Origin of the sequence: Rhizobium sp. ZW T2_16 (assembly GCF_044987325.1) — a bacterium.
Classification (GTDB): Bacteria; Pseudomonadota; Alphaproteobacteria; order Rhizobiales; family Rhizobiaceae; genus Neorhizobium; species Neorhizobium cellulosilyticum.
Window position 1 is genome coordinate 338,972 of record NZ_JBJDRG010000003.1, and the last position, 112,986, is coordinate 451,957.

Below are 112,986 nucleotides of genomic sequence, written 5' to 3' on the forward strand. Positions count from 1 at the left end.
AAGGTGCCGGAAACGGGCGCACTCGTCGCGATCGGGTATCCGAAATTCGGCGGCGGCGTGGGCGGCTATGCGCGCTACATCGCCATTTGCCCACCCGATTGGCCCCATGGCATGACGATCGGTTCAATCCCCGAAGCCCCGCTGCAGAAGTTCGACAAGCCGCTGCATTTCGATGAGCAGGCCGGCATGCGCGTGCGCTGATGTACCTGATCTCCAGCGCCGCGCTTCCTTCACCAGCGCGGCGCAAGCTTATTCGTCAAGCATCCGCAAATCATCACGACGGAAGCGGATAAGAACAGGCCAAGAAACATGGCTTTCCTCTGTGGTGTTCATATGAACCGGAGGGTTGTGAATGCCAGTGATTACATTTGCGAATACGAAAGGCGGCGCCGGCAAGACCACGATGGCGCTTGTTGTGGCCGGGGAGTTGGCAAAGCGAGGTTTTCGCGTTGCCATGCTGGACGCTGATCCGCAGCAGTGGGTTTCCCGCTGGATGGTGCGGATGGCGAAGGTGCCGAAATTCTCGATCATCGCCGATATCGACGCCGACAATATCGAAAAGACGATCAAGGACCTGAAGAAACGTAACGATTATGTGGTGGTGGACCTGCCCGGCGGCGTCACACCGTTGCTCGCCAAGGGGCTGGGGCTTTCCGACCACGTTTTCGTGCCGGTTCAGGGGTGCGCACTGGATGCCGCGGGAGGCGCACAGGTGCTCGATATCCTGAAGAAGCTCAAAAGCGAATGCGACATCCATATCGCGCATTCGGTGGCGCTTACCCGGGTCAGTTCGATCATCACCACACGGGCGCTGCTTGCCGTGAAGGGCATGCTGGCACAACAGGGCGTCCATGTGCTGGCAACTCCGCTGATCGAACGCGCAGCCTATCGTGACATGTTCGACGCCGGCACCCTGATCGATGCGCTCGATCCGGAAGCCGTCAGCAATCTTGCCAAGGCTCAGGACAATGCACGCCTGCTGGTCGACGAGATTGCGCAGTTTGCTCCCGTCCCCGTCAAGGTTCCGAAGACTGCCAAATCGACAGCGACTGCCAAGGCAAAGGCGGAGACACCCCGCAAGACTACGGCAGCCAGGAAGGCCGCCTGATCCTGCCTAAATCGGCTGGAACATCACCCCTTCCAGCCAATCATTTCAGAAGAGACTGCCCTGCTTCGGCGGCCCGGATGCGACATCCGGCTTCGGCGCTTTCCGCTTCGGCGGAACTGCCGCCGGAGCCGCCTGTTCGGGATCAGCCGAACCCGATGTTTCACCGGTAACCGCCAAAACGCGGCCATCGGCGAACTCGATCGAAATCGCGCTGCCTTCCGCAACATTTGCGGCGCGCGTCAGGGCGCGATCCGCGCCATCCCTCACCACGGCATAACCGCGCTTGAGCACATTCTTGTAGGAGAGTGACTGCAGGACACGATCCTGCCCCATGAGCACCGAGCGGCTGCGGGACAAGGTATGGGCAAGTGCGGTATCGGCCTGACGGATCAGGGCGGCGAGATGCTGGCTCTCGCGCTGCAGATGGCCGGCCAGACGAGCCGGCAATGATTTCAGCGAGGCGTCGATACGCGCCACCCGCCCCTTTTCGCTGAGAATCTGCCGCTCCACGCAGCGATCCGCCCGCAGGAGCCGGTCGGCCAGAGCCTGCCGCTGCAGCACCAGCCGGTTATTCAGCAGGTCAAGCCGCAAGCCGGACGAGGCGCGCTCATAGGTGCGGCGCTTGGCGATCGTCGTGCGTTCCAGCGAACGGCCCAAGCCTGCCGCCGCCTCATCGAAACGCCGGCGGGGAAGCGCCAGCAACTGGTCGAGCGACGGAAGTGCGCGCACAAGCGCCCGCAAGGACTGGCTGCGGTGATCCATCTGCCGCGATGCACTGCCGCGCAAACGCGCCGAAAGGTTTGCGAGCTGGGCATCAAGATCGGCCTTTACCGGGACCGCCATTTCGGCGGCCCCCGTCGGTGTCGGCGCGCGCACGTCGGCAGCATGATCGATCAGTGTCCAGTCGGTCTCATGGCCGACGGCTGAAATCAGCGGGATCGCACTCTCGGCTGCAGCCCGTACGACGATCTCGTCGTTGAAGCTCCAGAGGTCCTCAAGACTGCCACCGCCGCGGGCGACGATCAGCACATCCGGCCGCGGCATCGGATCACCGGGACGGACGGCATTGAAGCCACGGATGGCGGCTGCGACCTCCTCGCCCGAACCCTCACCCTGTACCTTGACCGGCCAGACGACGACATGGACGGGAAACCGGTCGGTGATGCGATGCAGGATGTCACGGATGACAGCGCCTGTCGGAGAGGTCACGACGCCAATGACACGTGGCAGATAGGGCAAGGGCCGCTTGCGTTCCTTGTCGAAAAGCCCTTCTGCTGCCAGCTTGCGGCGGCGTTCCTCCAGGAGCGCCATCAGCGCGCCGGCACCGGCCGGTTCCAGGTTTTCGATGACGATCTGGTATTTCGACGAGCCGGGGAAGGTCGTGACCTTGCCGGTGGCGATGACCTCCATGCCCTCTTCGGGGCGGAATCTCAGGCGGGAAAACGTGCCCTTCCAGACCACGGCGTCGATGCGCGACCTGTCGTCCTTGAGGCTGAAATAGGCGTGGCCGGACGAATGCGGCCCGCGGTAGCCGGAAATCTCGCCCCTGACGCGCACATGGTCGAAGGCGTTCTCGACGGTTCGCTTAATCGAGCCGGAAAGCTCCGAGACCGAAAATTCAGTCAGATTGCTTTGTGCTTCAGGTGCGAACGTGCTGCTCATGCCATTGTTCTAACCGATCGGCAGAAGGATTTCATCCGCCGGGATGCGGATTGATGTGGACGAGATGGAAAGCGGCACCGATCCTTTTGACGCCGCGTTCGTCCCCGCCCCGCATGGCCGTGGGATAATCCGGGCAGTTCAAACCGGAGAACCCGTCATGACCGACCCTTTTGCCAATACCCAGCCTTCTCTTTCAAGCCCCGCCTCCGCAGGAGGTGCCGTCACACCCAGCGACACGGCCACGTTTTCGGTTCCCAGCCGCGCGCTTTATGTCGGCAATGGCGGCGATCTCGCGGTGCGGATGCTCTCCGGCGACGATCTCTCGTTCACCGGCGTGTCGTCCGGCAGCTTCCTGCCGATCCGCGTGACCCAGGTCCTTTCGACGGGCACGACAGCGGGCGCAATCGTCGCATTGTTCTAATATGCGAACGGATCAATAATGGAACCTGACCAACGCTTCAGCGTTGCGTCTAAATGGAGGAGAGGACTTAGGTCCGATAACACGGGACCTAAGTCTTAACAGTGATCGGGCAATCGTAGCTAAAAAAATGACCCGCCGTTAGGCATGATGCGAAAGCATTCTTTAGAGGGTCGTAAGATATACGATCTCCGACACACAGGAAGGAGATCCGCCGTGTTATTTCTAACGGCAACAACCATTGGCCTCTTGGCCGGCATGACACGCAGTCTCGCGTCGATAATCGCGGCTGCATTGCTTATTCCCGTTGTCTTTTTTGTTGCTGCCCTCTTCGGCGCCACAAGCATGCTTGGCTTGCTTATCGCTATACTTGGTTTCAACTTCGGACTGATCAATCTGGTCGTCGCGGCTGCGTTCATCCAGTCATTCCGTCACGCCTGACTTATTTCGGATCAGCTTCGTTAACGACAAAAAGCTGGAATCTGCCATCCGATCGGACCGGCGAGAGATAGGTCGGCAACTCGCCTCGCGCCAATGATGCGTAGAGGCCATCACGGTAAAGCTCGATAAGATTTTCGGTTTGCGGATCGTTTCTGCAGAATGCAAGTGCGGTTACGCCCGCATTTTTGAGAAGTGCGAGTGCATCATCCGGCGTTGCCATGCCAATGTGAAGTTCGGCCAGCATGCCACCCTGGTTGCGATGATAGGGCGCGGTCAAAACCCGATGCTGCGTAAACCTCAAGATACCCGCACCACGATTTGAAGGAGCGGCAATCGTTCCCGGCGGAAGAACACGAAGCGCCGCCATATCCTTGGCATCGCCGCATGTATTGTCTTCATCGGCGTTCTCCATAGCCAGGACGTCCATGCTGGCAGAACCGATACCCTGTTTCAGGATGACGCCACCCAGCCCCCAGACGACAGGGACGGAGGCCAACGTCGCGACGACAAATCCAAGATTGATCGAAATACTCTTCGGATTGTCTCGCGCCTTTTTCTGAAGGTCGGCAATCAGCAATGCGAGCGGCGGAATGCTCAGGAGATTTGCGAAAAGGCTGCCACGGATCTGGACCAGAGCAACCGCCCAGCTCGCAGAAACAAGCGCTAGAAACAGGAGATGCAGGCCACGATCGTCACCGCGCCAGATGCGTAAGGCACAGGCGAAGACAGCGAACAGTCCGACGACGTAAAAACCTGCAATGGTTTCCGGAAACTGCTGCATCTGTGCGGTTATGGATTGCGCTTCAGTGACGTGGTCCAGCCAGAGCTCAACCAGCATCGGATCAAGATTGGCGAGCGGACTGCCAAGGCATTGCGGCGCGATGAGCAGAGCCAATGCGCCAATAATCGTGCCTAGGACGAAGGACGCGGCGAGCCTGATACCCATCCCGGCGCGCGCCGGAAGGCAGGCAAGGCTGAAAAGCCCAGCCCCTCCCAGCGCGGAGAGGGAAAAGAAGCCGAGCGAAAGGTTATCGCAGGTGACAGCGGCGTATGCGCTTGGTGGGATCGTGGCAAAAAAGGCAGCCGTGATAGCAAGTGCGAGAGAAAGGCCGAATGCGCGCGCAGCGGAAGCAAATCCGGCCCCTTGCCAAATCCAGCGGGCGGCGACGCAGACACATACAATGGCAACAAAAGGCGTGGTTTCCGCCCCTATGGCAATTGCCAGAGCAGTAGCGATCCCCGCGACCGCGTGGCCCAAAGTATTTCCACGGCGATCTGCCAGAAGTGCAGTGATCCCGATTGCCAGAACAAGCTGGACATTGTGATGGTCAAGCGCGCCCGGACGGAACTTCATGCAGGTAAAGGCAAAGAGTGCACCTAGGCCAAGCGCGATATGCATCACCCGTGGCCCATCGGCCTCTCCACCCAGGCGCCGACTAGCGAAACCGACGGCGAGCAGAAGCGGGCCAATGAGCAGAAGCGGCCAGACACTGGCCGCTACGCCTTCGGCCATCTCTACAGGCATGAACAGCGAAAACAGCTTGATAAGTCCGCCGATCGGAGCGTCGATGAAGCGGGACCAGTGCATCAAGGTGCCGCCGGAAAGGCCGAGACGGTACTGCATAAGGTCAAACCAGCTCTGGCCACCAAGCCAGTCGCGAATTTCCACCAGCCGCATGACATCGTCATTGTCGGGACCGATCAGATCCTTTGCTTTCGGCAGGGAGATGAGTGCGATGGCAACCGCCGTCATCAGCCAGTAAAGCGCGACTGCAGGAAAAAGCCGGGACAGAACGGAGGCTGAAGCAGGCACGGCATCCTGCCGGGACATCTCATCTGTCGTCGTGTTCATCATTCACACTTGTTTTGAGCACTTAAGGAAGTCCCGCAACCTAAACTTAACCTTCACAAGAAATAGTAAAGCAGACAGGGCAGGCCGTATCTGCACTGGATTTTCCGCGTACAGAGTGAAAATCATGAGTGATACTTCTGCCGGTGATCATGCCAGCGCACATGCCGGCATTTTGGCGGGCTCCATTTCCGGTGATCTGTCGATTGCAGTCCTGATCCCCTGCTATAACGAGGCATCGACGATCAGCGATGTCGTGAATGGCTTTCGGGAGGTTCTCCCGACTGCGCGCGTTTACGTCTACGACAACAATTCCACCGATGGCACCGCGCTGAAAGCAATGTTGGCCGGCGCCGAGGTGATGCGCGAACGCCGCCAGGGCAAGGGCCATGTGGTGCGCCGCATGTTTGCCGATATCGAGGCCGACCTCTACATCATGGCGGATGGCGACGGCACCTATTCGCCGAAGGATGCCGAAGAACTGATCCGTATCCTGCTCACAGAACGCGCCGACATGGTCGTCGGCACCCGCCGCGGCGTGCATGCGGATGCCGGGCGCCAGGGCCATGCCGCCGGAAACCGGCTGTTCAACATTCTCTATCGCGCCATTTTCGGCCGCGACTTCACCGATATTTTCTCCGGCTACCGCGCTTTTTCCCGCCGCTTCGTCAAAAGCTTCCCCGCCGTTTCCGGCGGCTTCGAGATCGAGACGGAAATGTCGGTTCATGCATCTCGGCTGAAACTGCCGGTCACCGAGATCGAACTCGATTACGGGCGACGTCCGGAAGGCTCGCATTCCAAGCTTTCGACCTATCGGGATGGCGGAAAGATCCTCTGGATGTTCGCAATGCTGATGAAGGAAACGCGGCCCTTCGCCTTTTTCGGTGCGATCAGCTCTGTCTTTATGGCAATGAGCCTGATCTTCATGACACCGGTCCTGATTTCCTATTTCGAAACGGGACTTGTCGAGCGCATGCCGACCTGGGTCTTCTCGCTGGTTCTGATGGTATTGTCGTCGCTGATGTTCACCGCAGGACTCATTCTCGATTCCGTTTCACGGGCGCGTGCCGAACAGTTGCGCATCCACTACATGAGCCTGCCGCTGCAGAGCCGGACCAACTCAACACCAATCAACGAAACCTTCGTCGAGACGTCGGCTCAACGGGGCGGCAAGAGCGCGGCATGAGGCGGATGGCCTGGTTTCTGTTTGCGGGTGGAATCGGCTTCCTGATCGATGTCGGCGTCAACCACCTGCTGTTGACCTATACGCCGATCGGGCCGTTCCTGTCGCGCATACCGGCGATCATGGCCGCCATGAGCTTTACCTGGTTCGTCAACCGCAACCGCACCTTCGACCCCTCCCCCCACTCTCTCGCGGTGGAGGGAATTCGCTACTGGACTGTCGGCATCACGTCAGCGCTGATCAATTACGCAATCTATTCTGCCCTGATCGCCCGCGCGCCGATCCAGCCGGCGGTCGCGATCGTTTTCGCGTCTGCGGCTGCGACGGTCTACAGTTTCTTCGGTTATTCCCGTTTCGTGTTTCGCCACAAAAACCAGGGTTAGACTGTCTCCCAGCCATCGTGTTCGCCGGCGCGATAGATCGCGTCGATGAAACGCTGGTTCTTCACGGAGCTCTCCAGCGTAACGATTTCAGAGGCTTCGCCCGCAGCAGCCTTGGCAAAGGCTTCCGTCTGGCGGCGATATTGCCGGCTGTCGGGAAAACGGAAGACCTGCGAGACATTGTGCTTCTGGTTGTTCAGTTCGATCTCTTCCGCGCCATAACGATCCGCGTTGAAGGGCGACTTCACCTCGATAAACCCTTCCGTCCCGTGGAAGACCATGACCTGCCGGTTCGCCATCTGGGTAGCGATGTAGAAGCTCAGTTCGAAACCACCGAAATCGGCCTTGACGCTTGAATAGATGTCGGTGCCGAAATCCGGGTCACGGCGCACGACGGCCTGGACGCGCCGGGGCTCTTCGCCGGTGGCGAAGCGGGTAACGATCGTCGGATAAACGCCGATATCCGGCAGCGCACCGCCGCCGAGTTCGGGGATATTGCGCATGTTTCCAGCATCGCGGTTGAAATAGCTGAAAGCGCCCTGGACGTGTTTCAGCTCACCGATCGCGCCGTCCTTCAACAGTTCCCGCACCTTGTGCCAGACCGGCGCGTAGGTGACCATGAATGCTTCCGATACGACCACTCTGTTGCGGTCGCGCGCTTCGATCAGGGCATCCAATTCCTGCGCCTTCAGCGCCAGCGGTTTTTCGACCAGAACATGCTTACCGGCATTGGCGGCCTTGATCGACCATTCGACATGCTGGCTGGTCGGCAGCGGAATATAGACAGCATCGATCACGTCGGAGGCGAGCATCTCTTCATAGGAGCCGAAGGCATGCGGCACGCCGAAACGATCAGCCAGCGCTCTTGCCTTCGTCACATCGCGGCTGGCGACCGCAGTGATCACAGCATTTTCGGCGTCCTGTATCGCCGGCATGACGACATCCCTTGCAATCTTGGCCGTCGACAAAATCCCGAAACGCAGCATGACACTCTCCCTTTGCACATCTTTTCGCCAGCTTAGGGTGGCCGCGGAAGAGGTTCAATGCGCGCTTTTGGCTTTCTTGAAAAATGAACCCGAGGTGCAAAATAATGGATTGCGGCCTCACTGTTTGCGGGACTAACCTTGGCCTCCCCACCACAGACGATCCCAAAATCAAAAATAGCTGGAGATATCCCATGGAGTTGCGCAAACTCGGCCGGACCGGTCTTTCCATTTCCCCTGTCGTGTTCGGCGGCAACGTGTTCGGCTGGACCGCCGACGAAAAAACCTCGTTTGACCTGCTCGACCGCTTCTTCGAAGCCGGCTTCAACACGATCGATACGGCGGATGTCTATTCGAAATGGGTCGATGGTCATTCCGGCGGCGAAAGCGAGACGGTGATCGGCCAATGGCTGAAGCGCGGCACGGTTTCCCGCGACAAGGCGATCGTCGTCACCAAGGTCGGCCATCCTTCGATGGATGACAGAAAACTCAAGGCAAGCTGGATCGCCGAGGCCGTCGACAATTCGCTGAAGCGCCTGCAGACCGACTATATCGACCTCTATCTGTCGCATTTCCCGGATGACGACACGCCGCATGAAGAGACACTCAGTGCCTATGCGAAGCTGAAGCAACAGGGCAAGATCCGCGCCATCGGCTGCTCCAATTACAGCGCCGAACAGCTGAAAGCTTCGCTCGAAGCCGCCGCGAAGGACGGCCTGCCGCGCTATGACGTGCTGCAGCCCGAATATAATCTCTACACCCGCGAAAAATTCGAGGGTGAGCTTGCCGACCTCTGCATCGCCGAGGATATCGGCGTGATCAGCTATTACGCCCTTGCTGCCGGCTTCCTCACCGGCAAGTACCGCAAGCCGGAAGATGCAACGGGCAGCGCCCGCGGCTACCGCATTCCGGACTACCTGAACGACAAGGGGACAAAGGTGCTGGCAGCGCTCGATCAGGTCGCGGCCGAGACCGGCGAAAGCCTGGCAACGATCGCGATCGCCTGGGTCGCCGCACGCCCCGGCATTACCGCACCGATTGCCAGCGCCACCAGCCTCAGGCAGCTCGACGCGATCATCGCAGCCGGCAAGCTGACATTGACCGACGCCCAGATGAAGCTGCTCAACGACGCGGCCTGAAGAGGGCGCCTAACATCATCGTGACCATCTACGCAGTGCGAAGGTCACATCGCGTCCCTAGATCAAGAGAACCGGCGCTCGCCGGTTCTCAAATCCTGAAATAGATATTGGAGATTATCATGGATCTGCGCGTACTTGGCCGGACAGGCCTTTCCTTTCGCCCGTCGTTTTCGGCGGTAACGTCTTCGGATGGACGGCAGACGAGAAAACCTCCTTCGACCTTCTCGACAAGTTCTTCGATGCCGGTTTCGACACGATCGATACCGCCGATTGCTATTCCGGCTGGGTTCCGGGCAATGCCGGCGGCGAATCCGAAACGATCATCGGCAAATGGCTGAAGCAATCCGGCCGCGCACGCGACAAGGCCGTGATCATCACCAAGGTCGGCTCGACACCACAGGGCAGCGCAATGGAAAAGGGCTTGGCCGGCGCACGTATCATCGATGCGGTCGAAAGCTCGCTGAAGCGACTGCAGACCGATTACATCGACCTCTATCTCTCGCACTGGCCGGACCCGCAGACACCACACGAAGAGACGCTCGCCGCCTTCGCCAAGCTGAAGCAGCAGGGCAAGATCCGCGCCATCGGCTGCTCGAATTTCAACGCCGAGCAGCTCAAGGCCTCATTTGAGGCTGCGGAAAAGGGAGGCCTACCGCGTTATGACGTGCTGGAGCCGGAATATAATCTCTACGATCGCTCAGGCTTCGACGGGCCTTTGGCGGATCTCTGCAACGCGCATGATATCGGCGTGATCACCTATTTCAGCCTGGCATCCGGCTTCCTCACCGGCAAATACAAGAGCAAGGCCGAAGCCGAGGCGAACCCGAACCGCGGCGGCATGGTGGCGCGCTATTTCGACGAGCGCGGCACTCGTATCCTCGCCGCACTGGATGAGGTGGCCGCAGAAACCCATTCGCAGCCGGCGTCGGTGGCGCTTGCGTGGATTGCCCAGCGACCCGGCGTGACGGCGCCGATCGCCAGTGCCACCAGCGCCCGCCAGCTCGACACGCTGATTGCAGCGGGTAATCTCAAACTGACGAGCAACCAGATGGCGCTTCTCAACGACGCCAGTGCATGAATAACAGCCGAGCGGGCCGCCAAGCCGGCCCGTTTGCTTTCAACGATCGGAGACAATCATGCAGACGCGCAAGCTGGGAAAAGACCTTACCGTTTCGGCCATCGGCCTCGGCTGCATGGGTATGAGCCACGCCTATGGCGGTCAGGATGAGGCAACGTCGATCAGGACGCTGCAGCGCGCCGTCGAGATCGGCGTGACCTTTTTCGACACCGCCGAAGTCTATGGCCCCTTCGTCAACGAGGAACTGGTCGGCAAGGCGCTGAAGCCCTATCGGGATCAGGTCGTCATCGCCACCAAGTTCGGCTTCAGGATCGATCCGACGAAGAGCGATTCCGCTGCCATGTCCGGCCTCGATAGCCGACCGGAGCATGTACGCGAAGTGGCGGAAGCCTCGCTCAAACGCCTCGGTGTCGATGTCATCGACCTCTTTTATCAGCACCGTGTCGATCCGGAGGTTCCGATCGAAGAGACGGTCGGCGCGATGGCGGATCTGGTGAAGGAAGGCAAGGTGAAGGCGCTCGGCCTTTCCGAGGCAAGCGCCGAGATCATCCGCCGGGCGCATGCCGTGCATCCGATCTCCGCGTTGCAGAGCGAATATTCGCTCTGGACCCGTGATCCGGAAGGCGACATCCTCGATACCTGCCGCGAGCTCGGCATCGGTTTCGTGCCCTTCAGCCCGCTTGGCCGCGGTTTTCTCACCGGCAAGATAAAGAGCACGGCCGATTTCGGCGAGGGTGATTTGCGCACCAAGCTGCCGCGCTTCGAGGCCGACAACATGGCGGCCAATCTGGCGCTGGTGAAGCTGGTGGAAGAGATGGCGGCACAGAAGGGCGTGACCGCCGCGCAGTTGGCGCTTGCCTGGGTTCTAGCCAAGGGCGATTTCATCGTGCCGATCCCGGGCGCGCGGAAAATCCCCAACATGGAGCAGAACGCGGCAGCAGTGGATGTGGTGCTGGCTGCTGAGGACGTGGCAAGGCTCGACGAGATGCTGTCGCCCGACAAGATTGCCGGCGCGCGCTATGGCGCGGGTGCGGCATGGACGCCGAAGCGCTGACATATCACAACGCAACATTGCTCCCGCTTGCGGCTTTGCTATAGTCGCGGGCGGGAGGATTTCAGCGATGTCGGAAGAACAATCAGTCGAATCCGTCGTGCATCTCTATGTTGACGGCATGGCGCTTGCCCATGCGGGCGCGCTCAGAAAAGCCTTTCATCCGAATGCCTCGATCATTGGCAATTACCAGGGCAAGGTTGAGTGGATGTCCCTCAACGAGTTCATCGACGCCGTGGCATCGGAAGGCCCGACAGTTGCCGGTTCACAGCCACTGATCCAGATCGAAGCGATCGACGTGACCGGCGATGCCGCAACCGTCAAGGTGGTCGACGAATTCGCCGGAATGCGGTTTTCGGACTATCTGTCGCTGCTCAAGGTCGATGGCCGCTGGGTGATCGTCAACAAGCTCTATCACCTGCATTCGTAGGTGGCCTCAGCGCTGCAGAGGTGGAAATCCCGCATAAAACTCGGAGTGGTCACCCTCATGATTGGCCATGCCGGGTTTGGTCAGGACACCGCGCGGCGCCACATAGCTTGAAATGCGCCTTGCCGGTCGCTCATGCCACTGGATGTTGAACGCCCATAATTCCGGAAAGAAACACAGCGAGGTATAAGGCAGGTGGTCGTGGATCCACCAGGCGAGCCGCTGCCAGTCCTCCTGGCGATCATGATTGTCGATCAGCCACGGCACGACCACACAGGTCGTCGCACCCATGCAGTCGTCGGCATCGCGCATGTCCCAGATATGGTCGGCCGCGGTCGCGGCATTGGTCGAGCAATTCAGCTTGTTCACGTTGCCGAATTCGTTGACCGCGCGTGACCGATAGCCGGAGCGGATATGCAGCCGGCCGAATGTCGCCTGCAGCGGCTCCAGAAGCTCCTCGCAAAGACGGCTTCCGGCTTCGATCGCCAAGTCGGGATCGTCGGGGATATTGGGAATGCGGTAGAAATCGGCGATTTCAGAATGGAGGAAGTCGCGAAAGAAGAAATTCTTCGACAGCCGCACACGGCCGAGGTCTTCCAGACCTTTCATCGAATTCGGCTTGCGCATGCGGACCTCCAGATGAAAGGGTTATCCGTCGAATTCGGGACTGCCCCTCATCCGCCTGCCGGCACCTTCTCCCCGCTAGCGGGGAGAAGGAACCACGCCGCAAACTCTCCGCCCAACCGAGGCACGTCCCCTCTCCCCGTTTACGGGGAGAGGGTTAGGGTGAGGGGCAACTTACCCAACATCAAACCGGACGGCCAATCACGCCACCCGATTTCAGTCCAAATATGGGCTTAAAAAATAATTGCATATGCAATTATATATGTTATCGTTGCGACATGTTCGATCATTGCCTCTACTTTAACACGACTGCTCTTGCACGCCAGCTTGAGCGCGTCTGGTCGGAAGCCTTCAAGCCCTTCAGCCTGACGCCATCACAGGCGTTCACGCTGCGGGCCGTATTGCAGAAGCCGGGGATGCTGCACAGCGAACTGGCCGAAACACTGAGGATTGCGAGAGCAACTGCGACCCGCGCGGTGGATGGACTTGTGGCGAGAGGTCTGCTTGAGCGGCGATCGACCAAACAAGATGGACGGGAGTCCGAAATCCACCCTACTTCTGAAGCAATGAAGATCAGGAATGACTTGGACGCCGCCAGCGGTATGGTGACTGCGCGCTTGAAGGATGAACTGGGCGATGGCGTGTTCAGCGGTTTTGTCCGGCAAGCTCGTTCAATCGGCAGCCGACTGCCTTAGAATAAACCCAAATAGTTGCATAGCTAACCAACGGAATAAGACATGCCTATTCTGAATGTCAAAGTCAGCGGCCAACGCTCTAATGAGATGACCCGCGCCATATCCTCCATGCTGACCGAGCTTACACAGAGCATTCTCGGCAAAGACCCAGCCGTCACGGCGATTGCCATTGATTACATCGATCCGCGCGATTGGACAGCGGGCGGAAGGACGCTTGCCGAACAAGGCAAATCGAGTGTCTATTTCGATATCAAGATCACGGATGAAACGAACACGAAAAGCGAAAAAGCCGCCTATATCCAGGCGGCTTTTGAGGGGTTCGAGAACCTTCTCGGCAATCTGCACGAGGAAAGCTACATCTATGTCCAGGATGTACGCGCCGCGGCTTATGGCTACGGCGGCAAGACCCAAGAATGGCGATACCAGCGCGCCGTCTAGGCGCGCAGCACACCGCCCGTCGTCTTCTCTACATTGGCGACGATCTTGCCGGTCAGGGCTTCGAAATCCTCGTCCGTCAGGGTCTTGTCGACCGGCTGGATGAGAACCTCGATTGCGATCGACTTCTTGCCTTCGCCAAGCGATGCGCCTTCGAAGACGTCGAAGACGTTGACGCCGGTGATCAGCTTGCGATCGGCGCTGGCTGCCGCCTTGACGATGGCGCCGGCTTCAACCTGCGAGCCGACCACGAAGGCGAAGTCGCGCTTGACCACCTGGAACGGAGAAAGCTCGAGGCCCGGCTTGGTGCGGGTCGCCTTCTTCTTCGGTTCCGCCATGGCATCGAGATAGATCTCGAAACCTGCCAGGGCGCCGGAGACATCGAGCGCCGCCAAAGTCTTCGGATGGAATTCGCCGAAGGTGCCGAGGATGACCTTGGGACCCATCTTGATCGTGCCCGAACGGCCCGGATGATACCAGGAAGGACCGCCCTGCTCGATCTGGACATTACCCATCGGCAGGCCGCAAGCCTCGATCACGGCCAATGCATCGGCTTTGGCGTCATAGACGTCGACCGGCTTGCCGCCGCCCTTGGTCGTATTCGACCACATGCGGCCGGCGCCGTTGATGGAGGCCGTGCCGCGACGGATGCCACCGGCGACGCGACGCTGGCCTTCCGGCGTATCGTTCTCATAGGTGCCCGAGACTTCGAAGATCGCCACATCGCCAAAGCCCTTGTCGGCATTGCGCTGGGCAGCCGTCAGCAGACCCGGCAGAAGCGACGGACGCATGTCCGACATGTCGGCTGCGATCGGGTTGGCGAGCTTCAGCGCCGCGGAACCGCCGCCGAAGAGCTTGGCCTGATCTTCCGGGATGAAGGACCAGGTGACGGCTTCCAGCATGCCGCGGGAAGCCAGCGCGCGCTTGGCGGTGCGGGTGCGGATCTGCAGCGTGGTCAGGATCTTGCCGTTGACCGTGCCGAGATTTTCCAGCGGCTCCGGCTTGATGTTGTCGACGCCATGGATGCGCATGACCTCTTCGACGAGATCGGCCTTGCCATCGACATCCGGACGCCAGGACGGGACCTTGACGGAAACGCGTTCGCCGGAACCTTCGACGCTGAAGCCGAGGCGGGTGAGGATTTCGCGGCTTTCGTCGGTCGAAACCTCAAGGCCGGTCAGGCGCTTCACTTCCGAGAAGGGGAAATCGACGGTCTTTGCCTCATAGCCCTTGTAGCCGACGATCTTTTCTTTTGCCGGCGTGCCGCCGCAGAGATCGAGAACCAGTTGCGTCGTGCGGTCGAGGCCGGGGACCATGTATTCCGGATCGACACCACGTTCGAAGCGGTAACGCGCATCGGTGATGATGCCGAGCGTACGGCCCGATTTCGCGATGTTGATCGGGTCCCACAGAGCACTTTCGATCAGCACGTCGACGGTGTTCTCGTCACAGCCGGAATGTTCGCCGCCCATGATGCCGCCGATCGACTCGACGCCATTGTCATCGGCGATGACGACATTGTTCGGACCGAGCTTGTATTCGCGGGTATCGAGCGCCAGCACCGTCTCGCCTTCGACGGCGCGGCGGACGGTCAGATCGCCCTTCACCTTGGCGGCGTCGAAGACGTGCATCGGGCGGCCCTGGTCGAAGGTCATGTAGTTGGTGATATCGACAAGCGCGTTGATCGGACGAAGGCCGATTGCCTTCAAACGGGTCTGCATCCATGCCGGGCTCGGGCCGTTCTTGACGCCGCGCACGAGGCGCAGGCCGAAGCCGGGGCAAAGCTTTTCATCGTCGAGATCGATGGTCAGGCCAACGGTCGTTTCACCTTCGAGCTTCAGCGCGGGTGCTGCCGGAACCTTGAGCTTGCCGAGACCGGAGGCTGCGAGATCGCGGGCAATGCCGTAGATCGAGGTGCAGTCCGGACGGTTCGGCGTCAGGTTGATCTCGATGATCGGATCGTCGAGACCAGCATAGGCGGCGAAGGACGTACCGACCGGCGCGTTTTCCGGCAGATCGATAATGCCGTTATGCTCGTCCGACATGTTGAGTTCCTTCTCGGAACACATCATGCCGTGGCTTTCGACGCCACGGATTTTTCCAACGCCAAGCGTTACGTCGAGGCCCGGAACATAGTCGCCCGGACGCGCCAAGGCCCCGATGAGGCCGGCGCGAGCATTCGGCGCGCCGCAAACGATCTGCAGCGGCTTGCCTCCATTGACGTCCGGACCGGCATCGACGGAGAGGACACGGAGGCGGTCGGCCTCTGGATGCTGTTCCGCGGTCAGGATTTTGGCGATGACGAAGGGCTTGTAGGCCGCCTTGTCATCGACATCCTCGACTTCGAGGCCGATCGCCGTCAGGCGCTCGCAGATCTGGTCGAGGGTGGCGTCGGTCTCAAGATGATCCTTGAGCCAAGAAAGCGTGAATTTCATGATCTTATCCCTTCCGTTACTGGCTCAGACCGCCGAACAGGGTCGGCATGTCGAGCGGGCGGAAGCCGTAGTGGTTCATCCAGCGGACATCGGCGTTGAAGAAGTCGCGCAGGTCCGGCATGCCGTATTTCAGCATGGCGATACGGTCGAGGCCCATGCCCCAGGCAAAACCCTGGTATTCGTCGGGATCGAGCCCGCCGGAGCGCAGCACGTTCGGGTGGACCATGCCGCAGCCCAGAATTTCCATCCAGTCGGTGCCTTCACCGAACTTGACGATCGGGCCGGAGCGGTCGCACTGGATATCGACTTCGAAGGACGGTTCCGTGAAGGGGAAGAAGGACGGGCGGAAACGCATCGTCACCGACGGCACCTCGAAGAAGGTCTTGCAGAATTCTTCGAGCACCCAGCGCATGTTGCCGACATTCGACTTCTTGTCGATGACGAGGCCTTCGACCTGATGGAACATCGGCGAATGGGTCGCGTCACTGTCCTGGCGATAGGTCTTGCCCGGAATAACGATGCGGATCGGCGGATCCTGCGCTTCCATGGTACGGACCTGAACCGGCGAAGTGTGTGTGCGCAGCACCTTGCGCTCACCCTTTTCATCCGCCTGGAAGAAGAAGGTGTCGTGCATTTCGCGGGCCGGGTGGCCTTCGGGGAAATTCAGCGCGGTGAAGTTATAGTAGTCGGTCTCGACATCAGGGCCTTCGGCGATCGAGAAGCCCATGTCGGCGAAGACGGCGGTGATCTCGTCGATGATCTGGCTGATCGGGTGGATGCGGCCGCGCTCAGTCGGCGAAGAGCGGACCGGCAGCGACACGTCGAGCGTCTCGGCCTTCAGGCGCGCATCGATCGCAGCGTCCTTCAGCACGGTCTTGCGCTCAGCAATCGCCTCGGTGATCTCGTTCTTCAGCGCGTTGATCGCCGCACCGCGGGTCTGGCGCTCTTCCGGCGTCATCGAGCCCAAGGTCTTCAGGAGTTCGGAAACCGAACCCTTCTTGCCCAGGGCCGAGACACGGACAGCCTCGATTGCCGCTTCGTCGCCCGCGCCGGCGATCTCGGCCAGAAGCGCGCTCTTCAATGTTTCGAGTTCGGTCATCTTTTCCTGCTTTGCGGCAAATTCAGCCGTTGAACATCGTTGTCAGATAGGTGGTAGCCAGGATGAATTGCCGCAAATCTCTACCCATGTGAAATCGGCCAATCAACCGGGCAAGCCATAAAAAGCGGCCCATGGAACGGGTGATTTCGCGCAGTTCGGCGATTGCCGCCTTCGGAGCAGCCGCAGCCCATGCCGCATAGGCGCGATCCTGCGTTTTCCGTCGATCGGCAGCCCTTATGCTCAGCTGCAGGAATAGCAGCCAGAGATCGCGCGCCTGTGCCGTTTCCATCGGCATGACGGCCTCCGGCTCTTCCTCGAAATCGATGAAACCGAGGCGCTCATCCCTGATGAACATATCCCGCGGATAGGGCCGCCCGTGACAGAGCCCGACGCCGTGCAGCCTTCCAAGTTCACTGGCACAGAAGACGAGAAGTTCGTCATGTGCCGCCGGATCGTCATTCCGCAGAAACTTCAACCGTTGCTGCACCGTCGGAGCAATATCGCTCAGAACGATGGCGCTGCCGGAAGAATAAATGACGGCAGCAGTCGGCACGCCGGCGTGCGAGTACTTCGCAATTCTGCGCAGGTCGCGTTGCACCATTCCTTCAGCCGTCTCGGCAGGGGACGGTCGCATGAAGGGAAGCCGAAACACGCGCGCAACAGCATTTTGAACCGCAACGATAGCGCGCCTGCCCTTGTCGCCGTGCCGCTTGATCCAGACCGTGCCACAACTGAGCGTCACCGCCTGTACCCGCCTTGCATCGGAAACCAGTGCAGCAAGCAAGGTTGCCGCGTCTTCCGACGGCAGCGACGGTCCGTTCTTTATGTCAACGACATCATTTGGCACCGCAGCGCTCCTGAATACCGTGATTGGTCCGTCTCATCGAAATATGAAACGGCAGAAAACAAAAGACCCGCGCCAGCAGAGCCGCGCGGGTCTTTTACAAAAGTAGAGACGAACGCGGGCTTACTTGACCGCGGCTTCGAACTCGTTGGCGTTGCCGGTGTTCTTCAGATAGGCCAGAGCCTTCTTGGAAGCTTCAACCAGTGCGCCGAATGCTGCCGGCTCATGGATAGCCATGTCGGACAGAACCTTGCGGTCGACTTCGATGCCAGCCTTGTTCAGGCCGTCGATGAAGCGGCCGTAGGTCAGGCCGGATTCGCGAACAGCAGCGTTGATGCGCTGGATCCACAGAGCGCGGAAGTTGCGCTTCTTGACGCGACGGTCGCGGGTTGCAAACTGACGCGAACGGTCAACAGCAGCCTTTGCGGCGCGAATGGTATTCTTGCGGCGGCCGTAGAAGCCCTTGGCTGCCTTGAGGGTCTTGGTGTGCTTGGCGCGGGAAGTTACGCCACGTTTTACGCGTGCCATGTCATGATCTCCTTAAACGTTTCCAAATAGCCTGAAAGTCTCAGAGACCGTTGGGCAGGTAGTTCTTGATGACCTTCTTGCCATCAGGCTCAGCGAGGACCATCGTGCCGCGTGCGTCGCGGATGAACTTGTTGGAACGCTTGATCATGCCGTGGCGCTTGCCGGCGGCAGCTGCAACGACCTTGCCAGTTGCGGTGACTTTGAACCGCTTCTTGGCAGACGATTTCGTCTTCATCTTGGGCATTTTGCTACTCCATTCTTGTATCGAAGCCGACTGAAGAGGTCTGCTTCAAGCATTTAGAACGGCCACGGCATGCCCTGCCGGACCGTTCGGACGCGCGCTTATAACCGCAGTCGGTCAAAAGCGCAATGGGGGAAATCCTCCAGTGCGACCGGCCAGAGACCGGCATTCCCGCCACCTTGCGGCTTCCTCGAGGCGGGTCGGCACGGCGCTTATTTCGGCGCCAGTACCATCATCATCTGACGACCTTCAAGCTTGGGCTCAGCCTCAACCTTGGCGATCTCCAGCGTATCTTCCTTGACCTGCAGCAGAAGCTTCATGCCGAGTTCCTGGTGAGCCATTTCGCGGCCACGGAACTTCAGCGTCACCTTTACCTTGTCGCCTTCTTCAAAGAAGCGGTTCATCGCCTTCATCTTCACGTCATAGTCATGCGTGTCGATGTTGGGGCGCATCTTGATTTCCTTGACTTCGACGATCTTCTGCTTCTTGCGCGCTTCGGCCGCCTTCTTCTGGTTCGCGTATTTCAGCTTGCCGAGGTCGAGGATCTTGCACACCGGCGGATCATTGTTCGGCGAGATTTCTACGAGGTCCAGTCCTGCTTCCTCGGCCATCTTGAGGGCCTGGTCGGTGGGTACTGCACCGAGATTCACGCCTTCGGCATCGATAAGCTGGACCTTGGGAACGCGAATTTCCCGATTGGAGCGCGGGCCTTCCTTGACGGGGGCATCGGCTTTGAATGGTCTGCGAATGGTCGTATTCTCCTAGATCGTTTTCGGGCACAGGCAACGACGAAATTCGCGCGCGGCCGGGAGCCGAGCGGAATGTCGTGATTACCGAGTGGATGTCAATAGCATGACGGCGCGAAAAAATCACCTCCTGACAACCGCTTTAGTTCTGATTTATAGCTCCCGTCATTCGCAGGAGTAAGACTATGAGCAAGATCACCGCCACCGGAACTGCCACCACTACTGTCGGAACGGGATCGGATGCCCGCAAGATCGCGATCATCTACCGCGCCGCCACGGCGACAACCGAGAAACCTGCGCTTGTCTGGCTGGGCGGCTATCGCTCCGATATGACGGGCACCAAGGCTGTCGTGCTCGATGCGCTGGCCGAGAGACTTGGCGCGGCCTGCATCCGTTTCGACTATTCCGGCCACGGCGCATCAGGTGGCGAGTTCCGCGACGGGACGATCTCACGCTGGCTGGAAGAAACGATCGCGGTGATCGATGCAGCCGCACCAAAGAGCGTCATCCTTGTCGGTTCTTCGATGGGCGGATGGATTGCGCTGCGACTGATCCAGGAACTGAGAAAGCGTGCAGAGGGCCCGAAGATCGACGGAACGGTGCTGATCGCGCCGGCGCCGGATTTCACCAGTGAGCTGATCGAGCCCGAACTGACGGACAAGGAGCGACAGTCTCTGGCAGAGCGAGGCTATTTCGAGGAACATTCGCAATACAGCCCGGAACCGAACATCTACACCCGCGCCCTGATGGAGGACGGGCAAAAGAACCGCGTGCTCTCCGGCATTATCGAAACCGGCGGCCCGGTACATATCCTGCAGGGGATGGCGGACCCGGACGTGCCCTATCAGCATGCACTGAAACTGATGGAATTCCTGCCCGCCGACGATGTCACTCTGACGTTGATCCGAGACGGCGATCATCGCCTGTCACGGCCGCAGGATTTGCAAAAAATGGAAGCGGCGGTGACCGCCCTAATAATCGATGATGAAAAATTGGGCTGAGACGGAAAAGCCGCAGTCTTAACCATATTCGTAAAGAGCTTCACCTTAACAAAAGCTGAACAATTGACTCTGACCCTTAAGACCTCTTAACTTTTTGTTAGGAATTTAAGGGACGGGTCAATGAATTTAGCCCCGAAGGTGCGGCATGTAGCCGTGATCCTCGCTTGCGTGCTTGCTTCTGCCGGCGCTGCAATACCAGCACCACAAGCCCCGATGGCTATGGTTACGGGTGCTGTGACGTCGCAGCCGATCGGACATTACGAATTCTGTCAGCGCCTGCCGGCAGAGTGCAATGTCAAAAGCCGGTCAGCGCCTGCCGCACGCATGGACGGCCATGCCTGGAACGTCGTTCGCGACGTCAACCGCGCAATCAACACCCGCTATATTGCCCGTACCGATCTCGAAGCCTATGGCGTCGAGGAATATTGGACCTATCCGACCGTCTTTGCAGATTGTGAGGACTATGCCCTGCAGAAGCGCAAGGAACTGGCCCAGCTCGGTTTCGCACTTTCCGATCTCCTGATCACTGTCGTGCGCAAGCCTGATGGCGAAGGCCATGCCGTGTTGACCCTGCGCACCACCGATGGCGATTTCATCCTCGACAATCTCGACAACGATGTTCTTGCCTGGAACCAGACGCCCTACACGTTCCTCAAGCGCCAAGCGACGTTCAATACCGGGCGCTGGGTGACGATCGAAAACGGTCGCGACCTGCTTGTCGGTGCTTTGCGGTAACAAGAATCTCAGACATAAGTCATTAAGCATATAACCCGCCCTGCTTGCAGCGGCGGGTTGTTCTCTCTACTCTTTCGGGAATCAGAAGGTCGCGCCGCCGCCCGTCCGGCAGAGCGGATTTTTCTGCGATGGAGGCCTGTGGTGCGTAACGAACGGTTGACAGGCTTGATGCGCCCCCATGGTTCCGCCCGACCCACCCTGCCGCTCTGGCTTGCCGGTGTCCTGACAGCCGTCGTTTTGGGTTTCGGCGCTCTTACCGTTTACGAGAATTACAACAATGCCCTTCGCGAAGGCGAAGCGCGCGCAGTTTCATCCGCGCATGTGGTTGCCGCCCATATGGAATGGATGATGGAGGCCAGCGATCTTGCGCTTCGCCGCATCGAGGCGGCGATCAGCGGGCGCCCGATCGACAGTTCCACTGAGCTGATCCTCGATCTGGAACGGGCCGTGGGCGAGCTGCCGGTCGGCTTCGAATATGCCATTCTCGATCAGGACGGCCAGACCCGTTTTTCCAGCGCGCCGGACAATACGCTGCCGAACCACGCCGAGCGCGCCTATTTCAAACGCCTGAAGGAAGGCGAAGCGCTCACATTCAGCCGACTACTCGATAACGAACAGGCGGGAAAGCCGGCCTTCATCATTGCCAGGCGGATCGGCAGCGGCAGCGATTTCCTCGGCGTTGCCTCGATCACCATCCCGAACGACAATCTCGACCGGTTCTGGTCGTCTATGAATCTTGGACCAAACTCAACGATCTCGGTCATTCGTGACGATGGCTGGCTGGTCGCACGACGCCCCTTGGCCCTCAAGCCGATCAACCTGAGCACGACCGAATGGTATCCACTGACCCGCGAGAAGGCGAGCGGCTTCCACCACAATCCGGTGTCGCAGATCGACGGCTTTGCGCGGATCGTCGCCTTCTGGAAGGTGCAGGACTGGCCGTTGATCGCGCTTGCGGCGATCGAACGGCAGGAAGTGCTCGATCAGTTCTGGCGCAATCTGTTCGGTGATGCGCTGTTTGTCGTGCCCATGATGGCGATCCTGGTGGGCGCCTCTTTCTGGATCTATGCACTGCTCTACCGCACGGCTGCACGCAATGAACAGCTGGAGCAGGCGGCCGAGCGCAATCGTTTCCTGCTGCGCGAAATCCATCACCGAGTGAAGAACAATCTACAGGCCGTGCTGGCACTTGTGCGGCTGCAGCGGCTGCCGCAGGAAGTGCGGGACGACATGGCGCGGCGGATTAGTGCGATGATCGCCGTGCATGAGCAGATCTACAACACCGACCAGTTCGAAGAGATTGAAGTCGCGCCCTATGCGACGCGGCTGATTTCAGACATCGCGTCGGGCTATGGCATGCCAGTGAAACTCGATCTCGATCTTGCGCCGATCGCGCTCGACCGGGACCTTGCCCTGCCGCTCGGCATGATCATCAACGAGGTGGTTTCCAACGCCTTCAAATATGCCTTTGCCGGTCGCAGTGAAGGCAAGCTCAGCGTACGCCTGTTTCAGGAGGCGGGCATGCTGAAGCTTGTCATTCGTGACGACGGGCCGGGGATCGCGGAGGATGCCCGCACGACCGGCATGGGCACGAAGCTGATTTCAAGCTTCGTGCGCCAGCTGAGCGGGCAATCCGAAATCCACAATGACAGAGGCGCGGTGTTCACGCTGACCGTGCCGACGACGGAAGAGGCAGCGGAAGCTGCCTGAACCGACCTATCCGGCATTGCCGATGAAGATACCGGCAGCCAGAACCAGAGAACCACCGAACACGACCTGGAAGACGGCGCGCATGAACGGCGTCTCCATGTAGCGGTTCTGGATGAAGGCGATCGCCCAAAGTTCAAAGAAAACTACGATGGCGGCAACGATGGTTGCAGTCCAGAAATGCGGGATCAGATAGGGCAGCGCATGGCCAAGACCGCCGAGCGCCGTCATGATGCCGGAAGCCAGACCGCGCTTGACGGGCGATCCGCGACCGGAAATCTTGCCGTCGTCATGCGCGGCCTCGGTAAAGCCCATCGAGATGCCGGCGCCGACAGAGGCCGAGAGGCCGATCAGGAAGGTTGACCAGGTATCGCCGGTAGCAAAGGCTGCGGCAAAGATCGGCGCGAGCGTCGAGACCGATCCATCCATCAGGCCCGCAAGGCCAGGCTGGACGTAAGTCAGGATGAACTGGCGGCGAGCGTTTTGGTCCTCATCGCTTTTCGCCTCTTCAGAAACATGCTTTTCCGTCAGCATGCGGGCGATATCCTCGTGGCCTTCCTCGGCCAGCGCCAGATCGCCAAGTAGTTGCCGAGTCGAAGCATCGGAGACACGCTTGGCTGCCTCGCGATAGAAGCGAGCCGCCTGCTGCTCCATCGCTTCGGCCTCTGCCCGCGCAGTCTCCAGCGGCAGGTTCTTGCGCAGCCAATCAGGCTTGCGTGCATAAAATCCCTGAACGTGTTCGCGGCGGATGAGCGGAATGCGCTCGCCGAAACGGGTGCGAAAAATCTCGATCAGCGAGTTCTTATGGGTCTGCTCGACCTCTGCCATGTCTTCGAACACTTTGGCCGAGGCAGGATATTGTTGCCTCAGGCCATCGGCATAGCCGAGATAGATACTCGCATCCTCTTCTTCGGAGGCAATCGCCAGCGCGAGGATTTCTTCTTCAGACAATGATGAAAATGACCGGCGGGAGGACGGCAGAATGCGGGTAAACATCGAAAACTCCACTTAGAATAATTCTAAACTATGCTCTTGACCGAAAAAATGCAAGCCGACTTGCAGCTCAATCGATGAGCATGCTCGCGATGGTAAAACGGCCGCCTTTCGCAATTTATGAAAAGCAATGCTGCAGTGCAGCGTAATATTTGAAAAATACTTCTTGCCGGGCATGAAACAAACGGCTTATGAGCGACTTGGCACGCATGGATATCAGGGCGCGCCAAAGCATTTGGGAGGCTTTCTTTTTCATGAACCGCAGACATTTCTTCCGTCAAGCCGCCACTGCCGGAGCTGGTGCCGTGGCCGCAACCGCGCTCGCTGCTCCTGCCATTGCCCAGGAGAGCCCGAAAATCACCTGGCGCATGACGTCTTCCTTTACCAAGAACACAGACATTCTCTGGGCTGCCAGCACCGATATCGCCGCCAGCGTAAAGGAAGCTTCGGACGGCAACTTCACCATCAACACTTTTGCGGCCGGTGAAATCGTGCCTGGGCTGCAGGCGGCCGATGCGGTTTCCAGCGGCACCGTCGAGATGGCGCATACCTGCTCTTACTATTACATCGGCAAGGATCCGACCTTCGCGCTCGGTACCGCCGTGCCCTTCGGTCTCAATGCCCGCCAGACCAATTCGTGGTTCTCGATCGGCGGCGGTAACGAGTTGCTTAACGAATTCCTCGCCGGCTACGGTCTCTATGCTCTTCCGGCCGGCAATACCGGCGCACAGATGGGCGGCTGGTACCGCAAGGAAATCAACACGGTTGCGGACCTGAACGGTTTGAAGATGCGGATTGCCGGTCTCGCCGGCCAGGTGATGTCGAAGCTCGGCGTTACCCCGCAGCAGATTGCCGGCGGCGACGTTTATGCCGCACTCGAAAAGGGCACGATCGACGCTACCGAATTCGTCGGTCCCTATGACGACCAGAAGCTCGGCTTCGTCAAAGTCGCCAAATATTACTACTATCCGGCATGGTGGGAGGGAGGACCGGCTGTTCACGCCTTCTTCAATCTGGAAAAGTTCAACGCCCTGCCGAAAAGCTATCAGCGCATCCTGAAAGACGCCTGCGCCAACGCCAACCAGAACATGCTGGCCCGCTACGATGCGCATAACGCAAAGGCGCTGCGCGAGCTGGTCGCGGAAGGCGCCGTGCTGAAGCCATTCACCCAGGAAATCCTCGAAGCCAGCTACAAGGCGGCACAGGAAGTCTATGCCGACCTGAACGCAAAGAACGCCGCCTTCAAGAAGATCTATGACAGCCAGCAGGCCTTCAAGAAGGATGGTTATCTGTGGAACCAGATCGCCGAATACAGCTATGACGCCTTCATGATGACACAGCAGCGCAAGGGAACGCTGTAAGTTCTCAGACATGATCGAAACTCGAAGCCCGGCGCACGTCCGGGCTTCTTCGCATTTACGAAAAACAAGAAATCATCGGTTATGACGCGGCTCGGCTTGTTCTTGCCAAATCAATGCGCTTAACACGAGGCCTACAACCACAGACGCGCGCTGGCGCGGGAGGATGAATTCGATGGATCGCAGGCATTTCTTCAAGAAGGCAACGGCGGCAGGCATCGGCGCGGCAGCGGCGACGACACTGGCGGCACCGGCAATTGCCCAGGAACAGCCAAAGATCACCTGGCGCATGACGTCCTCCTTCCCGAAGAGCCTCGACATCATCTTCGGCGCCGGCAACGAGCTTGCCCAGATCGTTCGCGATGCAACCGACGGCAATTTCAACATCCAGACCTATGCAGCCGGCGAACTGGTGCCCGGCCTGCAGGCCGCCGATGCGGTCGCCAACGGCACGGTCGAGATGGCGCATACCTGCTCCTACTATTATATCGGCCAGGATCCGGCCTTTGCGCTTGGAACCGCCATTCCCTTCGGCCTCAACGCCCGCATGACCAATGCCTGGTTTGCCAATGGCGGCAACGACCTGATCAACGAATTCCTCGCCGGCTACGGTCTCTATGCTCTTCCGGCCGGCAATAGCGGCACGCAGATGGGCGGCTGGTTCCGCAAGGAAATCGTCACCATCGACGATCTCAAGGGCCTGAAGATGCGCATTGCCGGGCTTGCCGGCCAGGTGATGACGAAGGTCGGCGTGACGCCGCAGCAGATTGCCGGCGGCGACGTTTATGCCGCGCTCGAAAAGGGCACGATCGACGCTACCGAATTCGTCGGTCCCTATGACGACCAGAAGCTCGGCTTCGTCAAGGTCGCCAAATATTACTACTATCCGGCATGGTGGGAGGGAGGACCTGCGATGCATGCCTTCTTCAACCTGGAGAAATTCAACGCGCTGCCGAAGAGCTACCAGGCCATCCTGAAGACCGCCTGCGCTTCGGCCAATACCAGCATGCTTGCCAATTACGACGCGCATAACGCCGTCGCGTTGCGCAAGCTCGTGGCCGAAGGCGCGGTTTTGAAGCCGTTCAGCAAGGAGATCATGGAAACATGCTTCAAGGCGGCAATGGAAGTCTATGCCGACCTTTCTGCAAAAAGCCCTGCCTTCAAGAAGATCTATGACCACCAGCAGGCGTTCAAGAAGGATTCCTATCTCTGGGCGCAGGTGGCAGAATACAGCTATGATACGTTCATGATGATGCAGCAGCGAAACGGCGCTCTCTGAACTTTCCAGGACATGGATGCAAAAGCCCGGAGCATGCCTCCGGGCTTTTGCATTTGCTGCAAGCGCCAATTCGGCCGCGGAATTAATTCCTCGATTTCATTGATTTTTCCGCGCGGCAACCCATATGATGCATATCGAAATCTCAATCGGATGCACGATGAAGCGCGTTTTTGTGCGCTCAGACACACGTGAATGCCGATGGATGCCATCAGCCTCTCCTGACCGCGGATGTACCGGCAGCGAGATTTGGTCTATGGTCCTGGAAAGGTCGGGCAAGCCCGGCCTTTTTGTTTGGCCGCCGAGAATATCGGGTACGGCACTGTTTAGATCGGAAGGGATATAATTTGCAGGTTCTTGTCAGAGATAACAACGTCGATCAGGCTCTGCGCGTCTTGAAGAAGAAGATGCAGCGCGAAGGTGTGTTTCGCGAAATGAAGGCGCGCAGCTCGTACGAGAAGCCGTCGGAAAAGCGTGTGCGCGAAAAGGCCGAGGCGGTTCGTCGTTATCGCAAGCTGGCCCGCAAGAAGATGCAGCGCGAGGGATTGCTCCCTGCTCCCAAGAAGGTTGCGCGTACGCGCTAATTCCCGCTTCCACCATTTTCCCAAGACTTCAGGAAGGATGACTTCATGACCGCTATCAAGGAAGAAACGTCGACCACGACCAAGCTTTCAGCTCGGGAAAAGGCCGCCGTGACCAACGAGGCAGCACGTGCAATCATTGCCGCCGAGGCGTCTTCGAGGGAAGCGAAAACCGAGAGGTTGCGATTGCTCCGCCTGCAGCGGGAGGCGGTCGAGGCGAAAGCTCCGCCAGCCAAGCGCAAGGCGGGCAGCAAGAAAGACCACTGATCAGACTGCCAAGGGCCCGGAAACTCCGGGCCTTTGCTTTTGGTGTCACGCCGGCTGCAGCTTTTCCTCCTCGCGGCCCGGTAGGGGCGGAAAGGCAAGCGCGATAAGTACTGCGGCAAGCCCGACAAGAGCGGAACCGAAAAATAGCCAGTTGTAATTATTGAAGGCATCGAAGGCCCAGCCCCCGGCAAGAGGCCCGAAAGCCATGCCTATGCTTGACAGCATCGAAGCAGCACCCAGCACCGTACCGAGAATTTTTGCGCCGAAATAATCCTGCGCCAGCACGGCATAAAGCGGCATGACGCCGCCATAGGTGCCGCCGAAAATGATCGCCAGCGCGTAGAAATGCGCGAGATCGGTCGCCATCGTATAGGCGGCAATCACCAGTGCCTGGATCAGAAGACCGATTATCAGCACCGGCTTGACGCCGAACCGGTCTGCCGCAAGACCGTAGACGATGCGCCCGCCCAGGCCTGCTGCCCCCTCGACACTATAGATAGACACGGCGGCCATCGGCGCCACGCCGCAATACATCGCATAACTGACCATGTGGAAGATCGGCCCTGAATGGGCGGTGCAGCAGGCGAAGAAGGTGAAGGCCAGCACCAGGAATTGCGGCGAGCGAAAGACTTTTGCAATCGGCTGCCCCGCCCCTTCCGCCTGCGGCGCGTCCTCAACCGCCGCCTCATCCGGCGGGTTGCGAACCAGAAGTACGGTCGGCAGGAGAATGATCCAGGCACCGATGCCGATCACCAGCATGGCCGTGCGCCAGTCGCCGAATTCGTCGATCAGGAACCGGGCGAGCGGCGAAATCGTCATCGGCGCCATGCCCATGCCGGCGGAGACAAGCGATACGGCGAGACTGCGGTGGTCATCGAACCAGCGCATGGTAAGCGAGATCATCGGCGCCATGAAGGCACTGGCAGACAGGCCGACAAGACAGCCATAGAGGATCTGGAAGGCGAAAAGGCTCTGCGCGCGGCTGGCGAGAACCAGGGCCAGTCCGGCAAGGACCGAGCCGATCAGCACGACGATGCGCGCGCCGAACCGGTCGCTGGCCGCACCCCACATGAAACTGCCCAGTCCCATGACGATGAAATTGACTGTCATGGCGCTGGAGATCGCCGCATGCGACCAGCCGGTCTGGCGGGCGATCGGCTCTAGGAACACTGCGAGCGAGAACATCACGCCCACCGCCACGCAGCCCATCAGGCCGCCGGCAAACACGATGACCCACCGATAATGGCTGCTTTTCATCCTGCCCTCCTGTCGATGTCCTCCGGCGCATGAATGCGCCACGATACACCAAGGACGTGCAGGTGATGAGATAGCCGACAGGGAGGTTCGATTATTTTCGGGAATATGCCTCGCTCAAGAAAAGGCCCCGCACGCGGCGGGGCCTTCATTGTCATGCGCTGCGGTGACGTCAGCTGCCGCTATTGGTGCGGTTGCTGCCCACATTGTGGTTCATCGACGACGTCTTGCCGTCCGGGCTCTGCCCGTAATAGGTGCCGCCAAGATGGCCGCCCGAACTGGTGTTTTCGACCTGCCGTTTGGCACGCTTGATGGCCTGTTTTACGTCACTTTTGCTCATGTCTGTCCTCCAGCTTTTGGGTTGGTGACGATGAGCCAACCCCTCAGATGCAAAACCGTTCCGATATTTTATCGTCGATGATGATCAGGCCGCTTGACGAGAAAGTGCTTCGCACCTATTTGGAAACGATCATTTCCCAATTGGATTTTGCCATGAGCATCGACATCAGCCCCAATCCCGGCCGCAGCGCCGGCCGGCCGCGTGAATTCGATATCGACGATGCGCTCGACAAGGCGATCACCGTGTTCAGCGAACAGGGCTATCACGGCACATCCATCTCAGACCTGCGCGATGCGATGGGGCTTACGGCCGGAAGTTTGTACAAGGCATTCAAGGACAAGCATGCGATCTTCCTTGCCAGCTTCGACCGCTACAAGCAGGTGCGCAACGCGCTTCTCGACGAGGAGCTGGAGAAAGCCGACAGCGGGCGGGACGGCGTTTACCGCATGCTCGCATTTTATGCCGAGGGCGCCCACGGCGACGGCGGTCGACGCGGCTGCCTGGCTGTCGGGACGGCCGTCGAACTGGCGATCTTCGACGACGAGGCGGCACGCCGTGTCGAACGTTCGATGGATCGTTTCGAGACCACGTTCGAGGCGCTGATCCGAAGGGGCCAGGAGGATGGCTCCATCAACCGCTCCATCGAACCCAATGCCACGGCGCGGCTGCTTCTGTCCGTCGTTCAAGGGCTTCGCGTTCTGGGCAAGACCAGCCCCAGCCGCGAGCAAACCTTTTCCGTAGTCGATGTGGCGATGAAGCTGCTCGGCTGAAAAATACAAGAGACTGTTCAAGGATACCCCAATGACCAGCACGTCCGCGGCGATTGAAACGCCGGCACACCATGGCCGGATGACCGCCGGCCTCACCTTCGTCATGGCCGCAGCCTGCGGCCTGATCGTCGCCAATCTCTATTACGCCCAGCCGCTTGCGGGCCCGATCGCCGCGGCTATCGGCCTACCGCCGCATCTGACCGGCCTGATCGTGACGCTGACCCAGATCGGCTACGGCCTCGGCCTGCTGTTCATCGTACCGCTGGGCGATCTTCTCGAAAACCGCCGACTGATCCTGATCATGATCGCAGCAACCGCGATCTCGCTCGTCGGCGCAGGCCTTTCGAGCGCCGCCCTCCCCTTCCTGCTCGCATCGCTCGCAATCGGGCTCACTTCCTCTGCGGTACAGATGATCGTTCCCTTTGCCGCAAGCCTGACGCCGGAAGAACATCGCGGTCGCGTGGTCGGCAATGTCGTCAGCGGCTTGATGATCGGCATCATGATGGCGCGGCCGGTCGCAAGCTTCGTCACCGGTCTCACCAACTGGCATGTGATCTTCTTCGCCTCGGCTGCCGTCATGGTCGTGCTCGGCTTTATCCTGGCCGCCCGCCTGCCCAAGCGCACGCCGCACACGCAGCTTTCCTATGGCGGCCTGCTTGCCTCACTTGGCACCCTTTACGCCACCCAGCCGATATTGCGCCGCCGCGCCTTCTACCAGTTCTGCCAGTTTGCCGCCTTCAGCCTGTTCTGGACAGTCACGCCGCTGGTTCTGGCCAGTTCCGCCTTCAATCTCGGCCAGACGGGCATCGCACTCTTTGCACTTGTCGGCGTTGCCGGCGCTATCGCCTCGCCGATCGCCGGTCGCCTTGCCGACAAAAATCTAAGTCGCCCGGCGACCGCGCTTGGTATTATCTCGGTGGGCATCGCCTTCGTGATGACTCATCTGTTCTCTGATGGCACCACGGCAGCGCTCGTCGTTCTGGCGATAGCAGCGATCCTGCTCGATTTCGGTGTCGCCATGACGCTCGTCATCAGCCAGCGGGCGATCTACACGCTCGGGGCCGACCTGCGTTCGCGGCTTAACGGCCTGTTCATGGCGACGTTCTTCGTCGGCGGCGCTCTCGGCTCGGCCATCGGCGCCTGGGCATTTGCCGAGGGCGGCTGGCTGCTCGCCTCGACGATCGGCGTTTCGCTTTCGGTCGTCGCCTTCGTCTATTTCCTGACCGAACGGAAGCCGCATCACCACAACCTGCATCCCAAGGCCTGATGCCGCACGTTTCTGTGGCCCGCCTGTCGGCGGGCCGCAAAACATGCCGTGAAACGACCTCGATCATGTTCAAGGTCGAACCTCCGGCGATGATCGCGCATCCGTAACCCCGTTCTTCAACCAGCGAGGTTACCCAATGAGACTGAAATCTCTCCTCATCGCCCTTTCCCTGTGCACGGCAGCAACTGCTGCCATTGCCGCCGAACCCGTCGGCGTTCGCAAGATCAGCGTCGTCATCCAGGACTATCCGCGGCCGCTTGCGGTCACCGTCTGGTATCCATCAAAGGGCGACGGACAGGTGGACAAGCCGAATTACGACAGGATTTTCGACACCGGTTCCGCCGCCGTGAATGCGACGATCCGCGAAGGCCGTTTTCCGCTTGTGCTTTTGTCGCATGGCTCAGGTTCACGCGCCGAAGGCATGGGCTGGATCGCCACTGAGTTGGCCAAGGCCGGTTACATCGTCGCCGGGCCGAACCATCCCGGCACGACAAGCGGCGATTCCACGCCGGCTGCCACGCCGAAGATCTGGGAGCGCACCCAGGACATTTCGGTTCTGATCGACGCGCTGGCGACAGATGCCCGCTGGCAGACGTCCATAGATCAGAAGCGCATCGGCATTCTGGGCTTCTCGCTCGGCGGCTCGACGGCAATGGAACTGGCCGGAGCCAAAGGCGATCTTTCCGCCTACACGCGCTACTGCGACGAAAACCCCGGCATGATGGATTGCACGTGGTTTGCCGGCGGTCGCGGTTATGCCGGCGGCGAGCAGGTGGAGGTTGCGCCGCTCAAGCTTGCCGACATCGACAGGGCACGCTTCGAACAACAGAACGGTGATGCCAGGATCACCTCCGTCATCGCGGTCGATCCCGGCCTTGCCACCACCTTCCAGAAGGCAAGCCTTGAAGGCATCGACGTGCCTGTGACGCTGATCAATCTCGGCAGCCCTGGCCAGGTGCCGATGGCCGTACTTTCCGACCAGCTGGCAAAGGACATCCCCGGCGCGTCGTACCTGCAGGTGGCGGATGCCGATCACTACAGCTTCCTGCCTGTCTGCAAGCCAGGCGCTTCGGATTTCCTCAAATCCGTCGGCGAAACCGACCCGATCTGCGAGGAAACAAAGCGTCCGCGGGCAGACATCCATGCGGAGCTTGGCCGGCTTATCGTCGAGGCTTTCGGCAGGACGCTGCAGGCCGGCAATTGAGACAATGGAAGGCCGGGATCACCGGCCTTCCTTCATCCGATCCGCTTGTAGAAGATCGTCGTGTCGCAAAAACCACCCTGTGGCCACAGCGCATAATCGGGAATGACGCCGACGCGCTGCCAGCCGAAGCGCGGATAGATTTTTTCCGCTTCGCTGCCGGTCGCCGTGTCGAGAACCAGAAGCGAGCGGCCGCGGCGGGCCGCCTCTTCTTCCACCGCCGCCATCAGCCTGCGCGACAGGCCAAGTCCGCGGCTGGAGCGATGCACGAGCAGCTTCATCAGATCACCGCGATGCGGCTGGTTGGGTTTCGAAGCGAGCCCAACCTGGACCGTGCCGATCACCCGCCCGTCGATTTCAGCCACACCGAGAATGATGCCGCCCTTTTCCACCTCGGTGGCGATATCACTCCAATAGGCCTCTCCATCCTGCGGCTGAAACGGCAGCATGAAACCCAGCGAGGCGCCGCCATTGATGCAGTCGGCTAGCACCTCGCAGAGGTCCGGAATGGCGGCACGCGCGCTTGTCGCATCGAAGATGCGGATCGTGGCAGTCATTGATGTTCCCTTTGTTATTTAGCGTCCGCGGTTCAGGATCACCGCGTAACGGGCAGGCTTGTCGGATGGATTGTAGAAGTCGAAGGCGTCGCCAATATCCATAAACAGGCAGTCGCCCGGCTGCAGCCGATGGGTGGCGTCGGGTAGCACCATCTCGAGCATGCCTTCGAACAGCCAGACATGCTGGGTCATGACCCGGCTTTCCTCCCGCGGCGGAAAACTGACCCTAGCGCCAGCCGGAAACTCGATCTCGACGATATCGACCGGGCTTGGCATGCCCGGCGGCGAAACCGAGCGACGCAGATATCCGGTCGTCGGGTCTCGCCACAGCCGCTGTTCCGCTCGCCTCGACAAGGGCGAAGACGACGGTTCTTCCGGTGCAAAGAAAGCCGAAAGCGTCAAGCCAAGCCCCTCGCACAGCCGCGCCAGAAGGGCCGCCGTCGGGCTTGCCTCGGCGCGCTCGATACGGGAGATCATCGCGCGGCTGACACCGGAGCGATCCGCCAGTTGATCGAGCGTCAGACCTGAGCTGGCGCGCAGGCTTTTCAGCCGCTCGCCGATTGCGATTTCCAGTTCACTATCTGAATTTTCCATTATCAGAGAATTTCACTCTCCCATCATGGAGTCAAGGATTTTGACGTTCCGTCGGAAAATTCGCCGCGGTGGCGTTTGTACGATAGCGAAACCACTGCGCGATAGGATAAGCAGGCCGGGTAGATGGCGCAAAGCATAGCGGCTTTTGGAGAATTTACATGACGGCTCAGGCGCAGGTCAGAGTTTCGCCCCTCTCCATCGCGAGCATCATCCTATCGATGACGATTGCCGCCATCGGCAGCGGCATCATGGCCACTTACGTCCCCTTCGTGCTGACCCAGAGCGGAGAGACATGGGCAGCGCGCCTTGCAGTTCCTGCACTTGCCTTTGGCGGCCTGCTCGGCTGCGTGCTTGCCGGCCCACTGATCCGTCGTGTCGGTCATGCCCGCCTCTTCGCCTGCTCGATGTCGATGGTCATTATCGGCGCGGTTCTGGTTGCAGCCGACCTGCCGGCCGCCTGGTGGATCCTCGCGCGCGCGATCTATGGCGCGGCTTCCAACGTCAATTTCATCATCGCCCAGAGCTGGCTCAACCACGCCGCCTCCAACGAATGGCGCGGAAGGGCGATGTCCTTCTTCTATATGGCCTTTGTGCTTGCGCTCGGCGGCGGCGCATGGCTGTTCGGGCAGGTGCCGGCGGACAGCAATCTTGCACCGCTCATCGTCGTTTTCGTCACCGCGCTCTCCATCCTCCCGATCGGACTTACTCGCCTGCCGAACCCGCCTGCACCGGCCAGCGTCAGCGTCAATGTCAGGATGGCTTGGAAGATCTCGCCGGTCGGCCTTGTCGGCGTGCTTGCCTCGGGCGGTCTATCGATGGTCGTGCAGGGCTTTACCCCGATCTACGCGACGCTCAACGGCGTGACACAGGGCGAGGTAGCGCTGTTGATGCTGGTGATGCAGACCGGGCTTTTGTTCGTGCAATATCCTCTCGGCATCATTTCAGACCGGCTCGATCGCCGCGTCGTGCTGCTCTTCACCTGCGGGCTGATCGTTGTTGCGGGTTTTGCGGCGCTGATGGTGTCGTTTACCACTTTCGTGCTTCTGATGATCGTCTTCCTCGTTTTCGGTGGGGCAGTGGAAACCGTCTATTCGGTCGCCAATGCGCATGCGAATGACCGCGCCGATCCGGGCGATTTCGTGCCTTTGTCCTCCACCCTTCTCGTCGCATGGTCGACGGCTGCAACGATCGTGCCGCTCTGCATCACCTTCCTCGCGCCGGTCCTTGGCCAGCAGACCTTCATCTATGCGATCATTCTGGTGGCGACCGCCTATGGCCTCTATATCGTCTTCCGCCTGAAGGAACGCGGACCGGCACCGGAAGACGAGCGCGAAAGCCACGAGATGCGAAGCGCGCAGATGCCGAACGCCGCGACCATGACGGAACCGGGGGCTGCAGAGGCTCAGGCGGAAGCCAAGGCGCAGGCCCTGGAGGGCTGATAGTCAACAAACGGTTATCTTCCCCCTTTGCGGCGGGGATTGTCACTGATATATGCGCGAACCATGAGCACCAATTCCCGCACGCCGCTTGACCATATCCGCAACTTCTCGATCGTGGCCCATATCGACCACGGCAAGTCGACCCTGGCCGACCGTCTGATCCAGACGACCGGCGGCCTTGCCGAACGCGACATGTCGGAACAGGTTCTCGACTCGATGGATATCGAGCGCGAACGCGGCATTACCATCAAGGCCCAGACCGTCCGCCTGCATTACAAGGCGAACAATGGCGAGACCTATATCCTCAATCTGATCGACACGCCCGGCCATGTCGACTTCGCCTATGAAGTCTCGCGTTCGCTCAGCGCCTGCGAAGGTTCGCTGCTCGTCGTCGACGCCTCCCAGGGCGTCGAAGCGCAGACGCTGGCCAACGTCTATCAAGCGATCGACAACAATCACGAGATCGTCACCGTCCTCAACAAGATCGACCTTCCCGCGGCCGAACCGGATCGGATCAAGGAACAGATCGAGGAAGTTATCGGCATAGATGCCTCCCAAGCCGTGCTGATCTCAGCCAAGACCGGCCTCGGCATTCCCGACGTTCTCGAAGCCATCGTCCACCAGCTGCCGCCGCCGAAAAGCGAAGCCGGCGACAAGGGCCCGCTGAAGGCCCTGCTGGTCGACAGCTGGTATGACACCTATCTCGGCGTCATGGTTCTGGTGCGTATCCTCGACGGCGTACTCTCCAAGGGCCAGACCATCCGGATGATGGGCACGGACGCAAAATACCAGGTCGAACGCGTCGGCGTGCTGACGCCGAAGATGCTGGCCGTCGACTCACTCGGTCCGGGCGAAATCGGTTTCTTCACCGGCTCGATCAAGGAAGTTGCCGATACCCGCGTCGGCGATACTATTACCGAAGACAAGAAGCCGACGGCGAAGGCCCTGCCGGGCTTCAAGCCGGCCCAGCCGGTGGTGTTCTGCGGTCTCTTCCCTGTTGATGCCGCCGATTTCGAAGACCTGCGCGCGGCGATGGGCAAGCTTCGCCTCAACGATGCGTCCTTCTCGTTCGAAATGGAATCGTCTGCCGCTCTCGGCTTCGGTTTCCGCTGCGGCTTCCTCGGCCTGCTGCATCTGGAAATCATTCAGGAGCGCCTCGAGCGCGAGTTCGACCTCGACCTGATCGCAACCGCTCCTTCGGTCGTCTATCATCTTCACATGACGGATGGCTCGATGAAGGAGCTGCACAATCCGGCCGACATGCCGGATGTGGTCAAGATCGCTTCGATCGAGGAGCCGTGGATCAAGGCAACGATCCTGACACCGGACGATTATCTAGGTGGCATCCTGAAGCTCTGCCAGGACCGCCGCGGCATCCAGACTGAACTGACCTATGTCGGCAAGCGCGCCATGCTGAGCTATGAGCTTCCGCTCAATGAAGTGGTGTTCGACTTCTACGACCGCTTGAAGTCTATATCCAAGGGTTATGCCTCGTTCGATTACCATCTGCACGGCTATCGCGAAGGCAATCTCGTGAAGATGTCGATCATGGTCAATGGCGAGCCAGTCGATGCGCTTTCCATGCTCGTTCACCGTTCGGCGGCGGAAAAGCGCGGCCGCGACATGTGCGAGAAGCTCAAGGATCTGATCCCGCGACACATGTTCAAGATTCCGATCCAGGCAGCAATCGGCGGCAACGTGATTGCCCGCGAGACGATCTCGGCGATGCGCAAGGACGTGACGGCCAAGTGTTACGGTGGCGACGCCACCCGCAAGCGTAAACTTCTGGACAAACAGAAGGAAGGCAAGAAGCGGATGCGCCAATTCGGCAAGGTCGATATCCCGCAGGAAGCGTTTATCGCAGCGCTGAAGATGAAGGACGACTGATCACATCTCGACTTTCAAAAAAATGCCGCCCGAGGGCGGCATTTTTTATTGGGAGCACGGCAACTTCACTCAGCTGCCGCCCTGATTGCCGCCCTCGCACGCGCCTTGCGGGCGATGCTTTCGGCAAACAATGGGGTTTCGCGATGATTATGGTCGCCGCCGGCCGCCTGTCGCGCAGCTGCGGCCTGCTCGAATGTCTGACCGTGCTTTGCAATGAAATCCATGAACATATCAGTCGGATGGCAGGTGACGCGGTTGGTGTAGCGGGTGCGGTTGCCGTCAATCGCTTCAGCGATCAGTTCCCAGATGACATTGACCTGCGTGCGCTCACCCAATGGCGTGAAGACGTCCGAAATCGAATTCATCCGGCAATAGGAGGGCGTTGCCTCGTCTGCGACATAGTGCTGGACGACCAGACCAGTGCCGATCATCTCGACATTGATCGACATGCGGCGTCCGTCATCGGTGAAGGTCGCTCCCGCAGCAATGTGGTCGGGCGGGCAGCAGCGCTGGTACTCAGCCTCCGGCAGATTGAAGAGCCAGTCGGCGATATCGACCTCATCGAGAGGAGTGTCGATATCGTGGGAATAAGCGGATTGGGAAAGGATCTTGTCGGCCAGAATTTTCATCGTGGTTTCCTTCAATCTGTCTGTCTCCGCAGGCTCACTGCAATCCGCATGTCGAGCGGAAGAAGAAGACCGACCGGAGAGGTTTGAATGAGCAAAATTCCTGTTCTGCTCGTGAAGAAAGCTCTCACCTGCTCGCCCGGACCTCAATCATACATGGGGCTCTCGATGCTAACCTTGGGTTTATCCGCCATGCTCTGCGGTATGACGGATGATCGTTTTTGATCGCGCCGTGCGGAATTGCCGCCACTGGTGGTCAAATTCAGCAGAAGTGCCGTCTTGATCGCCCCAATCCGACTGACTAGGAGTCGACACACTCAACCTCCGCCAGTCAGGACCGCATCCCGTGCCCAACTTCCCCTTTTCCGAAAGCGATCCGATCCAGTTTCATGGCCCCCTCCCGAAACGTTCGGATGTGGTGATCATCGGCGGCGGCGTGATCGGGGTAACCACCGCGCTTTATCTGGCGGAAAAGGGCGTCGCGGTGACGCTTGTCGAAAAGGGGCGGATCGCGGCGGAACAGTCGTCGCGGAACTGGGGCTGGATCCGCCAGCAGGGGCGCGATGCGGACGAGCTGCCGATCGTCATAGAAGCCTGCCGGCTATGGAAGCAGCTTGCGGAGGAATGCGGCGAGGATATTGGTCTCGCGCAGACCGGCGTCACTTATCTCGCCAATTCGGCAAAGGAGATGGCCGATTTCGACGACTTCATGACGATCGCCGCCCGGCACGATGTCGATACGCGACTGTTGAGTTCGGCCGAGACGGCGGCGCTCATTCCCGGCATGGCGCGCAAGTTCCATGGGGCGATGACGACCCCTTCGGACATGCGGGCGGAACCCTGGCTTGCCGTGCCTGCCCTTGCGCGGCTCGCAGCACGCAAGGGCGCCACGATCGTCGAAAACTGCGCCGCCCGCAGCCTCGACATTTCCGCTGGCCGGATCAGCGGCGTGTGGACCGAGACCGGATTGATCGAAACCTCCAGCGTATTGGTCGCCGGCGGCGCATGGTCGTCGCTGCTGTTGCGTCTGCATGGCGTGTCCATCCCGCAGCTCAGCGTTCGCTCCACGGTCGCAGCCACCGAACCGATGCCTGAGGTTCACGCGGGAGCTGGGGTCGATAGTCACGTCGCCTTCCGTCGTCGGCAGGATGGCGGCTACACACTGGCTCCCGGCAGCGGCAGCGCGCTTTATGTCGGGCCGGACTCTTTCCGGCACGCGATCAAATACCTGCCGGCGCTCCTCGATAATCCTTTCGGCCTTCGTTATTTGCCCGCAGCGCCCTCCGGCTTTCCCGATGCATGGTCGACGCGCAGAACATGGACGGCCGACGAAACCAGCCCGTTCGAGCGGATGCGCATCCTCAACCCCGCTTCCTCGCAAAAGGGGTTGCGTTCGGTGCAACGCGAGTTCGCCCGGCTTTTCCCCGATCTTGGCCCGGTGCGCCTGAAAACCGGATGGGCGGGAATGATCGATGCGATGCCGGATGTCGTGCCGGTGGTCGATCGCGTCGAGGCGATCGGCGGCCTGTTCGTCGCAACCGGCATGAGCGGCCATGGCTTCGGTATCGGGCCCGGTATCGGCCGCGTTGTTGCCGATCTCATAAAGGGCCATGCCGTTGGACATGATCTGAGCCGGTTCCGGTTGTCGCGCTTTTCCGATGGTAGCGCGATCAAACTGGGGCCGGCGCTTTAGAAGGACAATTGCTTCACAAGCTCGAAAAGTCTTGCGACGGCCGGGTTTTTCGATGCCGTGGGAGCGCAGAGTACGACGTCAAATTCAGGCGGATCGATCAGCGGGCGGGAGACTATGGTCTCGCCGAGATCGCTGCAGAGCGATTGCGGGATCAGAGCAACGCCCAAGCCTTCCCCCACCAGCCTTATGATCGTGTGCTGCAGGCGTGGCTCCAGCGCGAAATGCGGAACGATACCGTCTGCTGCGCAATAGGCCCCGATAGCCGAACGCAATGTCGGCACCACCGATGCTGGAGCGGCGATCAGCCTTTCCGACGCCAAGGCCTGAGCCCCCACCTTTTCAGCTGAGGCCAGCGGATGATCAGAGTGGACGATCAGGCGAAGCCGATCACGCGCAAGGAGCCGGGTCCGAAGATGCGGCGCCGTCGGATTTCCAAGAGTGACTGCGGCATCCAGCCGCGCTTCCAACAGAAGCTCATCAATATCGCTCGGCAACCTTTCTTCGAGAACGAGCCGCACATCCGGTGCAGCATCAGATAGCAGGCGCACAAGTTTCGGCACGATGCCCTGCGCCGCATACATGGTGAAACCCAGTCTCAACTCGCCCTTGGCACCGTTCGCGACAAGCTGTACGTCGCGGCACGCCGCCTCGAACCCGGCCAGTACTGATCGGCAATCATTGAGGAAATGCTTGCCCGCCGTCGTCAGCACGACATTGCGGGAATTACGTTCGAACAGCCGGACGCCGAGCGCCTTTTCAATCGCCGCAATCTGCCGGCTGAAAGGCGGCTGGCTCATGTTCATACGGGCTGCTGCCTGACCGAAATGAAGGGTCTCCGCCAGTGCAACGAAATAGCGCATATGGCGCGTATCCATTTGATACCTCCAGAGTATCAATTCGGCACTTTAATGACATTGGATTATATCGATCAATAGCGCTAGGCAAGGGACAGCGAAAATTCGAGCCTGCCGACATGCTGACCAACCTTTTGATCGTCCTACCCATATTTGCACTTATTCTTGCCGGCTGGATTGCCCGGAAAAGCGGTGCACTCGGGCCAAATGCGACGCGCGAGGTCAACCGATTGGTCGTCTATCTTGCCCTTCCTGCATTGTTGTTCGACATCATGGCAAATGCAAAGATCGAGCAGATCTGGCAACCCGGTTTCATCCTCGCTTTCAGCGCCGGCTGTGCGGTCATCTTTGTCGGTACGCTGTTCTGGCGAGTGGCCAAGGGCCGGCATCTCGCAGATGCTGCGGTCGATGCGCTGAATGCAAGTTACGCCAATACAGGTTTTGTCGGCTTTCCGCTGGTCCTGTCGCTTGTTGGCGCTAGCGGCATGGCACCAACGCTGATCGCAACCATCCTCACGGTCTGCATCCTGTTTGCCGTCGCCATCATTCTAATCGAGGGCGGGCTTCAGTCAGAGACCCGCCGCCGCGACATCGCGTTCAAGACGCTTGCCTCGCTCTGCAAGAACCCGCTGCTTGTCGCGCCCGTGCTCGGCGCCATCTTCATGCTATCCGGCTGGGCGCTACCGCAGCCGGTCCATTCATTCATGAAGCTGCTTTCGGGTGCGGCCTCGCCTTGCGCACTGATCGCGCTCGGTCTCTTCCTTGCCGGTCCGCAGGCGGCGACGGCAACAAACAGGCTTTCCACCACCGGCATTCTGGTCGCCCTGAAACTAATCGCCCATCCGCTCGTCACCTGGGTGGTTGCCGGGCCGCTGCTCGGCCTGCCTGCGGGCTCGGTGCATGTAGCGGTTCTGCTCGCGACCTTGCCGACCGGTACCGGTCCATTCATGCTGGCGGAATTCTACAACAGGGAGGCAAGCCTGACCGGACGCGTCGTGCTGATATCGACCATCCTCTCGATCCTGACCATCTCGGCCTATCTGTTGATCGCCTGAGGCCTATGAAGACAGCAAGTCTCGCCACCGATATTTTCAGTGACCGTACAGTCCATCGATCATCATGTAATTGCGCTTGAAACCTCTTGGAAAACGGGTCTGCTGCTCCATATAATCGGCGCTTGTCCTACTCCCACGTTTCGGTGAATTCATGAACTATCAGGTCGTATCCGCCCATTGGCCGATTGGCGGAGGCGAAGCGGGGGAACTTGTCCGCGCATTCGACTGGTCGCAGACCTCGCTTGGACCGATTTCCGAATGGCCGCAGCATCTGCGAATCAAGGTCAATTCGATTGTCAATTCGCCCATCCCGCAAGTGCTTATGTGGGGCGATGACCATGTGATGATCTACAACGACGGTTACATCGAAATCGCCGGCAGTTATCATCCCCGCGCGCTCGGCAGCACCGTTCCCGGCATCTGGCCGGAGATCTGGGACTGGAACAGAAAAATTCTCGAAGCCGGCTTTCGCGGGGAAGTGCAATCCTTCCGCGACCAGGCGATGACATTGCATCGCCATGGCGTTCCCGAAGACGTGATTTTCGACCTGTTCTACACGCCGATCTATGCCGAAAGCGGCAAAGTCGACGGTGTTTTGTGCACGGTGCTTGAAAATACCGACAGGGTGAAGGCGGTCAAGGCGCTGGCGGAAAGCCGCGAGGAACTTTCCCAGCTGACCAACGCCCTGCCGATCCTCGTCGGCTTCATCGATCGCGACAGCACCTATCGTTTCGCCAATGAAGGCTACCGGGAATGGTTCGGCCTTCCAGCCGCCGACGTGATCGGCAAACATGTCGCCGACATTGTCGGGCAGGATTACTACAAGACCCGCATCCCGTTCATAAACAAAGCCTTTTCAGGCGAGGCGATCATCAATGACACGGTGATCCGCCGACCCGACGGTGAAAGACGGACGGCGGAAGTGCGTTATGTGCCGCGCCGCACGCCGAAGGGTGAGGTTGACGGCATCTATGTGCTGATCATCGATGTCGAGGCCCGCAAGCGCTCGGAAACCGCGCTTCGCCGCAGCAACAACCGCTTCCGGGCTGCCGTCAACGCCATCCATGGCGTATTGTGGACGAACACGGCTGATGGACGCATGCTCGGCGAACAATCCGGCTGGGCGTCCCTGACCGGTCAATCCTCGGAGGAATATCAAGGCTATGGCTGGTCGAATGCCGTGCATCCGGATGACCGTGCCGGATCCGTGGCCAGCTGGCAGGCCGCGGTTGCCGCCAAGTCCACCTATATCTGGGAGCACCGGGTTCTGCGCCATGATGGCGTCTACCGCACCTTCTCGATCCGCAGTGTGCCGATCATCGGTGCGGATGGCGAGATCGAGGAATGGGTCGGAGTCCATACCGACATCACCGAACAACGTGCAGCCGAAGCCAGCCTGCAGGAACATGCGAGCAATCTGGAGCGGCAGGTTCGCCACCGCATGCGCGCAGAGGAGCAGCTCAAGCAGCTCAACGAAGGCCTGGAGGCGCGAGTCGAGGCGGAGATCGCCGAGCGTCGGCTGGCGGAACGGGCGCTGCAGCAGGCGCAGAAGATGGAATCGATCGGCCAGCTGACCGGCGGCGTCGCGCATGACTTCAACAACCTGCTTCAGGTCGTGGCAGGCAATCTGCAGCTTCTCGCCAAGGACATCGCCGGCAACGAAAATGCCGAGCGGCGCGTTTCAAATGCGCTGGCCGGCGTCCACCGCGGCGCAAAGCTCGCCAGCCAGTTGCTCGCCTTCGGCCGACGTCAGGCACTGGAGCCGCGGGTCATCAATATCGGCCGCTTTATTGCAGGCATGGACGATCTTCTACGCCGGTCGCTGGGCGAGGCAGTCGAGGTTGAGGTCATCGCCAGCGGTGGGCTGTGGAACACCTATGCGGACCCGACGCAGGTGGAAAACGCGCTGCTCAACCTTGCGATCAATGCCCGCGATGCGATGGAGGGATCTGGCAAGCTGACGATCGAGGTCGGCAATGCCTTCCTCGACCAGGATTACGCCCGCGCCCATGCGGAAGTTGCAGCCGGGCAATATGTCCTGCTCGCCGTTACCGATACCGGTTCAGGCATGACGCCCGAAGTTCTGGAAAAGGTGTTCGAGCCGTTCTTCTCGACCAAGCCGGAAGGCAAGGGAACCGGGCTTGGCCTTTCCATGGTCTATGGTTTCGTCAAGCAGTCAGGCGGCCATGTGAAAATCTATAGCGAGGTCGGCCAAGGCACGACCGTCAAGGTCTATCTTCCCCGCTCTGTTGCCGACGAGGATCGCGAGGTGGTCGTTCCTGCCGGCCCTGTCGTCGGCGGAACCGAAACAGTGCTTGTCGTCGAGGATGACGAGGAGGTCCGCACCACCGTTATAGAGACGCTGACCGATCTCGGTTATCGGGTCCTTTCCGCCAAGGATGCTCAGGCAGGCCTCAACGTGGTCGAGAGCGGTATTCCAATCGACGTAATCTTCACCGACGTCGTCATGCCCGGCCCGCTGAAGAGTAGGGAAATGGCGCGCCGTGCCAAGGAGCGTTTACCCAATCTCGCTGTCCTGTTCACCTCGGGTTACACGGAAAACTCGATCGTGCATGGCGGCATTCTCGATGTTGGTGTCGAGCTTCTATCGAAACCCTATACTCGCGAGGCGCTGGCGCGCCGTATCCGCCATGTGATCGCCAACCAGAAGCAAGTGGAACAATCGGCATCTCCAAGAACCGATGTCTCGGAACCTGGCGCCTACCGTTCAGTACCGGCACTGAGGATATTGCTTGTCGAAGACGATTTTCTGATCCGATCCAATACTGCCGAAATACTTATGGAGTTTGGTCACGAAGTGATCGAGGCTTCTAACGGACACGAGGCGCTTCAGGAGCTCGCGAGTTCCGAGATCGATCTGCTGCTGACGGATATCGGCCTGCCGGATACAAGCGGCGGAGAACTGGTAAAACAGGCGATCGAGCTCAAGCAGAGCCTCGCCGTAATTTTTGCGACCGGCGAGAATCAAAAGCCCGATGGAGCCCCAGCTCGGGCTGGCCTGCTGCGCAAACCCTATAATGAGCATGATATTGCAAAGGTGATCGAAAGCGTCATGACCGGGCAATAACTTCCCGAGCCCTCGGCATGTCTGAAACGGGCGACCCGATTGTCCAATCCCGTTGGATTCCACAACATGATACGATCTCACCGGGAAAGGCCTAATGGCCGGGGCGCGGGAGATCAGACGAGGTAATCCATACGCGACCGTCGAATGCTACTTCACCGTGATCAAGCTTGCGGCTTGCAATCTTTTCGATGAGGCAGAGTTTCGAACGGACATTGCCGATGCGGCTGTCATTCACGACACAAACAGCGTGGAATGCTGTGCCCTCCTGCATCAAAAGCAGCGTGTGGTGGGCATTGTCCAGGATCTTTCCGGGCAGCGTCTGGAGCGTCATGCTCTTTCTCCTTGCCGATCATTTCAACCAACCGCCAATCGAGACGATTGCCGGAAGCCTCCCTCAACAAGGTTAATGAATAGTTAAAATTTGCATCAAAAAGACACCCATTGCGTGCAATCAATTAAAGAAAGAAAACCCCTCGTAGCATTAATAACCTACTGTATTATCAGTAAGTTAACCCGAATATTATATATCGATTACAATTTATGCAGTAACGCAACCTCCTATGTTGAGGATAGTCAACTATGTTTTCTTTCCAATCCAGTTCAGACCGAGTTCTTGATGCGCTCGATCTATCGATGGCGATCATCGAATTTGATCTTGAAGGTCGCATCATCAAGGCCAACAAGAATTTCTGCGATCTGATGGGCTATCAGCCACAGGAAATAATCGGCAAACATCACAGCCTTTTTGTCGAAGCCAATTACGTAAAGTCTAAGGACTACACGGCCTTCTGGAGCGCGTTACGTAATGGCCAGTTCTTCTCGAGTGATTTCAAGCGGATCGCCAAAGGTGGAAGGGAAGTCTTCATCCGAGGCAACTATAATCCGGTCAAGAATAGCAGCGGAAAAGTCATCAAGGTCATCAAATTCGCCAATGACATTACGGATTCAAAACTGCATGCGCTCGACAGCGCGGCTAAAATCGACGCCATATCCCGCGCCCAGGCAACGATCGAATTCAACACAGATGGCACGATCATAGGCGCCAATGAGAACTTCCTGTCGACTCTCGGCTATGGCCTCAGCGAGATCGTCGGTCGGCATCACCGCATGTTTGTCGAGGAGACCTATGCTGCGTCGGCGGACTATGCCCGGTTCTGGGAGCGGCTGCTTTCGGGCGAGTTCGTTGCAGGCGAATTCACCCGTATCGGCCAGGGTGGCCGCAATGTCTTCATCCAGGCGTCCTACAACCCCGTATTCGACGATACAGGGCGCGTCATAAAGGTTGTCAAATTTGCAACAGACGTGACCCAACGAGTGGAAAACGTCGAACGGCTGGCCGCCTGTCTCACCAATATGGCGGATGGTGACCTCTCGCAAACGATCGATGCGCCTTTTATTGCCTCGCTGGAAAAGCTGCGCGTCGACTTCAACATCGCATCCGCCAAGCTGCGTGACGCCATGGCAACGGTTGCTGACAACGCCCGAGCCATAGCTTCCAGCTCCAACGAAGTCCGTGTCGCAGCGGACGATCTGGCGCAACGAACGGAACGTCAAGCGGCCTCTGTTGAGGAAACGGCTGCTGCTCTTGAAGAGATTACCACGACGGTCAAGGATTCCAGCAAGCGTGCAGAAGAGTCTGGCGCACTCGTCAACCGTGCCAAAGCCGATGCTGAACGCTCGGGCGAGATCGTCCGCGAGGCGATCAAGGCGATGGATTCGATCGATAACTCATCCCGCGAAATCTCCAACATCATCGGCGTTATCGACGAGATCGCCTTCCAGACCAATCTTCTGGCGCTCAACGCAGGTGTGGAGGCCGCTCGTGCAGGTGAAGCCGGCAAGGGTTTTGCAGTTGTCGCACAGGAGGTGCGCGAGTTGGCACAGCGTTCGGCTGGCGCCGCCAAGGAGATCAAGGCACTGATCACGACATCCGGCAACCACGTAGCAAGCGGCGTCGAGCTCGTTAGCAAGGCCGGTACTGCATTGCAGGAAATTGGCGGACAGGTGCATCACATCAACTCCGACATTATCGCCATCATTGATGCTTCCCGCGAACAATCGCTTGCACTCGGCAACATCAACCATGCGATCAACGAAGTTGACCAGGGCACACAACAGAATGCCGCAATGGTAGAACAACAGACTGCCGCAAGTCGCAGTCTCGCTCATGAATCACAGGCGCTGTTTTCGCTGCTCGAACAGTTCCGATTCGGTCAGGCATCCGGACATTCTGCGCCGTCAACGCCAGTGAAAGCCATGCGCTCCACGGCAAAACCGATCCGCACCCCTGTCCATTTCCGCACGGCGGGATCTGCTGCTCTGGCGGTGGAACCCGGCTGGGAAGACTTCTGAGCCACGCGTGATGCCGCTACAGGCCGATCACCTGAATTAAAAAGAAAAGCCGCCCTCTCGATGAGAGGGCGGCTTTTTCTTGTCTTATCAGCAGCCTGTAAGCGGTTATCAGCCGCCGTTATTTGCCGGTGCCGAAGGAGCCGGTGCTGCCGGCGCAGGCGCGGGCGTTGCTGGCGCCGGCGTTGCCGGGGCTGGCGTTGCCGGGGCTGGAGCCGCCGGCGCTGCCGGCTGGGTCGTCGAGGACGTCGTCGTCGCATCGGTGGGCGCACTACCCATTTGCGACCAGACGAATGCACCCACGACGATCACGGCGAGAACAGCTACCCACCCCATCCAGGATGAGTTGCTTCGCGTTGCCGGCGGCGGCGTACGCAGATCAGGACGATTGTCATTCGGATTGGGATCATAAGCCATTTCGTTTCCTCCTATTCCAGCCAATAAAATGCGCGTTACCGGATTTTGTTCCGTAGCGGGGCAATTCACGCCGAACTGCATGGAAATGGCATTTACCGAAAGGACCGATTAGGAAGGTTCTAGCGGCAGGAATAGAATGGAGGAGATAGCATGACACAACCTCGTATCGGCATCATCGGCCTGGGGCGCATGGGGCGTGCTATGGCAGTCCGGCTCGCTTCCAGCGGGTTCGAAGTTGCCGGCTGGAGTCGAAGTGGCGTTCCGGAGGACTTTCCCGAAACGGCTTTTGCCGCCAGCGGCATTCCAGACCTTGCCGAAACTTCCGACATCATCATCCTTGCCCTTCTGGATGATGCAGCAGTGGATGCGATGGTAAGAGCGCTCGAAAGCCTTGACCTGTCCGGCAAATTGATCGTCGACACCAGTACGGTGAGCCCGCTCACGCTTCGCAGCCACCAATCGGCTATCGAGCTTAAGGGCGGGCGATTGCTGGATGCCCCCATATCGGGCGGGCCTGAAACACTGCTCACCGGAAAGGCTGGTTTTTACATCGGAGGTAATGAAGACGACTACCGCCGCTTGCTGCCGGTAGTGGAGATGCTTTCCGACCGTATTCATCATGTTGGCGCGCTAGGCCATGGAGCAGCGTCGAAGCTTATCAACAACATGATGCTGAGCGGCCTTTGGGAAAGCCTGAAGGAAGCTCTGCAGCTCGGGGGCCGGGCCGGGCTTTCCCGCGAGAAAATGATTGAGGTCTTATCAGGGAGCCCGGCTGCAAGCCCCGCAATGAAAGGCCGCCTTCCTGTCGTGCTGGGCGAGACAAGCCATGTCGGCTTTCCCGTGTCCGGCGTGGTCAAGGATATTAGCGTGGTGCGTGACTACGCCCTGCATCTCGATGTGCCCATTCCGGCGATGAAGGCGGCGCTTGCAAGCTTCGAGACGGCTGAAAAGGCCGGTTTTGCCGATGCCGACCTGGCGACGATGGTCAAGCTCGCTTTAGACGAGGCCACTGCGAGCGATCCCGCAAGGCCGGTTGCTGTCTCACACCGCAAACCTCATATCACCATCCTCTACTGCACACAGTGCAACTGGCTGCTGCGGGCCGGCTGGGTGGCACAGGAGCTGTTACAGACTTTCGGTGATTCGCTCGGAGAGGTCGGCCTCATTCCCGGCACCGGCGGCGCGTTCGAGATAAGGCTGGACGGTGCTCTTTTATGGGAGCGCAAGCGCGACGGAGGCTTTCCAGGGCCGAAGGAGCTGAAACAGCGCGTTCGCGACGTGATCGACCCCGAGAGGGACCTCGGTCACCTCGATCGGCAGGCCGCCAAAATGGGAGCCGAAAACCCGGTTTGAGACCATCGTCGAAAACTTTTTTGGCAACTGACACAGAAACTTCAAAAAGCCGGTTGACAGGACGGGGCCACCCCCGTACATCGCTCTCCGTCGCCCAGATGGCGGAATTGGTAGACGCGCCAGCTTCAGGTGCTGGTACCCGAAAGGGTGTGGAGGTTCGAGTCCTCTTCTGGGCACCATTCCCATTGTTTATATTTAGTAATTGGCCCGCTTGCGGGCCTTTACTGTTTTCAGCATTTGCACTTCAAGCAATCCTTTTCGGCTGGCCGCATTAGCCTTTGTCAAAGCAAACCTACCCACCATAGGCAGGCCAAAATCACTCGGGGAGATGGCGCGGATTGAGGCCGGGGACCCATTGGGTGTTGGGCATATGCGTGCCGGTGTAGGTGACGCCGTTCGGCGTTTCGCAACGATAGACCTGAACGGGAAGATCATCCAGAATGCTGTCGCGGAATCTCCGGCGCGGCTCGGACGTGTAACCGACACCAGTCGTGCAGCGATAACCTTCCGGCGCTTCCTTGGCGACCCGCGACGCCTCGGGAACGACACCGGGAAGGTCCTTGAAATAAGTCTTCATCGAGGGACCGAACGCATCCCCTTCGGCTGCGAAGACGACCGAGGGTACCGCCGCGAGGATGAGCACGACCAGCATTGTTGCAGGCAATATCCATGCACCTTTAAGCATGTGGCTAAACTCCATATCTCGGTCTGCGCTTCCCCTTACAAATAGGTGCAGGAGGTCACCGATACCATGAAGAGGAGCCCAACATTCTCGTGATGACGGAGCCAGGATCATACAAGTGCTGCCTCTCCGCGTCAGACTATACGACGGTAGCCGGTCGGCTGCTCATAAAGCCAGCCGATCCGTTTGACGGCCGCTTCGAAATTCTCGCGCGCAACGGTCATTGTATGGCCATTCGCATGCAACAGGGTTTCTTCGTCTTCCATGATGCCGACATGACCTTTCCAGAAGACGAGATCGCCTCGACGAAGCTCATCGCGGGTGATCGCATTGCCGAAAGACGCCTGCATGTCGGAATCGCGCGGCGCGCTTTTGCCGACCATCATCAAAGCCAGCTGGACCAGGCCGGAACAATCGATACCGAAACCCGAGCGTCCACCCCAGAGGTAAGGCGTCTCGATGAACTTCGTTGCGACGGACACATAGTCGTCCGCCATTGCCTCGCCGACCGGCAGGCAATGGGCTGCGATAACAGCCCCGCCACCGGCCAGAAGGAAATAGCGCGTGCCGCGCGTTTCCGCATCGCCTATGACGGTGATGAGGCTTCCCATTGAAAATGCCTTGATCGGCGGCTTGCGCAGCTCCGCTTCCGGGTAGAGGAAGGTCCGCGCGGCGGTGATCCGGTGCGTCGGCTTAGCCAACGAGCCAATCATCTCTTCCGGCAGATAGCCGACATACCCGTCAGCATCGGCCTGCACCCAGGCGAAACCATTTGCACGATCGAACACCCGGACACTCTCACCAAAGAGAAGTTCCGTATCAATGCCGCGGCCAATATCCGGGAACGGCCGCAGAGCCGCTACGGAGCCGGTGACGGATGCGGGTTCGCCCTTCACGAAGCGGGCTGCCTCGACCTGTCCCTTCAACGCTTCCGCTGCGAGATCCGGCCGAAAGGCATTTAGACGTCTGTCCAATTCCATTGTCTTGTCCTTCATGAGGCGGGACGTCTTGCTTCCCGGATGATCAGGTCGCCGAGTTTTTCCAGATAAAGCGCGCCGCCAATGGTTCGTTTTATCACGACATTGCGTCGATCGCGATCATCCCTGACGCGATCGACGAGACCGAGTTCGCCCATCCTGTCGAGTGCACGGGTGATCACGGGCTTGGTAACGCCGAGCGTTTCGGCAAGTCCCCGCACCGTATGCGGCGGCGGGATCAGATAGATCTGCAGCAGGATCGCTATCTGTCGCAATGTCAGGTCCGCCGCTTCGCCCCTCACCTCTTCCAGCGAAACGCGGTGCCACAGCCCCAAGGCCTCCGTTGCGGTCAATTCGATCGGCATCCGATATCTCCAACGGATGCCGATCGTAACGTCAAACCGTTACCGGTCTGTTTTTCACTTCCCGGCTTGCGCCCTGTCGCGGATGACGCGATAGAGCGCCCGGATGGCGAAGGCTTCCCCACCTACCGGGGCATGCGGTTTTTCGGACGGATTCCATCCGTAAATGTCGAAGTGGATCCAGCTTGGCGATGCCGTGACGAAACGCTTGAGGAACAACGCCGCATTGATCGAACCCGCCATGCCGCCAGAGGGCGAATTTGTGATGTCGGCCGCGCGTGTGCGCAGGTCCTTGTCGTAGCCCATCCAGAGCGGCATGCGCCAGACTGGATCAGCAGCCTCTTTCGCCGCCAGTAAAAGCTTGCCGGCCAAGTCCTCGTCATCGGTAAAGAACGGCGCCAGTTCCGGTCCGAGCGCTACACGGGCGGCACCGGTAAGCGTTGCCATGTCGATCAGGAGATCGGGCGGGGTTTCGTCGGCATAGGCAAGCGCATCGGCAAGCACCAAGCGGCCTTCGGCATCTGTATTGTCGATCTGGACGGTGATGCCCTTGCGGCTCTTGTAGATATCGCCCGGACGGAAAGCATTGGAGGAAATCGAGTTTTCGACCGCCGGAACCAGAACCGTGAGGTCGACGGGCAGGCCGGCATCCATGATCATCAAAGCCAGCCCCATGACATTGGCGGCACCGCCCATGTCTTTCTTCATCAGCGCCATGCCGGTCGCGGTCTTGATATCCAGCCCGCCCGTATCGAAGCAGACACCCTTGCCGACGAGCGTGATGCGCGGGTTGCCCTTCTTGCCCCAGCGCATTTCGAGCAGGCGGGGTGCGACGGCGCTTGCCCGACCGACCGTATGGATCAGCGGAAAGTTCTTCTCCAGGAGATCGTCACCAACGATCGAGCTGACGAGTGCACCGTAATGTTCGCCAAGCGCGCGGAAGGCCGCCTCAAGATTATCCGGGCCCATGTCGTTGGTCGGCGTGTTGATAAGATCGCGCGCGAGCAGGACACCGGCAAGCTGCCTTTCGATATCCATGGCATCGGCATCACCGGAAACGACAAGCCGTGCATCCCTTGGTTTTTCCGATTTGTATTTGGCGAATGAATAGCTGCCGAGACCAAAGCCGAGAGCCAGGTGATCCGCAGCGATACCTTCCGCATCGATCGACCAGTCGCCGGGGGGAAGGAGCTTTGCAAGTCTGCCGCTCAGGAAAGGCGATTCGGCACGATCGCTGCCGAGACCAAAAAGCACCCGGGATATCGATCCTCCTTGACCGGGGACGACGAGAACAGAGCCCGCGTCGGCCTTGAAACCTGATGCTTTTACCCAGTCAGCGGCATCAGGCGGAAGCGTTCCGCCTTCCAGATCGGCTGGCGTAACCGCAGTCACGGGCTTGGTGACGGTGCCTGCAGGTGCGAAAAACGAGGAGCGATGGATATGCTGGAAAGGCGTCATGGCAGCTTCGATAACCTTCGGGAATCATTGGTCTTAACAATTCGTTAGGGTTAACAGTTTATTGCTGGATGGGAAATGCGCCACTCTTCATTGCCTTGGAAGACGGCAGGGCAACGACCGACGAGACCATGATGACTGCATCAAAGACATCCTCCACGCGTTCATTCATTTCACACTCGTCCGTGGCTCATGCCGCGATCTTCATCTGCCTGGCAATGGCTGTAAGCGGCTGCAACACCTCGAAACGCGACACGATTACCACCGGTTCTATCGCGAAGACGTCTTCAACGCCGCTAGACAATATGGATGCTGCGCAACTGGCCGAAACCGAGCGGGCTATCGGCGGCGCCTATGTCAAAGACCCACGAAACCGCGATATCGGGCTACGTTATGCCACAGTGCTGGGCATGACGGGCAAACACGCCCAGGCGCTTGCCGTAATGCAGCAGGTAGCAATCGCCAATCCCAGTGACCGGCAAGTACTTGCAGCCTATGGCAAGGCCCAGGCGGCAGCCGGCCAGCTCGAACAGGCGCTCGGCACGATTGGCAGAGCCCAGACACCGGATCATCCTGACTGGCGACTGATGTCGGCCGAAGGCGCCGTGCTCGACCAGCTCGGACGCTCGGAGGAAGCCCGGCAGAAATATCGCTCGGCATTGCAGACCCAACCGAACGAACCGAGCATCATGTCCAATCTGGGCATGTCCTATGTTCTATCAGGCGACCTCAAAACCGCGGAAACCTATATGCGCAACGCGGCTCAGCAGCCGGCGGCCGACAGCCGCGTACGGCAGAACCTCGCACTGGTGGTCGGATTGCAGGGACGCTTCTCGGAAGCGGAAACCATTGCCCGCAAGGAACTTTCGCAGCAACAGGCGGATACCAACGTCACCTATCTGCGCTCGATGCTCTCCCAGCAGAATTCCTGGGCAAAGCTTGCTGACAAGGACAAGGCAGCTAAATCTGCGGTCAACTGAGGTCTAAGACATAGCCTTTGACGGTTGCTCGGAATTCAGGCCCATCCGAGGCTTGAAGGACCACCAGGAATATCATTACAAACCTGTAGTAGCCCACGTTTATCTGGCAGCTTGATGCGCGATCCAATATCGCGAAAAACTTCACCGCACCACAATTGCAACCTAAGCTTGAGGCGCTTATAAAACGCTCAGTCGAAGTTTACTTTTCAACAGATCAATTTCGCTTGTCGGAATATTTCATGACATCCTCGAATGTGACATCGTTCTGTGGCTCTGCCACGCTTGCGCTCTCCGACAACATGAAATTTTTATGGCATAACCTTTGGAAACCGACTTTGATCTTCGGCAGTTCGATGTCTCTTGCAACTTCGGCTATCGGGATTTACCACTATACATCAAGAGGCATTTCATCGATCTTCGATGAACCTGTCGAAACCCTATTCTTAACACTCCAAGACACATGGATAGCCTTGTTGATCGGCTGGTTAGCCTATCCCATCGCGCTTGCACTCTGCAACGCGATCAAATGGATGTTGGTGCCGTCTGAAAACAAGCGCGCTATCTTCACGATCGATACTACCGGGGTATCGATCTCAGACGCAGCAGGCGCTTCTGGCCATATACCTTGGAGCATGGTCCGCCGACGGAAGATATGGCGAGGCTACCTTGTCCTGAAAATCCGGCCGGGGGGATGGCGCTTTATACCATTACGAGCATTCGAGAATCCCGATGTCCTATGGATGCTGGTCGAAGCGAGCGGACCGAAAAAATAACAGCGGTTATTCCGCGATGAATTTCAGCACTCCGGCGCGGCCGGACTTGCCGGGAACGCCGCCATCCGAAGGATGCGACACACCATCGTTGACCGTGACGGACAGAAAATCGAACGGGCTGATGCCCTCAAGGCAGGCGACGTTGACGCCATACTGCTGCGGGTTCGATCGTCGCTGATGATGTGTATAGATACCGCAGACCGAACAGAAATAGTGCTTCGCGGTCTTCGTGTTGAATTGATAGAGCGTCAGCGCCGCTTCGCCTGACACGATCTGGATATCGTCGAGATTTGCCGAAACTGCGATCGCTCCACGCATTCTGCAGTAAGAGCAGGTGCAACGTCGAGCGCTGCGTAGGCCATTTGCCAATCGCACGTGAAATCGTACAGTTCCGCAGTGGCAGGCTCCGTCGATCTCGTCGATATTTTCATCCAGCATCAGCTATCCTCCGGCGGCAAGGATTTATGCATAAAGGAACGCGATAGAGATTAGAACCTGCTGGAGACCTGGATACCTGCAGGGCCGAGGATAACGGCCACGAGAACAGGGAGGAAGAACAGGATCATCGGAACGGTCAGTTTGGGCGGAAGCGCTGCAGCCTTCTTTTCCGCCTCGTTCATGCGTTCGTCGCGGCTCTCCTGAGCCAGAACGCGCAGCGCCTGCGATACCGGTGTGCCATAACGGTCGGCCTGGATCAAAGCCTGCACGACAGATCGGACTATATCGAGCTGCGTGCGGTTCCCGAGATTTTCGAGCGCAGTCCTGCGGTCCTGGAGGAAAGAGAGTTCCGCCGTCGTCAGTGCCAGCTCTTCAGCCAGTTCGGGCGAAGACGTGCCGATCTCTTCCGCCGCGCGACGCATGGCGGCTTCGATCGAGTTGCCGGATTCGACGCATATGAGCATCAGGTCAAGCGCGTCGGGCCAGGCACGCTTGATCGACTTCTGCCGCTTTCCGACCTTGTTGGAAACGAAGATGTTCGGTGCGTAGAACCCGACATAGGCGAAGCCGACAACCGCGAGAATCCGGATCCCCATCGGTTTGGAGGCCAGGTTACCAAGTGCGAATACCCAGACTGCAGCGAGGATCAGGAACAGGAAAGGTAGAAGAAAACGCGCCACGAGGAACATGTTCAGAGCGTTCTGTGATCTCAATCCCGCTGCGCGCAGCTTGTTGAGGGTGCCTTCGTCAACCAGTGCTTCGCGCAGGTTGAAGCGTTCGACGATTTGGCGGACCGACTGATTGTTCTGGGTTCGCAGACTTGCCTTGCCATCGGCATTCATACGAGCCCGTTCTCGCGCGCGCATCTGCTCCCGTTCAGTGGAAACTGCCTTCATGCGCTTATCCAGATCGCCACGTTCCATGAACGGTGCAGCCAGAGAATAGAGCGTTGCGAAAACGGCAAGCGCCACCAGAACTGCGAAGATCATGGTTGGTTCGGTGATAGCTGCAGCAAGATCCTTCACCGTCCGCTCCTCAGATTTCGAAGTTGATCATGTTGCGCATCACAAGGATTCCGATCGACATCCACACTCCCGATACAAGCATGATGATATGCCCGCGCGGATCGGTGAAGAGGATCATCATGTATTGCGGCGAGGTTAGATAGACGAGCGTCGCGACGATAAACGGCAATGCACCGATGATGACGGCAGAGGCCTTGGCCTCCATCGAAAGTGCACTGACCTTGGCCTTCATCTTCCTGCGCTCACGCAGCACCTTGCCGAGATTGCCGAGCGCCTCGGAGAGGTTACCGCCGGCCTGACTCTGGATCGCGATGACGATGGAGAAGAAACTGACCTCGGATAACGGCATGGTCTGCAGCATGCGCGCACAGGCCTCAGGAACGCTCAGGCCGATCTTCTGCGATTCCACAACTCGCTGGAACTCGCGTTTCACAGGCTCCCTGCCGTCGGCCGCAATCAGCCGGATCGCATCGTTGAGCGGCAAGCCGGATTTGATCGAGCGAACCATCACGTCGAGAGCGTTGGGGAATTCCTCGAGAAACTTGTTGCGCCGCCGCTTGATAAGGAAACCTATGACCCAGCGCGGAAAACCGAAGGCAAAAACGAAACCTGCACCAAGCGAAGCAAGCAAGGGCATGCCGACGATCAGCGCAACGAGGGAAGCAAGGAAACCGAGACCAACGGACATTGCGTAGAAACGGCCCATCGTCACCGGCAAGCCAGTCTGAGAAAGCCGGGATTTCAGGCTATTGTCGCCGATGTATTTGTTTTTCTCTTCCTGCTTCTTTTCAAGATCCTTCAGGGAATCCTGCAGGGATTTGCGTCGCTTGGACAGTTCCTGAACGCGATCACGCGCGGCCTTGGCCTTGCCCAGATCGCTTTCGGCGGCCTTCACTCGCGTCAATCGGGCACCGGCCTTCTTCTCGGTCTCCAGGCGTGAGAACAATAGCGCATAGGCCACCAAGGCTGCCGATACGGCAGCCAGAAGAACGATCAACAGCATGGTCAAATCAAGCCCGAACATGCGAACTGCCTTTCAACCGTCTCAATCCTTGGAGGTTTCCATGGCGTCGAGTGCTGCCGTGAGGCGGCGCTCTTCACCGAAATAGCGAACACGGTCCCAAAAATGCGGCTTGACGATGCCGGTGGAAACATGGCGGCCAATAATCCGCCCGTTCGCGTCCTCGCCATCCATCTCGTAACGCATCAGATCCTGGGTGATGATAACGTCGCCTTCCATGCCGATCACTTCGGTGACCTGGGTGATCCGGCGCGAGCCGTCGCGAAGACGTGCCGCCTGAATGATGATGTCGACCGATCCGCTGATGATCTCGCGTACAGTTTTGGCCGGCAGCGTATAACCGCCCATGGCGATCATCGATTCCATACGGCTCAGGCATTCGCGCGGCGTATTGGAGTGGATCGTCCCCATGGAACCGTCATGACCGGTGTTCATCGCCTGCAAGAGGTCGAAGACTTCCGGTCCGCGCACTTCGCCGACGATGATACGTTCGGGGCGCATACGCAGGCAGTTCTTGACCAGATCGCGCATGGTGATCTCGCCTTCGCCTTCGATATTTGGCGGGCGGGTTTCAAGGCGCACAACATGCGGCTGCTGCAGTTGCAGTTCGGCAGTATCCTCGCAGGTGATAACGCGTTCATCCAGATCGATATAACGCGTCAGGCAGTTCAGAAGGGTGGTTTTGCCCGAACCGGTACCACCGGAAATGACGACGTTGCAGCGGACACGACCGATGATCTGGAGCAGAACAGCGCCCTCAGGCGTGATCGCTCCGAATTTGACCAGCTGGTCGAGTGTCAGCTTGTCCTTCTTGAACTTACGGATGGTGAGAGCCGGACCATCAAGCGAAAGCGGTGGAGCGATCACGTTGACACGCGAACCATCAGGCAGACGCGCGTCGCAGATCGGCGAACTTTCATCAACGCGTCGGCCCACCTGGCTGACGATACGCTGGCAGATGGACAGAAGCTGAGCGTTGTCGCGGAAACGGATTTCCGATTCGATCGTCTTGCCGGCAACTTCGATGAAGGTCTGCCCGGCCCCGTTGACCATGATGTCGGCGATGTCATCGCGGGCGAGCAGCGGCTCCAGCGGGCCGTAGCCCAAAACGTCGTTGCAGATATCGTCAAGCAGCTCTTCCTGCTCGGAGATCGACATCGCAAAATTCTTGATCGTGATGATATCGTTGACGATATCGCGGATTTCCTCGCGCGCGCTCTCGTTGTCGAGCTTTGCGAGCTGCGACAGGTCGATCGTGTCGATAAGCGCCGAAAAAACCTGGCTTTTGGTATCGTAATACTGGTCGTTGCGGGCCGGCCGCTTGCGTGCGGGCGCGGCCGGAGCGAGCGGGGGCGGCGCCACGGGCTGCCGCATCGTCGCGTTTTCGGCCGAAGCAGGCGGCCTGATCGGGGCTTCCGACGCCGTCGATGCGGCTGGCGCGGGCGTAAATTGAGGTGCAGGCGGCGATACGACAGCGCCTCCCTTTCCAAACCCGTCGTTTCCGCGTTTTCCAAACATGCTTCTTAAAACCTAACTCTTTCGTGATGCGGCTTACTTTCGTCCCAGCATGCCAAGAAACTTGCCGAGACCAGCCTTCTTTGCCTTCTTGACCGCGATGCGCCCCGTGACGACATGGGCGATCTGCGAGAAGGTTTCGGCCACCGGAGACTTGGCGTCGATTTCCGAGATCATACGGCCGCTATTGGCAGCATTGCCGAAAAGGGCTGAATCAAACGGCAGAATGGCGATCGGCTCCATTTCCAGCGCCTCGGTGAAATCGGACGGGCTGATCTCGGGACGCTTCGGCATTCCCACCTGGTTGAGAACCAGATGCGGTGCGCGGTCATTTGGCCTCAACTGCTTCAGCGCATCCTGAATGTTCTTCGTGTTGCGAAGATTGGCGAGATCCGGCGCGGCGCAGATGACAACTTCGTCCGCATCGGCAAGAACCGACGTCGTCCACTCGTTCCATGCATGGGGTACATCAAGAACAGCGATCGGCGCGCTGCGCTGCAGGATTTCGATGACGGGCTGGAAAGCGCGGCCTTCGAAGTCGTAAGCCCGATCGAGAAGCGACGGCGCAGCAAGAAGCGACAGATGATCCGAACATTTCGTCAGAAGGCGGTCCAGAAATACCTCATCCAGACGCTCCGGCGCAAAAACCGCCTCGGAAATTCCCTGCATCGGATCCTGGTCGAAATCGATGTTGGCCGTACCAAAGGGCAGGTCGAGATCGGCTAGAATGGTTTCGGTCGAGAACAGGCTCGATATTCCGAAGGCGCAGTTGTGGGCGATCGTCGAGGCGCCGACCCCACCCTTTGCGCCAATAAATGCGATCGATTTGCCCAGGGGCTCTGCATCCGGATCCACGAAGATGGCGGAGATCGCTGCCATCATGTCGACCATCGGAACGGGCGCCACCAGATATTCGGAAATGCCGTTGCGGACCAGTTCGCGATAAAGCGCGATATCGTTGTAACGTCCAATGACGATGACGCGGGTCGAGGGATCGCAGACCTCTGCCAGGGGGGCAAGTTCGGCAAGAAGATTGCGCGGCTCTGCCGCCGTCTCCAGCACGATCAGGTTCGGGGTCGGCGAAGACGCATACATGTTGGCGGCCGCCGTTGTGCCGCCGCTCGTCACACGCAGGTTGACCTTTGCCATGCGCCGGTCACGCGACATCTTGTCGATCATATGCTGGACGCCTTCGCTTTCGCAGAAGGCATGAATGGAGATCCGCGGCAACGGCCGCACGGATTCGAGATCGAGCGCCGAGGAATGTTCTTCGGCATCATGAGCCTGCGACGGCTGTCCATTTACGTCGTATTGAACGGTGCTTATCATCGGATCAGGCCCAACCGTTACGCTTCATCATTCGTCCATATCCTTGAGCTCGGTGAACGATTCGCGATAGCGCTCCATCACCTGACCGCGCTGCGTTCCGTCCGGCGGCGTCATGCGGCGCGGGCCGAGAAGGTCGTTCGGATTGGCGATCTGGGCTGCAAGGTTATTCTGGTTGGCGCAACCGAAATTATAGTAGTTCTTGTTGCTCTGAATATTCAGCGTCATATCGGCCGGCCAGGTACCGCACTGCTCCGTCTTGGCGGCAATCGCCACATAGGTCAGGCGCATGGGAGCGGACTCTCCGAATTCCGAGGGGAAATGCGCCTGCAGAATATTCTGGGCCGGAACACCCATCTTTACCATCAGCTTGCGGGTGGAGGAGGCGGCAGACGCGACTGCACCTTCATTGGCCGATCCGCGCGGCGTGATGATCTGGATAATGCCGGACGAGGACCGGCGGTATTCCGCAATGAAACCGGCGATGACTTCCGACTGGCCTTTCGTGAGGCCGGTATCACCAGCGGCGACCGGGATATCGATCTTTCTTTCCGCTTCGCCGACCACGATCGGGTGGCGCGTGCGGTAATCGTCCGGCAGGGACCCGGTGGTCATGCTGTCCTTGCCCGCGCAGGAAGACAGCAGCGCTGCGGCGCCGAGGACGAGCGCTACCGAAAGGCGGCCCGTCGAATATCGCGTTGTCTTTCTTGGATCCATGAATGGATGCCTTTCTTGCGAGCGGCTGCCGCCGAAGTTTGGGAGCTGAGCTTGCTTCGTCATTTGTAGATGAACCCGACATTGCCCTGATAAGGCGCAGGCGGCGGAGACGCCTCCTTGCGGCCATAGATCTTGTTGACCCGTCCCAGGAAGACGCTTTCGGCATCACTGGCGGGCTGGAAATTGTCATCCGGGCGAGAGAGTTCGTTGCGATTGACCGGACGGACCAGATAAGGCGTCGCGATGATGACCAGTTCGGTCTCGTTGCGCTCATAGGTCTTTGCCCGGAAAAGTGCGCCGACAAGCGGAACCTTCGAGGCGACCGGGGTACCCTTCATACTCTGGGAGATGTCATCGCGGATCAGACCAGCCAGGGCGAGCGAGCCGCCGGACGGAAGTTCAACCGTCGTCTCCGCATCGCGCTTGCGATATTCGGCTGCAGACGTCGTGAGCACAGGCTCCGAAACCCGTGTCTGGATACGCAGGCTGATACGGCCGGACGACAGAACCGTCGGGGTAAATGCGAGCGAGATGCCGTACTGGTAAGGGGTTACAGTGGTAACGCCATCGACGCCGGTGGTGGAATACAGACGTTCTCCACCCGAATTGAATGTTGCGGCCTGCCCCGAGATCGCCGTCAGCGTCGGTTCTGCAAGCGTGCGGATCGCATCGGCCTGCTCCAGGGCGCTCAAGGCCGTTTCAATGCCAAGCTTGCCGATCTGCCCGGCAATCGTGCCATTCAGGCCCTGCGTGCCGGCTTCGACGGTCAGAACATCAAGGGCGTTGCGGGAAGGCGTGGTACGCGTGAAAGTGTTGTCGAAACCAAGCTGCTTCAAAACCTCGCGACGGATTTCCGCCACGGTGATTTTCAGCGTGACCTGGTCCTCACCTTCAATCGAAAGGAGATTCACAACCGTCGAGGTTTGTCGGCCTTCCGCATAGATTGCGGAGTCCCCGCCGTTGTTGCCACTTGTCGCCGTGATTTCGCGCGTAGTCGCCTCGCCACCCTTCAGGAAAGCGTTGGCAAGTTGCGCAGCCTTGGCAGAATCCTGCGGCGTGCGCACCGAGCCGGAAAGCACGATGTTGTCGGATACGATTTCGACCTTGATGTTCGAATCCGGCAGGAAACGGCGGAGGTTTGCCTCGAGGCCGGAAATATCGCGCTCGATCTCCACGTCGAGGGTGACAATTTCCTCGCCGCCCGGACCGAAGACGAAGATATTCGTCTGACCGACCGTCTTGCCAAAAAGATAGATGCGCCGCGACGTGCGGGTGACGGCATCGGCCATGGAGGGATCGGCCACGAGAATGTCGTGGGCATCGGATGGAAGGTCGATCACCAGTGCCTTGTTCAGCCCGATCGTCAGCCGCCGCTTGATCCCAACACCGCCCTGCGCAATGCGGATCACTCCGCTATCGGCTGCAGAAGCGCTTGGAACAGTCAGGAAGGATGGTGCAAAGCTGCCTGGAATGCCGGAAAAGGCCAGGCAGAAAGCCAGGCCGGTCGAAACGGTTGCGCGGGTCTTGCGTTTCAAAATCATAACCAATCGCTCCGTTCAATTCGCCTGCGTCGAGCCGGTGATGATCGACCCCGATTTGATGACCTGAATATCCGCTTTGCCACCGCCATGCAGAAGGTAATCCGCGGCCTGCGTGTCCGCCTCCTGTGCGTCAGCCACCGACCTCAAGGCGAGCGTCAGTCGCTCAGCCATCTGCTGCGCAACGGCAATGACCTTTGTCTGATCGGGTGTGAGCTCGAGGGTCGCGGTGGTGCCGACAACGGATTTGCTGCCATCGGGCGCTTCCTGGATGTTCTGGTCGATGGCCAGGACGCGAACGTTGTTGAGGACGTTCTCGGTGACATAACCGCCACCGGCATCCTTGTTTTGACGGACCATGATGACATCGACGCGATCGTTCGGCAGAACGAAACCACCAGCGCCCGTTGCAACCGATATTTCAGTTGCGACCGCGCGCTTGCCGGAGGGCAAAAGCGAGGACATGATGCGGCTGGAAGAGTCTGCAACCTTCTCTGCTCTCAAAGGCTCGCCCTTGAAGATTGGAAGGCGGACGACTGAGCCTTCAAGCTCCTTGATGGCATCGGGGCGCGCTTCGCTGGTGATGAAGCCCTCCGCAACACCGCTGCGCGGCCAGTTCAACCATTCGACAGACTTCTCGTTCAGACGACTGCCTACCGGCAAGTTATCGGCTGAAACCAGAACATTGATCGTCGGCTCCTTCACCACCGTTTCCACCAGCTGGGGCGCCTGTGTGCCAGACATGTTCATTGCCAGCAGACCGGCCAGGCCTGCAGCCACGACGGCCACCGTCAAAATGATGATGCGAGCGGGCTTCATTGCCATGTCCCAGAAGAATCCTTGATCTTCGCGACAGGATGGGCGGCAATGGTGTAATTATGGTTAATGAGAAGCTTAGAATGCTGGTTAACGCAATGTTGCGATAGATCTAAGCGGGGTCAGAAGGCCTTGAGCGCCAGTATTGCAATTGGCGATGTTCCAAATGCCATCAGGCCCCCCATCGCAATGGCAATGCCATAAGGGATCTTGTTGGTACCAACGATCGATACGGGCAGCGGGATGCCGATCGACATTACAAGATCGGCCTTGACCCGTAGAAACAGGAAAAGCAGGGTCACAGCGCCGCCAGAATAGGCCACCAGAACGAGAAAGGCGATAAGTGACTGGTCAAAGCCGAACCAGAGGCTGGCCGCGGTCAAAAGCTTGGCATCGCCGCCGCCCATGATATTGGCGGCGAACAAAGCAAAGCAAACTGCAAAAACAATGAGAGCGGCCACGAGGCTAAGGCCCAGATCGACCATTGTCACACCCACGAGCGGCGCAAGAACGAGAAAAGCAGCAACCAAAGCCAACGACAGCCGGTTGGATATCTTCATCGTCAGAAAATCGCTCATCGCCGCAGCAGCCAAGGCTGCAGGAAAGGCAGCTAGTACAAGAACGGCGACGATGTCATTCAGCATAGAGTTTTTCCCGAGATCGCTGGAAACGGCTTAAAGCCGCCCTACACGGGACGGCTTTAACCAATGTCTTCGGTGCCAAACGACGGCGGCAAGGAATATTAGCCGTTCGGCTTCGAAACCTTGTTGGAGATGTTGATGAAGGCAGCGTTGAGCGTATTGCCCAGCGTGGAAGCACCGGCGATGATAGCAACGGAAATGAGAGCAGCAATCAGGCCATATTCGATGGCAGTTGCGCCGGACTCATCTTTACGAAAACGAGCGAAAATCTTGGTCATTGGACTCTCCTACTCCACACAATTGTTGTTCAGCACTTACCGACAACTGTTTTCCCGTTGCTCGGTTGACGTGGAAACTACAGCCGGACGATTGCCAACCGCTTAAAGAGGAACGTTACCCAATCGTTAATCGAGGCAGTTCGGAGCACTTTGGTAAATAGAACCTGACAGAAATTCAGAGCATTTTTGAGTAACAATAAGACTCTCGCCCAACAATTGAAGTACATATAATTCAGCTAGTTAATTGATCCGGTCTGGCCAAGCACAGCAATTTTGCCCGCCTATGGCGATGATCAGGGAGCAACGGAGCCGGCCTTACGCCCCAGCTTAAGGCTTCATTCACCAATCAAGGTCATCTTCTATTCACATCGAAATCCGCCCGGGGACCTTAAATATGGCGCTGCGTCTTGTACTGGCCGCCTTCACGCTTGCTTCAACCCTTTTAAGCGCAGACATATCCACTGCCGACGACAGACAGGATGTGTTGCGCGTATTCATGAATCAGGCGCGCGTGCTCAAGCTTGACCGGCCGGTCGCTAAGGTCATCGTTGGTAATTCGGAAGTTGCAGATGCGACCGTGGCGGATGCAACAACGATTGTTCTTACTGGGCGCAGCTTTGGCACAACCAATCTCGTGCTGCTTGACCAGGATGGCAATGCGATTGCCGACGAGCGGGTTCTCGTTTCCATCGACGAAGGTAATACGGTACGGGTATTCAAGCAGACCGAACGGACCGTGCTTTCCTGTACGCCGAACTGCGAGCAGCATGCCGAGTTCGACACAACCGCGAAGACACCCTGACCATCTCGAATGCACCAATTTGCATCAGTTGCGAAACGGATTTTCAATAATCGTTGATTATGGTCCGTACTCACTTTCGCCGCTCAAGCGGTCAGGAAGAGACGCATCAGGATCGCTCGCCAATGACCGGCTCGACTTCGCCGAAAGCACCACAATCCGGCTTGAAGAGGCTCTTTCGCTCGAAAGACGGTGCCGCGGCGATTGAGTTCGCACTGCTTGCTATTCCCTATTTTCTCATTGTCTTTGCCATCGTCGAGACATTCGTGGCCTACACGGCCGAGCAACTGGTCGCCAATGCCGTCGACACGATGGGCCGCAAGCTGCGGACCGGCAATATCACAGTCACGAGCAGTACCGCTTCCACCTACATGAACGAGACCCAATTCCGCCGCGCCTTTTGCGGTGAAATCTCGATCCTGATCCAGTGCAGCGAGGCCGAGGTCTCCAAAGCCAACAAGCTGTTTATCGACGCAAAGCCCTATACGAATTTCTCCGACATGCCGACGACGATCCCGATGGCAAACGGAGATCTCAATACGGCAGGCCTTGGCTTTGCTCCGGGCGGATCTGGCACCAAGAACATGCTGCGTGCCTACTACAAGTGGGACGTCACGACCGATCTGCTTCGCCCGTATATTTCCAACATCCGCCCGACCAGCGGCTCCAATTACTTCCTGATCGTGGAAACCTCTGCTTTCAGGAATGAGGATTATCCGTGATGCGGGCGAAATTGCAAAACATTCTCTCGCGACTACCGCTGACCGAGCAGATGCGGCGCTTCGCGACAGATGTGCGGGGGATAGGCGGAGTGGAATTCGCTCTGATCGCGCCACTTCTGCTTTTCCTTTACATCACCTCTTTCGAGTTAACGATTGGTCTCAGTGTATCGAAGCGGGTAACCCGCACGGCCAGCACGGTCGCAGATCTCGTAACGCAACAGGCAAAGGTCACAACAAGCGACCTGCAGCAGATGACCAGCGTCGCAAACGCCATTTTCACGCCTTACCAGCCTCAAAATCTGAAAATGAAGATTACCGGCGTCACAATAGATGCTTCGAGCAATCCGACTGTGGCCTGGTCCTGGGCGCAAGACGGCAGCCGGCCCTATTCCAATGGCTCCGCGGTCAACGTGCCAACCGACATGCGTTCGGCCAGCACGTTTCTGGTTCGGGCCGAGGTTTCGGTCACGCACCAACTGTTGATGTTTATGCCCGGGCTGATGCCGAGCAGCCTGCAAACCATCACGCTGAACCGCGAGTTTTATTATCGCCAGCGTGTAGGAACCAGCATCACCTGTGACGGGTGCTGAGACTTCGAGGCCGATAAGCTCTTCGACGCTTCCCAACCGACCAGCCGAGGTCTTTGCCAACCGCATCCACGAACTATATGTTACGCGATTCAGTTCGACCACGAGGTCGGACAAGACGGCATTCAGATCACTGGTGACAGATGGCGCGAGCCTTTCTCTTCGTACTTGATTCCTTCGGCGTCGGCGGCGCGCGAGACGCAGCCGATTACGGCGACCTGGGATCCAACACGCTCGGCCATATCGCAGAATTCTGCGCCGCCGGAGCGGCCGACCGGGCGGGCCTACGAGAGGGACCGCTCAAGCTTCCCAACATGACCTCGCTCGGGCTGATGGACATCGCCAAGATGGCAAGCGGCAATTATCCAGTCGGCATGCCGCTTCCAGAGCGGCTGTTCGGGCTTTATGGCGCGGCGAGCGAGTTGTCGAACGGCAAGGATACGCCGTCCGGGCATTGGGAGATCGCCGGTACCCCCGTCATGTTCAACTGGGGTTATTTCCCGACCGAAGGCGATGCTTTTTCGCCGGAACTGGTGGAGGCGATCTGCCGGGATGGCGAGATCCCGGGCATTCTGGGCAATTGCCACGCTTCGGGAACCGAAATCATCGAAAGGCTTGGCGAGGAGCATGTCAGGACGGGCAAGCCGATCTGCTACACGTCAAGCGACAGCGTCTTCCAGATCGCCGCACATGAGACGCATTTCGGGCTGGAGCGGTTGATTAAGCTTTGCCAAGTGGTGCGCGGCCTGCTCGATCCGCTCAATATCGGCCGCGTGATCGCGCGACCCTTTACCGGCGAGACCCCGGAAAGTTTCGAGCGGACCGGCAACCGGCGCGATTTTTCCGTGCTGCCGCCGGAGCCGACCTTGCTCGATCGGCTGGTGGAAGCCGGCCGCAGCGTTCACGCCGCCGGCAAGGTGGGCGATATCTTTGCGCATCAGGGCGTTTCCCGCGTGATCAAGGCGAACGGCAATGCGGCGCTTGCGGCCGCGACCCTTGCCGCCATGGATGAGGCCGCGGACGGCGATCTGGTCTTCACCAATTTCGTCGATTTCGACATGATCTACGGCCATCGTCGCGACGTGCCCGGTTATGCCGCAGCGCTCGAGGCTTTCGACCTGACCCTGCCGGATTTTCACCGGAGGCTGAAACCGGGTGATCTGGTGATATTGACTGCCGACCATGGCTGCGATCCGACCTGGCGCGGCACGGACCATACCCGCGAGCGCGTGCCGATCATGGCCTTTGGTCCCGGTATCCGCACCCGCTCGATCGGGGTCCGGTCCTCCTATGCCGATATCGGCGAGACGATCGCCGCACATCTCGGCATTCCCGCAGGCCGGCATGGATGGAGTTTCCTGTGACGCAACATCTTCTGAAGGCCGAGATCCACTGCCATATCGAGGGGGCAGCCCCCCCGAGCGTGACGGAAAAGCAGGCACGCAAATACGGTGTCGACACCAGCGCATTCCTGCAGGACGGTGCCTATCAATGGCGCGACTTTTCCGAATTCCTGGTCGCCTATGACGCGGTGGCTGCCCTTTTCCGCACGGAAGAAGACTATGCGCTTCTGACTGAAGCCTATCTTTCCGAACTCGCCGCAATCAACACGATCTATAGCGAGATCATCGTGTCGCCGGATCATGGCGACCGGATCGGGCTTGGCGCGGATGCCTATCTCGCCGGTATCTGCGACGGAATTCTTGCTGCGAAGGAAAAGACCGGCATCGAGGCGCGGATCATCGTCACCGGCGAGCGGCATTTTGGACCCGAGCGGGTCATTTCGGCAGCCGAATATGCTGCGCGGGCGAAAAACCCTCTGGTCACCGGTTTCAACATGGCAGGCGAGGAACGCATGGGACGCGTGGCTGACTACGCCCGCGCCTTCGACATCGCCCGCGATGCAGGGCTGGGTCTCACCATCCATGCAGGCGAAGTGTGCGGGCCATTCAGCGTGACGGATGCGCTGGATTTGGTGAAGCCGGCGCGTATTGGCCATGGTGTCAGGGCGATAGAGGACGAGGCGCTGGTGGCGCGGCTGGCGGAACTCGGCACGGTGCTGGAAGTCTGCCCCGGTTCGAATATCGCGCTTGGCGTCTTTGCCGATTTCGACAGCCATCCCCTGAAACGGCTCAAGGCAGCCGGAGTGAAGGTCTGCATCAATTCCGACGATCCGCCCTTCTTCGCCACGTCGCTTGCCCGCGAATACGAGATTGCCGCGCAGGCGATGGGCATGAGCGATGCGGAGATCAACCAGATGACCCGCACGGCGCTTGAGGCGGCATTCGTGGATGACGGCACGAAAGCGGGATTGCTGCAGCGTTTCGACGCGCAAAGTTGAGGTTCAGGCTGGGGATCATGCCTGGAGCAGGATCTCGCCCCTTGCAGAACAGGACGTTTTTCGAAAAAGAAGAGACAAGCAACGAAAAGGATAAAAGGTCATGGACGGCGTCACAGTCATCAATCATCCGCTGGTGCAGCACAAGCTGACGATCATGCGCAAGAAGGAGACGTCGACCGCCGGTTTCCGCAGACTGCTGCGCGAGATCTCGATGCTTCTCTGCTACGAAGTAACCCGCGATCTCGAGCTGACGATGGAAACGATCGAGACGCCGATCACCGAGATGCAGTCGCCGATAGTGGAAGGCAAGAAGCTGGTCTTCGTTTCGATCCTGCGTGCGGGCAACGGCCTTCTGGAAGGCATGCTCGAACTGGTGCCTTCGGCCCGCGTCTCTCATATCGGCCTTTACCGCGACCACGACACGCTGCAGCCGGTGGAATATTACTTCAAGGCTCCGGATGGTCTCGACGAGCGCCTGCTGATCGTCGTAGATCCGATGCTGGCAACCGGCAATTCGGCAATCGCCGCGATCCAGAAGCTCAAGGAGCGCGGTGCGACGAACATCCGTTTCCTCTGCCTGCTTGCAGCACCGGAAGGCATCAAGAACTTCCAGGAAGCCCATCCGGACGTGAAGATCTACACGGCATCGATCGACAGCCACCTGAACGAGAAGGGCTATATCGTGCCGGGTCTCGGCGATGCCGGCGACCGCATGTACGGCACGAAATAAGGTTTTCAGGATTTCCTAACCAATGATGAAGAAGGCGGCCGGTCCGAAAGGGTCAGGCCGCTTTTTCGTAACCATTGCGGCCTAGCGTGTTTTCCCTGAACCCAGGGGATCGACCCATGCTTATTCGCACCGCCATGTTCGCAGCCGTCGCCGTTGTCGTGGCGACGCAGATCCCTGCCCTGCTCGAACACACCGGCCCGGCACAGCAAGAGCCGGTGGTGCAGGCGCCCGCCGCCAAATCACAGGTCGCGACCACTCCGCAGGCCGCATCGCTCACTCCGGGGACGATGGTTCTCAACGCCGATGGCCGCGGCCATTTCATCGGTACGTTCAAGCTGAACGGCAAGTCCGTTACCGGTCTGGTGGATACCGGCGCTTCAGTGGTGGCGATCAACGAACGCACGGCCCGGATGCTGGGTTATGGCGCAAACAGCCTCGACTTCCGCTACCCGATGCAGACGGCGAACGGGCAGACGCTGGCTGCGCATGTCGTGCTCGACCGCGTGGAGATCGGCAATGTGCGGGTGCGCGATGTCGATGCCATGGTGCTGCGCGACGAAGCGCTGAGCACCACTTTGGTCGGCATGAGTTTTCTGACGAAGCTGAAATCCTACCAGGTCAAGGGCGGCAGCCTGACGCTTGCCAATTGAGGCTGGTGATCAGCCGATACGTTCAATGATGACCGGCGACGATTCCGGTGCGCTTTCCGCGATCGTGTAGCTTGTAAGAAAGGCGTCGCCTGCGCGATCCGCCTGTTCGCGGGACGCCGCGTGAACGCGTGCGATCGCTTGCCCCTTCTCGACCGCAGAGCCCAGCGGCAGGATGCGATCGAAGCCGACGCTGTGGTCGATCGTGGCGGTTGTCTTGCGGCGGCCGCCGCCCATATCCACCACGGCAAGCCCGAGGGTGCGACCATCACAGGCAGCAAGATAACCGGTGGCCGGGGCCAGAACATCCAGCATGACGGGCGCTTTCGGCAGACAGGTTTCCGGGCGCTCGCAGACATGGGCAGGACCGCCGAGCGCATGCACCATGCGGGCAAAAGTTTCCATTGCCCGGCCGGACGAGAGAGCCGAGCGCGCCATGCCCCTGCCCTCTTCAACGGTCGATGCGAGGCCTGCCTGAACCAGCATTTCGGCGACCTCAGCCAGAACGACCGTCTCAAGCCGCGTTCCCGTCTTCCGACCGGCGAGAAAATCGACGCAGTTCATCACTTCCAGTGCATTGCCGGTGGCATCAGCCAGCGGCTGGTTCATATCGGTGATGAGTGCGACGGTCGGCACGCCTGCGCCGTTTGCCACATCGACCAGCGAGCGGGCCAGAATGCGGGCTTCCCCGATATCCTGCATGAAGGCGCCCGAGCCGACCTTTACATCCATCAGCAGGGTCTGAAGGCCTGCGGCAAGCTTCTTCGACAGGATCGAGGCGGTGATCAGCGGCACGGATTCGACCGTCGCGGTGACATCTCGGATGGCATAAAGGCGGCGGTCGGCAGGCGCCAGATCCGATGTCTGGCCGACGATCGCACAGCCGACGTCCTGCACGACTTTTGAGAACCGCGCCTGATCCGGTGCGATGTCGTAACCCGGAATGGATTGCAGCTTGTCGAGCGTGCCGCCGGTATGGCCGAGGCCGCGGCCGGAAATCATCGGGACCGCGAGGCCGCAGGCTGCCGCGATGGGGGCGAGCATCAGCGAGACGTTATCTCCGACGCCGCCGGTCGAATGCTTGTCGGCGATCGGACGATCTACATTGTCCCACTTTAGGACGGAGCCGCTGTCACGCATGGCAAGCGTCAGATCAACCGTCTCATTTCTGGACATGCCCCGAAAGAAGACAGCCATGGCGAAGGCTGCTGCCTGCGCTTCCGAAACCGCTCCATCCGTGACACCGGCGATGAAGGCCGCGGTCTCTTCTCTCGAAAGATCGTGACCGTCTCTCTTATGGCGGATGGTTTCCTGCGGCAGCATGCCAGTGCGTCAATAGCCGGCGGCGGCGCGCGGCGCGGCGCTGCCGCTCAAGACCGCCAGAATGTCATCGAGCAGGCTCGAAGCGCCGAAACGGAAGGTCGAGGGCATGACCCAGTTCGGCCCCAGGATGCTTTCTGCAAGCCTCAGATAGAGATCGGCATCGGCAACGGTGGAAATGCCGCCGGCGGGCTTGAAGCCGACCTTTGCTTTGGATTCGCGGATGGCGCGCAACATGATGTCGGCTGCTTCCAGTGTCGCATTGACGGAAACCTTGCCGGTGGAGGTCTTGATGAAATCGGCGCCGGCCGCGATCGCCAGTTCGGACGAGCGCCTGACGAGCGCCATGTCGCGGATCTCGCCGGTTTCGAGAATGACCTTGAGCGTGGATTGTGGGCAGGCGGCACGAACGGCTTCGACCATCGTCGTGACGGCCGTCTCATCACCTGCGATGAAGGCCTTGTAGGGAATGACGAGATCGATCTCGTCGGCTCCGTCCTCGACGGCCTTTTTCGTTTCCGCGATCACTTCAGCAACGGCAAGATCACCGGAAGGAAAGTTGACGACGGTTGCGATCCTGACCGGATGACCGGGCCCGAGAATGCTGCGGGCATGGGCGACGAAGCGCGGCCAAATGCAGATCGCAGCGCTATTGCCATAGGGTGTCTGGGCGCGCAGGCACAGGTTTTCGATCGCGGCATTGTCGCAATCGTCACGCAGGTTCGTCAGGTCGAGAAGAGACAGGGCAAATGCCGCAGCCTCGCGCGGGCTCTGCAGTTCCATGGTGTCCTCCGGTGTGGATTGAAGTGCAAGTTTTAGCGTTGAACCGATTTGATTCAACCCGCATAGGTCGCGAAATGTGGTATCTTGCCGCTAGGGCGTTGATAAGTCAGGCATCGCGGCTGAGCATTTCATGCAGGACCGCGGCGAGCCGGGCACCACCGACAGGGGCCATGTCCTTGGTTTCCTCGTGGCTGAGCTCGGCACCGGTCATGCCTGCCCCGTAATTGGTGACGACCGAGGCGGCCGCAACCTTGAGGCCGAAGTAACGGGCGAGAATGACTTCCGGCACGGTCGACATGCCGACTGCATCGGCGCCCAGCGTGCGCGCCATGCGAATTTCGGCCGGCGTTTCGAAGCTCGGGCCAGAGAACCACATGTAGACGCCCTGATACAGCGTCACACCGGCAAGGATCGCGGCATTGCGCATCTTGAGCGCCAGATCGGCATCATAGGCACTGGTCATGCCGACGAAGCGTTGATCGCCATGTTCGCCGATCAGCGGGTTCATGCCGGAATAGTTGATATGGTCGGTGATCTGCATGACCGAACCGGGCGGCATGTCTTCACGCACGGACCCTGCCGAGTTGGTAAGGATCAGCGACTGCACGCCAAGGCCCTTTAGCACCTGCAGGGGGAACCGCATGGCCTTGGGATCGCCATGCTCGTAATAATGGGTGCGGCCGGACAGCATGATGACCGGCTGGCTGCCGAGATAACCCGCCACCAGTTCGCCCGCATGGCCAGTAACACCGCTGACCGGGAAACCTTCGAGTTCCCTGTAGGAAATGCGGATTTGGTCGGTGACGCCCTCGACCAGCGAGCCGAGGCCTGAGCCGAGCACGATCGCCACGCGCGGCACAAGGCCATTCAGCCGTTCGACTAGCAGATCGGTTACCGTCGTCATCCGATAACATCCGTTTCAAAAGCATAAGGCAGAAGTTCGCCCATGGTGACGGTCTTCGCCACGCCTGCCTCGTCGCAGAGATAGATGCGGGTATCGGCCGAAGCGAATTCCGAGATCTTCTGGCGGCAGCCGCCGCAGGGAGTGCAGAGCGGCAGCTTTTCGGCAATCACCGCCAGTTCGACGATCTTCTTTCCGCCGCCCATGACCATGGCGCCGATCGCCGTCGGCTCGGCGCACCAGCCTTGAGGGAAGGAGAGGTTCTCGATATTGGCGCCGAGATAGACTTTTCCGTCATCCGCCTTCAACGCAACACCGACCGGGAACTTGGAATAGGGCGCATGAGCCTTGGTCATCGCCTCGCGGGCTGCTTCGAATAGTTCGTGCGACATCTCTTTAGCGCTCCTTGGTGTAGGCGACGCCGCCGGCCTTGGGCGGGCGGGCGACGCCGATGAAACCGGCAAGCAGGACGCAGGTAAGGATATAGGGCAGCGCCTGGAAGATCTGCACCGGAACCTCGCCGATCATGGGCAACGACTTGCCCTGCATGAAATTGGCGAAGGCATCAAGGAAGCCGAAGAGCAGGCAGGCGAACATGACCGGCACCGGCTTCCACTTGGCGAAGATAAGCGCTGCAAGCGCGATGTAACCCTTGCCGGCCGACATGTTGTTGATGAAGGCGGCGGATTGGGCGATCGACAGATAGGTGCCGGCAAAGCCTGCAAGAAAACCGGTGACGATCAGCGCGCGATAACGCAGCCAGACGACCGATACGCCTGCCGTATCGACCGCGCCCGGATTTTCGCCGACGGCGCGAAGGCGCAGGCCGAAACGGGTGCGATAGAGCACCCACCAGGAGATCGGCACCATGAGGAAGGCGATGTAAGTCAGGATGTTGTTGCCGGAAATGACATTGGCGTAAAGCGGCCCGATGATCGGCACGTCGCGCATCATGTCGGCACCCGGCAGGATGATGCTGGAGAAGCGCCCTTCCGGCGGCACCTGGCCGGTGCGTCCGCCCTGGTTGAACCAGGCGGTGCCAAGCACGATCGTCAGGCCCGCCGCGATGAAGTTCAGCGCCACGCCGGAGACGATCTGGTTGCCGCGGTTGGTGATCGAGGCAAAGCCGTGCAGCAGCGAGAAGATGATCGAAACCAGAATGCCTGCGCCGAGACCTGCCCAGGCATTGCCGGTCCAATAGGCGACGCAGGCGGCGGCGAAGGCGGATGCCAGCATCTTGCCTTCAAGGCCGATGTCGAAAATACCGGCGCGCTCGGAGAACAGACCTGCCAGTGCGGTGAAGAGCAGCGGGATGGACAGGCGGATCGCCGAGCCCAGAATGCTGACGAAAGTATCGAAATATTCCATGGCTACTTCCCCCTCGCCGTCTGGTAGAGCCGCACCATGGCCGGGCGCAGCATGTATTCCAGCGCACCGGCAAAGAAGATGACGAGACCCTGGATGACCACGATCATGTCGCGGGTGATATTTGGCATTTCGAAGGAGAGATCCGCACCGCCCTGATAGAGGATGCCGAAGAGGATCGCGGCGAGAATGATGCCGACCGGATGACTGCGTCCCATCAGCGAAACGGCAATGCCGACAAAACCGGCCCCTGCGACGAATTCCACCTGAAGACGGGCCGAGGCACCCATGACCGCATTGAGCGACATCATGCCGGCAAGACCGCCGGAGATGAGCATGGCGATGATGACGGTGCGGACGTACGGGATGCCGGCGTAAACCGCAGCCGTCGGGCTGATGCCGAGCGTGCGCATCTCATAACCGAGCTTGGTGCGCCAGATCAGCAGCCAGACGAGGTAGCACATGATGAGCGCGATGATGAAGGAGACGTTGAAAGGGGCCGGGCCGAGCTTAAGGCCGAACAGCGCCATCAGCCAGTCGAGCTTGGGCAGCTGCCCGCCAGGCAGGAAGGTGCGGGTTTCCGGCGCCATCTTGCCCGGTACGATGAAGACGTTGACCAGAAGATAGACCATCAGCGCCGCGCCGATGAAATTGAACATGATGGTGGTGATGACGATATGGCTGCCGCGCTTGGCCTGCAACCAGGCGGGGATGAAGGCCCAGGCGGCACCGAAGAGCGCCGCGCCGACAACCGCAAAAGGCATGGTCACGTACCACGGCACGTAATGATCGAGCGAGAGCGCAACCAGCGCTGCACCCAGACCGCCAACATAGGCCTGACCTTCGGAGCCGATGTTGAACAGGCCGGCATGGAAAGCGACCGCCACCGACAGGCCGGTGAAGATGAAGCTCGTGGCATAAAACAGGGTGAAGCCGATCGCATCACCGCGGCCGAGCGCACCCTGAATGAGGAAATTCAGCGCCTCAAACGGGTTTTCGCCGATCGCCCAGACGACGAGGCCGGAGAAGAAGAAGGCGAGGATGAGGTTCAACAGCGGAATGACGCCGTAATTGATCCAGGCGGGCAATGGGACCGAAGCCGTGCTCATGCGCCCCTCCCCGTTTGCCCGGTTCCGATCCGTGCCTCGTTCATCCCATACTCCGAAATTCTATCAAAAATAGAGACCGTCACGCTGCGATCCCCGCCATCATCAGGCCAAGTGTCTGCTCATCCGCGTCCGCCGATTTTTCGCCGACGACCTTGCCTGCAAACATGACGAGGATGCGGTCCGACAGCGAGCGGATCTCGTCGAGTTCGACGGAGACCAGAAGCACCGCCTTGCCGGCATCGCGCATCTCGATGATGCGCCGGTGGATGAACTCGATCGCGCCGATATCGACGCCGCGGGTCGGCTGGCCGATCAAGAGCATTTTGGGATCGCGCTCGATCTCGCGGGCAACGACGATCTTCTGCTGGTTGCCGCCGGAGAAATTGGCAGTCTTCAGCCGCGGGTTCGGCGGGCGGATATCGTATTTTTCGATCTGCTCCTCGGCGCTCTTTCGAATTGCGTCGAGATCCAGCATCGCGCCGCGGCCGTAACGCGGATCGTGGTGATAGCCGAGGATGGAGTTTTCGTATTCCTCGAATTTCAGCACCAGCCCCATATGGTGGCGATCTTCGGGAATGTGCGCGAGGCCGAGCTGGCGCAGCAGGGCGGGATCGGCAGCGCCTACCGGCTTGCCGTCGATCAGGATTTCTCCCGAGACAGGCTTGCGGATGCCGGCAAGCGCTTCGAGCAGCTCAGACTGGCCGTTGCCGGCAACACCGGCTATGCCGACGATTTCTCCGGCTCTTACATCGAAGGAGACGTCGTCGACCATGGTGACGCCACGGCCGTCCTTCACCGTCAGGTTCTTCACCGAAAGAAGCACCGGGCCGGGATTGGCCTCGCCCTTTTCGACACGCAGCAGCACGCGGCGGCCAACCATCAGTTCGGCGAGTTCGGCAACCGTCGTCTCGGCCGTTTTGCGGGTGGCGACCATCTCGCCGCGACGCATGACCGAGACCATATCGGTGATCGCCATGATCTCGCGCAGCTTGTGGGTGATGAGGATGATCGTCTTGCCCTGATCGCGCAGAACCTGAAGGATACGGAAGAGGTGATCTGCTTCGGCCGGGGTCAAGACACCCGTAGGCTCATCGAGAATGAGGATCTCGGCGCCGCGATAAAGCGCTTTCAAGATTTCGACACGCTGCTGGCTGCCGACCGGCAATTCCTCGATCACCGCATCCGGATCGACTTCCAGACCGTAATCCTTTTCGAGCCGCTTCAGTTCTTTGCGCGCACCTGCAACGCCCTTGGCGAGCAACTGCCCGCCTTCCGCACCGAGCATGACATTTTCCAGCACGGTGAAATTCTCCACCAGCATGAAATGCTGGTGGACCATGCCGATGCCCGCCGCAATCGCGGCCTGGCTGTCACGGATCGTGACCGGCTTACCCTGAATGCGGATCTCACCCTCGTCGGCGTGGTAGAAGCCATAGAGGATCGACATCAGTGTCGACTTACCGGCACCGTTTTCGCCGATAATGCCGTGGATGGATCCCTTGCCGACGGAAAGGTTGATGTTCTTGTTCGCATGGACTGCGCCGAACTTCTTGTCGATGCCGACAAGTTCGATCGCAGGCTCATTCGCTGAAGACTGAAGGCTCAATGGTCCGACCTTGCTCTTAATATGCAAAAAGGGCGCATGGCGGCAGTTCCACCATGCGCCCCTTCGATCCTTGACTTACATCGGGCAGGAATTGTCCGTCATGTAGTCATGCACCTTAACGGTGCCGGCAATGATATCGGCCTTTGCCTTATCGAGCGCGGCCTGCATTTCCGGCGTGATCAGAGCCTTGTTGTTGTCGTCCATGGCCGCAACGACGCCGCCATCCTTGATGCCGTTGGACTGGACACCGGCGGTGAACTTGTCGGCTGCAGTATCCTTGTAGGCGTTATAGACCGCCAGATCGACGCGCTTGACCATCGAGGTCAGAACCGAACCCGGATGTACATGGTTCTGGTTCGAATCGACGCCGATCGAGAGCTTCTTGTTGTCGGTAGCAGTCTGCATGACGCCCAGACCCGATGCACCGGCTGCCGCGTAAATGACGTCGGCGCCCTGGTCGATCTGGTTCTTGGTGAGCTCGCCTGCGCGAACCGGGTCGTTCCAGGCAGCGCCGGTCGTGCCGACCATGTTCTGGAAGACCTGCATATCGGCCTTAACGGACTTGGCGCCCTGGACATAACCACAGCCGAACTTGCGGATCAGCGGGATATCCATGCCACCGACGAAACCGACCTTGCCGGTCTTGGAGGCCATGCCAGCGAGAAGACCGACGAGATAGGAGCCTTCCGCTTCGTTATAGACAACGGAACGAACGTTCGGCAGATCGACGACCGAGTCGACGATGACGAATTTGGTGTCGGGAAATTCAGCGGCAACCTTTTCCATGGCCGAAGTCCAGGCGAAGGAAACCGCGATGACGGGGTTATAGCCACGGCTTGCGAAGTTGCGAATAGCCTGCTCGCCCTGCGTGTCGCTTGTCGGCTCGAAATCGCGATAATCGGTGCCGGTTTCCTTCTTGTACATTTCGGCACCGGCATAGGCGGCCTCGTTGAAGGATTTATCGAATTTACCACCGGTGCCATAGACCAGCGCCGGCTTGATCTCGGCGGCCAGCGCTGTCGTCGACATCGCAGCTACGGCGAGAAGGCTCAAAAAGGTTTTCTTCATGGTGCAGCCTTGCTTTTTTTAATGTTAGGTCCTCCCGCGGGTCCGACCAGCGAACGCCATGCGGTTACCGCCCCCTCTTTGAAGGCTTGGCTATACCTACTCTTGCATGTGCGCCAGAAAAATTCACCAGATTTTTTTCATCCGGTAAAAACGCCTATCCCTTTGGCAGCCTGCATGAATTTGCCGCGGACCTGCACAAATCCGCGGCGCTCAAATCATATTTTCGCAGCTTCAAGCCGCCTGGCCGACCGGGCAGGACACACCGGTGCCCTTGAGACCGCAATAACCGGCCGGGTTCTTGGCGAGATACTGCTGGTGATAGTCTTCAGCATAATAAAATGTCGGCACGGGAGCGAGTTCCGTGGTGATCGGTGTATCGCGGCCAGCCTTGTTGAGGGCATCCTGGAAAACATCCAGCGCCTCGCGCGCCTGCTCGGCCTGGTTTTCGCTCGTCGTGTAGATCGCGGAACGATAGGTCGTGCCGATGTCGTTGCCCTGCCGCATGCCCTGGGTGGGATCATGCTCCTCGAAGAACAGCTTCAGCAGCTGGCGGTAGGAGACGATTTTCGGATCGAAGACAATCTTCACGATCTCTGCATGGCCGGTGAGCCCGGTCGTCGTTTCATGATAGGTCGGGTTCGGCGTGATACCGCCGGCATAGCCGACCGCGGTCACGTAGACACCCGGCACCTTCCAGAACAGGCGCTCGGCACCCCAGAAGCAGCCCATGCCGAAATAGGCAACTTCCAGGCCTTGCGGATAAGGGCCCTTGAGGGCGTGGCCGTTGACGAAATGGATCTCGGATGTCGGGATCTCATGCGGCCTACCGGGCAGAGCCGTCTGCTCTGATGGCATTACAGTCTTCTTGCTGAAGATCTCGTTCAGGAACATTTCTGCCTCCATCTTTGGCGACATTGGTTGTTTACTTTTCCTGGACTGCATCTCCCCGGCACCGCCTGCCGGTTCAGGCCGCGAAACGTCCTGCGAAAGACGTTCTCTTGTAGCCCACCATCCAGAAAAGCAGTGCGAGGACCAGGAACATGACACCGGCAGGCTGCGCCAGAACCGGCGCCACATAGGGTCGCCATATATCTGCGCTCATATAGTCATCAGCCGACAGTTCTGCCAGTGTCAGACTTTCAGGATCGAGATTAAGCCAGGCATTGCCGAGGCTAGTCAGAACCACATCCGACGACGAAACGGACTGGATCGCATCGATAGTGCCGACGAGGACAGCAGCAGCAAGCGCTGCGAAACTCAAAAAATGGAAAAACGCCCGAAGGAGCCTCATCGCGCAGATCTCTTCCCTCAAACACCGGCGTCCTGCATTAAACGATAGCGCCATCGCCTGCATATGGCAACGACGGCCCAATTATCCGACACGGTGTCCGTGCGTTAAGTACTTGTCATTCTGGAGGAAAATGGTGCTGCTAGAGAGATTTGAACTCTCGGCCTCTCCCTTACCAAGGGAGTGCTCTACCCCTGAGCTATAGCAGCATCTGAGCGGCGCGGCTCAACCCGCGTCGTTGGTGAGCGGCCTATTGCCATAGGTTCATGGTGAGTGCAAGCGGCAAATCAACTATTTTGTTGAGAACCGTGACCGCGTTGCCGCCAGACCAAGGCGGAAGCCCCGGCTGTGCCGCGAAAGAGAAACGGATCGCAGCATTATCGATTTTTCGATGGAATTGATGGATGGCGGGGTGACATGGCCACCCCGCCATCCATTCCTCTAGGTTTTCGTCACACCATCGACGCTGTCGAGCGTACGGCTGAGGAGCAGTGCGAGAATCGTACAGATCGCACCGGAGATCAGATACCCCCCAATGAAGATGATGCCGAAATTGCTGGCGAGCCCGAGAGCGACCAGCGGCGCGAAACCCGCACCGATCAGCCATGCAAGGTCCGAGGTGAGCGCCGAGCCGGTATATCTGTAACCGGCGCTGAAGCGCGAGGAAACCGAACCGGACGCCTGGCCGAAGGACAGGCCAAGGATGGCGAAGCCGAGAATGATGAAGGCCGACTGTCCGGTCACGCCTGCATCAAGCAGGAAGGGCGCCGTGAAGCTGAAGATCGCGATGATGAAGGCACCGATCAGCAACTGGCGCCGACGGCCGATGCGATCGGCCAGAAAGCCCGAAAGCATGATGGTGGCGAAACCGCAGAGCGCGCCCAGCACCTGAACGAACAGGAAGGTGCCTGCGGACTGGCCGCCATACAATGTCACCCAGCTCAGCGGGAAGATCGTCACCAGATGGAACATTGCGAAGCTGGCAAGCGGCGCAAAGGCACCGATCACGATATCGAAACCGTGAAGCCTCAAAACCTCGGTTATCGGCTTGGCTTCCAGTTCGTGATTGTCCATGGCGGCGCCGAATTCATGCGAGGCGACGATGCGCAACCTTGCGAACAGGGCCACGACGTTGATCGCAAAGGCTACGAAGAAGGGAAAGCGCCAGCCCCAGTCAAGGAAGTCGGCATCCGAAAGATTGACGACGAAATAACCGAAAAGGATGCTGGCCAGAGCAAAGCCGACCGGCGCTCCGAGCTGCGGGATCATTGCGTAAAAACCACGGCGGTTTTGCGGAGCGCTTATCGCAAGCAGGGAAGCCAGCCCATCCCACGCTCCTCCAAGCGCAAAACCCTGGCCGAGCCGGAAAAGCGCCAGAAGCGCCACGGACCACATGCCGATCGTCTCGTATCCCGGCAGAAAAGCGATCGATGCGGTCGAGCCACCCAGAATGAGTAGCGCCGTCGTCAGCTTCGTGCCGCGGCCGAAGGTGCGATCAATCCACATGAAAACGAAAGAACCGACCGGCCTTGCCAGGAAGGCGAGCGAGAAAATGGCGAATGAATAGAGAGTGGCAGTGACGGGGTCCGGGGCAAATGGGAAGACCAGACGGGGGAAAACGAGCACGCAGCCCAGACCGAACACGAAAAAGTCAAAAAACTCGGATGTGCGGCCGATCACGACCCCGATGGCGATGTTACCCGCCGAAATCGGCTTGTCGTCGTGAATATGCCTTGCATCGCGCTCCAGTGCTGATGACGACGGACCAGTCGCCAGAATTGTTGCCTCTGCCATGACTAACGTTCCTCCTTCGCGTCATTGCAACATTGAGTATGTTGGCCGGACTTGCTGTCAATCAAGATTTCAACTGTGAATTTGTGAAATTTCGAAAATTAGCAAATTTTGCCACAATCGTCAGGTTTCGCGCGATAAGGTATGTCTTCTGTCAACTTTATAGACTAGATTGCGCGCCGCAGGGCCGCCCTCCATCGAAATGGAGCAGGTGGTGATTTGCAGTGCGAAAAATTGTAGCACTGCGACGAAACACCTCATGGAGATCGGGGCAATGCTCCGATAGGCGAACTAGATAAAAAGCAAATTTGAGCAGATCAATGTCCCCAATCGTAAGGCGTCTTTGCCAGCTTTCCATCCTTCTTATCCTCCCATTCATGGCAGGCTGTGACCTTGTGGTCATGTCTCCGTCGGGCGATATCGCGCAGCAGCAGGCAGACCTCATCGTCGTGTCGACGGTGCTGATGCTTCTGATCATCGTGCCGGTGTTATTTTTGACCTTGTACTTCGCGTGGCACTATCGCCATTCGAACACGAAGGCCAAATATGACCCCGAATGGCATCACTCGACCCGCCTTGAAGTGGTGATCTGGTCCGCACCGCTGGCGATCATCATCGCATTGGGCGCAATCACCTGGATCAGCACCCACAAGCTCGACCCGTTCCGTCCGCTCGATCGCATCGATGCGGAACGTACCATTCCGGAAGGCACCAAGCCTCTCGAAGTGGAAGTGGTTGCGCTGGACTGGAAGTGGCTGTTCTTCTATCCGGAATACGGCGTCGCTACCGTCAACGAGATGGCAGCGCCGGTCGACCGGCCGATCACCTTCAAGATCACCTCTTCGTCAGTGATGAACTCCTTCTACATTCCGGCACTGGCAGGCATGATCTACGCCATGCCGGGCATGGAAACGAAGCTGCATGCGGTGATCAACAAGGAAGGCGTATTCGACGGCCTGTCGTCGAACTACAGCGGACCGGGCTTCTCGCACATGCGCTTCAAGTTCCACAGCCTCAACGAGCAGGGCTTCGACGGCTGGATCGCCCAGGTCAAGCAGAATGGCACCGCGCTCAACCGCGACGCCTACCTGAAGCTTGAAAAGCCGAGCGAAAAAGAGCCCGTCCGCTATTACGCAACTGTCGAAGACGGCCTCTACAGAGCAATCCTCAACGTCTGCGCCACGCCCGGCAAGATGTGCATGGACGAGATGATGCATATCGACATGATGGGCGGCGCCGGCCTGGAAAGCCACGAGAATCGTGATCGCCTGAAGTATGACGGCGGCCCGATCGACATCAACCTTCGCGGTCATGGCGAAGAGCATTCCGCAGTCGAGCCCGCCGCGGGCTCTCAGTCCACCAAGAACATGCCCGCTGAGGGCATGTCGCACGGCAACCATTCCATGCAGGGCACGGATATGGCCAAGGGCGACGCCTCCGAGGCGCCAAAAACAAACTAACCTGGCGCCTAGCGTCGCAAGACTTTAATGAACGGGTTGTCCCATGTTTTCCAATCCTGACCTCCTGAAGTTTATCTTCGGCCGGTTGACTCTCGAATCCATCCCCTACCACGAGCCAATCCTGGTAGCGACCTTCGCTGCTGTCGCGCTGGGCGGCATCGCCCTCTGCGCGTTCATCACCTACATGAAGTGGTGGGGTCCGCTGTGGAACGACTGGATCACCAGTATCGATCACAAGAAGATCGGTATCATGTACATCATCCTGGCGATCGTCATGTTGCTGCGCGGCTTCTCCGACGCCATCATGATGCGTATCCAGCAGGCTATCGCGTTTAACGGATCGGAAGGCTATCTGCCGCCGCACCACTACGACCAGGTCTTCACGGCTCATGGCGTGATCATGATTTTCTTCGTCGCGATGCCTTTCGTGACGGGTTTCATGAACTATGTCGTGCCGTTGCAGATCGGCGCACGCGACGTATCGTTCCCGTTCCTCAACAATTTCTCGTTCTGGATGACGACCGCAGGTGCGATCATCGTGATGATCTCGCTTTTCGTCGGTGAGTTCGCGCGTACCGGCTGGCTTGCCTATCCGCCGCTTTCGGGCGTGGAATACAGTCCCGGTGTCGGTGTCGACTATTATATCTGGGGTCTGCAGGTAGCCGGTGTCGGTACGACTTTGTCAGGCATCAATCTGATCGCCACGATCGTCAAGATGCGCGCACCCGGCATGTCCTTCATGAAGATGCCCGTCTTCACCTGGACCTCGCTCTGCACCAACATCCTGATCGTCGCCACCTTCCCGATCCTGACCGCTACCCTCGTTCTTCTGTCGCTCGACCGTTATGTCGGTACGAACTTCTTCACGAACGATCTCGGCGGCAACCCGATGATGTATATCAACCTCATCTGGATCTGGGGCCATCCGGAAGTCTACATCCTGATCCTGCCAGCCTTCGGTATCTTCTCCGAAGTCGTTGCCACCTTCTCCGGCAAGCGTCTGTTCGGTTATGCCTCGATGGTCTACGCGACCTGCGCGATCATGATCCTGTCCTACCTCGTGTGGCTGCACCACTTCTTCACGATGGGTTCGGGCGCTTCAGTCAACGCATTCTTCGGCATCACCACGATGATCATCTCGATCCCGACCGGTGCGAAGATCTTCAACTGGCTGTTCACGATCTATCGTGGCCGCGTCCGTTACGAAGTTCCGATGCTCTGGACGATCGGCTTCATGGTGACTTTCGTCATCGGCGGCATGACCGGCGTCATGCTCGCAGTCCCGCCGGCAGACTTCGTACTGCACAATTCGCTGTTCCTGATCGCTCACTTCCATAACGTGATCATCGGCGGCGTGCTGTTCGGCCTCATGGCTGGTGTGACCTACTGGTATCCTAAGGCCTTCGGCTACAAGCTCGATCCCTTCTGGGGCAAGATGAGCTTCTGGTTCTGGTTCATCGGCTTCTACTTCGCCTTCATGCCGCTCTACGTTCTCGGCCTGATGGGCATTACCCGCCGCATGTCTCAGTTCGACGATCCGTCGCTGCAGATCTGGTTCGTCATCGCCGCTATCGGTGCAGGCATGATCGCAATCGGCATCCTGTCCTTCATCATCCAGCTCGTCGTCAGCTACATCAAGCGCGAGGAACTGAAGGACGAAACGGGCGATCCGTGGCATGGCCGTACTCTGGAATGGTCGACGTCTTCGCCGCCGCCAGAATACAACTTTGCCTTCACTCCGGTCGTGCATGACCACGATAGCTGGTACGACATGAAGAACCGCGGCTACGCACGTCCGCTGCAGGGCTTCAAGCCGATCCACATGCCGAAGAACACCGGCACGGGTGCAATTCTGGCAGCCCTCAACATTGCCCTGGCATTCGGCCTGATCTGGTACATGTGGTGGCTTGTCGTCGTATCGTTCGTCGCCATCATCGCAGTCGCGATCGGCCATACCTTCAACTACAAGCGCGACTTCTACATTCCGGCGGAAACCGTTTCCGCTGAAGAAGCCAAGCGTACAGAACTGCTGGCGAAGCAGGTGTGACAATGAGCAACATTCAGAGCCAATCTGCGGAAAAGCCGCAATTCTACCTCGAGGAAGATCACCATCCGGAAGGCAGCACGAACCTCGGGTTCTGGCTGTATCTGATGAGCGACTGCCTCATCTTCGCGACGCTATTCGCGACCTATGCCGTGCTCGGCCGCAATTATGCGGCCGGCCCAGCGCCTGCCGACCTGTTCGACCTGAAGCTCGTGGCAATCAACACCGCCATGCTCCTGTTCTCGTCGATCACCTACGGTTTTGCGATGCTGCAGATGGAACGCGGTGCCAAGCAGGAAACCCTGTTCTGGCTCGCCGTTACTGGTCTCTTCGGCCTCGCCTTCCTGGGTATCGAACTCTATGAGTTCCATCACATGATCCACGAAGGCGCGACGCCGCAGCGTTCGGCCTTCCTGTCGGCCTTCTTCACCCTGGTCGGCACGCACGGTCTGCACGTCACCTTCGGCATCATCTGGCTGGTCACGCTGATGGTTCAGGTTTCCAAGCACGGCCTGATCGCTGAAAACCGCCGCCGCCTGATGTGTCTGTCGATGTTCTGGCACTTCCTCGACGTCGTCTGGATCGGCGTATTCTCTGTCGTCTATCTCATGGGAGTCGTCGGATGACCACCAACTCCACCTCGCACGAAGATGCACACGAAGCCCATCACGCCCACAGCCATGGCCACGAAGCCGGCCATGGAAGCTTCAAGAGCTATGTGACGGGCTTTATCCTGTCGGTTATCCTGACAGCCATTCCGTTCTGGCTCGTCATGGGTGACGTGCTCGACAGCAAGGTTGCCACCGTTGCGGCAATCATGATCATCGGCGCGATCCAGATCGTCGTCCACATGATCTACTTCCTGCACATGAACACCAAGTCGGAAGGCGGCTGGACGATGATGGCGTTGATCTTCACGGTCATCATCGTTGCAATCGCTCTGGTCGGCTCGCTTTGGGTCATGCATCATCTCAATACGAACATGATGGTCATGTCGCCCGAGATGATGAAGAACCTGCCTTGAGGTGATCAGGGAGCCCATGCGGGCTCCCTGACCTCAGAGACTACCGACCGGCATACACAATTCATGAAATGGAAACGCCCGTGAAATCTTACCTAGGCTTTCGGGCGTTTCTGCTTTTTGCGGCTATCGTCTTCACCGCTCTCGGTATCTGGCAGGTCCAGCGGCTTTTCTGGAAGCTTGATCTGATTGCCCGAGTTGATGCGCGCGTCCACGCAGCAGCTGCTGCCCCTCCGACCGCAAACGAATGGCCGACCATCAAGTCCACCGATGCCGAATATCGGCATGTGGTTCTGAATGGCACCTTCGACAACTTACGCGAGACGCTGGTACAAGCCGTGACCGAGAGAGGCCCGGGCTTCTGGGTTCTCACGCCGCTTGCCACGGCGGATGGCGGCACGGTCCTGATCAATCGCGGTTTCGTGCCGCCGGATCGCCGCGACCCAACCTCTCGTGCGGAAGGGCAACTCCAAGGAGAGGTCACCGTTACCGGATTGCTCCGGCTCAGCGAGCCGGGAGGGGCATTTCTCCGGAGTAACAATCCCGCGGCGGGCAGTTGGTATTCCAGAGATGTGCAGGCGATCGGAGAGAACAAGCAGCTTGTGAAGCTCGTTCCTTATTTCGTCGATGCAGATGCGACTGCCAATCCTGGCGGATATCCCGTGGGCGGTTTGACAGTCATCCAGTTCCGAAACAGCCATCTCGTTTACGCGCTGACATGGTTCGCGCTCGCCATCATGTCCTTTGCCGCCATGATCATGATTCCGCGCTTCCTGCGCAAGGAGACCTGACGGGCGGTGAGGCACTTGCTGGAAGGCACCGTCGCAACACTGTAAGAATAATTTCCACCTCATCTTGAACCGCCGACCTGCCGACACGAGATGCCAACTTGTCGCAGTGGGCGCTGTTGGCGTCCATCTCGCTTGCGGTTTCAGTTTCATTCCGGCAGCGAGAACGCGTTGATGAGCACTCGTTAAAACCCGGAAGACAGGCTATACAATGCCGGATGCAGCTTATCCCATACCCGAGTTGATAACGCTGCTGCTTTGGTGAAGGCATATGCAGAAGACGCTGCTACGTTATATCTGGACGCATACGAGGCCACAGCAGGTCTTCATCCTGCTGATCGTCGCCTTGTCGATGATCCCATATTTCCTTGCCTTCGACCTTCCCAAACAGATCATCAACGGCCCGATCCAGGGCCAGGGTTTCGAAGATCTCAGCACCACCCAGAATTTTCTGGATTTCTCGATCAGCATTCCGTTCGTTGATTACACATTCGGCTTCGACGGTTTTCCGCTCGACCGCATGCAGACGCTGGTCGCGCTCAGCAGCGTCTTCCTGCTTCTGGTGATCATCAACGGCGCATTCAAATACTACATCAACACCTACAAGGGCCGGCTCGGCGAGCGCCTGCTGCGCCGCATCCGCTTCGAGCTTGTTGATCGAGTTCTGCGTTTTCCGCCCCGCCACGCCAAGAGCCTGAACGGCGCCGAGATCGCCAGCATGATCAAGGACGAAGTGGAGCCGTTCGGCGGTTTCACCGGAGATGCCTTCGTTCAGCCGGCACTGCTCGGCGGCCAGGCTCTCGCCGCACTGTTCTTCATCATCCTGCAGAATTTCTGGCTCGGCATGGTGGCGGCCTTCATGGTCGCGATCCAGGTGATCATCATTCCGAAGATGCGCCGCCGGCTGATCGAACTCGGTCGGCAGCGGCAGATCACGGCACGACGGCTGGCTGGCAAGGTTAATGAAGTGGTCGAGGGCCTCGGCACGATCCACGCCTATGACACATCGAATTTCGAGCGCGCGGACGTGGCAAGCCGGCTGGGTGAAATCTACCGCATCCGCTACGATCTCTACCAGTGGAAGTTCCTGGTCAAATTCCTCAACAACTTCCTGTCACAGGTCACGCCGTTCCTTTTCTATCTCATCGGCGGCTATCTGACGCTGCGCGGCACCCTCGACGTCGGTCAGCTTGTCGCCGTCATCAATGCCTACAAGGACTTGCCGGGACCTTTGAAGGAGCTGATTGACTGGGACCAGGCGCGCCAGGACGTGCAGGTAAAATACGAGCAGGTCTTCGAGAACTTCGAAGTCGAGGATCTCATCAACCCGGCCATTCACACTCTCACTCCGGCATCGACACAGCAGAAGCTCGAAACACTTCACGCTGTTTCAGTGTCGCTCAACGACGACAGCGGCGCCAAGGTTGTCGACCACGTCACGTTGAAGATCGATCGTGGCGAAACGGTTGCGATGGTGGATCATACAGGCCGTGGCGCAGAAGCGATGGCTGAAGCTTTCGGTCGGCTCTCATGGCCTTCGAGCGGCCGAATCTGCCTTGGGGATCAGGATATCCGGGAACTTCCGGAATCCGTAACCGGACGCCATATCTCCTATGTCTCCACGGATAGCTACTTCTTCCATGGCAGCCTGAAGGACAACCTTCTTTACGGTCTCAAACATGCTCCGGTCAAAAGACACGAGTATGAAGGCAAGGACATGCGCCAACGACTTTGGGAGATCCGCGAAGCCAAAAAGGCGGGCAATCCACACCTCGACATCCGTGCCGGCTGGGTGGACTACAGTTACGCGGCGCTCGGCAACGGCGCCAAGGAGGACTTGCAGAAATCGCTTCTCGCAGCACTCGATGCCGTGCAGCTGACTGACGACGTGCTTGAACTTGCGCTTCATTCCACAATCAATCCGGACGAGGATCCGGAATTTGCAACGCGCGTGGTAGAGATGCGCAGGGCCTTGCGTGCCCGTATGAACGAACTGGGCATGGAATCCCTCGTCATCCCGTTCGAGCCGGACGGCTACAACTCCCAGGCAACAGTCGCCGAAAACCTGCTGTTCGGCGCGACATTGGCGCCTCTCACGCCGGACAATGAATTGCTATCCAGCGAGCATTTTTATACCGCGCTCAACAAGGTCGGGCTGCAGCGGCCATTCGTCGAAATGGGGCGGACAGTCGCCCGGAACCTCGTTGAAATATTCGGTGGGCTACCGGCAGACCACCCGTTCTTCCGTCAGGTCACAACGCTGTCTGCAGAAGATATCAGCTACTACCAGAGCCTGCTGCAGCGAAAAAATGAACCCAAGCCGGTCAATTTCCGACTATCCAGTGCAGACAAGGCCTTCATCCGCCTGACGCTGGAATATATCGAGCCACGATACCGCCTTGGCATTTTGACAACCGAGCTTCAGAACAAGATCGTCGGTTCACGCGAACTGTTTTACACCGAGCTACCAGCTCATCTGCGGGAACTTATCGAACGCTACGATCCCGATAAATACGTTTCCGTTGCGACGCTGCGTGAGAATATTGTTTTTGGAAAGCTGAGCAACAGTAACGCGGATGGCGTCGTCGAGCTTCGCACGTTGGCAGGCGCTGTTTCACGCGAGCTCGGCTTTGCCAACCAGCTTCTAAAAGCCGGTCTCGATTACGACATTGGCGCTGGCGGACGACGTTTGACACCAATCCAGCGACGAAAACTTAATCTTGCCCGCGCATTAATTCGGCGATCTGACTATTACGTGTTCAATAAACCGCTTCCTGGGCTCGAAAGACACACCCAGGAGGAAATTGTGCAGAACGTACTTGCATTTCTGGGTCAACAGGAGAATGATCCAGCTGTAATCTGGGTCTTGTCAAACATTTCTTTGTCACGTTTGTTTGACAAGGTCGTCATGTTTGACGGAGGCGCAATCCTCGAAGAGGGCTCGTACGAGACGCTCGAACAGGAGAGCGGAACCTTCAAGGCTCTGGTGGCTTAGCCATCTGTCCGACAGGAAAGGCGGAAGAGCGATGTTGCTATGTGATGAAGTCCAGCTGCTGCGGAAACTCCCGTATTTTGCGGAAGTAGATACCTGCAAGCTCAAGCTGCTCGCGTTCGCATCCGAACGCGTGACGTTCAAGGCTGGTCAACGCCTCTTCACCCAGGGCGACGCGGGAGATTCCGCCTATTTCATTCTCAGCGGCAGCGTGGAGTTTCTTGTCAGCACGCCTGACGGCCCTGTGAAGGTCAGCGAACGCGGTCCCAACTCGATCGTCGGCGACATCTCGCTGCTCTGCGATGGGCCACGCAGCTCGACGGTTCAGGCTGCCGGCGTGGTCGAAGCCTTGAAGATCAACAAGGACTACCTGTTCCGGATCATGGACGATTGCCCAGGCATGACCATGAAGATGACGCGCGCAATCGCCGAGCGGCTGCGCCTGACATCGTCGGAACTCGATCAGGTTCGCGCCCTGCAGAAGGCCTGAGCGGCCTCATACTCTCACAGCCTGCGATACATGAAATACCTGCCTTCATTGACCGAAGGCAGGCGAGGAAGCGCATCGAGTTGCGAGTGTTCTAGTGGCAGACCGCTGACGGCGTAACCGCCCGGCTGAAGCATGGCGGCAACCATCTGCGGCAGCCATGACAGCGTGATGGCATCCTTGTCCGGATAACCCGTACCGATATCCGCGTGGACCAGTGCTGCGCCGGTTCCGGCAAACTCCTGCCCTGTCTTGTTGATCTCGCCGGTGACGAAATCATCTTCATGCGGCGCCGTTGTGCGATGTGCGTTCATCGCGCGATCGAATGCTATGACCCGCCGCTCCGGAAAAAGCTCGCGCAGATGGCTGTAGGTCCTGCCATTTCCCAATCCGACTTCAAGAACATCCCCTTGCGCCGGAAGACCGAGGTCACGGGCAACATGGTTGAGAATATCGCGTTGGGCGGACATGCGATTGATGAATGTGTCGAGGCGGCTCATGGTCTTTCCAGTGTCTCAGGCTTTGACGATGACGTCAGAGGAAATTCCCTTGCGGGCGAAGATGTTGCGGGTATCGACGATCAATGGGGCAAGGCGGGATATAGCGTCGTAATCGACATTGTCATGGTCGGTAGCGATGACCACGGCATCGAAGGATTTGAGCGCGCCCTCGTCCCACTCTATCGACCGACGGCCCTTCAGTTCGGCATATTCGCGGGTCGACGGGATTTCCGATACGTAAGGGTCAAAATAGGCTACCGACCCGCCACGGCGCTCGATCAGTTCCATCAGCCGCAGCGATGGGCTTTCGCGAATGTCGGGCACGTTCTTCTTGTAGGCGAGACCGATCAGAAGCACTTTCGAACGGCTGAGCGCCTTGCCGCTACGGATATCCAGCGCTTCCGCCAAACGGGTGACGATGTGGTGCGGCATGGCGGTATTGATCTCGCCGGCCAGTTCGATGAAGCGCGTCGGCGTCTCGAATTCGCGGGATTTCCAGGTCAGATAGAACGGGTCGATCGGGATACAGTGACCGCCGAGACCGGGGCCTGGATAAAAGGGCATGTAGCCGAAAGGCTTGGACTTTGCCGCATCGATAACCTCCCACACATCGATGCCCATAGCGTCGTAGACGAGCTTCAATTCGTTGACGAGCGCGATGTTGACGGCGCGAAAGATGTTTTCGGTGAGCTTTACCGCCTCGGCGGTGGCCGTGGTGGAGACCGGCACGATGGTCTCGACGGTCGCGCCATAGAAAGCCTGCATCAGTCCTGCCGCAGCTTCACCATCACCTGCAACCACTTTCGGGATGCTGGCGGTGTGGAACTGGCGGTTGCCGGGATCTTCGCGCTCGGGCGAATAACCGAGGAAGAAATCATTGCCCGACTTCAGGCCCGTCCTTTCGAGGATCGGCTTCACCACCTCATCGGTCGTGCCGGGATAGGTGGTCGATTCGAGCACGATAAGCTGGCCCGGGCGCAGGGTTTTGGCAATCGCCTCTGCCGTCTTCGCCACATAGGAAAGGTCTGGGTCGCGATGCGCCGTCAACGGCGTCGGCACGCAGATGGCGATGATATCGCATTCGGCCAGGAGGTTGAAATCGCAGGTCGCGGCAAAGCGCCCGGCCTCGCATTCTGCCTTCAGCATTTCGGTCGGAACCGCTTCGATATAGCTTTCTCGGCGGTCGATGAATTCGATCTTGGACGGGTCGATATCGAAGCCGGTGACCGAGAAACCTGCCCGTCCAAAGGCCATCGCCAGTGGTAACCCGACATAGCCAAGCCCCACGACACCGGCTTTTGCCGTGCGTGCGGTGATCTTCGCATGGAGCGTCGAGGAAAGGGAGGTATCGGTCATGACGGGAGAAATCCTAGCGGTGAGGCGGTGGCTGACAGTTGTGAGAGATGCGCCGACGTGTCAAGAGTGGTCACGGGGAGATGATCAAACCCGCATGATGCCAGGCCTATGAAAATCCTGTTCTATTCGCCGCTGAAATCACCCAATCATCCCGTTCCGTCCGGAGACCGGTTGATGGCGCGGCTTATCGTCCGGGCACTGACCAGCCTCGGGCACGAGGTTTCGATCGCGTCCGAAATGCGCAGTTTCATGCGCTCGGCCGATATGCGGGATGCATTCAAGGCGAACAAGGCAGAGGCTGCGGGAGAGATCGAACGGATTGCTACCGAGTATTCCGGCACGTCTGCGCCTGACCTCTGGTTCACCTATCACCCCTATTACAAGGCGCCCGACCTTTTAGGCCCGGCGCTTTCGCGGCATTTCGACATTCCGCTGATCAATGCGGAAACTTCCTATTCGTTGCGCCGGAATATCGGCGTGTGGGAGACATCGCAGGAGATGCTGCTTGAGAGTATCAAGAGTGCCGCCGTCAATCTATGTTTCACCCGCCGGGACCGGGACGGATTGAAAGCCGCTGTTCCCGAGGCCCGGCTGGAAATGATCGCCCCCTTCATAGACACTGCACCCTATCTCAAACGCGCGCCATCCCCCGAGCCGGGGCGGCTGATCACCGTGGCGATGATGCGGCCGGGGGACAAGCTGTCCAGCTACCTGGCGCTGGCGGAAAGCCTGAGCCTGATCCGGCATCTGCCATGGACGCTTTCGATCGCCGGCGATGGCGAATGCCGGCAGGACGTGGAGCGTGCTTTTGCGGCACTCGACCCCAACCGGATAGAATGGCTGGGCGCCTTGCCGGAAGACAAAATCGCTGACCTTCTGTCACGCGGCTCAATGTTCGTCTGGCCGGGACATGGAGAGGCGTACGGGCTTGCCTATCTCGAAGCCCAGGCTGCGGGCCTTCCGGTTGTCGCCGAGGCAATTGCCGGTGTTCCCGAAGTCGTCGAACACGGCAGGACTGGCCTGCTGACGGCACAAGGTGACCGAACTGCCTTTGCGGAAGCGATCAGCGATCTTCTCCGCAAAGGCCAATCAAGAGAGCGGCTTGCCAGCGAAGCAAGGATTTTCGCGAGCGAGGAACGATCGATCAGCGGTGCAGCGGAAAACCTGCGCCGGATAATCGATACGTGTATGAGATGACGAGATGAGCAGACAACAATTCCTCGATACGCTCAACGCTTATGCCGAGGATGGCAGGACGGTGCAGCTTTGGCTGCGGGATGACGACGCCATAGCGCCGACTGCGGCGCTGTCGCGGCTTCTCGACCTGTCGAAACGCTGGAATGCGCCGATGACCATCGCTGCCATTCCCGCCGATGCGAAAATCGAATTGGCCCGACTGCTGATCGACCTGCCGCTGATATCCGTCGCCGTGCATGGCTGGGATCATACAAACCATGCACCAGCCTCGGAGAAAAAGCAGGAACTCGGGCTGCATCGCGGCGAGGAAGCGGTGCTTGCGCGGCTGGCGGAAGGGCTGGAGCGGATTGCCGGCCTGTTCGGTGATCGCGCCGTGCCGCTGCTCGTGCCGCCGTGGAATCGTATTGCGCCGGCGCTCCTCGGCCATCTGCCTTCGCTTGGATACGTGGCGCTCTCGGTCTTCGGGCCGGAACGGGAGGAGACCCCGGTTAAGCTGGTGAATACCCATGTCGATATCATCGACTGGAAAGGCACGCGCGGCGGACGTCCGATGGATATTCTCTACGCCGAAGCCTCAGCGCACCTCGGCACTGGCAACACGCAATCGACAAACCTCGGCGTGCTTACCCACCATCTCGTCCATGACGATGCCGCCTGGGATTTTCTCGATGACTTTTTCGCCCTCACAGCCGGGCACCCTGCCTGCCAATGGGTTCCGGTCAGCGCGTTGATGCACGCGCGCTGAAAGCTACCAGGGCTTCCAGGGGATAAGCAGACCGTCGGCATCGGCAGCCATCGCCCGAACATCCGGAAGCGATGCTCCATTCGACGCCGGAGGAGCAACGAACCCCGCGCCTGCGAGGTTGACCGGACCGGATCTGGCGACGACGGTGAAGATCAGCGGGCCAGTCGACCACCATGCGGGGGCGTCGTCGAGTTCCTCGATCACCGAGGGCAGTGCATCGCACAATCGTGAGAAGACCGGATTGCCTGCTGGCGTCGCGAGAAAGGAGTTGGCGAAAAGCGTGCTGCCCGCACCGGTATTGCGCGGGATGTCTTCGGCGAAGACAGAGAGGCCGGTTAGCGGCAGGAAATCATGAAAGCTCCCGCGATTGCCGCCCGGATACCAGTCGCAATCGAGATAGATGCCTCCGATATCACGCAGGATCATGTAGCGGGCCACATCCACCGCGCCCGGAAAATCGCCGATACTCAGCATATGTCGAAGCGACGTGTGTCGATCATAACCATTTTCGGCAAGATCGGCTTCGCGCCACAGTTTATGCTGATACCCATTTGCCGCGGCATGCGCTGCCCAGGCGCCAACGGTCGGAGGAACAGGTCTTGAGCCGAGCCATATCTGGTGGATGCATCGCGGCACCGGGACGCGCGACAGCTCGGCCATTGCCGCCTTGTCCTGCGCCGAGAACACGCCGTATCGTGCAAGCTTTTCGGGCGGAGGGACGAGATGGAACTGATAACCGATCCGGGCGACAGCATCGCGTTCGGCTTTTGCCAGCTTCAACAGCGCCGATTGCAGCCGACGCGGCAAACCGAGTGACGTCTGCGCATCGGTTTTGCCGATATCCTGCGCCCGGATTTCCTGCAGCAGGTCACGCGCCGCCTCGAAATCACCTGAGCGGATCAGTGCCTTGGCTTCGCCAAGCATCCTTTTATAGTCTGGTTCGTTAATCATCCGCAGCTATCCGGCAGTCTTCATATGGCATGGACTATCATCATAGCTCTGCGCTACGTTCAATTCCGTTACAGCGTCAACCTGATCAGGTGCCAAACGATGCATTCCGACAAATCTGATTTTGCCGTTATACGGAAATGCGGGGGTCTGCTAAGTGGCACCGTAGGAAAAACTGCCCGATGACGACATTCGTGCCCGATCTGCTGCGGATAGAAAACCTGAGCGTGAGCTTCCCGGTCTTCGGCAGCAGAATTCAAGCCGTCAACAATCTGAGCATGCGGATCAAGCCCGGCAAGGTGACGGCGCTGGTCGGAGAGTCGGGCTCGGGAAAGTCGGTGATCGGCCGCACGATCGTCGGGATCGAAAGTCCCCTCGCATCGATATCGGGCCGCGTGCTGTTCAATGACCCGGAGACCTCGGAAGAACCCGTGGATCTGCTTCAGTTGCCGCAGGACGGACGACAGATCCGCAGCATTCGCGGCAACCGGATCGGGATGATTTTCCAGGAACCGATGACCTCGCTGTCGCCGCTGCACACAATCGGCAACCAGATCGACGAGGCATTGCGGATCCATGATGCGTCGTCACCTGCCGAACAGCGCGAACGGGTCTATGACACGCTGTCCCTCGTCGGGTTCAAGGATCCCGCAAAGGTCCACGCGATGTATCCGTTCGAGCTTTCCGGCGGGATGCGCCAACGCGCAATGATTGCCATGGCGCTTGTCTGTCGCCCTGCCCTTCTGATCGCCGACGAACCGACGACGGCACTCGACGTGACGATCCAGGCGCAGATTCTCAAGCTTTTGCGCGATCTGCAGTCCCGCTTCAACATGGCAATGCTGCTGATCACCCATGATCTCGGCATCGTCACCAATCTTGCGGACGAAGTGGTTGTCGCCTATCGGGGCGAGATCATGGAAGCCGGCACGGTCGACGATATATTCAGGCGGCCCGTCCATCCATACCCGAAGGGACTGATCTCGGCGATCCCGACTTTCGAGATGAAGCGCGACCAGCGTCTGAAGCCGCTGCGCGAAATCGCGGTCGATACGGCCAGCCTGATGGAGACCGGTTATCTCAATTCCGGCGGCTCGCGGACGATCCTCTCGGTCAACCATATCAGCAAGACCTTCAAAGCGAAGAAGCGCAAGCTCGGTAGCCACGAAAGCAATGTGACACTCGCGGTCGATGACGTCAGTTTCGATATCCGGCGCGGTGAAAGCCTCGGGCTTGTCGGCGAAAGCGGTTGCGGCAAGACCACGCTGAGCAAGATACTCATGCGCGGCCTGACCGCCGATACCGGCGCTGTCGTGTTCGAAAGCGAGAAAGGGCCGATCGATGTCCTTTCCGCTCAAGGTGAAGAACTGGACATGCTGCGCCAGCGAATCCAGATGGTTTTCCAGGATCCGATCTCGTCGCTTTCGCCACGCATGACGGTCAGGGAGATTATCGGCGAGGGTCTGGAGATCCATGGTCGCGGTTCGCGCGCCACGCGGCTGGATGCTGTTCGACGGCTGCTGCGCACGATCGGCCTCGACGACAATGCGCTCAGCCGGTACCCGCACAGTTTCTCCGGCGGCCAGCGACAGCGCATCGGTATCGCCCGCGCCCTTGCGCTCGGCCCTGAACTTTTGATCTGCGACGAGCCCGTCTCGGCGCTCGACGTGTCGATCCAGGCGCAGATCCTTAATCTCCTGAAGGATCTCAAGCGCGACCTGGGGCTGACCTACCTGTTCATCTCGCATAACCTTGCGGTAGTGAACTACATGGCGGACCGTGTTGCCGTCATGTATGCGGGACGGATTGTCGAAATCGGTCCTTGCGAGATCATCATGCGCAACCCGACGCATCCCTATACACGACGGCTGATAGCGGCCGTGCCGATCCCCGACCTCGACCGTCCGCTCGATCTCGATTCTCTCGACATTCCGAGAAAGCCGACGCAAGACTGGCACCCCGCCTTCATTCAGGACGAGGGAGAACGGCTGACCCAGATCGACCTAGGTGGCGGGCATTTCGTCCTGGCAAAACCTCAGGTGAACATCAGGGAGCTGCAGCCATGATGAAACGCCGAACCCTGCTCGGTATGATGGCGACCGCGCTTGTTCCCTTCAACGCGAAGGCTGCCTTCACCGGATCGGACTATCTCGCCGACGACATCAAGGCCGGCAAATTGCCGGACGTTGCGGAGCGCTTGCCGCGCAATCCGCGTGTCGTCAATATCGGCGCAAAAAACCTGAAGCCCGGACGTCACGGCGGCGTTGTGCGCATGCTGATCGGCGGTCAGCGCGACATCCGCCTCATGCCGATCAACAGCTATTCACGGCTGGTCGGTTACGACGAGCAACTGAACCTCCAGGCCGATATTCTGGAAAGCTTCACATCGGAAGACGACCGCGTCTTCACCTTCACACTGCGGGAAGGGCACAAGTGGTCGGACGGTTCACCGCTGACGACGGAGGATTTCCGTTACAGCTGGGAAGACGTGATGAACAACAAGGAGCTTCATCGCGGCGGTATTCCAGTGGATCTCAGGGTGAACGGCAAGGGCCCGACTTTCGAGATCCTGGACGAGCGCACGGTAAGATACAGCTGGAATGAGCCCAATCCCGATTTCCTGGCACAGCTAGCGAAACCTTCGCCGCTCGTGATCTACATGCCGTCGGCCTATCTGAGGCAATTCCACCCGCGCTACCAGAGCGCGGACAAGATTGCCGCGATGCTGAAGACATACAAGGCGCAGGATTGGACCGACCTGCACCAGCGAATGTCGCGTACGGTGCGGCCGGAAAACCCCGAACTGCCGACACTCGACCCTTGGTACAACAGCACCAAGCCGCCTGCCGGACAATTCGTCTTTCTGCGCAACCCATTCTTCCATCGTGTCGACGAGAACGGTTTGCAGCTGCCTTACATCGATAAAATGGTGCTGAATGTCAGTGCGCCGGATCTGATCGCCGCAAAAGCAGGCTCGGGTGACAGCGACCTGCAATTCGCCAATGTTGATTTCTCCGACTACACGTTCCTGAAAGCCGCCGAAAAACGCCTGCCGATGAAAGTAGATCTGTGGAAGCGCACGCAGGGTTCCCGCGTGGCGCTGGTTCCCAATCTCAATTGCAAAGACGATGTCTGGCGCGGCCTGTTCCAGGACGTTCGGGTCAGGCGGGCGCTATCTCTGGCGATTGATCGGGAGGAGATCAACAAGGCGGTATTCTTCGGCCTGGCGCATGCGGCCGGGAATTCGGTGCTGCCCGACAGCCCATTGTTCAAGCCGGAGTATGAACAGGCCTGGGCGAACCACGATATCGACATGGCCAACCGGCTGCTGGACGAGGCGGGCCTCGCGAACCGCACGGAGGATGGCTTGAGGCTTCTGCCCGATGGGCGCCCGGCAAAAATCATCGTCGAAAGTGCGGGAGAAAGCACGTTTGAGAGCGACGTCTTGGAACTGATCACCGATCACTGGTCGAAGATCGGCATTGCGATCTTCACCCGCGTGTCGCAACGCGAGATTTTCCGCAAGCGGGTGATCGGCGGCGAGACGCTGATGTGCGTGTGGATGGGTCTCGACAACGGCGTGCCGACGGCCGAGATGTCGCCCAACGAACTGGCGCCGACATTCGACGACCAGATGCAGTGGCCGGTCTGGGGGCTTCATTATCTCTCCGGCGGTCGTGATGGACATCCACCGGATCTTGCCGAGGCCAGGCAGCTTCTCGACCTGCTGAAAGACTGGAAAACAGCCGGAACGCACGAGGAGCGGGAAGCAATCTGGCATTCGATGCTGACCATCTACACACAGGGCGTCTTCACCATCGGCATCGTCAACCAGGCTCTGCAGCCGCTCGTCTATTCTTCGAAACTGCGCAACATTCCCGAGAAGGCCCTGTTCGGCTACGATCCGACATCCTTCCTTGGCGTCTATATGCCTGACACCTTCTGGTATGAGGAGGATCACGCATGATCCGCTACATTCTCTGGCGGATCATGGTGATGATCCCTACCCTGATTCTGATTTCCATGCTCGTCTTCACCATCATCGAGCTGCCGCCGGGCGACTATTTCGAAAGCTATGTCGCCGAGATGCGGGCAATCGGCGAACCGGCCGACATGCAGGAAATCGAGGAATTAAGGGCGCGCTACGGTTTTGACCAGCCGCTGCCGATCCGTTACCTGCATTGGGTGGGCGGCATGATGGTGGGCGATTTCGGCTATTCCTTCGAATACCGCCTGCCCGTCTCGGACGTTGTCGGCGACCGTCTGTGGCTGACCATTCTCGTATCCGTCGTGACGATCATCCTCACTTGGCTGCTGGCCTTCCCGATCGGCATCTATTCCGCCACGCATCAGTATAGCTGGGGCGATTATGGGCTGACGCTTCTCGGCCTTATCGGCCTTGCCGTGCCTAATTTTGTGCTGGCGCTCATCCTGATGTATTTCGCCAACGTCTGGTTCGGCACATCGATCGGCCATCTGATGGACCAGAAATACCTGAACCAGCCGATGAGCTGGGACAAGGCGAAGTCGATCCTCGAACATCTGTGGATCCCAGTGATCATTATCGGCACGGCCGGCACCGCCGGCATGGTGCGCCGGCTGCGCGCCAACCTGCTTGATGAGCTGCGCAAGCAATATGTGATGACGGCGCGGGCGAAGGGGCTTCACCCGTTCAAGGTTCTGACGAAGTATCCGCTGCGCATGTCGCTCAATTTCTTCATCTCGGACATCGGCTCGATCCTGCCACAGATCATTTCAGGAGCGGAAATCACCGCCGTCGTGCTGTCACTCGAGACGACGGGGCCCATGCTGATCAAGGCGCTGCAGACGCAGGACATGTATCTGGCGGGTTCCTTCCTGATGTTCCTTGCCATATTGACCGTGGTCGGGGTGCTGATCTCGGACATCGCGCTTGCACTCTTCGACCCGCGCATTCGCCTTTATGGAGGTCGGACGCGATGAGCATGCAACTGCCACCGGACGGCCAGCCGCTGCCGCATTACGTCAATGAAGCTGCTTTCGATCCATACGCTTTCGATAAGACGGGCGAAGGTGCACCGCTTGCCAAGCGAGCCTCCCAGCTCCGTTTGATGTGGTGGAGGTTCAGGCGGCACAGGTTGGCGCTGTTCTCAGGCATATTCCTGCTGTTCTGCTATCTGTCGATCATCATCGCCGAGTTTCTTGCGCCGTATAATCTCCACACGCGCAACATGGATCACATCTATGCGCCGCCGCAATCGGTGCATCTGTTTCATGACGGGACGTTCGTCGGGCCATTCGTCTACGGCCAGAAGATGACGCTGGACATGGAGAACCTGAGGCGCGTCTACACCGACGATCCCAACCAGGTGCAGCGGCTCCGCTTCTTCTGCAAGGGCGATCCCTACAAATTCTGGGGCCTCATTTCCGCAGAGCGACATCTCGTCTGCCCGGCTGAAGGCGGCCAGATGTTCCTGTTCGGCACCGACCGGCTCGGACGGGACGTCATGTCCCGGGTCATCTATGGCGCACGGATTTCGCTGACGATTGGTCTTCTCGGCATCACCACCAGCTTCGTGCTGGGCATCCTGATCGGCGGGCTTGCAGGCTATTGGGGCGGCAAGTTCGATCTTGTGGTGCAGCGCATCATCGAAGTACTGCAGTCGATCCCGAGCATTCCGCTATGGCTGGCGCTTGCCGCGATCATGCCGGTGGATTGGAGCCCGTTCGTCATCTATCTCGGCATTACCTTCATCCTGGGGCTTCTGGACTGGACAGGGCTTGCGCGCGCGGTGCGATCCAAGCTGCTGGCGCTTCGGGAGGAAGACTATGTGATGGCGGCGCAATTGATGGGGGCCAATCACTGGCGTGTCATCGGCCGGCATCTCATTCCCGGTTTCATGTCGCACCTGATCGCCAGCGCGACGCTGACCATTCCCGGCATGATCCTCGGCGAGACGACATTGAGCTTTCTCGGGCTCGGCCTCAGGCCACCGGTCACGAGCTGGGGCGTGCTTCTGACCGAAGCGCGGACGGTCAATGTCGTGGCGCTTTATCCCTGGCTGCTCATCCCGGTGATCCCGGTCATCCTGGTCATCCTCGCATTCAATTTCTTAGGCGATGGCTTGCGTGACGCGGCGGACCCCTATCACTGACTTGCGCGCATAAAAGCGGGCGGATACTGGTTTTGCCGGCCGAACCCTGGATGAGGGATCGACCGGCAAAGACCGCAAGGAACGACGTTGAACATACCGAACAAGATGGTCGTGCTGCTTAAAGGCTATCCGCGCCTTTCAGAGACCTTTATCGCGCAGGAACTGCGCGGTCTGGAACTCGCCGGCTTCAAGCTGGAACTGATGTCGATGCGCCGACCGACCGACAAGAAGCGGCATCCGGTACATGACGAGATCGAGGCGCCCGTCCACTATCTACCTGAATATCTGCACGAAGAGCCTCTGCGGGTCGTCAAGGCCTTTTTCCACTGGTTCGGCAAGCCATCCTTCCGGGCGGCTGCCAAAGCATTTCTGAAAGACCTGCCGCGCGACATAAGCCGCAACCGTTTTCGCCGCTTCGGCCAGGCGCTGGTGCTTGCCCGCGAATGGCCTAAAGGGGCGGACTGGCTGCATGTGCATTTCATCCACACACCGGCTTCGGTCGCCCGTTATGCATCGCAGTTGCTTGGCATACCCTTCACCGTTTCCGCCCATGCCAAGGATATCTGGACGAGCCCAGACTGGGAGCTTTCCGACAAGCTCGATGATGCAAGCTGGACGGTGACCTGCACCCGCGGCGGCGCCGATCACCTGCGCACACTCTCAGAGAACGCCGGCAAGGTGCATCTCAGCTATCATGGCCTGAACCTCAGCCGTTTTCCCTCGCCGGATCGCGCAGCTGCGACGCGCGATGGCTCCAATCCGAATGATCCCATTACGATACTGGCTGTCGGCCGTGCCGTGCCGAAAAAGGGCTTTGATATCCTGCTCAAGGCGCTAGCCCTGCTTCCAGCCGACCTTCACTGGCGGCTCGATCACGTCGGCGGCGGTGATGAGCTGAAGGTGCTGAAGCCGCTTGCGGAAGAACTCGGGCTTGCCGGCCGCGTCAGCTGGCATGGGGCGATGTCGCAGCAGGAAGTGCTGCAGCGTTACGGCGAGGCCGACATATTCGCCCTGCCCTGCCGCATTGGCAAGGATGGCGATCGCGACGGATTGCCGAATGTTCTGGTCGAGGCGGCCAGCCAGCGGATCCTCTGCATCTCGACAACGATTTCCGGCATTCCGGAACTGTTCGTCGATCAGGAGAACGGCCTATTGGTCGAACCGGAAGACACATTGGCGCTCGCCAAAGCGCTCGAAACTGCCATCCGCAACCCATCGGAACGGGATCGCATGGCCAGGAATGCGGAAGCGAAGGTCCGTGGTCATTTCGACCACAAGACCAGCATATCGGATCTGGAGAGATTGTTCTCAGCCGCCTATTCGACACTCGCCAACAAGGAGCCCTCGCAGCCATGACATCACCGCGCGTGCTCTTCTATGTTCAGCATCTGCTGGGGATCGGCCATATCGCTCGGGCAAGCCTCGTTGCGTCGGCTCTTGCCGAGGATGGCTTTGAGGTGACGATGGTAACCGGTGGACTGCCCGTGCCCGGTTTTCCGGGACCGGGCATCAACCATGTTCGACTGATGCCGGAGGTCACGTCTCGCGAAGGGTTCTCAGGCCTGCAGGACATAGATGGAGCAACGCTCGGGCCTGAGGGAGAGCGCCAGCGCATGGAGCAGTTGCTGGCGGTTCTTGGCGACACGAAGCCGGATATTGTCATCACCGAAGCATTCCCGTTCGGACGACGGCAGATGCGCTTCGAGCTTCTGCCGTTTCTCGATGCGATCATGACGATGCGCCCGAGGCCGCTGCTCTTTGCCTCGATCCGCGATATCCTGCAAGTGAACAAGAAGCCTGGGCGTGACGAGGAAACGGTTGCGCTGGTCAGGCAACATTTCCATCGCGTGCTCGTGCATGGCGATAGAAACCTGACACGGATCGAAGACACGTTTCCGCTTGCAGGCGAGATCGCGGACAAGGTGCTCTATACTGGTCTCGTTGCACCTGCAGCCCCTGTTCCCTCGCTCGAAAAATACCGGGTGGTGGTTTCCGCCGGTGGTGGAGCAGTGGGACAGAAACTGCTGAGTGCCGCCGTTGCTGCTCGCGACCTGATCTCCGCGCCCGGCCGCTGGTGCGTGATTACCGGACCGAACCTCGATGCGGCAAGCTTCGACAGTCTTGCCTCGAAGGGCGGCGGCGAGATGGATGTGTTTCGCTTCAGGAGCGATTTCCGGCAGTTGCTTGGCAGTGCCGAGCTTTCGATCTCACAGGCGGGCTATAATACCGTCTGCGACGTGCTGAGAGCCGGCTGCGGGTCGCTGCTTGTGCCTTTTGCGGCTGGCGGCGAGACGGAACAGACGGCGCGCGCAGTAAAGCTGCGGGAACTCGGGCTGGCGGAATTCATCGAGGAAGCGGCAATCACACCAGACTTGGTGGCAAGCGGAATCGGCAAGGCCCTTGCGCAACGTGGCAAGGCCCATCTGGACCTGAACATGGATGGAGCACGTGAAACGGCGCGGCTGCTACGCCGCGAAATCAACCGCGAGAGCTGATTTCAGCTCTCGACGGCGGTAAGATAATCGGGACGCTTTCCCTGCAGGTATTCCTGGACGATGGCAGAAAGATTGGGCAGACCTTCAAGGCGATAATCCGGCGCCGTTGCAGATGGCGGGTCCCGCAGCAGCAGTTCCTTGATCGCCGCAGAGAGCCGCATCCCATCCGAAGAATGATCGGGATGCAGCATGGCAACCAGTCCAAGTTCCGTGGCACGCATTGCGCGGATCAACTGCTCCTGCCTCGGCACCATGCGGGGAATAATCAGCGCCGGCTTATCGAAGGACAGAATTTCGCAATAGGTGTTATAACCGCCCATGGCAACGATCGCACGCGCATTGGCGATCAGGTCTTCCATGCGGTTATCGAATTCGATGACCTCAAGACAGTTATGCGAAGCGGCTGCCTGTTTCAGCGTTTCGCGCTGCTCGCCGGGCATGTAAGGGCCAAGCACGATCAGGGCTTTTTCTGTCAGATCCGGATCGGCCTGATACGCATTTATTACGTCGCGAACGAGTTCATACCCGTCACCGCCGCCGCCAGTAGTCACCAGAATATAATCGCCATCCCGCTTCGGCAGAGCCGTCGCGCGGCTTTTCCATGCCTTTCGCTGCAGGAAGCCGACGAAGGTCATCTTGCGACGTAATGATGGCGGCACATCGAGCCCGGTGAGTGGATCGTGGAAATCCGGAGGGCCGTAGACCCATACGTGATCGTAGAGCTGATCGATCTTCGCCATCACATCGTTGCGCCGCCATTCGGCATCAAGAAGATGCGGCGCATCCATGACGTCACGTAGGCCAAGCACGAGAAGCGTGCCGCGGCTCTTGAGATAAACGAGCGTGTCTTCCACTTCGCGCCGAAGACCGAGCGGCTCCTTGTCGACGATGAAGATATCCGGTTGGAAGGATTCCGCCGTCTGGCGAATGATCGCCTGACGCATTTCCAGCGTTTCCTCCAGATTGATGTGCTCATCCATCGACGTGTAGTCGCCGTTGCGCAGCTTGATCACGCTCGGGATCTTCACGTAGTCGACGCGCGAGCGATAATCGAAGGCACCGGCAATCGTTGCGCCGGAAATGATCAGGACATGCGCGCCCTGAAAGGTTTCGACCAGGTGATTGGCGATCGTCATGCAGCGGCGAATATGGCCTAGCCCAAACGTATCGTGGCTATACATGAGAATGCGGGCATCTCTGAAACCCTGTGACATGCCCTTGACCTTAGGTAACATCTGAATTGTCTTTCCCGGCAACATAAAGTCTTTCAAAAGCGAAGCCAAGTCAGGCCGAGGCCGCAGCTAAGGGATCTCACGGACCCTGTCTTGAACGATATGCGCTTCGAACTTGGGAGTTATCGCTTGAGGCACAAGCCCTATCCTGAAGACGTGATGCGTCGTTATCCCTCAGGCCTGCTATCGCCCACGCTCAATCGATTTCGGACCGATGCTCCATATACCAGCGGACGAAAGCATCGACACCTTCATCCAATCCGGTTTCCGGCTTACGCCCAGTCAGCGCCAGCAGAAGGTCTGGGCTGGCGAATGTGCGCGGCACATCGCCTTTCTGCATCGGCAGCATCTTGCGCCTTGCCGGCTTGCCCATGGTCTTTTCGATAACCTCGATAAAATCGAGAAGCCCGACCGGCTGACCGCCGCCAAGATTGACTGTACGGAACGGTCCTTGCTCCGAAAGCGTATCGATATCAGCAACACGGTTCGATTCGGATGGAGCAACCATGGACAAATCAATGATCGAATCGACGAGATCGTCGATATAGGTGAAGTCACGGCTCATCTTGCCTTCGCCGTAGATCTCTATTTCCTGATCGTCGAGCATCGCCTTGACGAACTTGAACAGCGCCATGTCCGGCCGGCCCCAGGGACCATAAACCGTGAAGAAACGGAAAGCCGTCGTCGGAACCTTGTAGAGATGGGCGTAGCTATGAGCCATCACCTCCATGGACTTCTTGCTGGCAGCATAGAAAGTCAGAGGTTCGTCAGCCTTGTCTGTTTCCCGGAACGGAATGCCCGGATTGGCACCGTAGACGGAAGAGGTGGACGCCAACATCAGGTGTCCGACACCGACTTCTCGGGCGATCTCAAGAATGTTCCACGAGCCGATGAGGTTCGAGTCGAGATAGGCCTTTGGATTTTCGAGGCTGTAACGAACACCTGCCTGAGCTGCCAGATGAACGATAACGTCCGGATTGAAGCCCTTGACCGCTCCTTCAAGCAAAGCTCTGTCTTCCAGCATGCCCTGTACGAAGCGGAAGGAAGGAAACTGTGCCAGCCCGGCATTGCGGGCCTCCTTCAGGCGCAGGCTGTAATAGGCCGTCATCCCGTCAAAGCCGACAACCTCGTGACCATCCTGCAAAAGCTTGCGCGCCAGATGAAACCCGATGAAGCCCGCCGTACCGGTGATGAAATAACGCATGTCCGCTTCCGCTGTTGATGGGGATCACATACCCAACCAAACGGGTCGAAGCAACGAGCCGCTAATGGAAAAGCCTGAGGCGCGCCGGTGGAACGCCGGGTTTGCCATTTTTGCGATCGACAGCAAACTGGATGAGATCCATCGAAGCCTGGTCGGTGAGAGGCTTGGCCATGACGCCGACAACACCGTTCACACCAGAAGCCACTACGCCTGGGTTTCCGGTGATCATGATGACGACAATACCGTATTCGGCCAAGACCTTGGCGATCTCCGGCCCCGTCTCGCCATCGGCAAGCCGCACGTCGACGAAAGCGATATCCGTGTCACGCGTGTAGTTGAGCGCCACCTTCATATCAGGCGCGATGCCAACCACATCATGTCCACTACGCTGAACTGCCTCCTCTATGTCCATGGCGACTAGCAGGCTGTCTTCGACAATCAGAAAGCGATATTCCACGCGCATTCTCCTATCACTCAAGCGGCAAATAGTCGGCGCTTGCCGCTTGGCAATAGGTATCTTAGAGATCACGGTCATTTTTAGGGGCGTGGTTAAGCCTTTGAACCTCGGCATTTTTGCGCGTCAGACCCGTATACGACGATCCAGCAAGGAGCCAGAAGACGGCGACTGAGTGATCGCCAAATATTTCAGAGACGGGCGAAAGGTGAGGAAGCATCCGGAACCGTTTTATCGACAAGCGGGTTCTCTTGCCGGAAGTCAAAAGAGGAGAAGAACCATGAAAAATATCATTCTTGCTTCCTGCGCAATCTTCGCTGCAACCTTTGCAGGCCAAGCTTATGCACAACAGAGCACGGTGACCGGCGCAGCCGGTGGTGCCGTGACCGGAGCTGTGGTGGGTGGTCCCGTCGGTGCCGCGGTGGGCGGTGTTGTCGGTGCCATCGCCGGCACGGCAATCGATCCGCCGCCACGCGAAGTTGTTACCTATGTTGAACAGCAGCCCGCACCAACCACGGCCGTGACCGTGGAACAGCCGATCGCCGTTGGAAAGCCGGTTCCCGAAACCGTTGTGCTAACCCCGGTTCCAAGCAACACCCGATATGCCTATACGGTGGTCAACAATCAGCGCGTGATCGTCGATCCGCAGACCCATACCGTGGTGCAGATTATCAAGTAACGCCCACAATGCGAAAGCCCCGCTTCATATGCGGGGCTTTTCAATTACACCGCCAAACGAGATCTCAGACCACCAGCGTTTGGCTGATCCTATCCTCTTCGCCGAACAGGCGGAGGTAGCGTTGCACTTCCTTCGCGTCGCCGGTCGCCTTCTGCGGATTGTCCGAAAGCTTAACGGCGGGGCGACCATTGGCTTCGCTGACCTTGCAGACGACCGAGATCGGTTTCAATCCGTTGATCTCGGTTGGCGCGCACCCGGCAAAGTCGTTGGTAAGGTTGGTGCCCCAGCCGAAGCTCATGCGAACTCGGCCCTCGAAATGCTTGTAGGTTTGAATGATCGCATCGACATCGAGGCCGTCTGAAAAGATCAGCAGCTTTTCCTTCGGGTCGCGGCCGACCTTCTTCCACCAGTCGATGATCTTTTCGCCGCCTTCGATCGGCGGGGCACTGTCGGGGCGGAAGCCTGTCCAGTCTGCGACCCAGTCCGGCGCATCCCGCAGAAACGCGGCAGTACCGAAAGCATCCGGCAAAACGATCAGCAGATTGCCGTGATAAAGCCGGTTCCAGTCCTTCAGTACCTGATAGGGGGAGTTGCGCAGCTCTTCATCCGTCTGCGCCAAGGCGGCTGCGACCATCGGCAGCTCGTGTGCATTGGTGCCGACAGCTTCCAGATCGCTGTCCATAGCAAGCAATACGTTGCTGGTACCGGTAAATCCGCTGCCGATGCCTTCCTTCAAGGCCTCGACGCACCAGCGCTGCCACAGGAAGCTGTGGCGACGGCGGGTGCCGAAATCGGAAATGCGCAGGCCGGGCAACTCCCGCAGGCGCTGAACCTTTTCCCACATCCTGGCCTTGGCACGAGCATAAATCACATCGAGCGTGAAGTAACCGAGCGAGCGCATGGCCGTGCGGGAACGCATCTCGTTGATGATTGCCAGCGCCGGAATTTCCCACATCGTGGTATCCATCCACTTGCCATGGAAATTCAGCTCGTATTGCCCATTGCGCTTGGACAATTCGTATTCCGGCAGCTTGTAGTTGGAAAGCCAGGTGAGGAATTCGGGTTCGAAGATCTGGTTGCGGCCATAAAACGTGTTACCCGCCAGCCAGATCATCTCCTTCTTGGAGAGACTAACCGTGCGGGCGTGGTCAAGTTGCTCCCGCAGGGCACCTTCATCGATCTCTTCCGCCAGTTTCACGCTGGTGGTGCGATTGATCACGGAGAATGTCGCGTCGACGTCCGGATAAAGCTTCCAGATCATCTGTAACATCAAAAGTTTGTAAAAGTCGGTGTCGATCAGACTGCGGATGATCGGATCGAGCTTCCAGCTGTGGTTATACACCCTGGTTGCGATATCGGTCTTGGTCATGCCTGCCCCTGTCCCGGTCCCCTGTGACCGGTCGGCCTCACTCGCTATAGAGGCAAGCTAACGATCCTACCTCCCGGCAGCTTTATCGTGAAAAAAATCGATTAAGTCCAGACGCAGTTCAACTGTCGCGGTACTGCCGAAAACAAACCGGAAGCTTCAGTAACCCGTCGTCCTGTCGACGACGTGCTGTAGCGGCTCTCCTCTTTCGAAACGCTCCATCTGAACTTCCGCATTGCGGAGCAAGGCCCGGATATCGGACGCAGAAGCAGCATGCGGCGTCACGATTACATCGTCCATGGACCAGAAACGGCTGTCCGGCGACAACGGCTCCTGCTCGAAGACGTCGAGAGACGCGCCGCCCAAGGTCTTGGCGTCGAGAGCCGCGACGAGATCCTTCTCCACCTGGCTACCGCCGCGCCCGGCATTGATGAAGACTGGCGCTCCGAGCGCGCCTTTTCGGCATAGCTTGGAAAAGAGCGACGCATTGAAGATGCCGCGCGTCTCGTCCGTCAGCGGCAAGAGCCCGACGAGAATGTCGGTGCGGGCCAGAAAGGCATCGAGTTGCGACGCATCGTAGGTCTCGATACCCTCGATCGTCTTCTTCGTCCGCGACCAGCCGATGACGTTGAAACCCATGATCTTCAGTTTGCGGACACTATCTTGGCCAAGCACGCCTAACCCCATGACACCGACGGTCAGGTCCTTCGCTTCAGGCTGGTGCAATTCCTTCCAGATGCGCGAGCGTTGCTGAACGGCATAGGCCGGAGCTTGACGCAGATGGCTGAGGCATTGAAGCACGACCCACTCGCTCATGCGGGTGGTAAGGCTCTCATCGACGAAACGGACGATCGGGATATCCGGCAGGCCGGGCGTGGCGAGGATGGAATCGACGCCGGCGCCGCCGGAAAACAGCACTTTCAGATTGGGGGCGCGATGGAAAAGATCCAGATCCGGTTTCCAGAGAAAAGCATAGCTTGCGTTGGAAAGATCCGCCGACTTGTCCGAGGCGTGCAGGACCTGGCGTCCGGCGAGTGCGCCGACCAGAGCCTGATCCACATCACGGCGTTCGAATTTCAGGTCGATAACGACAGAACCTTTTTCAGACAAAGCTATTCCCACTTTTGTTATTGGCCGACGGCCCCGTTTTCGACCGCCTCGATATTGAAAGCCGCAGCCATAAGCGCCTTGGTATAATCTTCCTTCGGCGCGCGGAAGATTTGTTCGGACGGACCTTCCTCGACCACCTTTCCGGTGCGCATGACGATAACGTGGTTGGCGAGTGCCTTCACCACTTTCAGGTCATGGCTGATGAAGAGATAGGCGAGATCATGCTTGGCCTGCAGATCGCGCAGAAGGTCGACGACCTGCGCCTGCACCGTCATGTCGAGCGCCGAGGTCGGCTCGTCCAGCATGACGAAACGGGGTTTCAGCACCATGGCGCGGGCAATTGCGATACGCTGCCGCTGGCCGCCGGAAAATTCATGCGGGTAACGCCAGCGGGTTTCGGGATCGAGGCCGACTTCCTGCAGCGCCCAGGCAACACGTTGATCGCGCTCGTCTGCTGACAGCTGCCGCTCGTGGACCTTCAGGCCTTCGGCGATGATCTCTCCCACCGGCATACGGGGACTGAGCGAACCGAAGGGATCCTGAAACACCACCTGCAAGCGATTGCGATAGGGCAGCATCTGTTTGAAGGAATGGCCGTTGATCGCATCGCCGATGAAGACGATCCTCCCTTCCGAGGCGATCAGCCTTGCCAGCGCCAGACCGAGCGTCGTCTTGCCGGAGCCGGATTCGCCGACAATGCCGAGCGTTTCGCCGGCACGCAGCGTCAGATCCACGCCATCGACCGCCTTCACGTGATCCACCACTCTACGCATGAATCCGGCCTTGATCGGAAACCAGACACGCAGATCCTTGGCTTCCATGACGACCGGATGGCTCGGATCGGCTGCCGGTGGTTCGCCTCTCGGTTCGGAACTGAGAAGATGTTGGGTATAGGGATGCTGCGGGTGCTCGAAGACATCTGTGACTGAGCCCTCCTCGACGATCTTGCCCTTGGTCATGACACAGACGCGATCGGCGAATTTGCGGACGATGCCGAGATCGTGGGTGATGAACAGCATGGACATGCCATGCTCGCCCTTCAGCTTGCGCAAAAGCTCTAGAATCTGTGCCTGAACCGTCACATCCAGAGCGGTTGTCGGCTCGTCGGCGATCAGAAGCTTCGGCCGGTTGGCGAGCGCCATGGCGATCATGACACGCTGGCGCTGGCCGCCGGAGAGTTCGTGCGGATAGGCGGTCAGGCGCTTTTCCGGCTCGCGGATGCCGACCTGGTTGAGCAGCTCCAATATGCGGCTGCGGGCGGCGCTACCCACCATCGCCTGGTGCATTTCCAAAATCTCGCCGATCTGCTTCTCGATCGTGTGCAGCGGATTGAGCGATGTCATAGGCTCCTGAAAGATCATCGTGATGTCATTGCCGCGCACATTGCGCAGCTCCGCTTCCGATGCTTTCAGAAGATCCTTGCCCTGAAACAGGATTTCACCAGAAGGGTGGCTTGCGGCCGGATAGGGCAGAAGCTTGAGGATCGAATTGGCCGAGACAGATTTGCCGGAGCCGGATTCGCCGACCAGAGCCAGGACTTCACCCGGCCTTATATCGAACGACACGTGATCGACGGCGAGCGTTTCCCTATCGCCCTGATGAAAGGCGACGGACAGATCACGAACGGAAAGGAGGGCGTCTGTCATCATATCACCGGAACGTCTTGCGGGGGTCGAAGGCATCACGCACCGCCTCGCCAATGAAGATCAGCAGCGATAGCATGATCGACATGGTGAAGAAGGCCGTCAGGCCGAGCCAGGGCGCTTGCAGGTTGTTCTTACCCTGGGCGATCATTTCTCCCAGCGACGGCGAGCCGGGCGGCATGCCGAAGCCGAGGAAATCCAGAGACGTAAGCGTGGCGATCGAACCCGACAGGATGAAGGGCAGGAAGGTGAGCGTCGCCACCATCGCGTTGGGCAGGAGGTGGCGATACATGATCGTCCAGTTGCCGACGCCGAGCGCACGGGCCGCACGCACATATTCGAAGTTACGGGCGCGCAAGAACTCCGCCCTGACCACGCCGACGAGGCTGACCCAGGAGAAAAGCAGCAATATGCCGAGCAGGATGAAGAAGCCGGGCGGCAAGATCGAGGCGATGATCAGCAGGATATAAAGGACCGGCATTGCCGACCAGATCTCGATGAAACGCTGCATCAGAAGATCGGTCCAGCCACCGAAATAACCCTGCACGGCACCGGCTCCGACGCCGATGATGGCCGAGCAGATGGTGAGTGCCAGGCCGAAAAGTACGGAGATGCGGAAACCGTAGATCATCCGGGCCATGACATCACGCGCCTGATCGTCGGTGCCGAGCCAGTTCATGTTGCCGAGAATGCAGTTGGGGTCCTGATCGCCTTGCGGATAGGCCTTGCAGCGATCGGCCTTGGCCATCAGCCAGAAGGGTTCGGTCGGGGCGGAATGGGGGATCTGCGAATTGACCGTCTGATAGGAATAGCGGATCGGCGGCCAGATCATCCAGCCATTGGCATTGATCTCTTCCTGGATGAAGTCCGATCGATAGTCCGTCGTCGCGAGGAAGCCGGCGAACTTTTCCTCCGGGTAATCGACCAGAACCGGATAGAGGATCTCGCCCTTATAAGAGGCGACGATCGGCCGGTCATTGGCGATGAATTCGGCAAACAGGCTGAGCGTGAAGAGGACCAGAAAAATCCAAAAGGACCAGAAACCGCGCTTGTTTGCCTTGAAATTGGCGAGCCGGCGCTTGCTGGTCGGCGACAGGAAGGGGCGCTTGGCGGGCGGCGCTGCCGCGATCGGCGTGGTGACGGAAGTTGCGTTCATCAGACGTCCCTCCGCTCGAAATCGATGCGCGGGTCGATCCAGGTATAGATCAGGTCGGAGATCAGGTTCACGACGAGGCCCATCAGCGAGAAGATGAAGAGCGTGCCGAAGACGATCGGATAATCACGATTGACGATGGAGAGATAACCGAGCCTTCCCAGCCCATCGAGCGAGAATATGTTCTCGATCAGCAGCGAGCCGGTGAAGAAGGCGGAGATGAAGGCGCCCGGAAAACCGGCGATGACGATCAGCATGGCGTTGCGGAAGACGTGCCCGTAGAGAACCTGCCGTTCGTTGAGGCCCTTGGCGCGCGCCGTCGTGACATATTGTTTCTTGATCTCGTCGATGAAGGAGTTTTTCGTCAGCAGCGTCGTGGTGGCAAAGGCCGAGAGCGACATGGCGATCAGCGGCAGGGTGAGGTGCCAGAAATAGTCGCCGATCTTCTGATACCACGCGAGATCGTCGAAATTGTCGGAGACGAGGCCACGCAGCGGGAACCAGTCAAAGAAGGAACCGCCGGCGAAAAGGACGATCAGCAGGATGCCGAAGAGGAAGCTCGGCACCGCATAACCGACGATGATGACGCCCGAGGTCCAGATATCGAAGCTCGACCCGTCCTTGACCGCCTTGCGGATGCCGAGCGGGATAGAAATCAGATAGGAGACGATCAGGATCCAGAAGCCGAGCGAGATAGAGACCGGCAGCTTGTCGATGATCAGGTCGATGACCGGCGTGTTGCGGAAGAAGCTCTCGCCGAAATCGAAGCGGATATAGTTCCACATCATGTCGAGGAAACGCGTTAGCGGCGGCTTGTCGAAACCGAACTGCTGCTCGAGCTTCTTGATGAATTCCGGATCGAGCCCTTGGGCGCCGCGGTAATTCGATTCAGAGCTTATGCCCTGAGCCGACAGATCGTTGCTGGCTCCCGACAGGCGGTCACCTGAATCCTGCCCCTGGACCTGAGCGATGATCTGCTCGACCGGCCCGCCCGGCGCAAACTGCACGACAAGGAAGGAAATAGCCATGATGCCGACAATGGTCGGGATCATCAGCAGCAAGCGGCGTAGAATATATGCGCCCATCAGGACACCTTGCCGAACGTTTCGGGCATATCACCGCGGGTCTGCGCAACGATCAAGCGGGCTTCCTTCATCTCTAGGCGAATCAATCCGGCCATTTGGAACAGTTGCCCCTTCAAGGTGCAAGCATCTTACTTACCGGGCTGTTTGGCAAACCATGCTTCGGGGAAAGCGGTGCCGTATTCCGGCAGCTTTTCCGGATGCGCGATCCGGTTCCAATAGGCGATCTTTTCCTCGCCGGAATAGAACATCGGCACGACATAGTGGTTGGCGAGCAGCACGCGGTCCATGGCCTTGATCGCCGCCACCTGTTCCTCGCGGCTTGGAGGGAAGACGATCTTGCGAATCAAGATGTCGACGGCAGGATCGGCGATCCCGGCATAGTTGCGCGATCCCTGACGATCGACTGATGCCGAACCCCAATAGTCGTTCTGTTCGTTGCCGGGGTTCATCGTCTGCGCCCAGACACCGAAAATGATGTCGTAGTCGAAGCTGCGGACACGGTTGATATATTGTGAGGCGTCCACTGTGCGGATGCGTGCATCGATACCTATTTTCTTGAGGCTGTTGATATAGGGAGTGACAGTCCGCTCCTGACCGGCATTGCTCAGCAGGATTTCAAACCCCAGGGGCTGGCCGGTCTTGCTGTTGACCATGCGGTTGCCCTTCAACTCGTAGCCAGCCTGCTTAAGCAGACCAACTGCGGTGCGAAGGTTGTCGCGCACCTTGTTCGGATCGCCATTGACCGGGTTTGCGTAGGGTTTGGTGAAGACTTCCGGCGGGACCTTGTCCTTCAGTTCATTGAGGATTTCGAGCTCCTTGCCCTCAGGCAGGCCGGAGGACGCAAGCTCCGTGCCCCAGAAGAAACTGTCGACCCGTTTCAGGCCACCAAAGGCCAGGTTCTTGTTGAGGTCCTCGAAATCATAGGCGTAATTCAAGGCCTCACGGACCCGCGCATCCTTGAAGATGTCGCGGCGCATGTTCGGCACGAATGCCTGCATCACGCCGACAGCCCTGAATGGGTTCGTCAGCGCCTCCTTCGTCACCCGGCCGTCCTTGACTGCGTCGAAATCATAGCGGGTCGCCCAGCGGCTGGAGCTGTTTTCCTGCCGGTAGTCGACATTGCCGGCCCGGAACGCCTCAAACTGCACGTCGGTGTCGGAGAAATAGGTGTAGCTGATGGTACGGAAATTATACTGGCCGCGGTTGATTGGCAGGTCCTTGCCCCAATAGTCGTCGCGCAGCTCATAGCGAATGCCCGATCCGG

Annotated in this window: 109 protein-coding genes, 2 tRNA genes and 2 pseudogenes (2 of these 113 only partly in view); 57 read left to right on the forward strand and 56 right to left on the reverse strand. The window is 58.9% G+C overall.

Annotated elements, in window-relative coordinates; all coding sequences use genetic code 11:
* Together ACI3K0_RS11580 and ACI3K0_RS11585 are read left to right on the forward strand one after the other, a co-directional pair.
* Window positions 1-201 carry the 3' end of a cyclase family protein gene (locus tag ACI3K0_RS11580; protein ID WP_148146061.1) on the forward strand. The gene continues 732 nt to the left of window position 1, outside the view, so only the last 201 of its 933 coding nucleotides appear in the window; its start codon lies off the left edge, out of view; the stop codon is at window positions 199-201.
* Window positions 202-352: 151 nt separating this feature from the next.
* Window positions 353-1,108 (forward strand): ParA family protein, encoded by a 756-nt coding sequence (locus ACI3K0_RS11585; protein WP_183823678.1) that lies wholly within the window; start codon window positions 353-355, stop codon window positions 1,106-1,108.
* 45 nt (window positions 1,109-1,153) lie between these two features.
* Here ACI3K0_RS11585 and xseA read toward each other — a convergent pair whose 3' ends face one another.
* On the reverse strand, window positions 1,154-2,770 hold the full coding sequence (gene xseA, locus ACI3K0_RS11590; protein WP_183823680.1) for an exodeoxyribonuclease VII large subunit: 1,617 nt from the start codon (window positions 2,768-2,770) through the stop codon (window positions 1,154-1,156).
* Between the two features lie 157 nt (window positions 2,771-2,927).
* Here xseA and ACI3K0_RS11595 point away from each other — a divergent pair, with 157 nt between their 5' ends.
* Window positions 2,928-3,191 carry a hypothetical protein gene (locus ACI3K0_RS11595; RefSeq protein WP_183823682.1) on the forward strand — a complete coding sequence of 88 codons (264 nt, stop codon included), beginning with the start codon at window positions 2,928-2,930 and terminating at the stop codon, window positions 3,189-3,191.
* A gap of 213 nt (window positions 3,192-3,404) precedes the next feature.
* Entirely contained in the window at window positions 3,405-3,629 is a 225-nt protein-coding gene (locus ACI3K0_RS11600) for a hypothetical protein (RefSeq protein ID WP_183823684.1), read from the forward strand.
* Between the two features lies 1 nt (window position 3,630).
* Here the strand turns inward: ACI3K0_RS11600 and ACI3K0_RS11605 are convergent, their stop codons facing one another.
* Window positions 3,631-5,481 carry a hypothetical protein gene (locus ACI3K0_RS11605; protein WP_246435980.1) on the reverse strand — a complete coding sequence of 617 codons (1,851 nt, stop codon included), beginning with the start codon at window positions 5,479-5,481 and terminating at the stop codon, window positions 3,631-3,633.
* A 124-nt stretch (window positions 5,482-5,605) separates the two neighbouring features.
* On the opposite strand from ACI3K0_RS11605, the gene ACI3K0_RS11610 reads away from it, so the two are divergent.
* A complete protein-coding gene (locus ACI3K0_RS11610; RefSeq protein WP_404945341.1) occupies window positions 5,606-6,664 on the forward strand; it encodes a glycosyltransferase in 1,059 nt (352 codons plus the stop codon).
* Window positions 6,661-7,044 carry a GtrA family protein gene (locus ACI3K0_RS11615; protein WP_148146067.1) on the forward strand — a complete coding sequence of 128 codons (384 nt, stop codon included), beginning with the start codon at window positions 6,661-6,663 and terminating at the stop codon, window positions 7,042-7,044. Before ACI3K0_RS11610 ends, ACI3K0_RS11615 begins: the two co-directional genes overlap by 4 nt.
* Here ACI3K0_RS11615 and ACI3K0_RS11620 read toward each other — a convergent pair.
* Window positions 7,041-8,027 (reverse strand): Gfo/Idh/MocA family protein, encoded by a 987-nt coding sequence (locus ACI3K0_RS11620; protein WP_183823686.1) that lies wholly within the window; start codon window positions 8,025-8,027, stop codon window positions 7,041-7,043. The two genes, ACI3K0_RS11615 and ACI3K0_RS11620, sit on opposite strands and share 4 nt — an antisense overlap.
* Window positions 8,028-8,218: 191 nt before the next feature.
* Between ACI3K0_RS11620 and ACI3K0_RS11625 the strand changes: the two genes are divergently transcribed.
* The 4 genes and pseudogenes from ACI3K0_RS11625 to ACI3K0_RS11640 all read left to right on the forward strand — a co-directional run bounded on the left by ACI3K0_RS11625 (window position 8,219) and on the right by ACI3K0_RS11640 (window position 11,722).
* Entirely contained in the window at window positions 8,219-9,163 is a 945-nt protein-coding gene (locus ACI3K0_RS11625; RefSeq protein ID WP_183823688.1) for an aldo/keto reductase, read from the forward strand.
* A 119-nt stretch (window positions 9,164-9,282) separates the two neighbouring features.
* Window positions 9,283-10,241 (forward strand): annotated as a pseudogene (locus ACI3K0_RS11630) (aldo/keto reductase).
* 58 nt (window positions 10,242-10,299) lie between these two features.
* The gene (locus tag ACI3K0_RS11635; protein WP_183823692.1) at window positions 10,300-11,295 is read left to right on the forward strand and encodes an aldo/keto reductase; all 996 of its coding nucleotides are present in this window, start codon (window positions 10,300-10,302) and stop codon (window positions 11,293-11,295) included.
* Between the two features lie 67 nt (window positions 11,296-11,362).
* Window positions 11,363-11,722, forward strand: a complete 360-nt coding sequence (locus ACI3K0_RS11640) for a nuclear transport factor 2 family protein (protein WP_183823693.1) — start codon at window positions 11,363-11,365, stop codon at window positions 11,720-11,722.
* Window positions 11,723-11,728: 6 nt separating this feature from the next.
* Here the strand turns inward: ACI3K0_RS11640 and ACI3K0_RS11645 are convergent, their stop codons facing one another.
* The gene (locus ACI3K0_RS11645; protein WP_183823696.1) at window positions 11,729-12,346 is read right to left on the reverse strand and encodes a hypothetical protein; all 618 of its coding nucleotides are present in this window, start codon (window positions 12,344-12,346) and stop codon (window positions 11,729-11,731) included.
* Window positions 12,347-12,621: 275 nt separating this feature from the next.
* Here ACI3K0_RS11645 and ACI3K0_RS11650 point away from each other — a divergent pair, with 275 nt between their 5' ends.
* Window positions 12,622-13,038, forward strand: coding sequence for a MarR family winged helix-turn-helix transcriptional regulator (locus ACI3K0_RS11650; RefSeq protein WP_183823698.1), 417 nt, complete (start codon window positions 12,622-12,624; stop codon window positions 13,036-13,038).
* 42 nt (window positions 13,039-13,080) lie between these two features.
* Window positions 13,081-13,476 (forward strand): 4-oxalocrotonate tautomerase family protein, encoded by a 396-nt coding sequence (locus tag ACI3K0_RS11655; protein WP_183823700.1) that lies wholly within the window; start codon window positions 13,081-13,083, stop codon window positions 13,474-13,476.
* On the opposite strand, the gene pheT is transcribed toward ACI3K0_RS11655, so the two are convergent.
* The 6 genes from pheT to infC form a co-directional block, all read right to left on the reverse strand.
* Window positions 13,473-15,908, reverse strand: coding sequence for a phenylalanine--tRNA ligase subunit beta (gene pheT / locus ACI3K0_RS11660; protein ID WP_183823702.1), 2,436 nt, complete (start codon window positions 15,906-15,908; stop codon window positions 13,473-13,475). The two genes, ACI3K0_RS11655 and pheT, sit on opposite strands and share 4 nt — an antisense overlap.
* Before the next feature lie 16 nt (window positions 15,909-15,924).
* Window positions 15,925-17,007 (reverse strand): phenylalanine--tRNA ligase subunit alpha, encoded by a 1,083-nt coding sequence (gene pheS / locus ACI3K0_RS11665; RefSeq protein WP_183823704.1) that lies wholly within the window; start codon window positions 17,005-17,007, stop codon window positions 15,925-15,927.
* A 22-nt stretch (window positions 17,008-17,029) separates the two neighbouring features.
* Window positions 17,030-17,854, reverse strand: coding sequence for a serine/threonine protein phosphatase (locus tag ACI3K0_RS11670; protein ID WP_404945342.1), 825 nt, complete (start codon window positions 17,852-17,854; stop codon window positions 17,030-17,032).
* A gap of 120 nt (window positions 17,855-17,974) precedes the next feature.
* Entirely contained in the window at window positions 17,975-18,379 is a 405-nt protein-coding gene (gene rplT, locus ACI3K0_RS11675) for a 50S ribosomal protein L20 (protein WP_148146077.1), read from the reverse strand.
* Between the two features lie 40 nt (window positions 18,380-18,419).
* A complete protein-coding gene (gene rpmI, locus ACI3K0_RS11680) occupies window positions 18,420-18,623 on the reverse strand; it encodes a 50S ribosomal protein L35 (protein ID WP_112454548.1) in 204 nt (67 codons plus the stop codon).
* 209 nt (window positions 18,624-18,832) lie between these two features.
* Window positions 18,833-19,369, reverse strand: a complete 537-nt coding sequence (infC, locus tag ACI3K0_RS11685; protein ID WP_148146078.1) for a translation initiation factor IF-3 — start codon at window positions 19,367-19,369, stop codon at window positions 18,833-18,835.
* A 182-nt stretch (window positions 19,370-19,551) separates the two neighbouring features.
* On the opposite strand from infC, the gene ACI3K0_RS11690 reads away from it, so the two are divergent.
* From ACI3K0_RS11690 to ACI3K0_RS11700, 3 genes are all read left to right on the forward strand, one after another.
* Complete coding sequence (locus ACI3K0_RS11690; RefSeq protein ID WP_183823708.1) at window positions 19,552-20,367, forward strand: carboxylesterase; 816 nt, start codon at window positions 19,552-19,554, stop codon at window positions 20,365-20,367.
* A gap of 120 nt (window positions 20,368-20,487) precedes the next feature.
* Entirely contained in the window at window positions 20,488-21,102 is a 615-nt protein-coding gene (locus ACI3K0_RS11695) for a transglutaminase-like cysteine peptidase (RefSeq protein ID WP_183823709.1), read from the forward strand.
* 141 nt (window positions 21,103-21,243) lie between these two features.
* Window positions 21,244-22,812, forward strand: a complete 1,569-nt coding sequence (locus tag ACI3K0_RS11700) for a sensor histidine kinase (RefSeq protein WP_404945343.1) — start codon at window positions 21,244-21,246, stop codon at window positions 22,810-22,812.
* A gap of 6 nt (window positions 22,813-22,818) precedes the next feature.
* Here ACI3K0_RS11700 and mbfA read toward each other — a convergent pair whose 3' ends face one another.
* Window positions 22,819-23,805 carry an iron exporter MbfA gene (gene mbfA / locus ACI3K0_RS11705; RefSeq protein ID WP_183823711.1) on the reverse strand — a complete coding sequence of 329 codons (987 nt, stop codon included), beginning with the start codon at window positions 23,803-23,805 and terminating at the stop codon, window positions 22,819-22,821.
* 251 nt (window positions 23,806-24,056) lie between these two features.
* Between mbfA and ACI3K0_RS11710 the strand changes: the two genes are divergently transcribed.
* The 4 genes from ACI3K0_RS11710 (at window position 24,057) to ACI3K0_RS11725 (ending at window position 27,284) form a co-directional block, all read left to right on the forward strand.
* Complete coding sequence (locus tag ACI3K0_RS11710; protein ID WP_404945344.1) at window positions 24,057-25,163, forward strand: TRAP transporter substrate-binding protein; 1,107 nt, start codon at window positions 24,057-24,059, stop codon at window positions 25,161-25,163.
* A 172-nt stretch (window positions 25,164-25,335) separates the two neighbouring features.
* Window positions 25,336-26,439 (forward strand): TRAP transporter substrate-binding protein, encoded by a 1,104-nt coding sequence (locus tag ACI3K0_RS11715; RefSeq protein WP_183823713.1) that lies wholly within the window; start codon window positions 25,336-25,338, stop codon window positions 26,437-26,439.
* Between the two features lie 344 nt (window positions 26,440-26,783).
* Window positions 26,784-27,020: a 30S ribosomal protein S21 gene (gene rpsU, locus ACI3K0_RS11720; RefSeq protein WP_148146085.1), complete on the forward strand. Its 237-nt coding sequence runs from the start codon at window positions 26,784-26,786 to the stop codon at window positions 27,018-27,020.
* A 45-nt stretch (window positions 27,021-27,065) separates the two neighbouring features.
* Window positions 27,066-27,284 carry a hypothetical protein gene (locus tag ACI3K0_RS11725; protein ID WP_148146086.1) on the forward strand — a complete coding sequence of 73 codons (219 nt, stop codon included), beginning with the start codon at window positions 27,066-27,068 and terminating at the stop codon, window positions 27,282-27,284.
* A gap of 45 nt (window positions 27,285-27,329) precedes the next feature.
* Here ACI3K0_RS11725 and ACI3K0_RS11730 read toward each other — a convergent pair whose 3' ends face one another.
* Together ACI3K0_RS11730 and ACI3K0_RS11735 are read right to left on the reverse strand one after the other, a co-directional pair.
* The gene (locus tag ACI3K0_RS11730; RefSeq protein ID WP_183823715.1) at window positions 27,330-28,541 is read right to left on the reverse strand and encodes an MFS transporter; all 1,212 of its coding nucleotides are present in this window, start codon (window positions 28,539-28,541) and stop codon (window positions 27,330-27,332) included.
* A gap of 169 nt (window positions 28,542-28,710) precedes the next feature.
* Window positions 28,711-28,878, reverse strand: a complete 168-nt coding sequence (locus ACI3K0_RS11735; RefSeq protein ID WP_183684920.1) for a hypothetical protein — start codon at window positions 28,876-28,878, stop codon at window positions 28,711-28,713.
* Between the two features lie 152 nt (window positions 28,879-29,030).
* Between ACI3K0_RS11735 and ACI3K0_RS11740 the strand changes: the two genes are divergently transcribed.
* The 3 genes from ACI3K0_RS11740 (at window position 29,031) to ACI3K0_RS11750 (ending at window position 32,119) form a co-directional block, all read left to right on the forward strand.
* Complete coding sequence (locus ACI3K0_RS11740; protein WP_183823717.1) at window positions 29,031-29,648, forward strand: TetR/AcrR family transcriptional regulator; 618 nt, start codon at window positions 29,031-29,033, stop codon at window positions 29,646-29,648.
* Between the two features lie 31 nt (window positions 29,649-29,679).
* Entirely contained in the window at window positions 29,680-30,915 is a 1,236-nt protein-coding gene (locus ACI3K0_RS11745) for an MFS transporter (RefSeq protein ID WP_404945345.1), read from the forward strand.
* Between the two features lie 136 nt (window positions 30,916-31,051).
* Window positions 31,052-32,119: an alpha/beta hydrolase family protein gene (locus tag ACI3K0_RS11750; protein ID WP_404945346.1), complete on the forward strand. Its 1,068-nt coding sequence runs from the start codon at window positions 31,052-31,054 to the stop codon at window positions 32,117-32,119.
* A 32-nt stretch (window positions 32,120-32,151) separates the two neighbouring features.
* Here ACI3K0_RS11750 and ACI3K0_RS11755 read toward each other — a convergent pair whose 3' ends face one another.
* Window positions 32,152-32,673 (reverse strand): GNAT family N-acetyltransferase, encoded by a 522-nt coding sequence (locus ACI3K0_RS11755; protein ID WP_183823723.1) that lies wholly within the window; start codon window positions 32,671-32,673, stop codon window positions 32,152-32,154.
* 18 nt (window positions 32,674-32,691) lie between these two features.
* Window positions 32,692-33,270: a helix-turn-helix transcriptional regulator gene (locus ACI3K0_RS11760; RefSeq protein WP_183824138.1), complete on the reverse strand. Its 579-nt coding sequence runs from the start codon at window positions 33,268-33,270 to the stop codon at window positions 32,692-32,694.
* Window positions 33,271-33,425: 155 nt separating this feature from the next.
* On the opposite strand from ACI3K0_RS11760, the gene ACI3K0_RS11765 reads away from it, so the two are divergent.
* Window positions 33,426-34,706: an MFS transporter gene (locus tag ACI3K0_RS11765; protein WP_148146093.1), complete on the forward strand. Its 1,281-nt coding sequence runs from the start codon at window positions 33,426-33,428 to the stop codon at window positions 34,704-34,706.
* Between the two features lie 63 nt (window positions 34,707-34,769).
* Entirely contained in the window at window positions 34,770-36,593 is a 1,824-nt protein-coding gene (lepA, locus tag ACI3K0_RS11770) for a translation elongation factor 4 (RefSeq protein WP_183823725.1), read from the forward strand.
* A 65-nt stretch (window positions 36,594-36,658) separates the two neighbouring features.
* Here lepA and ACI3K0_RS11775 read toward each other — a convergent pair whose 3' ends face one another.
* Window positions 36,659-37,222: a hypothetical protein gene (locus ACI3K0_RS11775; RefSeq protein ID WP_183823727.1), complete on the reverse strand. Its 564-nt coding sequence runs from the start codon at window positions 37,220-37,222 to the stop codon at window positions 36,659-36,661.
* Window positions 37,223-37,565: 343 nt separating this feature from the next.
* On the opposite strand from ACI3K0_RS11775, the gene ACI3K0_RS11780 reads away from it, so the two are divergent.
* A complete protein-coding gene (locus ACI3K0_RS11780; protein ID WP_404945347.1) occupies window positions 37,566-38,912 on the forward strand; it encodes an NAD(P)/FAD-dependent oxidoreductase in 1,347 nt (448 codons plus the stop codon).
* On the opposite strand, the gene ACI3K0_RS11785 is transcribed toward ACI3K0_RS11780, so the two are convergent.
* The gene (locus tag ACI3K0_RS11785) at window positions 38,909-39,787 is read right to left on the reverse strand and encodes a LysR family transcriptional regulator (protein WP_183823731.1); all 879 of its coding nucleotides are present in this window, start codon (window positions 39,785-39,787) and stop codon (window positions 38,909-38,911) included. The genes ACI3K0_RS11780 and ACI3K0_RS11785 overlap by 4 nt on opposite strands.
* A gap of 98 nt (window positions 39,788-39,885) precedes the next feature.
* Between ACI3K0_RS11785 and ACI3K0_RS11790 the strand changes: the two genes are divergently transcribed.
* Together ACI3K0_RS11790 and ACI3K0_RS11795 are read left to right on the forward strand one after the other, a co-directional pair.
* Window positions 39,886-40,821, forward strand: coding sequence for an AEC family transporter (locus ACI3K0_RS11790; protein ID WP_183823733.1), 936 nt, complete (start codon window positions 39,886-39,888; stop codon window positions 40,819-40,821).
* A 151-nt stretch (window positions 40,822-40,972) separates the two neighbouring features.
* A complete protein-coding gene (locus ACI3K0_RS11795; protein ID WP_404945348.1) occupies window positions 40,973-43,909 on the forward strand; it encodes a PAS domain-containing protein in 2,937 nt (978 codons plus the stop codon).
* 91 nt (window positions 43,910-44,000) lie between these two features.
* Here the strand turns inward: ACI3K0_RS11795 and ACI3K0_RS11800 are convergent, their stop codons facing one another.
* Window positions 44,001-44,240, reverse strand: a complete 240-nt coding sequence (locus tag ACI3K0_RS11800) for a hypothetical protein (protein WP_183823737.1) — start codon at window positions 44,238-44,240, stop codon at window positions 44,001-44,003.
* 248 nt (window positions 44,241-44,488) lie between these two features.
* Here ACI3K0_RS11800 and ACI3K0_RS11805 point away from each other — a divergent pair, with 248 nt between their 5' ends.
* The 5 genes and pseudogenes from ACI3K0_RS11805 to ACI3K0_RS11825 all read left to right on the forward strand — a co-directional run bounded on the left by ACI3K0_RS11805 (window position 44,489) and on the right by ACI3K0_RS11825 (window position 48,207).
* The gene (locus ACI3K0_RS11805) at window positions 44,489-46,261 is read left to right on the forward strand and encodes a PAS domain-containing methyl-accepting chemotaxis protein (protein WP_183823739.1); all 1,773 of its coding nucleotides are present in this window, start codon (window positions 44,489-44,491) and stop codon (window positions 46,259-46,261) included.
* A gap of 79 nt (window positions 46,262-46,340) precedes the next feature.
* A complete protein-coding gene (locus ACI3K0_RS11810; protein WP_183684919.1) occupies window positions 46,341-46,670 on the forward strand; it encodes a hypothetical protein in 330 nt (109 codons plus the stop codon).
* 155 nt (window positions 46,671-46,825) lie between these two features.
* A pseudogene (locus ACI3K0_RS11815) lies at window positions 46,826-47,656 on the forward strand (NAD(P)-dependent oxidoreductase); the annotation flags it as partial.
* The gene (locus ACI3K0_RS11820; protein ID WP_183824140.1) at window positions 47,657-48,028 is read left to right on the forward strand and encodes a SelT/SelW/SelH family protein; all 372 of its coding nucleotides are present in this window, start codon (window positions 47,657-47,659) and stop codon (window positions 48,026-48,028) included.
* A gap of 92 nt (window positions 48,029-48,120) precedes the next feature.
* Window positions 48,121-48,207: transfer RNA gene (locus ACI3K0_RS11825), tRNA-Leu, on the forward strand.
* 137 nt (window positions 48,208-48,344) lie between these two features.
* Here ACI3K0_RS11825 and ACI3K0_RS11830 read toward each other — a convergent pair.
* The 4 genes from ACI3K0_RS11830 to ACI3K0_RS11845 form a co-directional block, all read right to left on the reverse strand.
* Window positions 48,345-48,713 carry a hypothetical protein gene (locus ACI3K0_RS11830; RefSeq protein WP_183823741.1) on the reverse strand — a complete coding sequence of 123 codons (369 nt, stop codon included), beginning with the start codon at window positions 48,711-48,713 and terminating at the stop codon, window positions 48,345-48,347.
* A 131-nt stretch (window positions 48,714-48,844) separates the two neighbouring features.
* Entirely contained in the window at window positions 48,845-49,690 is an 846-nt protein-coding gene (locus tag ACI3K0_RS11835) for an NlpC/P60 family protein (RefSeq protein ID WP_183823744.1), read from the reverse strand.
* 11 nt (window positions 49,691-49,701) lie between these two features.
* A complete protein-coding gene (locus ACI3K0_RS11840) occupies window positions 49,702-50,052 on the reverse strand; it encodes a helix-turn-helix domain-containing protein (RefSeq protein WP_148146105.1) in 351 nt (116 codons plus the stop codon).
* A gap of 54 nt (window positions 50,053-50,106) precedes the next feature.
* The gene (locus tag ACI3K0_RS11845) at window positions 50,107-51,507 is read right to left on the reverse strand and encodes a leucyl aminopeptidase family protein (RefSeq protein ID WP_404945349.1); all 1,401 of its coding nucleotides are present in this window, start codon (window positions 51,505-51,507) and stop codon (window positions 50,107-50,109) included.
* Window positions 51,508-51,635: 128 nt separating this feature from the next.
* On the opposite strand from ACI3K0_RS11845, the gene ACI3K0_RS11850 reads away from it, so the two are divergent.
* The gene (locus ACI3K0_RS11850; protein ID WP_394353661.1) at window positions 51,636-52,484 is read left to right on the forward strand and encodes a tetratricopeptide repeat protein; all 849 of its coding nucleotides are present in this window, start codon (window positions 51,636-51,638) and stop codon (window positions 52,482-52,484) included.
* 239 nt (window positions 52,485-52,723) lie between these two features.
* Complete coding sequence (locus tag ACI3K0_RS11855) at window positions 52,724-53,257, forward strand: hypothetical protein (protein ID WP_183823748.1); 534 nt, start codon at window positions 52,724-52,726, stop codon at window positions 53,255-53,257.
* A gap of 6 nt (window positions 53,258-53,263) precedes the next feature.
* On the opposite strand, the gene ACI3K0_RS11860 is transcribed toward ACI3K0_RS11855, so the two are convergent.
* The 10 genes from ACI3K0_RS11860 to ACI3K0_RS11905 form a co-directional block, all read right to left on the reverse strand.
* Window positions 53,264-53,695, reverse strand: a complete 432-nt coding sequence (locus ACI3K0_RS11860) for a GFA family protein (protein WP_404945350.1) — start codon at window positions 53,693-53,695, stop codon at window positions 53,264-53,266.
* Between the two features lie 50 nt (window positions 53,696-53,745).
* Window positions 53,746-54,684: a type II secretion system F family protein gene (locus ACI3K0_RS11865; protein ID WP_183824144.1), complete on the reverse strand. Its 939-nt coding sequence runs from the start codon at window positions 54,682-54,684 to the stop codon at window positions 53,746-53,748.
* A gap of 46 nt (window positions 54,685-54,730) precedes the next feature.
* Window positions 54,731-55,744, reverse strand: a complete 1,014-nt coding sequence (locus ACI3K0_RS11870) for a type II secretion system F family protein (RefSeq protein WP_183823750.1) — start codon at window positions 55,742-55,744, stop codon at window positions 54,731-54,733.
* Between the two features lie 21 nt (window positions 55,745-55,765).
* Window positions 55,766-57,259 (reverse strand): CpaF family protein, encoded by a 1,494-nt coding sequence (locus ACI3K0_RS11875; RefSeq protein WP_148146110.1) that lies wholly within the window; start codon window positions 57,257-57,259, stop codon window positions 55,766-55,768.
* A gap of 33 nt (window positions 57,260-57,292) precedes the next feature.
* The gene (locus ACI3K0_RS11880) at window positions 57,293-58,585 is read right to left on the reverse strand and encodes a CpaE family protein (RefSeq protein ID WP_210303633.1); all 1,293 of its coding nucleotides are present in this window, start codon (window positions 58,583-58,585) and stop codon (window positions 57,293-57,295) included.
* Between the two features lie 27 nt (window positions 58,586-58,612).
* Window positions 58,613-59,299, reverse strand: coding sequence for a CpaD family pilus assembly lipoprotein (locus tag ACI3K0_RS11885; protein WP_183823752.1), 687 nt, complete (start codon window positions 59,297-59,299; stop codon window positions 58,613-58,615).
* Between the two features lie 59 nt (window positions 59,300-59,358).
* Window positions 59,359-60,840, reverse strand: a complete 1,482-nt coding sequence (locus ACI3K0_RS11890) for a type II and III secretion system protein family protein (RefSeq protein WP_183823754.1) — start codon at window positions 60,838-60,840, stop codon at window positions 59,359-59,361.
* Window positions 60,841-60,855: 15 nt separating this feature from the next.
* On the reverse strand, window positions 60,856-61,656 hold the full coding sequence (cpaB, locus tag ACI3K0_RS11895; protein ID WP_183824148.1) for a Flp pilus assembly protein CpaB: 801 nt from the start codon (window positions 61,654-61,656) through the stop codon (window positions 60,856-60,858).
* 119 nt (window positions 61,657-61,775) lie between these two features.
* Window positions 61,776-62,297 (reverse strand): prepilin peptidase, encoded by a 522-nt coding sequence (locus tag ACI3K0_RS11900; protein WP_183823756.1) that lies wholly within the window; start codon window positions 62,295-62,297, stop codon window positions 61,776-61,778.
* Between the two features lie 98 nt (window positions 62,298-62,395).
* Window positions 62,396-62,572, reverse strand: coding sequence for a Flp family type IVb pilin (locus ACI3K0_RS11905; RefSeq protein ID WP_148146114.1), 177 nt, complete (start codon window positions 62,570-62,572; stop codon window positions 62,396-62,398).
* 394 nt (window positions 62,573-62,966) lie between these two features.
* On the opposite strand from ACI3K0_RS11905, the gene ACI3K0_RS11910 reads away from it, so the two are divergent.
* The 7 genes from ACI3K0_RS11910 (at window position 62,967) to ACI3K0_RS11940 (ending at window position 68,401) form a co-directional block, all read left to right on the forward strand.
* Window positions 62,967-63,374, forward strand: coding sequence for a pilus assembly protein N-terminal domain-containing protein (locus ACI3K0_RS11910; RefSeq protein ID WP_148146115.1), 408 nt, complete (start codon window positions 62,967-62,969; stop codon window positions 63,372-63,374).
* Window positions 63,375-63,496: 122 nt separating this feature from the next.
* Window positions 63,497-64,093 (forward strand): TadE/TadG family type IV pilus assembly protein, encoded by a 597-nt coding sequence (locus ACI3K0_RS11915; protein WP_183823758.1) that lies wholly within the window; start codon window positions 63,497-63,499, stop codon window positions 64,091-64,093.
* Window positions 64,093-64,683: a TadE/TadG family type IV pilus assembly protein gene (locus ACI3K0_RS11920; RefSeq protein WP_183823760.1), complete on the forward strand. Its 591-nt coding sequence runs from the start codon at window positions 64,093-64,095 to the stop codon at window positions 64,681-64,683. The genes ACI3K0_RS11915 and ACI3K0_RS11920 overlap by 1 nt, the downstream gene beginning before the upstream one ends.
* A 140-nt stretch (window positions 64,684-64,823) precedes the next feature.
* On the forward strand, window positions 64,824-66,044 hold the full coding sequence (locus ACI3K0_RS11925; protein WP_183823762.1) for a phosphopentomutase: 1,221 nt from the start codon (window positions 64,824-64,826) through the stop codon (window positions 66,042-66,044).
* Window positions 66,041-67,021, forward strand: coding sequence for an adenosine deaminase (locus ACI3K0_RS11930; protein ID WP_183823764.1), 981 nt, complete (start codon window positions 66,041-66,043; stop codon window positions 67,019-67,021). The genes ACI3K0_RS11925 and ACI3K0_RS11930 overlap by 4 nt, the downstream gene beginning before the upstream one ends.
* Before the next feature lie 100 nt (window positions 67,022-67,121).
* Window positions 67,122-67,751, forward strand: coding sequence for a uracil phosphoribosyltransferase (gene upp / locus ACI3K0_RS11935; protein WP_148146120.1), 630 nt, complete (start codon window positions 67,122-67,124; stop codon window positions 67,749-67,751).
* Between the two features lie 116 nt (window positions 67,752-67,867).
* On the forward strand, window positions 67,868-68,401 hold the full coding sequence (locus ACI3K0_RS11940) for a TIGR02281 family clan AA aspartic protease (protein ID WP_148146121.1): 534 nt from the start codon (window positions 67,868-67,870) through the stop codon (window positions 68,399-68,401).
* Window positions 68,402-68,410: 9 nt separating this feature from the next.
* Here ACI3K0_RS11940 and deoA read toward each other — a convergent pair whose 3' ends face one another.
* From deoA to ACI3K0_RS12000, 12 genes are all read right to left on the reverse strand, one after another.
* A complete protein-coding gene (gene deoA, locus ACI3K0_RS11945) occupies window positions 68,411-69,721 on the reverse strand; it encodes a thymidine phosphorylase (protein ID WP_183823767.1) in 1,311 nt (436 codons plus the stop codon).
* Window positions 69,722-69,730: 9 nt separating this feature from the next.
* Complete coding sequence (gene deoC / locus ACI3K0_RS11950; RefSeq protein WP_183823769.1) at window positions 69,731-70,501, reverse strand: deoxyribose-phosphate aldolase; 771 nt, start codon at window positions 70,499-70,501, stop codon at window positions 69,731-69,733.
* 106 nt (window positions 70,502-70,607) lie between these two features.
* Window positions 70,608-71,405 (reverse strand): purine-nucleoside phosphorylase, encoded by a 798-nt coding sequence (locus ACI3K0_RS11955; RefSeq protein ID WP_183823771.1) that lies wholly within the window; start codon window positions 71,403-71,405, stop codon window positions 70,608-70,610.
* The gene (locus tag ACI3K0_RS11960) at window positions 71,402-71,794 is read right to left on the reverse strand and encodes a cytidine deaminase (protein ID WP_183823773.1); all 393 of its coding nucleotides are present in this window, start codon (window positions 71,792-71,794) and stop codon (window positions 71,402-71,404) included. The genes ACI3K0_RS11955 and ACI3K0_RS11960 overlap by 4 nt, the downstream gene beginning before the upstream one ends.
* A 4-nt stretch (window positions 71,795-71,798) precedes the next feature.
* Entirely contained in the window at window positions 71,799-72,770 is a 972-nt protein-coding gene (locus ACI3K0_RS11965) for an ABC transporter permease (RefSeq protein ID WP_404945351.1), read from the reverse strand.
* Window positions 72,771-72,772: 2 nt separating this feature from the next.
* On the reverse strand, window positions 72,773-73,876 hold the full coding sequence (locus tag ACI3K0_RS11970; protein WP_183823776.1) for an ABC transporter permease: 1,104 nt from the start codon (window positions 73,874-73,876) through the stop codon (window positions 72,773-72,775).
* A 79-nt stretch (window positions 73,877-73,955) separates the two neighbouring features.
* Window positions 73,956-75,482, reverse strand: a complete 1,527-nt coding sequence (locus ACI3K0_RS11975) for an ABC transporter ATP-binding protein (RefSeq protein WP_183823778.1) — start codon at window positions 75,480-75,482, stop codon at window positions 73,956-73,958.
* Between the two features lie 75 nt (window positions 75,483-75,557).
* Window positions 75,558-76,550 carry a BMP family protein gene (locus tag ACI3K0_RS11980; protein WP_148146129.1) on the reverse strand — a complete coding sequence of 331 codons (993 nt, stop codon included), beginning with the start codon at window positions 76,548-76,550 and terminating at the stop codon, window positions 75,558-75,560.
* Between the two features lie 231 nt (window positions 76,551-76,781).
* Window positions 76,782-77,441, reverse strand: coding sequence for a peptide-methionine (S)-S-oxide reductase MsrA (gene msrA / locus ACI3K0_RS11985; protein ID WP_183824150.1), 660 nt, complete (start codon window positions 77,439-77,441; stop codon window positions 76,782-76,784).
* A gap of 73 nt (window positions 77,442-77,514) precedes the next feature.
* On the reverse strand, window positions 77,515-77,841 hold the full coding sequence (locus ACI3K0_RS11990; protein ID WP_148146130.1) for a hypothetical protein: 327 nt from the start codon (window positions 77,839-77,841) through the stop codon (window positions 77,515-77,517).
* Between the two features lie 131 nt (window positions 77,842-77,972).
* Window positions 77,973-78,047: transfer RNA gene (locus tag ACI3K0_RS11995), tRNA-Thr, on the reverse strand.
* Between the two features lie 232 nt (window positions 78,048-78,279).
* Window positions 78,280-79,632: an MFS transporter gene (locus ACI3K0_RS12000; RefSeq protein ID WP_148146131.1), complete on the reverse strand. Its 1,353-nt coding sequence runs from the start codon at window positions 79,630-79,632 to the stop codon at window positions 78,280-78,282.
* Between the two features lie 317 nt (window positions 79,633-79,949).
* Here ACI3K0_RS12000 and cyoA point away from each other — a divergent pair, with 317 nt between their 5' ends.
* From cyoA to ACI3K0_RS12035, 7 genes are all read left to right on the forward strand, one after another.
* Window positions 79,950-81,089 carry a ubiquinol oxidase subunit II gene (gene cyoA / locus ACI3K0_RS12005; protein ID WP_183823781.1) on the forward strand — a complete coding sequence of 380 codons (1,140 nt, stop codon included), beginning with the start codon at window positions 79,950-79,952 and terminating at the stop codon, window positions 81,087-81,089.
* Window positions 81,090-81,132: 43 nt separating this feature from the next.
* Window positions 81,133-83,136, forward strand: a complete 2,004-nt coding sequence (gene cyoB, locus ACI3K0_RS12010; RefSeq protein ID WP_148146133.1) for a cytochrome o ubiquinol oxidase subunit I — start codon at window positions 81,133-81,135, stop codon at window positions 83,134-83,136.
* 2 nt (window positions 83,137-83,138) lie between these two features.
* Window positions 83,139-83,759, forward strand: coding sequence for a cytochrome o ubiquinol oxidase subunit III (gene cyoC / locus ACI3K0_RS12015; RefSeq protein WP_183823783.1), 621 nt, complete (start codon window positions 83,139-83,141; stop codon window positions 83,757-83,759).
* The gene (gene cyoD / locus ACI3K0_RS12020; protein ID WP_148146135.1) at window positions 83,756-84,157 is read left to right on the forward strand and encodes a cytochrome o ubiquinol oxidase subunit IV; all 402 of its coding nucleotides are present in this window, start codon (window positions 83,756-83,758) and stop codon (window positions 84,155-84,157) included. The genes cyoC and cyoD overlap by 4 nt, the downstream gene beginning before the upstream one ends.
* A gap of 68 nt (window positions 84,158-84,225) precedes the next feature.
* Window positions 84,226-84,945: an SURF1 family protein gene (locus ACI3K0_RS12025; protein ID WP_183823785.1), complete on the forward strand. Its 720-nt coding sequence runs from the start codon at window positions 84,226-84,228 to the stop codon at window positions 84,943-84,945.
* Between the two features lie 268 nt (window positions 84,946-85,213).
* Window positions 85,214-87,937: an ABC transporter transmembrane domain-containing protein gene (locus ACI3K0_RS12030; protein ID WP_148146137.1), complete on the forward strand. Its 2,724-nt coding sequence runs from the start codon at window positions 85,214-85,216 to the stop codon at window positions 87,935-87,937.
* Window positions 87,938-87,968: 31 nt separating this feature from the next.
* A complete protein-coding gene (locus tag ACI3K0_RS12035) occupies window positions 87,969-88,424 on the forward strand; it encodes a cyclic nucleotide-binding domain-containing protein (protein ID WP_148146138.1) in 456 nt (151 codons plus the stop codon).
* A gap of 14 nt (window positions 88,425-88,438) precedes the next feature.
* On the opposite strand, the gene ACI3K0_RS12040 is transcribed toward ACI3K0_RS12035, so the two are convergent.
* Window positions 88,439-88,921: a class I SAM-dependent methyltransferase gene (locus tag ACI3K0_RS12040; RefSeq protein ID WP_183823787.1), complete on the reverse strand. Its 483-nt coding sequence runs from the start codon at window positions 88,919-88,921 to the stop codon at window positions 88,439-88,441.
* A 15-nt stretch (window positions 88,922-88,936) separates the two neighbouring features.
* Window positions 88,937-90,277, reverse strand: coding sequence for a nucleotide sugar dehydrogenase (locus ACI3K0_RS12045; protein ID WP_183823789.1), 1,341 nt, complete (start codon window positions 90,275-90,277; stop codon window positions 88,937-88,939).
* 108 nt (window positions 90,278-90,385) lie between these two features.
* Between ACI3K0_RS12045 and ACI3K0_RS12050 the strand changes: the two genes are divergently transcribed.
* Complete coding sequence (locus tag ACI3K0_RS12050; RefSeq protein ID WP_183823792.1) at window positions 90,386-91,474, forward strand: glycosyltransferase family 4 protein; 1,089 nt, start codon at window positions 90,386-90,388, stop codon at window positions 91,472-91,474.
* 4 nt (window positions 91,475-91,478) lie between these two features.
* A complete protein-coding gene (locus tag ACI3K0_RS12055) occupies window positions 91,479-92,219 on the forward strand; it encodes a polysaccharide deacetylase family protein (RefSeq protein WP_183823794.1) in 741 nt (246 codons plus the stop codon).
* A gap of 3 nt (window positions 92,220-92,222) precedes the next feature.
* On the opposite strand, the gene ACI3K0_RS12060 is transcribed toward ACI3K0_RS12055, so the two are convergent.
* Window positions 92,223-93,170 carry a glycosyltransferase gene (locus tag ACI3K0_RS12060; protein ID WP_183823796.1) on the reverse strand — a complete coding sequence of 316 codons (948 nt, stop codon included), beginning with the start codon at window positions 93,168-93,170 and terminating at the stop codon, window positions 92,223-92,225.
* A 179-nt stretch (window positions 93,171-93,349) separates the two neighbouring features.
* Between ACI3K0_RS12060 and ACI3K0_RS12065 the strand changes: the two genes are divergently transcribed.
* From ACI3K0_RS12065 to ACI3K0_RS12090, 6 genes are all read left to right on the forward strand, one after another.
* Window positions 93,350-95,233 carry an ABC transporter ATP-binding protein gene (locus tag ACI3K0_RS12065; protein WP_183823798.1) on the forward strand — a complete coding sequence of 628 codons (1,884 nt, stop codon included), beginning with the start codon at window positions 93,350-93,352 and terminating at the stop codon, window positions 95,231-95,233.
* Complete coding sequence (locus ACI3K0_RS12070) at window positions 95,230-97,134, forward strand: ABC transporter substrate-binding protein (protein WP_183823800.1); 1,905 nt, start codon at window positions 95,230-95,232, stop codon at window positions 97,132-97,134. The genes ACI3K0_RS12065 and ACI3K0_RS12070 overlap by 4 nt, the downstream gene beginning before the upstream one ends.
* Window positions 97,131-98,129, forward strand: a complete 999-nt coding sequence (locus ACI3K0_RS12075; RefSeq protein WP_183823802.1) for an ABC transporter permease — start codon at window positions 97,131-97,133, stop codon at window positions 98,127-98,129. The genes ACI3K0_RS12070 and ACI3K0_RS12075 overlap by 4 nt, the downstream gene beginning before the upstream one ends.
* Entirely contained in the window at window positions 98,126-99,301 is a 1,176-nt protein-coding gene (locus tag ACI3K0_RS12080) for an ABC transporter permease (RefSeq protein ID WP_148146147.1), read from the forward strand. The genes ACI3K0_RS12075 and ACI3K0_RS12080 overlap by 4 nt, the downstream gene beginning before the upstream one ends.
* Window positions 99,302-99,406: 105 nt before the next feature.
* On the forward strand, window positions 99,407-100,657 hold the full coding sequence (locus ACI3K0_RS12085; RefSeq protein ID WP_183824152.1) for a glycosyltransferase family 4 protein: 1,251 nt from the start codon (window positions 99,407-99,409) through the stop codon (window positions 100,655-100,657).
* Entirely contained in the window at window positions 100,654-101,796 is a 1,143-nt protein-coding gene (locus tag ACI3K0_RS12090; protein ID WP_183823804.1) for a glycosyltransferase family protein, read from the forward strand. Before ACI3K0_RS12085 ends, ACI3K0_RS12090 begins: the two co-directional genes overlap by 4 nt.
* 2 nt (window positions 101,797-101,798) lie before the next feature.
* On the opposite strand, the gene ACI3K0_RS12095 is transcribed toward ACI3K0_RS12090, so the two are convergent.
* The 3 genes from ACI3K0_RS12095 to ACI3K0_RS12105 all read right to left on the reverse strand — a co-directional run bounded on the left by ACI3K0_RS12095 (window position 101,799) and on the right by ACI3K0_RS12105 (window position 104,803).
* Window positions 101,799-103,010: a glycosyltransferase family protein gene (locus tag ACI3K0_RS12095; RefSeq protein ID WP_148146295.1), complete on the reverse strand. Its 1,212-nt coding sequence runs from the start codon at window positions 103,008-103,010 to the stop codon at window positions 101,799-101,801.
* 214 nt (window positions 103,011-103,224) lie between these two features.
* A complete protein-coding gene (locus ACI3K0_RS12100; RefSeq protein WP_183823806.1) occupies window positions 103,225-104,232 on the reverse strand; it encodes an NAD-dependent epimerase/dehydratase family protein in 1,008 nt (335 codons plus the stop codon).
* A 61-nt stretch (window positions 104,233-104,293) separates the two neighbouring features.
* Entirely contained in the window at window positions 104,294-104,803 is a 510-nt protein-coding gene (locus ACI3K0_RS12105) for a response regulator (RefSeq protein WP_343062436.1), read from the reverse strand.
* A gap of 163 nt (window positions 104,804-104,966) precedes the next feature.
* Here ACI3K0_RS12105 and ACI3K0_RS12110 point away from each other — a divergent pair, with 163 nt between their 5' ends.
* Window positions 104,967-105,365, forward strand: a complete 399-nt coding sequence (locus ACI3K0_RS12110; RefSeq protein WP_148146151.1) for a DUF1236 domain-containing protein — start codon at window positions 104,967-104,969, stop codon at window positions 105,363-105,365.
* A gap of 64 nt (window positions 105,366-105,429) precedes the next feature.
* Here the strand turns inward: ACI3K0_RS12110 and pncB are convergent, their stop codons facing one another.
* The 6 genes from pncB to ACI3K0_RS12140 all read right to left on the reverse strand — a co-directional run.
* Window positions 105,430-106,734, reverse strand: coding sequence for a nicotinate phosphoribosyltransferase (gene pncB / locus ACI3K0_RS12115; RefSeq protein ID WP_148146152.1), 1,305 nt, complete (start codon window positions 106,732-106,734; stop codon window positions 105,430-105,432).
* A 156-nt stretch (window positions 106,735-106,890) separates the two neighbouring features.
* Complete coding sequence (locus ACI3K0_RS12120; protein WP_183823808.1) at window positions 106,891-107,841, reverse strand: glyoxylate/hydroxypyruvate reductase A; 951 nt, start codon at window positions 107,839-107,841, stop codon at window positions 106,891-106,893.
* Window positions 107,842-107,858: 17 nt separating this feature from the next.
* On the reverse strand, window positions 107,859-109,487 hold the full coding sequence (locus tag ACI3K0_RS12125) for an ABC transporter ATP-binding protein (RefSeq protein ID WP_183823810.1): 1,629 nt from the start codon (window positions 109,485-109,487) through the stop codon (window positions 107,859-107,861).
* A 4-nt stretch (window positions 109,488-109,491) separates the two neighbouring features.
* A complete protein-coding gene (locus ACI3K0_RS12130) occupies window positions 109,492-110,640 on the reverse strand; it encodes an ABC transporter permease (protein ID WP_183823812.1) in 1,149 nt (382 codons plus the stop codon).
* Window positions 110,640-111,722, reverse strand: a complete 1,083-nt coding sequence (locus ACI3K0_RS12135; RefSeq protein WP_183823814.1) for a microcin C ABC transporter permease YejB — start codon at window positions 111,720-111,722, stop codon at window positions 110,640-110,642. Before ACI3K0_RS12135 ends, ACI3K0_RS12130 begins: the two co-directional genes overlap by 1 nt.
* A gap of 128 nt (window positions 111,723-111,850) precedes the next feature.
* Window positions 111,851-112,986 carry the 3' portion of an extracellular solute-binding protein gene (locus ACI3K0_RS12140; RefSeq protein ID WP_404945352.1) on the reverse strand. Its footprint extends 700 nt past the window's final position, so only the last 1,136 of its 1,836 coding nucleotides appear in the window; the start codon falls outside the window, past its right edge — the gene reads right to left on this strand; its stop codon occupies window positions 111,851-111,853.

Bases quoted from the DNA above. Each gene is read 5' to 3' on its own strand.
- ACI3K0_RS11585 (WP_183823678.1), top strand. From the start codon at position 353: ATGCCAGTGATTACATTTGCGAATACGAAAGGCGGCGCCGGCAAGACC.
- xseA (WP_183823680.1), bottom strand. From the start codon at position 2,770: ATGAGCAGCACGTTCGCACCTGAAGCACAAAGCAATCTGACTGAATTT.
- ACI3K0_RS11595 (WP_183823682.1), top strand. From the start codon at position 2,928: ATGACCGACCCTTTTGCCAATACCCAGCCTTCTCTTTCAAGCCCCGCC.
- ACI3K0_RS11605 (WP_246435980.1), bottom strand. From the start codon at position 5,481: ATGAACACGACGACAGATGAGATGTCCCGGCAGGATGCCGTGCCTGCT.
- ACI3K0_RS11610 (WP_404945341.1), top strand. From the start codon at position 5,606: ATGAGTGATACTTCTGCCGGTGATCATGCCAGCGCACATGCCGGCATT.
- ACI3K0_RS11615 (WP_148146067.1), top strand. From the start codon at position 6,661: ATGAGGCGGATGGCCTGGTTTCTGTTTGCGGGTGGAATCGGCTTCCTG.
- ACI3K0_RS11620 (WP_183823686.1), bottom strand. From the start codon at position 8,027: ATGCTGCGTTTCGGGATTTTGTCGACGGCCAAGATTGCAAGGGATGTC.
- ACI3K0_RS11625 (WP_183823688.1), top strand. From the start codon at position 8,219: ATGGAGTTGCGCAAACTCGGCCGGACCGGTCTTTCCATTTCCCCTGTC.
- ACI3K0_RS11635 (WP_183823692.1), top strand. From the start codon at position 10,300: ATGCAGACGCGCAAGCTGGGAAAAGACCTTACCGTTTCGGCCATCGGC.
- ACI3K0_RS11640 (WP_183823693.1), top strand. From the start codon at position 11,363: ATGTCGGAAGAACAATCAGTCGAATCCGTCGTGCATCTCTATGTTGAC.
- ACI3K0_RS11645 (WP_183823696.1), bottom strand. From the start codon at position 12,346: ATGCGCAAGCCGAATTCGATGAAAGGTCTGGAAGACCTCGGCCGTGTG.
- ACI3K0_RS11650 (WP_183823698.1), top strand. From the start codon at position 12,622: ATGTTCGATCATTGCCTCTACTTTAACACGACTGCTCTTGCACGCCAG.
- ACI3K0_RS11655 (WP_183823700.1), top strand. From the start codon at position 13,081: ATGCCTATTCTGAATGTCAAAGTCAGCGGCCAACGCTCTAATGAGATG.
- pheT (WP_183823702.1), bottom strand. From the start codon at position 15,908: ATGAAATTCACGCTTTCTTGGCTCAAGGATCATCTTGAGACCGACGCC.
- pheS (WP_183823704.1), bottom strand. From the start codon at position 17,007: ATGACCGAACTCGAAACATTGAAGAGCGCGCTTCTGGCCGAGATCGCC.
- rplT (WP_148146077.1), bottom strand. From the start codon at position 18,379: ATGGCACGCGTAAAACGTGGCGTAACTTCCCGCGCCAAGCACACCAAG.
- rpmI (WP_112454548.1), bottom strand. From the start codon at position 18,623: ATGCCCAAGATGAAGACGAAATCGTCTGCCAAGAAGCGGTTCAAAGTC.
- ACI3K0_RS11690 (WP_183823708.1), top strand. From the start codon at position 19,552: ATGAGCAAGATCACCGCCACCGGAACTGCCACCACTACTGTCGGAACG.
- ACI3K0_RS11695 (WP_183823709.1), top strand. From the start codon at position 20,488: ATGAATTTAGCCCCGAAGGTGCGGCATGTAGCCGTGATCCTCGCTTGC.
- mbfA (WP_183823711.1), bottom strand. From the start codon at position 23,805: ATGTTTACCCGCATTCTGCCGTCCTCCCGCCGGTCATTTTCATCATTG.
- ACI3K0_RS11710 (WP_404945344.1), top strand. From the start codon at position 24,057: ATGAACCGCAGACATTTCTTCCGTCAAGCCGCCACTGCCGGAGCTGGT.
- ACI3K0_RS11715 (WP_183823713.1), top strand. From the start codon at position 25,336: ATGGATCGCAGGCATTTCTTCAAGAAGGCAACGGCGGCAGGCATCGGC.
- ACI3K0_RS11725 (WP_148146086.1), top strand. From the start codon at position 27,066: ATGACCGCTATCAAGGAAGAAACGTCGACCACGACCAAGCTTTCAGCT.
- ACI3K0_RS11730 (WP_183823715.1), bottom strand. From the start codon at position 28,541: ATGAAAAGCAGCCATTATCGGTGGGTCATCGTGTTTGCCGGCGGCCTG.
- ACI3K0_RS11735 (WP_183684920.1), bottom strand. From the start codon at position 28,878: ATGAGCAAAAGTGACGTAAAACAGGCCATCAAGCGTGCCAAACGGCAG.
- ACI3K0_RS11740 (WP_183823717.1), top strand. From the start codon at position 29,031: ATGAGCATCGACATCAGCCCCAATCCCGGCCGCAGCGCCGGCCGGCCG.
- ACI3K0_RS11745 (WP_404945345.1), top strand. From the start codon at position 29,680: ATGACCAGCACGTCCGCGGCGATTGAAACGCCGGCACACCATGGCCGG.
- ACI3K0_RS11750 (WP_404945346.1), top strand. From the start codon at position 31,052: ATGAGACTGAAATCTCTCCTCATCGCCCTTTCCCTGTGCACGGCAGCA.
- ACI3K0_RS11755 (WP_183823723.1), bottom strand. From the start codon at position 32,673: ATGACTGCCACGATCCGCATCTTCGATGCGACAAGCGCGCGTGCCGCC.
- ACI3K0_RS11765 (WP_148146093.1), top strand. From the start codon at position 33,426: ATGACGGCTCAGGCGCAGGTCAGAGTTTCGCCCCTCTCCATCGCGAGC.
- lepA (WP_183823725.1), top strand. From the start codon at position 34,770: ATGAGCACCAATTCCCGCACGCCGCTTGACCATATCCGCAACTTCTCG.
- ACI3K0_RS11775 (WP_183823727.1), bottom strand. From the start codon at position 37,222: ATGAAAATTCTGGCCGACAAGATCCTTTCCCAATCCGCTTATTCCCAC.
- ACI3K0_RS11785 (WP_183823731.1), bottom strand. From the start codon at position 39,787: ATGGATACGCGCCATATGCGCTATTTCGTTGCACTGGCGGAGACCCTT.
- ACI3K0_RS11790 (WP_183823733.1), top strand. From the start codon at position 39,886: ATGCTGACCAACCTTTTGATCGTCCTACCCATATTTGCACTTATTCTT.
- ACI3K0_RS11795 (WP_404945348.1), top strand. From the start codon at position 40,973: ATGAACTATCAGGTCGTATCCGCCCATTGGCCGATTGGCGGAGGCGAA.
- ACI3K0_RS11800 (WP_183823737.1), bottom strand. From the start codon at position 44,240: ATGACGCTCCAGACGCTGCCCGGAAAGATCCTGGACAATGCCCACCAC.
- ACI3K0_RS11805 (WP_183823739.1), top strand. From the start codon at position 44,489: ATGTTTTCTTTCCAATCCAGTTCAGACCGAGTTCTTGATGCGCTCGAT.
- ACI3K0_RS11820 (WP_183824140.1), top strand. From the start codon at position 47,657: ATGGTCAAGCTCGCTTTAGACGAGGCCACTGCGAGCGATCCCGCAAGG.
- ACI3K0_RS11830 (WP_183823741.1), bottom strand. From the start codon at position 48,713: ATGCTTAAAGGTGCATGGATATTGCCTGCAACAATGCTGGTCGTGCTC.
- ACI3K0_RS11835 (WP_183823744.1), bottom strand. From the start codon at position 49,690: ATGGAATTGGACAGACGTCTAAATGCCTTTCGGCCGGATCTCGCAGCG.
- ACI3K0_RS11840 (WP_148146105.1), bottom strand. From the start codon at position 50,052: ATGCCGATCGAATTGACCGCAACGGAGGCCTTGGGGCTGTGGCACCGC.
- ACI3K0_RS11845 (WP_404945349.1), bottom strand. From the start codon at position 51,507: ATGACGCCTTTCCAGCATATCCATCGCTCCTCGTTTTTCGCACCTGCA.
- ACI3K0_RS11850 (WP_394353661.1), top strand. From the start codon at position 51,636: ATGATGACTGCATCAAAGACATCCTCCACGCGTTCATTCATTTCACAC.
- ACI3K0_RS11855 (WP_183823748.1), top strand. From the start codon at position 52,724: ATGACATCCTCGAATGTGACATCGTTCTGTGGCTCTGCCACGCTTGCG.
- ACI3K0_RS11860 (WP_404945350.1), bottom strand. From the start codon at position 53,695: ATGCTGGATGAAAATATCGACGAGATCGACGGAGCCTGCCACTGCGGA.
- ACI3K0_RS11865 (WP_183824144.1), bottom strand. From the start codon at position 54,684: ATGATCTTCGCAGTTCTGGTGGCGCTTGCCGTTTTCGCAACGCTCTAT.
- ACI3K0_RS11870 (WP_183823750.1), bottom strand. From the start codon at position 55,744: ATGTTCGGGCTTGATTTGACCATGCTGTTGATCGTTCTTCTGGCTGCC.
- ACI3K0_RS11875 (WP_148146110.1), bottom strand. From the start codon at position 57,259: ATGTTTGGAAAACGCGGAAACGACGGGTTTGGAAAGGGAGGCGCTGTC.
- ACI3K0_RS11880 (WP_210303633.1), bottom strand. From the start codon at position 58,585: ATGATAAGCACCGTTCAATACGACGTAAATGGACAGCCGTCGCAGGCT.
- ACI3K0_RS11885 (WP_183823752.1), bottom strand. From the start codon at position 59,299: ATGGATCCAAGAAAGACAACGCGATATTCGACGGGCCGCCTTTCGGTA.
- ACI3K0_RS11890 (WP_183823754.1), bottom strand. From the start codon at position 60,840: ATGATTTTGAAACGCAAGACCCGCGCAACCGTTTCGACCGGCCTGGCT.
- cpaB (WP_183824148.1), bottom strand. From the start codon at position 61,656: ATGAAGCCCGCTCGCATCATCATTTTGACGGTGGCCGTCGTGGCTGCA.
- ACI3K0_RS11900 (WP_183823756.1), bottom strand. From the start codon at position 62,297: ATGCTGAATGACATCGTCGCCGTTCTTGTACTAGCTGCCTTTCCTGCA.
- ACI3K0_RS11905 (WP_148146114.1), bottom strand. From the start codon at position 62,572: ATGACCAAGATTTTCGCTCGTTTTCGTAAAGATGAGTCCGGCGCAACT.
- ACI3K0_RS11910 (WP_148146115.1), top strand. From the start codon at position 62,967: ATGGCGCTGCGTCTTGTACTGGCCGCCTTCACGCTTGCTTCAACCCTT.
- ACI3K0_RS11915 (WP_183823758.1), top strand. From the start codon at position 63,497: ATGACCGGCTCGACTTCGCCGAAAGCACCACAATCCGGCTTGAAGAGG.
- ACI3K0_RS11920 (WP_183823760.1), top strand. From the start codon at position 64,093: ATGCGGGCGAAATTGCAAAACATTCTCTCGCGACTACCGCTGACCGAG.
- ACI3K0_RS11925 (WP_183823762.1), top strand. From the start codon at position 64,824: ATGGCGCGAGCCTTTCTCTTCGTACTTGATTCCTTCGGCGTCGGCGGC.
- upp (WP_148146120.1), top strand. From the start codon at position 67,122: ATGGACGGCGTCACAGTCATCAATCATCCGCTGGTGCAGCACAAGCTG.
- ACI3K0_RS11940 (WP_148146121.1), top strand. From the start codon at position 67,868: ATGCTTATTCGCACCGCCATGTTCGCAGCCGTCGCCGTTGTCGTGGCG.
- deoA (WP_183823767.1), bottom strand. From the start codon at position 69,721: ATGCTGCCGCAGGAAACCATCCGCCATAAGAGAGACGGTCACGATCTT.
- deoC (WP_183823769.1), bottom strand. From the start codon at position 70,501: ATGGAACTGCAGAGCCCGCGCGAGGCTGCGGCATTTGCCCTGTCTCTT.
- ACI3K0_RS11955 (WP_183823771.1), bottom strand. From the start codon at position 71,405: ATGACGACGGTAACCGATCTGCTAGTCGAACGGCTGAATGGCCTTGTG.
- ACI3K0_RS11960 (WP_183823773.1), bottom strand. From the start codon at position 71,794: ATGTCGCACGAACTATTCGAAGCAGCCCGCGAGGCGATGACCAAGGCT.
- ACI3K0_RS11965 (WP_404945351.1), bottom strand. From the start codon at position 72,770: ATGGAATATTTCGATACTTTCGTCAGCATTCTGGGCTCGGCGATCCGC.
- ACI3K0_RS11970 (WP_183823776.1), bottom strand. From the start codon at position 73,876: ATGAGCACGGCTTCGGTCCCATTGCCCGCCTGGATCAATTACGGCGTC.
- ACI3K0_RS11980 (WP_148146129.1), bottom strand. From the start codon at position 76,550: ATGAAGAAAACCTTTTTGAGCCTTCTCGCCGTAGCTGCGATGTCGACG.
- msrA (WP_183824150.1), bottom strand. From the start codon at position 77,441: ATGTTCCTGAACGAGATCTTCAGCAAGAAGACTGTAATGCCATCAGAG.
- ACI3K0_RS11990 (WP_148146130.1), bottom strand. From the start codon at position 77,841: ATGAGGCTCCTTCGGGCGTTTTTCCATTTTTTGAGTTTCGCAGCGCTT.
- ACI3K0_RS12000 (WP_148146131.1), bottom strand. From the start codon at position 79,632: ATGGCAGAGGCAACAATTCTGGCGACTGGTCCGTCGTCATCAGCACTG.
- cyoA (WP_183823781.1), top strand. From the start codon at position 79,950: ATGTCCCCAATCGTAAGGCGTCTTTGCCAGCTTTCCATCCTTCTTATC.
- cyoB (WP_148146133.1), top strand. From the start codon at position 81,133: ATGTTTTCCAATCCTGACCTCCTGAAGTTTATCTTCGGCCGGTTGACT.
- cyoC (WP_183823783.1), top strand. From the start codon at position 83,139: ATGAGCAACATTCAGAGCCAATCTGCGGAAAAGCCGCAATTCTACCTC.
- cyoD (WP_148146135.1), top strand. From the start codon at position 83,756: ATGACCACCAACTCCACCTCGCACGAAGATGCACACGAAGCCCATCAC.
- ACI3K0_RS12025 (WP_183823785.1), top strand. From the start codon at position 84,226: ATGGAAACGCCCGTGAAATCTTACCTAGGCTTTCGGGCGTTTCTGCTT.
- ACI3K0_RS12030 (WP_148146137.1), top strand. From the start codon at position 85,214: ATGCAGAAGACGCTGCTACGTTATATCTGGACGCATACGAGGCCACAG.
- ACI3K0_RS12035 (WP_148146138.1), top strand. From the start codon at position 87,969: ATGTTGCTATGTGATGAAGTCCAGCTGCTGCGGAAACTCCCGTATTTT.
- ACI3K0_RS12040 (WP_183823787.1), bottom strand. From the start codon at position 88,921: ATGAGCCGCCTCGACACATTCATCAATCGCATGTCCGCCCAACGCGAT.
- ACI3K0_RS12045 (WP_183823789.1), bottom strand. From the start codon at position 90,277: ATGACCGATACCTCCCTTTCCTCGACGCTCCATGCGAAGATCACCGCA.
- ACI3K0_RS12050 (WP_183823792.1), top strand. From the start codon at position 90,386: ATGAAAATCCTGTTCTATTCGCCGCTGAAATCACCCAATCATCCCGTT.
- ACI3K0_RS12055 (WP_183823794.1), top strand. From the start codon at position 91,479: ATGAGCAGACAACAATTCCTCGATACGCTCAACGCTTATGCCGAGGAT.
- ACI3K0_RS12060 (WP_183823796.1), bottom strand. From the start codon at position 93,170: ATGATTAACGAACCAGACTATAAAAGGATGCTTGGCGAAGCCAAGGCA.
- ACI3K0_RS12065 (WP_183823798.1), top strand. From the start codon at position 93,350: ATGACGACATTCGTGCCCGATCTGCTGCGGATAGAAAACCTGAGCGTG.
- ACI3K0_RS12070 (WP_183823800.1), top strand. From the start codon at position 95,230: ATGATGAAACGCCGAACCCTGCTCGGTATGATGGCGACCGCGCTTGTT.
- ACI3K0_RS12075 (WP_183823802.1), top strand. From the start codon at position 97,131: ATGATCCGCTACATTCTCTGGCGGATCATGGTGATGATCCCTACCCTG.
- ACI3K0_RS12080 (WP_148146147.1), top strand. From the start codon at position 98,126: ATGAGCATGCAACTGCCACCGGACGGCCAGCCGCTGCCGCATTACGTC.
- ACI3K0_RS12085 (WP_183824152.1), top strand. From the start codon at position 99,407: ATGGTCGTGCTGCTTAAAGGCTATCCGCGCCTTTCAGAGACCTTTATC.
- ACI3K0_RS12090 (WP_183823804.1), top strand. From the start codon at position 100,654: ATGACATCACCGCGCGTGCTCTTCTATGTTCAGCATCTGCTGGGGATC.
- ACI3K0_RS12095 (WP_148146295.1), bottom strand. From the start codon at position 103,010: ATGTCACAGGGTTTCAGAGATGCCCGCATTCTCATGTATAGCCACGAT.
- ACI3K0_RS12100 (WP_183823806.1), bottom strand. From the start codon at position 104,232: ATGCGTTATTTCATCACCGGTACGGCGGGCTTCATCGGGTTTCATCTG.
- ACI3K0_RS12105 (WP_343062436.1), bottom strand. From the start codon at position 104,803: ATGCCGAGGTTCAAAGGCTTAACCACGCCCCTAAAAATGACCGTGATC.
- ACI3K0_RS12110 (WP_148146151.1), top strand. From the start codon at position 104,967: ATGAAAAATATCATTCTTGCTTCCTGCGCAATCTTCGCTGCAACCTTT.
- pncB (WP_148146152.1), bottom strand. From the start codon at position 106,734: ATGACCAAGACCGATATCGCAACCAGGGTGTATAACCACAGCTGGAAG.
- ACI3K0_RS12125 (WP_183823810.1), bottom strand. From the start codon at position 109,487: ATGACAGACGCCCTCCTTTCCGTTCGTGATCTGTCCGTCGCCTTTCAT.
- ACI3K0_RS12130 (WP_183823812.1), bottom strand. From the start codon at position 110,640: ATGAACGCAACTTCCGTCACCACGCCGATCGCGGCAGCGCCGCCCGCC.
- ACI3K0_RS12135 (WP_183823814.1), bottom strand. From the start codon at position 111,722: ATGGGCGCATATATTCTACGCCGCTTGCTGCTGATGATCCCGACCATT.